108 protein-coding genes, 2 pseudogenes and 1 other annotated feature (2 of these 111 only partly in view) are annotated in these 115343 nt (G+C 29.7%); of the genes and pseudogenes, 11 read left to right on the top strand and 99 right to left on the bottom strand.

The genetic code is table 11. From position 1 onward, the window contains the following. On the bottom strand, positions 1-603 hold the 5' portion of the coding sequence (locus tag T483_RS0124495) for an acetate kinase (protein WP_026889191.1). The gene continues 600 nt to the left of window position 1, outside the view; the window shows 603 of its 1203 coding nt (coding positions 1-603); the start codon lies at positions 601-603; its stop codon lies beyond the left edge, outside the window. A gap of 96 nt (positions 604-699) precedes the next feature. After that, positions 700-1701, bottom strand: a complete 1002-nt coding sequence (pta, locus tag T483_RS0124490; protein WP_026889190.1) for a phosphate acetyltransferase — start codon at positions 1699-1701, stop codon at positions 700-702. Positions 1702-2408: 707 nt separating this feature from the next. Here pta and T483_RS0124485 point away from each other — a divergent pair. Both T483_RS0124485 and ylbJ read left to right on the top strand, forming a co-directional pair. After that, a complete protein-coding gene (locus T483_RS0124485; protein ID WP_026889189.1) occupies positions 2409-3614 on the top strand; it encodes a nucleotidyltransferase in 1206 nt (401 codons plus the stop codon). A 52-nt stretch (positions 3615-3666) separates the two neighbouring features. Next, positions 3667-4848, top strand: a complete 1182-nt coding sequence (gene ylbJ / locus T483_RS0124480; RefSeq protein ID WP_026889188.1) for a sporulation integral membrane protein YlbJ — start codon at positions 3667-3669, stop codon at positions 4846-4848. Here the strand turns inward: ylbJ and T483_RS0124475 are convergent. From T483_RS0124475 to T483_RS0124450, 6 genes are all read right to left on the bottom strand, one after another. After that, positions 4828-5370 (bottom strand): ATPase, encoded by a 543-nt coding sequence (locus tag T483_RS0124475; protein WP_026889187.1) that lies wholly within the window; start codon positions 5368-5370, stop codon positions 4828-4830. The genes ylbJ and T483_RS0124475 overlap by 21 nt on opposite strands. A gap of 174 nt (positions 5371-5544) precedes the next feature. After that, on the bottom strand, positions 5545-6024 hold the full coding sequence (coaD, locus tag T483_RS0124470; protein WP_026889186.1) for a pantetheine-phosphate adenylyltransferase: 480 nt from the start codon (positions 6022-6024) through the stop codon (positions 5545-5547). Between the two features lie 3 nt (positions 6025-6027). Then, positions 6028-6585, bottom strand: a complete 558-nt coding sequence (gene rsmD, locus T483_RS0124465; protein ID WP_026889185.1) for a 16S rRNA (guanine(966)-N(2))-methyltransferase RsmD — start codon at positions 6583-6585, stop codon at positions 6028-6030. A 148-nt stretch (positions 6586-6733) separates the two neighbouring features. Beyond that, complete coding sequence (gene recG, locus T483_RS0124460; protein WP_026889184.1) at positions 6734-8767, bottom strand: ATP-dependent DNA helicase RecG; 2034 nt, start codon at positions 8765-8767, stop codon at positions 6734-6736. Positions 8768-8827: 60 nt separating this feature from the next. Continuing rightward, positions 8828-10468 (bottom strand): DAK2 domain-containing protein, encoded by a 1641-nt coding sequence (locus T483_RS0124455; RefSeq protein WP_026889183.1) that lies wholly within the window; start codon positions 10466-10468, stop codon positions 8828-8830. Between the two features lie 13 nt (positions 10469-10481). Then, positions 10482-10832 carry an Asp23/Gls24 family envelope stress response protein gene (locus T483_RS0124450; RefSeq protein ID WP_026889182.1) on the bottom strand — a complete coding sequence of 117 codons (351 nt, stop codon included), beginning with the start codon at positions 10830-10832 and terminating at the stop codon, positions 10482-10484. A 777-nt stretch (positions 10833-11609) separates the two neighbouring features. Here T483_RS0124450 and rpmB point away from each other — a divergent pair. Further along, a complete protein-coding gene (gene rpmB, locus T483_RS0124445) occupies positions 11610-11801 on the top strand; it encodes a 50S ribosomal protein L28 (RefSeq protein WP_008424849.1) in 192 nt (63 codons plus the stop codon). 462 nt (positions 11802-12263) lie between these two features. Here rpmB and T483_RS0124440 read toward each other — a convergent pair whose 3' ends face one another. The 61 genes from T483_RS0124440 to T483_RS0124135 all read right to left on the bottom strand — a co-directional run bounded on the left by T483_RS0124440 (position 12264) and on the right by T483_RS0124135 (position 78170). Continuing rightward, on the bottom strand, positions 12264-12899 hold the full coding sequence (locus T483_RS0124440; protein ID WP_026889181.1) for a thiamine diphosphokinase: 636 nt from the start codon (positions 12897-12899) through the stop codon (positions 12264-12266). A gap of 4 nt (positions 12900-12903) precedes the next feature. Then, complete coding sequence (gene rpe, locus T483_RS0124435) at positions 12904-13548, bottom strand: ribulose-phosphate 3-epimerase (protein ID WP_026889180.1); 645 nt, start codon at positions 13546-13548, stop codon at positions 12904-12906. Then, complete coding sequence (gene rsgA, locus T483_RS0124430) at positions 13542-14414, bottom strand: ribosome small subunit-dependent GTPase A (RefSeq protein WP_026889179.1); 873 nt, start codon at positions 14412-14414, stop codon at positions 13542-13544. The genes rpe and rsgA overlap by 7 nt, the downstream gene beginning before the upstream one ends. 267 nt (positions 14415-14681) lie before the next feature. Next, a complete protein-coding gene (gene pknB / locus T483_RS0124425; protein ID WP_026889178.1) occupies positions 14682-16634 on the bottom strand; it encodes a Stk1 family PASTA domain-containing Ser/Thr kinase in 1953 nt (650 codons plus the stop codon). Position 16635: 1 nt separating this feature from the next. After that, positions 16636-17355 carry a Stp1/IreP family PP2C-type Ser/Thr phosphatase gene (locus tag T483_RS0124420; RefSeq protein ID WP_026889177.1) on the bottom strand — a complete coding sequence of 240 codons (720 nt, stop codon included), beginning with the start codon at positions 17353-17355 and terminating at the stop codon, positions 16636-16638. After that, positions 17349-18401, bottom strand: a complete 1053-nt coding sequence (rlmN, locus tag T483_RS0124415; protein WP_026889176.1) for a 23S rRNA (adenine(2503)-C(2))-methyltransferase RlmN — start codon at positions 18399-18401, stop codon at positions 17349-17351. The genes T483_RS0124420 and rlmN overlap by 7 nt, the downstream gene beginning before the upstream one ends. Before the next feature lie 11 nt (positions 18402-18412). Next, positions 18413-19732, bottom strand: coding sequence for a 16S rRNA (cytosine(967)-C(5))-methyltransferase RsmB (gene rsmB, locus T483_RS0124410; protein ID WP_026889175.1), 1320 nt, complete (start codon positions 19730-19732; stop codon positions 18413-18415). A 15-nt stretch (positions 19733-19747) separates the two neighbouring features. Next, positions 19748-20440 carry a zinc metallopeptidase gene (locus T483_RS0124405; RefSeq protein WP_026889174.1) on the bottom strand — a complete coding sequence of 231 codons (693 nt, stop codon included), beginning with the start codon at positions 20438-20440 and terminating at the stop codon, positions 19748-19750. A 15-nt stretch (positions 20441-20455) separates the two neighbouring features. Beyond that, positions 20456-21382 (bottom strand): methionyl-tRNA formyltransferase, encoded by a 927-nt coding sequence (gene fmt, locus T483_RS0124400; protein WP_026889173.1) that lies wholly within the window; start codon positions 21380-21382, stop codon positions 20456-20458. 22 nt (positions 21383-21404) lie between these two features. After that, positions 21405-21857, bottom strand: coding sequence for a peptide deformylase (gene def / locus T483_RS0124395; protein WP_026889172.1), 453 nt, complete (start codon positions 21855-21857; stop codon positions 21405-21407). 12 nt (positions 21858-21869) lie between these two features. After that, positions 21870-24068 (bottom strand): primosomal protein N', encoded by a 2199-nt coding sequence (priA, locus tag T483_RS0124390; protein WP_026889171.1) that lies wholly within the window; start codon positions 24066-24068, stop codon positions 21870-21872. A 176-nt stretch (positions 24069-24244) separates the two neighbouring features. Continuing rightward, positions 24245-25429 carry a bifunctional phosphopantothenoylcysteine decarboxylase/phosphopantothenate--cysteine ligase CoaBC gene (gene coaBC, locus T483_RS0124385; RefSeq protein WP_026889170.1) on the bottom strand — a complete coding sequence of 395 codons (1185 nt, stop codon included), beginning with the start codon at positions 25427-25429 and terminating at the stop codon, positions 24245-24247. A 1-nt stretch (position 25430) separates the two neighbouring features. Continuing rightward, positions 25431-25649 carry a DNA-directed RNA polymerase subunit omega gene (gene rpoZ / locus T483_RS0124380; RefSeq protein ID WP_026889169.1) on the bottom strand — a complete coding sequence of 73 codons (219 nt, stop codon included), beginning with the start codon at positions 25647-25649 and terminating at the stop codon, positions 25431-25433. Next, the gene (gmk, locus tag T483_RS0124375; RefSeq protein WP_026889168.1) at positions 25630-26268 is read right to left on the bottom strand and encodes a guanylate kinase; all 639 of its coding nucleotides are present in this window, start codon (positions 26266-26268) and stop codon (positions 25630-25632) included. Before gmk ends, rpoZ begins: the two co-directional genes overlap by 20 nt. After that, on the bottom strand, positions 26268-26540 hold the full coding sequence (remA, locus tag T483_RS0124370; protein WP_011968480.1) for an extracellular matrix/biofilm regulator RemA: 273 nt from the start codon (positions 26538-26540) through the stop codon (positions 26268-26270). Before remA ends, gmk begins: the two co-directional genes overlap by 1 nt. A gap of 14 nt (positions 26541-26554) precedes the next feature. Beyond that, on the bottom strand, positions 26555-27436 hold the full coding sequence (locus T483_RS0124365) for a YicC/YloC family endoribonuclease (RefSeq protein ID WP_026889167.1): 882 nt from the start codon (positions 27434-27436) through the stop codon (positions 26555-26557). Positions 27437-27877: 441 nt separating this feature from the next. Next, entirely contained in the window at positions 27878-28303 is a 426-nt protein-coding gene (locus tag T483_RS0124360; RefSeq protein WP_026889166.1) for a hypothetical protein, read from the bottom strand. A 445-nt stretch (positions 28304-28748) separates the two neighbouring features. Beyond that, positions 28749-30227: a stage IV sporulation protein A gene (gene spoIVA / locus T483_RS0124355; RefSeq protein WP_026889165.1), complete on the bottom strand. Its 1479-nt coding sequence runs from the start codon at positions 30225-30227 to the stop codon at positions 28749-28751. A 498-nt stretch (positions 30228-30725) separates the two neighbouring features. Beyond that, positions 30726-31718: an NAD(P)H-dependent glycerol-3-phosphate dehydrogenase gene (locus tag T483_RS0124350; RefSeq protein WP_026889164.1), complete on the bottom strand. Its 993-nt coding sequence runs from the start codon at positions 31716-31718 to the stop codon at positions 30726-30728. Positions 31719-31720: 2 nt separating this feature from the next. Further along, positions 31721-33037 (bottom strand): ribosome biogenesis GTPase Der, encoded by a 1317-nt coding sequence (gene der, locus T483_RS0124345; protein ID WP_026889163.1) that lies wholly within the window; start codon positions 33035-33037, stop codon positions 31721-31723. A gap of 58 nt (positions 33038-33095) precedes the next feature. After that, positions 33096-34430 carry a DUF512 domain-containing protein gene (locus tag T483_RS0124340; protein ID WP_026889162.1) on the bottom strand — a complete coding sequence of 445 codons (1335 nt, stop codon included), beginning with the start codon at positions 34428-34430 and terminating at the stop codon, positions 33096-33098. A gap of 150 nt (positions 34431-34580) precedes the next feature. Continuing rightward, a complete protein-coding gene (gene phoU / locus T483_RS0124335; protein ID WP_026889161.1) occupies positions 34581-35243 on the bottom strand; it encodes a phosphate signaling complex protein PhoU in 663 nt (220 codons plus the stop codon). A 317-nt stretch (positions 35244-35560) separates the two neighbouring features. Further along, the gene (phoU, locus tag T483_RS0124330) at positions 35561-36223 is read right to left on the bottom strand and encodes a phosphate signaling complex protein PhoU (protein WP_026889160.1); all 663 of its coding nucleotides are present in this window, start codon (positions 36221-36223) and stop codon (positions 35561-35563) included. An 18-nt stretch (positions 36224-36241) separates the two neighbouring features. Next, the gene (pstB, locus tag T483_RS0124325; RefSeq protein ID WP_026889159.1) at positions 36242-36991 is read right to left on the bottom strand and encodes a phosphate ABC transporter ATP-binding protein PstB; all 750 of its coding nucleotides are present in this window, start codon (positions 36989-36991) and stop codon (positions 36242-36244) included. Positions 36992-37000: 9 nt separating this feature from the next. Continuing rightward, a complete protein-coding gene (gene pstA, locus T483_RS0124320; RefSeq protein WP_026889158.1) occupies positions 37001-37885 on the bottom strand; it encodes a phosphate ABC transporter permease PstA in 885 nt (294 codons plus the stop codon). After that, positions 37885-38778, bottom strand: coding sequence for a phosphate ABC transporter permease subunit PstC (gene pstC, locus T483_RS0124315; RefSeq protein WP_026889157.1), 894 nt, complete (start codon positions 38776-38778; stop codon positions 37885-37887). The genes pstA and pstC overlap by 1 nt, the downstream gene beginning before the upstream one ends. Positions 38779-38801: 23 nt before the next feature. Further along, positions 38802-39710: a phosphate ABC transporter substrate-binding protein gene (locus tag T483_RS0124310; protein WP_026889156.1), complete on the bottom strand. Its 909-nt coding sequence runs from the start codon at positions 39708-39710 to the stop codon at positions 38802-38804. Between the two features lie 202 nt (positions 39711-39912). Continuing rightward, the gene (locus T483_RS0124305; protein ID WP_026889155.1) at positions 39913-41619 is read right to left on the bottom strand and encodes a sensor histidine kinase; all 1707 of its coding nucleotides are present in this window, start codon (positions 41617-41619) and stop codon (positions 39913-39915) included. A 2-nt stretch (positions 41620-41621) separates the two neighbouring features. Next, on the bottom strand, positions 41622-42323 hold the full coding sequence (locus tag T483_RS0124300; protein WP_026889154.1) for a winged helix-turn-helix domain-containing protein: 702 nt from the start codon (positions 42321-42323) through the stop codon (positions 41622-41624). 15 nt (positions 42324-42338) lie between these two features. Beyond that, complete coding sequence (gene pgeF / locus T483_RS0124295; RefSeq protein WP_026889153.1) at positions 42339-43079, bottom strand: peptidoglycan editing factor PgeF; 741 nt, start codon at positions 43077-43079, stop codon at positions 42339-42341. 277 nt (positions 43080-43356) lie between these two features. Beyond that, positions 43357-43806: a transcriptional regulator NrdR gene (gene nrdR / locus T483_RS0124290; protein WP_011968463.1), complete on the bottom strand. Its 450-nt coding sequence runs from the start codon at positions 43804-43806 to the stop codon at positions 43357-43359. Positions 43807-43876: 70 nt separating this feature from the next. Beyond that, entirely contained in the window at positions 43877-44146 is a 270-nt protein-coding gene (locus T483_RS0124285) for a YlmC/YmxH family sporulation protein (protein WP_026889152.1), read from the bottom strand. 40 nt (positions 44147-44186) lie between these two features. Then, positions 44187-44960 carry an RNA polymerase sporulation sigma factor SigG gene (gene sigG / locus T483_RS0124280; RefSeq protein WP_011968461.1) on the bottom strand — a complete coding sequence of 258 codons (774 nt, stop codon included), beginning with the start codon at positions 44958-44960 and terminating at the stop codon, positions 44187-44189. A gap of 82 nt (positions 44961-45042) precedes the next feature. Next, positions 45043-45750, bottom strand: coding sequence for an RNA polymerase sporulation sigma factor SigE (gene sigE, locus T483_RS0124275; protein ID WP_026889151.1), 708 nt, complete (start codon positions 45748-45750; stop codon positions 45043-45045). Beyond that, positions 45725-46567 (bottom strand): sigma-E processing peptidase SpoIIGA, encoded by an 843-nt coding sequence (locus T483_RS29820; RefSeq protein ID WP_035790574.1) that lies wholly within the window; start codon positions 46565-46567, stop codon positions 45725-45727. The genes sigE and T483_RS29820 overlap by 26 nt, the downstream gene beginning before the upstream one ends. A gap of 587 nt (positions 46568-47154) precedes the next feature. Further along, entirely contained in the window at positions 47155-48294 is a 1140-nt protein-coding gene (gene ftsZ / locus T483_RS0124265; protein WP_026889150.1) for a cell division protein FtsZ, read from the bottom strand. 14 nt (positions 48295-48308) lie between these two features. Further along, on the bottom strand, positions 48309-49562 hold the full coding sequence (locus T483_RS0124260; protein ID WP_026889149.1) for a cell division FtsA domain-containing protein: 1254 nt from the start codon (positions 49560-49562) through the stop codon (positions 48309-48311). Positions 49563-49661: 99 nt separating this feature from the next. After that, positions 49662-50693, bottom strand: coding sequence for a type IV pilus twitching motility protein PilT (locus T483_RS0124255; RefSeq protein ID WP_026889148.1), 1032 nt, complete (start codon positions 50691-50693; stop codon positions 49662-49664). A gap of 577 nt (positions 50694-51270) precedes the next feature. After that, positions 51271-51969, bottom strand: coding sequence for an RNA polymerase sporulation sigma factor SigK (sigK, locus tag T483_RS0124250; RefSeq protein ID WP_026889147.1), 699 nt, complete (start codon positions 51967-51969; stop codon positions 51271-51273). A gap of 317 nt (positions 51970-52286) precedes the next feature. Then, positions 52287-53903, bottom strand: coding sequence for a penicillin-binding transpeptidase domain-containing protein (locus tag T483_RS0124245; protein WP_026889146.1), 1617 nt, complete (start codon positions 53901-53903; stop codon positions 52287-52289). Between the two features lie 311 nt (positions 53904-54214). Beyond that, positions 54215-55435 carry a peptidase U32 family protein gene (locus T483_RS0124240; protein ID WP_026889145.1) on the bottom strand — a complete coding sequence of 407 codons (1221 nt, stop codon included), beginning with the start codon at positions 55433-55435 and terminating at the stop codon, positions 54215-54217. 6 nt (positions 55436-55441) lie between these two features. Further along, entirely contained in the window at positions 55442-56086 is a 645-nt protein-coding gene (locus tag T483_RS0124235; protein ID WP_026889144.1) for an O-methyltransferase, read from the bottom strand. Positions 56087-56174: 88 nt separating this feature from the next. Then, entirely contained in the window at positions 56175-57200 is a 1026-nt protein-coding gene (gene mltG / locus T483_RS0124230; RefSeq protein ID WP_026889143.1) for an endolytic transglycosylase MltG, read from the bottom strand. Positions 57201-57308: 108 nt separating this feature from the next. After that, positions 57309-59135: a translational GTPase TypA gene (gene typA / locus T483_RS0124225; protein ID WP_026889142.1), complete on the bottom strand. Its 1827-nt coding sequence runs from the start codon at positions 59133-59135 to the stop codon at positions 57309-57311. 492 nt (positions 59136-59627) lie between these two features. Then, positions 59628-61295: a ribonuclease J gene (locus tag T483_RS0124220; RefSeq protein WP_026889141.1), complete on the bottom strand. Its 1668-nt coding sequence runs from the start codon at positions 61293-61295 to the stop codon at positions 59628-59630. Positions 61296-61656: 361 nt separating this feature from the next. Continuing rightward, positions 61657-62121 carry a Fur family transcriptional regulator gene (locus tag T483_RS0124215; RefSeq protein WP_026889140.1) on the bottom strand — a complete coding sequence of 155 codons (465 nt, stop codon included), beginning with the start codon at positions 62119-62121 and terminating at the stop codon, positions 61657-61659. 84 nt (positions 62122-62205) lie between these two features. Continuing rightward, positions 62206-62484, bottom strand: a complete 279-nt coding sequence (locus tag T483_RS0124210; RefSeq protein WP_026889139.1) for a DUF1292 domain-containing protein — start codon at positions 62482-62484, stop codon at positions 62206-62208. A 119-nt stretch (positions 62485-62603) separates the two neighbouring features. Beyond that, the gene (ruvX, locus tag T483_RS0124205) at positions 62604-63017 is read right to left on the bottom strand and encodes a Holliday junction resolvase RuvX (RefSeq protein ID WP_026889138.1); all 414 of its coding nucleotides are present in this window, start codon (positions 63015-63017) and stop codon (positions 62604-62606) included. 107 nt (positions 63018-63124) lie between these two features. Then, positions 63125-63382, bottom strand: a complete 258-nt coding sequence (locus T483_RS0124200; protein WP_008424959.1) for an IreB family regulatory phosphoprotein — start codon at positions 63380-63382, stop codon at positions 63125-63127. 136 nt (positions 63383-63518) lie between these two features. Beyond that, positions 63519-66158, bottom strand: coding sequence for an alanine--tRNA ligase (gene alaS, locus T483_RS0124195; RefSeq protein ID WP_026889137.1), 2640 nt, complete (start codon positions 66156-66158; stop codon positions 63519-63521). Positions 66159-66412: 254 nt separating this feature from the next. Beyond that, positions 66413-66593: a binding site (T-box leader), on the bottom strand. Positions 66594-66737: 144 nt separating this feature from the next. Beyond that, entirely contained in the window at positions 66738-67766 is a 1029-nt protein-coding gene (locus tag T483_RS0124190; protein WP_026889136.1) for an AI-2E family transporter, read from the bottom strand. Next, complete coding sequence (locus tag T483_RS0124185; protein WP_026889135.1) at positions 67747-68247, bottom strand: PRC-barrel domain-containing protein; 501 nt, start codon at positions 68245-68247, stop codon at positions 67747-67749. The genes T483_RS0124190 and T483_RS0124185 overlap by 20 nt, the downstream gene beginning before the upstream one ends. Before the next feature lie 838 nt (positions 68248-69085). Further along, positions 69086-69382, bottom strand: a complete 297-nt coding sequence (locus T483_RS0124180) for a hypothetical protein (protein ID WP_026889134.1) — start codon at positions 69380-69382, stop codon at positions 69086-69088. Positions 69383-69818: 436 nt separating this feature from the next. Continuing rightward, the gene (mnmA, locus tag T483_RS0124170) at positions 69819-70895 is read right to left on the bottom strand and encodes a tRNA 2-thiouridine(34) synthase MnmA (protein ID WP_035790572.1); all 1077 of its coding nucleotides are present in this window, start codon (positions 70893-70895) and stop codon (positions 69819-69821) included. Between the two features lie 11 nt (positions 70896-70906). Beyond that, positions 70907-71344, bottom strand: a complete 438-nt coding sequence (gene nifU / locus T483_RS0124165; protein WP_011968440.1) for a Fe-S cluster assembly scaffold protein NifU — start codon at positions 71342-71344, stop codon at positions 70907-70909. Between the two features lies 1 nt (position 71345). Then, positions 71346-72527 (bottom strand): cysteine desulfurase NifS, encoded by a 1182-nt coding sequence (gene nifS, locus T483_RS0124160; RefSeq protein WP_026889132.1) that lies wholly within the window; start codon positions 72525-72527, stop codon positions 71346-71348. A gap of 2 nt (positions 72528-72529) precedes the next feature. Continuing rightward, entirely contained in the window at positions 72530-72982 is a 453-nt protein-coding gene (locus T483_RS0124155) for an RrF2 family transcriptional regulator (RefSeq protein ID WP_026889131.1), read from the bottom strand. Positions 72983-73104: 122 nt separating this feature from the next. Then, a complete protein-coding gene (locus T483_RS0124150) occupies positions 73105-74349 on the bottom strand; it encodes a replication-associated recombination protein A (protein WP_026889130.1) in 1245 nt (414 codons plus the stop codon). 707 nt (positions 74350-75056) lie between these two features. Beyond that, entirely contained in the window at positions 75057-76091 is a 1035-nt protein-coding gene (locus tag T483_RS0124145) for an N-acetylmuramoyl-L-alanine amidase family protein (protein ID WP_026889129.1), read from the bottom strand. 86 nt (positions 76092-76177) lie between these two features. After that, on the bottom strand, positions 76178-77497 hold the full coding sequence (locus tag T483_RS0124140; RefSeq protein ID WP_026889128.1) for a hypothetical protein: 1320 nt from the start codon (positions 77495-77497) through the stop codon (positions 76178-76180). 34 nt (positions 77498-77531) lie between these two features. Further along, positions 77532-78170 (bottom strand): hypothetical protein, encoded by a 639-nt coding sequence (locus T483_RS0124135; protein WP_026889127.1) that lies wholly within the window; start codon positions 78168-78170, stop codon positions 77532-77534. A 350-nt stretch (positions 78171-78520) separates the two neighbouring features. On the opposite strand from T483_RS0124135, the gene T483_RS32550 reads away from it, so the two are divergent. Beyond that, complete coding sequence (locus T483_RS32550) at positions 78521-79525, top strand: N-acetylmuramoyl-L-alanine amidase family protein (protein WP_026889126.1); 1005 nt, start codon at positions 78521-78523, stop codon at positions 79523-79525. A 244-nt stretch (positions 79526-79769) separates the two neighbouring features. Here the strand turns inward: T483_RS32550 and T483_RS0124125 are convergent, their stop codons facing one another. The 9 genes from T483_RS0124125 to T483_RS0124085 all read right to left on the bottom strand — a co-directional run bounded on the left by T483_RS0124125 (position 79770) and on the right by T483_RS0124085 (position 89586). Continuing rightward, complete coding sequence (locus tag T483_RS0124125; protein WP_026889125.1) at positions 79770-81749, bottom strand: ABC transporter ATP-binding protein/permease; 1980 nt, start codon at positions 81747-81749, stop codon at positions 79770-79772. 39 nt (positions 81750-81788) lie between these two features. Then, positions 81789-82667, bottom strand: coding sequence for a UTP--glucose-1-phosphate uridylyltransferase GalU (gene galU, locus T483_RS0124120; protein ID WP_026889124.1), 879 nt, complete (start codon positions 82665-82667; stop codon positions 81789-81791). 315 nt (positions 82668-82982) lie between these two features. Next, positions 82983-83504 carry a VanZ family protein gene (locus tag T483_RS0124115; protein WP_026889123.1) on the bottom strand — a complete coding sequence of 174 codons (522 nt, stop codon included), beginning with the start codon at positions 83502-83504 and terminating at the stop codon, positions 82983-82985. 142 nt (positions 83505-83646) lie between these two features. Beyond that, positions 83647-83874: an acyl carrier protein gene (locus tag T483_RS0124110; protein WP_026889122.1), complete on the bottom strand. Its 228-nt coding sequence runs from the start codon at positions 83872-83874 to the stop codon at positions 83647-83649. A gap of 81 nt (positions 83875-83955) precedes the next feature. Then, positions 83956-85467, bottom strand: coding sequence for an amino acid adenylation domain-containing protein (locus T483_RS0124105; RefSeq protein WP_026889121.1), 1512 nt, complete (start codon positions 85465-85467; stop codon positions 83956-83958). 15 nt (positions 85468-85482) lie between these two features. After that, positions 85483-86841 carry a lipolytic protein G-D-S-L family gene (locus T483_RS0124100; RefSeq protein WP_026889120.1) on the bottom strand — a complete coding sequence of 453 codons (1359 nt, stop codon included), beginning with the start codon at positions 86839-86841 and terminating at the stop codon, positions 85483-85485. After that, on the bottom strand, positions 86828-88426 hold the full coding sequence (locus tag T483_RS0124095) for an MBOAT family O-acyltransferase (protein ID WP_026889119.1): 1599 nt from the start codon (positions 88424-88426) through the stop codon (positions 86828-86830). The genes T483_RS0124100 and T483_RS0124095 overlap by 14 nt, the downstream gene beginning before the upstream one ends. 457 nt (positions 88427-88883) lie before the next feature. Further along, complete coding sequence (locus T483_RS0124090) at positions 88884-89279, bottom strand: HI0074 family nucleotidyltransferase substrate-binding subunit (RefSeq protein ID WP_026889118.1); 396 nt, start codon at positions 89277-89279, stop codon at positions 88884-88886. Then, complete coding sequence (locus tag T483_RS0124085) at positions 89266-89586, bottom strand: nucleotidyltransferase domain-containing protein (RefSeq protein ID WP_155268541.1); 321 nt, start codon at positions 89584-89586, stop codon at positions 89266-89268. The genes T483_RS0124090 and T483_RS0124085 overlap by 14 nt, the downstream gene beginning before the upstream one ends. 431 nt (positions 89587-90017) lie before the next feature. On the opposite strand from T483_RS0124085, the gene T483_RS0124080 reads away from it, so the two are divergent. Further along, positions 90018-90509, top strand: coding sequence for a hypothetical protein (locus tag T483_RS0124080; RefSeq protein WP_242841930.1), 492 nt, complete (start codon positions 90018-90020; stop codon positions 90507-90509). A 140-nt stretch (positions 90510-90649) separates the two neighbouring features. Here T483_RS0124080 and T483_RS29815 read toward each other — a convergent pair whose 3' ends face one another. From T483_RS29815 to T483_RS0124060, 4 genes are all read right to left on the bottom strand, one after another. Further along, positions 90650-91576, bottom strand: a complete 927-nt coding sequence (locus T483_RS29815; RefSeq protein ID WP_035790569.1) for a GH25 family lysozyme — start codon at positions 91574-91576, stop codon at positions 90650-90652. A gap of 53 nt (positions 91577-91629) precedes the next feature. After that, on the bottom strand, positions 91630-92673 hold the full coding sequence (locus T483_RS0124070; protein WP_026889115.1) for a phage replisome organizer N-terminal domain-containing protein: 1044 nt from the start codon (positions 92671-92673) through the stop codon (positions 91630-91632). A 204-nt stretch (positions 92674-92877) separates the two neighbouring features. Further along, a complete protein-coding gene (locus tag T483_RS29810; protein ID WP_051560562.1) occupies positions 92878-93426 on the bottom strand; it encodes a YqaJ viral recombinase family protein in 549 nt (182 codons plus the stop codon). Positions 93427-93479: 53 nt separating this feature from the next. Further along, positions 93480-93683, bottom strand: coding sequence for a helix-turn-helix domain-containing protein (locus T483_RS0124060; protein ID WP_026889114.1), 204 nt, complete (start codon positions 93681-93683; stop codon positions 93480-93482). A 193-nt stretch (positions 93684-93876) separates the two neighbouring features. On the opposite strand from T483_RS0124060, the gene T483_RS0124055 reads away from it, so the two are divergent. From T483_RS0124055 to T483_RS0124030, 6 genes are all read left to right on the top strand, one after another. Beyond that, positions 93877-94296, top strand: a complete 420-nt coding sequence (locus T483_RS0124055) for a helix-turn-helix domain-containing protein (protein ID WP_026889113.1) — start codon at positions 93877-93879, stop codon at positions 94294-94296. 168 nt (positions 94297-94464) lie between these two features. Continuing rightward, positions 94465-95055 (top strand): sigma-70 family RNA polymerase sigma factor, encoded by a 591-nt coding sequence (locus T483_RS0124050; protein WP_026889112.1) that lies wholly within the window; start codon positions 94465-94467, stop codon positions 95053-95055. After that, entirely contained in the window at positions 95037-95234 is a 198-nt protein-coding gene (locus T483_RS0124045) for a YvrJ family protein (RefSeq protein ID WP_023973389.1), read from the top strand. Before T483_RS0124050 ends, T483_RS0124045 begins: the two co-directional genes overlap by 19 nt. 95 nt (positions 95235-95329) lie before the next feature. Then, positions 95330-95554: a DUF1659 domain-containing protein gene (locus tag T483_RS0124040; RefSeq protein WP_026889111.1), complete on the top strand. Its 225-nt coding sequence runs from the start codon at positions 95330-95332 to the stop codon at positions 95552-95554. A gap of 163 nt (positions 95555-95717) precedes the next feature. Continuing rightward, complete coding sequence (locus T483_RS0124035; RefSeq protein WP_026889110.1) at positions 95718-95936, top strand: DUF2922 domain-containing protein; 219 nt, start codon at positions 95718-95720, stop codon at positions 95934-95936. A 106-nt stretch (positions 95937-96042) separates the two neighbouring features. Continuing rightward, positions 96043-96495 (top strand): hypothetical protein, encoded by a 453-nt coding sequence (locus T483_RS0124030; RefSeq protein ID WP_026889109.1) that lies wholly within the window; start codon positions 96043-96045, stop codon positions 96493-96495. 228 nt (positions 96496-96723) lie between these two features. Here T483_RS0124030 and galU (T483_RS0124025) read toward each other — a convergent pair whose 3' ends face one another. From galU (T483_RS0124025) to T483_RS0123950, 17 genes and pseudogenes are all read right to left on the bottom strand, one after another. Continuing rightward, entirely contained in the window at positions 96724-97596 is an 873-nt protein-coding gene (gene galU / locus T483_RS0124025; RefSeq protein ID WP_026889108.1) for a UTP--glucose-1-phosphate uridylyltransferase GalU, read from the bottom strand. 254 nt (positions 97597-97850) lie between these two features. Then, positions 97851-98222: pseudogene (locus T483_RS30705) on the bottom strand (GDP-mannose 4,6-dehydratase); the annotation flags it as partial. 280 nt (positions 98223-98502) lie between these two features. Beyond that, positions 98503-99540 carry an acyltransferase family protein gene (locus T483_RS0124020; RefSeq protein ID WP_026889107.1) on the bottom strand — a complete coding sequence of 346 codons (1038 nt, stop codon included), beginning with the start codon at positions 99538-99540 and terminating at the stop codon, positions 98503-98505. A 578-nt stretch (positions 99541-100118) separates the two neighbouring features. Then, positions 100119-101186, bottom strand: coding sequence for a dTDP-glucose 4,6-dehydratase (gene rfbB, locus T483_RS0124015; protein WP_026889106.1), 1068 nt, complete (start codon positions 101184-101186; stop codon positions 100119-100121). 181 nt (positions 101187-101367) lie between these two features. Next, positions 101368-102263, bottom strand: a pseudogene (gene rfbD / locus T483_RS29805) (dTDP-4-dehydrorhamnose reductase). A gap of 21 nt (positions 102264-102284) precedes the next feature. Beyond that, positions 102285-102860 carry a dTDP-4-dehydrorhamnose 3,5-epimerase gene (gene rfbC, locus T483_RS0124005; protein ID WP_026889105.1) on the bottom strand — a complete coding sequence of 192 codons (576 nt, stop codon included), beginning with the start codon at positions 102858-102860 and terminating at the stop codon, positions 102285-102287. Positions 102861-102872: 12 nt separating this feature from the next. Beyond that, a complete protein-coding gene (gene rfbA / locus T483_RS0124000) occupies positions 102873-103787 on the bottom strand; it encodes a glucose-1-phosphate thymidylyltransferase RfbA (RefSeq protein WP_026889104.1) in 915 nt (304 codons plus the stop codon). A 720-nt stretch (positions 103788-104507) separates the two neighbouring features. Continuing rightward, on the bottom strand, positions 104508-105470 hold the full coding sequence (locus T483_RS0123995) for a DUF6625 family protein (protein ID WP_026889103.1): 963 nt from the start codon (positions 105468-105470) through the stop codon (positions 104508-104510). A 107-nt stretch (positions 105471-105577) separates the two neighbouring features. Next, positions 105578-107005, bottom strand: a complete 1428-nt coding sequence (locus T483_RS0123990; RefSeq protein WP_026889102.1) for a lipopolysaccharide biosynthesis protein — start codon at positions 107003-107005, stop codon at positions 105578-105580. 68 nt (positions 107006-107073) lie between these two features. After that, the gene (locus tag T483_RS0123985) at positions 107074-108303 is read right to left on the bottom strand and encodes an oligosaccharide repeat unit polymerase (RefSeq protein ID WP_026889101.1); all 1230 of its coding nucleotides are present in this window, start codon (positions 108301-108303) and stop codon (positions 107074-107076) included. A gap of 241 nt (positions 108304-108544) precedes the next feature. Then, the gene (locus T483_RS0123980) at positions 108545-109726 is read right to left on the bottom strand and encodes a glycosyltransferase family 4 protein (RefSeq protein WP_026889100.1); all 1182 of its coding nucleotides are present in this window, start codon (positions 109724-109726) and stop codon (positions 108545-108547) included. Between the two features lie 300 nt (positions 109727-110026). Further along, entirely contained in the window at positions 110027-110887 is an 861-nt protein-coding gene (locus T483_RS0123975) for a beta-1,6-N-acetylglucosaminyltransferase (RefSeq protein ID WP_026889099.1), read from the bottom strand. A 42-nt stretch (positions 110888-110929) separates the two neighbouring features. Further along, positions 110930-111868, bottom strand: a complete 939-nt coding sequence (locus tag T483_RS29800; protein ID WP_051560560.1) for a glycosyltransferase family 2 protein — start codon at positions 111866-111868, stop codon at positions 110930-110932. Positions 111869-111883: 15 nt separating this feature from the next. Next, complete coding sequence (locus T483_RS29795; protein WP_051560558.1) at positions 111884-112867, bottom strand: glycosyltransferase family 2 protein; 984 nt, start codon at positions 112865-112867, stop codon at positions 111884-111886. 6 nt (positions 112868-112873) lie between these two features. Continuing rightward, on the bottom strand, positions 112874-114025 hold the full coding sequence (locus T483_RS0123960) for a glycosyltransferase family 4 protein (protein ID WP_026889098.1): 1152 nt from the start codon (positions 114023-114025) through the stop codon (positions 112874-112876). 79 nt (positions 114026-114104) lie between these two features. Then, a complete protein-coding gene (gene cps2T / locus T483_RS0123955; protein ID WP_026889097.1) occupies positions 114105-115262 on the bottom strand; it encodes a beta 1-4 rhamnosyltransferase Cps2T in 1158 nt (385 codons plus the stop codon). A gap of 19 nt (positions 115263-115281) precedes the next feature. After that, on the bottom strand, positions 115282-115343 hold the end of the coding sequence (locus T483_RS0123950; protein ID WP_026889096.1) for a UDP-glucose dehydrogenase family protein. It continues 1288 nt past the right edge of the window; only the last 62 of its 1350 coding nucleotides appear in the window; the start codon falls outside the window, past its right edge; it ends in the stop codon at positions 115282-115284.

The following is a 115343-nucleotide window of genomic DNA, read 5'->3' as shown; positions in this document are numbered from 1 at the left end:
ATCACTTACATCTTTATTCATCCACTTTGCCATTTCACCTGCTACATACTTATGCGATGTTCCATGGAATCCATATCTTCTTACATGATCTTCCTCATATAATTCATATGGAAGTGCATACATAAATGCTTTTTCTGGCATAGTTTGATGGAATGCTGTATCAAATACTGCTACCATTGGAGTTTTTGGCATAAGAGCCTTACATGCATTTATTCCAATTATATTTGGAGGATTATGAAGTGGTGCTAATTTTGTAAATTCATCAAGTGCTTTAATTACTTCTTCATTAATTACTACTGAAGTCGCATATTTTTCACCACCATGAACAACTCTATGTCCAACAGCTGATATCTCATCCATTGAACTTATTACACCATGATTTCCGTCAACTAAACACTTTAAAACAAGTTCTATTGCATCTTGATGATCTTTTAATGGTGTTTCAACTATATATTTATCTTTTCCTTCAACTTTTTGAGTTAATATTGATCCATTAATCCCTATTCTTTCAACAAGTCCTTGAGCTAAAGATTCTTCATTATTCATATCAATAAGTTGATATTTTAGTGAAGAACTACCACAATTTATAACTAATACTTTCATAACTCTACTCTCCTTTTAACATTCAAACCTTTTGTATTTTTGTTTTAACAATCTATAAGCTAACTTACTTTAAATTATCTGTAAAAATAACACTTACTATTTGTTTGTTTGAGCTTGAACTGCTGTAAGCGCAACAACACTTACAATATCATCTGAGCTACAACCTCTTGATAAGTCATTGATTGGCTTTGCAAAACCTTGACAGATAGGTCCAATAGCTTCAGCATTTGCAAATCTTTGAACTAATTTATAACCTATATTTCCAGCTTGTAAATCTGGGAATACTAAAACATTAGCTTTTCCAGCAACAGTACTTTCTGGTGCCTTTTGAGCCGCTACTTTTCCAACTATAGCTGCATCTAATTGTAGCTCACCATCTATATCTAAGTCAGGTCTCATTTCTTTTGCTTTTTGAGTAGCATTTCTAACCTTATCAACTAATTCATTATCAGCACTTCCCATAGTAGAGAATGATAACATTGCCACCTTAGGTTCCATGTTACATAAATTCTTAGCTGTTTCTGCAGTAGCTATTGCAATTGCTGCTAATTGATCCTCGTTAGGGTTAGGGTTAACTGCACAGTCTGAGAATATTAATGTTCCTTCTTCACCATAAGATGATCCTGGAACTTGCATTATAAAGAAGCTTGAAACAACAGATACCCCTGGTGCTGTCTTTATAATTTGTAATCCTGGTCTTAATAAATCTCCAGTTGTGTGGATTGCTCCCGATACCATTCCATCTGCATCATCTAATTTAACCATCATCGTACCAAAATATAGAGGATCTCTGACTATTTTATCTGCCTTTTCCATTGTAACGCCTTTTGTCTTTCTAAGTTCATAGAAGGCTTCAATATACTTTGTTAATTTATCTGATTCATTTGGATCGATAATCTCAATTCCTGATAAATTTACATCTAATTCCTTTGCTTTATTATTTATTTCATCTTTGTTTCCTATTAAAATTGGATATGCTAATCCTAATTTTTGTATTTTCTCTGCAGCTGCAATATTTCTTTCCTCGTTTCCCTCTGGAAGAACAATTTTTTGTTTATTTGATTGTGCTGCAGTCCATATTTTTTTCATAAGGTCCATAATCTATTTATCTCCTCTCTATATCCTATCTCTAATACTAATATACTCCTTTATCAGTGCTTTTTTCAACACAAATTCTCTATAAAATAGAAGTCTTTAGATTTGAAATAATCTAAATTGTCAGACAATACTCTTGTAAAATAACAATATCGGAAAAGTATAATTTTTAACAATTAAATTTTATTTAAAATTATTTTATAATTTATTATTAAACGCTATCGATTGTTTTAATTTGTATACCAAATAATGAAAATTTCGTGTCTATTTCTCATTATTTTCATTCAAGTTTTAGTAGAAACTCATAGTAAATTCATTTAACTATCTGTATATAAGCTAGTTTTTTGTTTATATTAGATAATAATTAAAAATTCACTATTCTTTCAATCTTCTGAATATTTCCGAAACTACTTTTTAATGAAGCAATATTTAAAAAGTATATTTTTTAACAATACTTTTATGATATCTTATTGACATCATGAGAAAAATATATATAGTATTAAACCGTTAATAACAAATATTATAAAATTCCATAATATGCTATACTAGCTTTATATATGATTTTTAACATATATAAATTTTACAATAATATATGTTAAATCCTTTCTAGTTCTTAAAATTTATAAGTGCTTCTTAATAGCATCTTTTGGGCGCGCCAAAGAAAATATATTTGTTAGTTATCTTTGTAAATGCGCTCTAACAAAAAGGAGATGATTTTAATACTTACAGGAATAATTACAGAATATAATCCATTTCATAAAGGTCATGAATATCACCTTAGTAAAGCAAAGTCTGATACCAACGCAGATGGTATAGTCTGTGTAATGAGTGGTAATTTTATGCAAAGAGGTATTCCAGCAATTATAGATAAATGGAAAAGATCTGAAATGGCCATTAGAAATGGTGTTGATTTAGTTTTAGAACTACCTCTAGTTTACTCTATTTCCTCAGCTGAACATTTTGCTTTCGGAAGCGTATCTCTTCTTAATTCATTAGGCATAATAGATAACTTATATTTCGGAAGTGAAGAAGGAAATATAGCTATACTAAAAGACATAGCAAAGGTTTTAGTTTCTGAACCTTTTAAATACAAAAAACTTTTAAAAACAAATTTAGATCTAGGCCTACCATTTCATCTTAGCCGGGCAAATGCGCTGAAAGATTATTTTAATTCAAACGAACTATTAAATACAATATCCAATTCTAATAATATCTTAGGTATTGAATATATAAAATCTTTAATTCGTTTAAATAGCGCAATAACTCCTAAAACCATTAAAAGAGAAGGTTCATTATATAACGATGTCAACATAAGTGCATCATTCTCTTCTGCAACGTCAATAAGAAAGCATTTAAAAGAGAAATCTCTAAATGACTTAGCTGATATTATGCCAAAAGCTAGTTATGATATTTTGATTGATTTATCTTCATCTAATTATCCTTTTATTTTTGAGGAAGATACATTTAAATATATAAAATACAAATTACTTACTAACGAAAAATCTCTTTTAAATCTACCAGATGTATCAGAAGGCATAGAAAATAAAATATTAAAAGGGATTTTAACATCCAACTCACTTGATGAATTAATATTAAATTCAAAGAGCAAAAGATATACGTATACGAGAATAAGCCGAATTCTTTTGCAAAGCTTTCTGAACCTTGAAAATTTTGATTTGTTCAACTTATGTAAGAGCCCTGCGCCTTACGCAAGAGTTCTTGCTTTTAATTCTACTGGACAAAGCATTCTAAAGAGTATAAAAAATAACTCTAGTATAAATTTAATAACAAAGTTGCCACGAAACAACCTATGTGATCATTTAAAAATAGACATCTTAGGAACTAAGGCATATTCGCTGCTAAATCCAAAAATAAGCCCTATGGATGACTATTTAAAAGGCCCTTTCATAATGTAGTAATATTTTACATAACCATAAGAATATAAATATTATTGATTGGGGTGATTTCATGATATATATTATTATCTTATGGTTTCTTATCATTAGCTTAGTTTTTATTTTAATCAAACAACTTAATATCAAAAAGAATACTCTTATTTGTATATTTATCTCTGTCTTGATAATTGTTTTTGTTTTAAATATAAACCAATGCACCACTGCAGCTATTGATGGTTGTAAATTATGGTATAACACAATATTGCCAACTACATTTCCTTTTGTGGTTATATGTAATTTATTAATATACTACGATGGGATAAATCTTTATTCTAAATTTCTTGGCCCATTAATTTGCAAACCATTAGGTCTTTCTAGAAATTGTTCCTTTCCAATTGTAGCAAGTATACTATGCGGCTATCCACTAGGTGCTAAATATTGCGTAGATCTATACAATATGGAATATATAGACAGGTATGAATATGAAAGACTTTTAAACATAGCTTCTAACGTTGGCCCACTGTTTTTAATAGGATCTGTTGCTGGAACTTTATTAGGGAATGTATCATTAGGTTATATTTTACTTATAGGAAGTAATTTATCAATAATCCTAATGGGCTTTTTAACAAAAAAAAAGAGAAACTTAAATAAGCTAAGTTCTCTCCCTTGTCCTAAAAATGAAAGTATGAATTTCGGTAATGCTGTAAAAAATGCAGTTCAAAACGGAATAAACACTACATTATCTATAGGTGGTTTCATAATAATTTTTTCAGTCGTTATATCTCTCGTTAAAAACAATCTTTATATTAATATTGCATTTAGGCAGCTAGATAATATTTTAAAATTGCCTTCCCAAACTTTATACAGTATATTTTTAGGAAGCATTGAAATGACTAATGGGTGTAGTATAATCTCTCCCCTACAAATTTCACTTCCTTTAAAGCTCGGGATAATAAGCTTTTTAACTTCATTTTCTGGCCTTGCTGTAATTGCTCAAGTAAGTTCTTTCGTAAGCGATACTAAGATAAATTATAGCAGATATATTTTTTTAAAAGTAATCCAAGGAATCGTTAGTTTTATCATAACTTATGGATTATGCAAAGTGTATCCTACAAGTATTTATACATCTAACTTAGAAATAATCCATTCTCCAAGTTTATTTGTGTATATATATCCAGCATTAATAATATTACTCTTAACACTTTTGCTAAGTATATTTAATAGAACCTTGAAATTATTTTTTCATACTGCGTAATTCTTTAATATTCTCTTTTATAACATCACATGTACCAGTTAAATTTGCATCTATCTCTTTAGCTACTACTTCAAAGCTTTCTTGAAGGCTTTTTATTAATTTTATTTTGTGTTCTTCTAGCTCCTGATCTAATTGTGTTAATATTTCGTCAGAATAATCTCTAGAACCTAATCTTATAGCCTTAGCCTCTCTCTGGGCTGAGGTTATAATTTCTTTTGCTCTCGCTTTAGCTTCTCTTACTACATCGTGATTCTCGACGTTCTGCCTCATCATAGTCATTGTTTCTTTTCTAACAGAATCATATTCTTTCTTAGCTTCATTAAGAATTCTTTCTCTCTCATTCATAACCCACTCAGCTTTTTTAAATTGATCAGGCATATAGTTGATTATTTGATCTATTACATCAACAACTTCTCTTTTATCTATCATAACTTTACCGCTCATTGGCACCTTAGATGAATTTTCCACCAAGTCTTGTAAATACTCTAATAACTCTATTATATTTACCTCCATTTTTTCCATAAAAACACTCCTTAGATATTTATTCTATAAATGAGCAAAGTACCAGGAACAAATTACCATCTAGTATTTCTAAATGATTTTATCATTGTTAATACTATTAATTTAAATTTAATACATACTTTTAAACACCGTACATTCTAATCATGGAAATAAACTCCCTTAGAAAATGACCATTTATAGATTTATTCTAGACATTATATCTGAAATAATTTCATTGGGAACAAGTCCACTAATATCTCCCCCAAACTTTGCCACCTGCTTAACAGTTGAGGAACTAATATGTATATTTTTAGATGATGACATCATACATACAGTTTCAGTATTCGAATCTAATTCATTATTAATAAATGCCATTTGAAACTCATACTCAAAATCAGAAGCTGTTCTTAATCCCTTTAATATTATATTAGTCTTACATTCTTTTAAGAAATTAACTAAAAGTCCATCAAAACTTCTTATTTCAACATTTCCAATATCTCTTGTCACTCTTTTTATAAGCTCAACTCTTTCGTTGCTTTCAAAAAGATATTTCTTATCAACATTAACTAATACCGCAACTATTACTTTATCAAAGACCTTTGCTCCTCTTTTTATAATATCTAGATGGCCATTAGTTATAGGATCAAAACTTCCAGGGTATACTGCAACTCTCATTTCTTATTTCTCCTCATACCTGTAATAACATACTGTTGTATTTCCATACTTCTTACTCTTTGTTAACTTTATATCTTTATACCCTTCATAAATTTCTTCAATAGTATCTATTTTAGTAACTATTATTCCATCATTCTTTAGTATTTCATTATCCTTAACAATTTTCATAGCTTCTGGAATCATTTCTTTACAATAAGGTGGATCAATAAATATTATGTCAAATTTCTTTCCCTTATTAGCAAGATTCTTTAAGCCTTCATAAGCATCTATATTCATTGGAAAACAAAAATCTTGGAACTTGAGACTTTCTACATTTTCCTTCAACAAAGGAAAAGTCACAGAGCTTTTATCAAATAAATAAACTTCACTTGCCCCTCTGCTTGCCGCTTCTAATCCCAGGCTTCCTGTTCCAGCAAAAACGTCTACAACTACTGCCTCTGGTATATACATTTGAATTGAACTAAACATAGCCTCTTTAACCCTGTCTAATGTCGGCCTTGTTTCCATTGTAGCTGGAGGTATTAATTTATGTCCTCTTGCTTTTCCTGCTATTATTCTCAAAATTTTATTCCTCCTTCAGACATATGATATCAATTAAAACCTGATTTAAATGAGGCTTGCACTCCTCATCAGAACACTAGATTTATTATTTTTATATGTCTATGCTATATATTTTATATATTAACATATCTATACATAATATTTCAAATTAATTAAAGCAAATATATTTACTACTTTTTTCCAAATTTTTACTAAGTTCACTAATTATTTCTCTATTTACCTCAAATTCGTTTTGCAAAATATTATTTGCCTCCAGTTTAGCACACCTTAAAATCTTTATATCATCATAAAGATTTGCAAGCACAAACCCTTCATCACCACTTTGCTTCTTACCAAACATCTCTCCTGCGCCCCTGAGTTCCAGATCCTTTTCTGATATTAAGAATCCATCACTACACTCTGTCATTATCTGCATCCTCTTTTTAGTCACATTACTTTTAGCCTTTGCTATCAATATACAATAAGATGAATACTGGCCTCTTCCAACTCTACCTCTTAGCTGATGTAACTGCGACAATCCAAACCTCTCTGCATTTTCAACAATCATTACAGATGCATTAGGAACATTAACGCCTACTTCAATTACAGTTGTTGATATTAGAACATTAACTTCATTATTCTTAAATCTTTTTATTATTTCATCTTTTTCAGAGCCTTTCATCTTTCCATGGAGTATCTCAACATTTAATTCCTTAAAAATTCCACTTGTAAGTTTATTGTATAAGGTTTCTACCGAATTTAATTCCTCTTTTTCATCTTCCTCAATAAGAGGGCATACTATATATACTTGTCGACCGCCTTTTATTTCATCATATGCCAAATCATAAGCTATATCTCTTTGATTATCAGCATAAAATCTAGTATCTATTTTCTTTCTACCAGGTGGCAGCTCGTCAATTATAGATACATCGAGATCTGAGTATAGATATAATGCCAAAGTTCTTGGAATCGGAGTAGCTGTCATAACTAAACAATCAGCCCTTTTTCCCTTGTTTATAAGTTTACTCCTTTGCTCAACACCAAATCTGTGCTGCTCATCAGTTACTATTAGTCCTAACTTTCCGAATTCTACGTCGTCCTGAAAAAGTGCATGAGTCCCTATCACTAAAATCGGTTCTTTAGTTTTAATTCTTTCCTTAATTCGTTTCTTTTCTTTTGCCGAAGTTGTTCCTGTTAATAATTCAATTTCTATATTAAATTCATTATAAACTTTTTTCGCCTCTTCAAAATGTTGATTGGCAAGAATCTCTGTCGGAGCCATAAATGCACATTGATAATCATTTTTCATGACATTAAAAATAGCTATAAGTGCAATTATTGTCTTTCCACTACCAACATCCCCTTGTATAAGCCTATTCATTGATGAGTTTGATTTTTGATCTCTTAATATTTCACGTATAACTCTTGTTTGAGCGTTAGTAAGAGGAAATGGTAACTTCTCTTTAAATAAACCAAGTTCATCTACCCATTGAAATAATATACCATCTTTATTTTTTTTAATTTTATGTTTAAGAAGCAGTAGTTTTAGTGAATATGTAAATAATTCCTGAAATTTAAGTCTTATTATAGCCTTTTCTAACACTTCCTTATTATCCGGAAAATGCACACTTCTGATAGCTTCATTTAATGAAATTAAAGAATATTTATCTAGTATTTTTTGAGGCAAATTCTCTTTAACAGTCATCTTGGACAAAATTTCGTTAATTAATTTTTCAAACAACTTATTGCTTATATCACCTTTTAGAGGATATTTAGGGATGATCTCACTTGAAATCGCTTCTTCACATGTGACCATAGGATTAACAACCTCTAAAGTACTTCCTATCCTTTTAAATTTACCCATCAAATTATATATTACTCCTATTTTAAAAGAGTTTTTTATATACCTTTGATTAAACCACTTTCCAGATACTTTATATCCATTATAATCAAATTCTATAGTGGTTAATAATTTACCAGTTTTAGTTTTTACATCGCCTCTAAATCTAATAACTTTACACTTTAAAATTTGCTTGTCTTCTCCTGTAATATTTTCAAATTCCACATTACTATCTACAAATTCATAATCTCTTGGAAAATATAACAGAATATCTAATATATTAAAAATTCCACATCTATTTAATTTTTCTGTGGCCTTCGGGCCTACTCCTTTTAATGTTGAAATATTGCTATATATATCCAACACCCTTCTCCTCCTCCCTAAATAATAAGAGCACCTAGCATTAGGCGCCCTTACTATTTTTTATTCTACTGATATTAAAAAGTAATATAGTGGTTGATTTCCTTTATAAAATTGAATATCTAAGTCTTCGTATTTTTCCTTTAACTCAACCTCGAATTCATTTGCATCTTCATCACTTACATCTTCACCATAATATACAGTAATAAGTTCACTTTCATCATCTATCATATCCTCTAGGACTTTACCGGCAACATCCTTCTTGTCTTCGCCTACCTCTTTTATTTTACCTTCTACAATTCCTAACATATTTCCTTGTTTAATATCTATCCCATCAATTTCTGTATCACGAACTGCATAAGTCACCGAACCAGTTTTAACTACTTCAATTGCATCCTTTAAATTCGTGAAATTTTCTTCAACTTCAGAATCATAATTAAACATTGTAGCACATGCTATTCCTTGAGGAATAGTTGTTGTAGGTACTACTAATATATTTTTACTTGATATTTCTGCTGCTTGATTAGCTGCCATAATTATATTCTTATTATTCGGCATAATGAAAATATGTTCGGCATTTATTTTCTCAACAGCATCTAAAATATCCTGAGTGGATGGATTCATTGTCTGACCACCTTCAATGACATGATCTATTCCTAAGTCCTTAAAGATATTTGAAATTCCATCTCCCATAGCAACTGTTATAAATCCATACTTTTTCTTCTCATCGTCAACACTTTCATCTGAAGATGAATTTTCTGTTAATTCCTTAGTATTGATTAATAGCTCTCTATGCTCTTCTCGCATATTATCAATCTTTATCTTTGATAATTCCCCTATAGCAACTGCTTTTGATAACACCAAGCCAGGATCATTAGTATGTATGTGCACTTTTATAACATCATCATATCCAACAACTATCATCGAGTCTCCAAGACTCTCTATCTGATTTTGGAAGTCTTGTGCGCGTTTAGCATCACCAAGTATTATAAATTCAGTGCAATAACCAAATTTTATATCAATTTCCTCTGTAGCTTTAGCTAAAGTGCCATTTGCACCACTTATCTTTATATCACTTAGTTCAGCTTTAATATCATTCTTTAATGCTTCAAACATACCTTGAAGTATAATATAAAGACCCATTCCTCCAGAATCAACTACTTTAGCTTTTTTTAGTGCTGGTAATAATTCTGGAGTTCTATCTAACATTTCCTTTGCTTTAACTGTTATCTCTTCCATAAAGCCAACTATATCTTTAGCATCAGATGATACCGCTGCTTCAGCAGCCGCCCTGATTACGGAAAGTATAGTACCTTCAGTAGGCCTCATTACTGCCTTGTATGCTGACTTTGATCCCTCTGAAAAGGCTACTGCAAATTCTTTAATATCCGCTTCTTTTTTTCCTTCTAGGCCTTTAGAAAAACCTCTAAGGATTTGTGATAATATAACACCAGAGTTACCCCTAGCTCCCATTAGAGCACCTTTAGCTAATCTTTTTGACATTTCTCCTATAGAATCAGTATCCATACCTTCTATCTCTTTAACTGCAGCCTTAAACGTCATGGACATATTAGTTCCAGTATCTCCGTCTGGAACAGGGAATACGTTAAGTGCATTTACGAAATCACTTTGCTCTAGCAATTTATTGCTAGCATTCACAACCATGTTATAAAAATCATGGCCATTTATCTTTGTATATTCCATTTAGTTTAACCTCCTAAACTCTAACCGCTTGCACATTTACTGTTATAGATGACACCTTAAGTCCTGTGTAATTTTCAACACTATAACGTACTTTTTGAATTATATTATTAGATATAACCGATATCTTTGTTCCATATTCAACCATTACAAACAATTCTATTTGTAATTTTTTCTCACTTGTTAGCTGTATTTTTACACCCTTGCTAAAATTTTCTATACCTATAAGTTCCCAAAATCCTTCACTAGCATTTTTAGAAACCATTCCAACTACTCCATAGCATTCCATTGTGGATAATCCAACAATTTTAGCTAGAACTTCTTCTGAATAATTTATATTACCATTTTCGTTTGAAAATCCAACCATCCATATTCCTCCTAAATTCTTATCTCTTATTTTCTATTCTATATTTATATCTTATTTTATATTCTATATTAGAACAATATTTTATTCAAGTATTCAAAAAATATACACCTATAAAAAGCGCGCAGCGCAACCAAGATCATTCCCCCTAGAAAAAAGCGTAAACTACGACTATAATCATTTCCATAAAAAAAGCACGCACATATGAAAAGAGTGCAAAGCACAATTCTGAACTTATTAAGTGGAACTAAGACCATCCCCCCCCACAAAAAACAGCAAGCAAATCAAAATCATCTCGTCTCTAAAAAACATGCACATATAAAAAGAATGCTAAACACAATTATAAACTTTTACGTAAAACTAAAAGCATTCCTCTTTCCTTATGACTCCTTACCCCTAATGATCACGACAAACATCTTTTTACCTTTAAATAAAATACTCACATATAATACTAGTGCAAATTACAATTAAAAACTTCTAACTAAGGATAAAAGTATTTCTCTATATTTAAATAGCTATCTCTATAAAGTCTTTCCCTAGAGAAAGGGTTTAAAACATAATTGAGATCAAAATTTTTATAGTCCTATGGAACAAATATATGCCCTATTTCGGCAGAGATTCACATAAGTTTCACTCTCATTGCAGAACCCTATATTAACTGCAATACATAATTTTTAATTTATATTAATAATTTATCTTGCCTATTATATTTTCCTATGATATAATTTACACTGTCCTATTGAAGATGATTATCTTTGGAATATAAGGAGGTGTTTTCTAATGGCAAGAAGATGCGAAATTTGTGATAAGGGTGTTGTAGCTGGAGTAAGCTATAGCCATTCACATCGTCAATCAAAGAGAACTTGGGCTCCTAACATAAAGAAAGTAAAAGCTTTAGTTAACGGAACACCAAAAACTGTTCATGTATGTACAAGATGCCTTAGATCTGGAAAGGTTCAAAGAGCAATATAAGTTCATAATAAAAAATGCAATTGTTATCCCAATTGCATTTTTTATTTTTAAGGCATATGAAAGAAAATAACGAGTCTAAAATGCCATGATTATTTTTCATCAGGCGAAGAAGCAGATTGGGCTCATAGCGAGCCTATTAGTGCAATCTGTTGATGAAGCATGATGGAAAATAGGCTTGGCAGATGGACTTGTTATTTTTTTGATTATGCCTAAAGCTATTTAGAAAGCCTAAAACTAAACTATACCTTATGTACTCTAGCTTTTTTTTCTAAAGAACTTTATTATATTAGATAGAAACTTAGGTAATTTAAAAGCTATTATTTTCATTATGAATCCTCCTAACTATTAATACGTTCAAAATTAAAATGAAAATTTAATCCGTCTTATTATATTAATATTCAGTTACTGCTCAAAATGTTCCACTTTTAAATATAAAAAATATTTTAATAAGTTCATGAATATTTAATCTATAGAATGAATAACTAATAACTCCCCTTCTTCATATGTTATATCTATTGGCGTATCAATAAATTCATTACATATAGCTCGCGGATCTAATAACCCCAAATCATAACTTGGCAGATTATATTTACCTCCACTAATTTCAAGTTTACTTACTTTATCACTTAGTGCATGAAATGATATATTCTCACCATATTGGCCATATAGCCTCATTTTATGTTCTCCAAGGTAAAGTCTATTATTGTCATCCAATATTTCTAAATGAGCGCCCTTTTTTTTCGTAGTTAGCATAAGGCCTATATTTCCTAGCGTATGATCCATTCTAGTTCCAGTCGCCCCAAATAAATATATTTTTTTTGCACCTCTTTTTATTGCTTCCATAACTGCAATTTCAGTGTCAGTATAATCTTTCTCTGGTTGAAATTCCAAAACTTCCTTAACCTTTAACTTCATAGTGTCTAAAATTTCCCTTTTTGCCGAATCAAAATCCCCTAAAAGCAAGTCCGGAATAATATTATAGTTATAAAGGCATTCACTTCCCTTATCAGCTGCTATTATAAACTCCACTTTACTAATATATTCCCTTAGTAACTTTTCTGAAGGTGGGTTTCCTCCAGTTACAATTGCAACATTCAAATTATTACCCCCTTAGAGCTTTTATATTCTCGTTAATTTCTCCACCATTAAATACTGCTGAACCTGCAACAATTACATTTGCGCCTGCTTCTATGACAGATTTAACATTTGTCTTATCAATACCTCCATCGACTTCTATTAAAAGCTCTGGATTTAATCTATCACTAAGTTCTTTTATCTCTCTGATCTTATCCAAAGAATAAGATATAAATTTCTGTCCACCAAATCCTGGGTTAACAGACATTATCAAGACCATATCCAGACTTGGTATTAAATCTTTCAATACGCTTGTTGGAGTTCCTGGATTTAAAGAAACTGCGGCTTTTTTTCCTTTTGATTTAATATAATTAATTGTTCTATCTATATGTTTATCTGCCTCATGATGGATTGTGATTATATCAGCTCCAGCCTCTATAAAAGCATCTATGTAATTTGATGGATTATTTATCATTAAATGAACGTCAAATACCTTTTTTGTTCTATTTCTAATAGACTTTATAACTGGTAATCCAAAAGATATATTAGGAACAAAAGACCCATCCATTACATCTATATGAATAAAATCTGCTCCTCCCTTATCTATTCTTTCTATGTCTTCTCCTAACTTTGAAAAATCTGCTGATAATATTGATGGTGCGATCTTTACCATTTATTTTTTTCCTCCTCAATTATTTCTTCCAATGCTCTTATATAAAATTCATACCTATATCTATTGACTTCTTCGCTTTCTACAGCCTCTTTTAGAGCACAATTTGGTTCTTTATAGTGTAAACACCCCCTATATTTACACTTATCATTATACTGTGTAAATTCAGGAAAACAATATTTTAAAGAATTTTTATCCATTAAATCTTTTATTTCAAGTGTAGAAAATCCTGGAGTATCAACAATATATCCATCTGCTACATCAATTAACTCACTATGCCTTGTAGTATGCTTTCCTCTTCCAATCTTCTCACTAACATTTCCAGTTTCCATATGTTCTTTATTTGAAAGTTTATTTATTAATGTTGACTTTCCTGCTCCTGATGGTCCACAAAAAACTGTTATATTTCCTCTAATTTTTTCTTCTAATCTCTCTATTCCTATTCCTTTTTTAGCATTTATAAAGAGAACCTCATAACCTATGACATTTATTCGCTTTTTTATTTCTTCTCTTTCCTCTTCTGATACTAAATCTATTTTATTTAAACAAACTATAACCTCAATGTTATTATATTCACATAGAATTAAAAACTTATTTAACAAATCAAAATTTATGTCTGGATTTCTAACTGCGAAAACAACAAATGCTAAAGAAACATTTGATACAGTAGGTCTAATCAATTGAGATTTTCTTGTATGTATCTCTTCAATAACGCCTTTTCCATTCTCCATCTTAATTGTAACATCATCCCCTACCATAGGCTTTATGTCTTTATGCCTAAATTTCCCCCTAGCTTTACATTCTATTAAGCCTTCATCTGTCTTAATATAATAAAAGCCTCCTATACCCTTTATTATTTTTCCATTCATAATTTTCCTCCATAACTTATAAAATAAATTTTAATATTTTTCCATACAATATCAATATATACACCGCAATAATATATTTACATTCAAAATTATAGTAAGCTAATTGCTCAAATATAACTAGAATGTGGCAAATTCAATTGCAATATATATCAAGCTTTTTTAATTAATATTTTCTATCATATTATATTTTCTTTTTAGTGATTTAATGTAGATCAAATACAAATATATCATAGAAGGAGAGGTTTTTATCAACCTCTCCTTGCTTTATTATTGATGATTTTGATTTGATGTTTTAGTTTGGGTATTGTTTTGGCTATTATTTGTATCATCCCATGGACCTGTAGGGTTAGTTGTACCTGGCGTATTAGTCTTTCCTGGTGTATCGGTAGTAGTACCACTACCTGTTCCTGTTCCTCCGGAATTTTTATCAGGAGTACTTCCGCTTCCACCTGGCTTAGTATTTCCTTGGGTAGGATTATTAGTTACAGGCGGATCTTGTTTTGCAACATATTTACCAACTGTTATAACAATTGTAGTTCCTTGCTCTACTCTATTGCCTTCTCCTGTTTGTTTTAAAACTTTACCATTTTGACTTTCATCTTGTGTTTCTTGGGAATTTACAGATACTTGTAAACCAGCATCTTGTAATGCACCTGTAGCTGTATCTTGGTCTTTACCCACTACACTAGGTACTTTTGTCGTCTTAACTTTCGGCCCTTTACTTACAACAACTGTTATTTTATCATCTGCTGTTACCTCAGTATCTTTTTTAGGAGTTTGACTTATTATTTGTCCTTCTGGTACACTATCACTGAAATCTTCACTTTTGTCACTAATTTTAAGTCCAAAAGATTTTAAAATAGTAGTTGCTGTATCTATATCATACTCCTTCAAATCAGGCATCTTAAGTTTTGTTGCTCCTCCACTTACAATGACCCTAATCTGACTTTTTTCCTTAACTTTAGTTCCAGCATCTGGATTCATTTTAAGAATCGTTCCTTCTGGCTGATCACTCGCCTCAGTTCCACCTTCTACTAAAACTAGATTTAAAGCGTCAAGTGCTTTCTTTCCATCATCTACATTTTTTCCTACTATGTCGGGAACTTGAACTTCTTTACCGTTAGCAGTAGCAGAACTAATCATTTTAAACGCTGCAACACCTAAAACTATTAACAGTAATGCTAAAACTACTCCCATCGTTATTTTCATTATTCTCTTCTTGTTTATTCTACTGCCTTTTTCATCTTCATCGTCTTCGTAGTAATAATCATCATCGTCTTCATCTTCATAGTCGTCATCTTTTTTATTAGGCAGCTTTTCCTCTTGCTTTAATATCTGTTCAGTTACAGCTGACATTATTATTGTATGATCATTGTCATCTTCTTTATCTATCTTGGCATTAGGATCATCTTTTATTTTTTGGAGATCTGAGATCATTTCCTTAGCAGTCTGATATCTCTTAACAGGTTCTTTTTGCATTGCTTTTAAAATTAATTGATTTAAACTCTCAGGAATTTTGGAATTGATACTTTTTGGCGGAACAACTTCTTCTTGAAGATGTTTTAAAGCTATAGTTACAGCAGTATCTGCTTGGAATGGGAGATTTCCAGTAACCATTTCATATAATACAACTCCTAATGAATATAGATCAGTTCTACAGTCAATAAAATTTCCTTTTGCTTGTTCTGGAGAAAGATAATGGGCAGATCCCATTATTGTACTAGTATTTGTAATAGTTTCAGAATTCGATGATTTTGCTATTCCAAAATCAGTTACCTTCATAACTCCATCTTCTGTTACTAGAATATTTTGTGGCTTTACATCTCTATGGATTATATTATTTCTATGTGCGCAATCCAAAGCTTTAGCTATCTGAATTGCAACTGATATAGCCGTTTCATAATTCATTTTTCCAACTTGTTTTATAATATCCTTTAGAGTTTTTCCCTTAACATATTCCATTACAATGTAATTTATATCATCCTGTGTTCCTACATCAAGTATGTTTACTATGTTATTGTCAGACAAAGCTGCAACAGCTGTTGCTTCACCTTTAAATTTTTCTACAATATCAGGATTGTCGCAAAGTTCCTTCTTAAGTATTTTAACTGCAACAAATCTGTTTAATTTATTGCATCTAGCCTTAAATACTTCTGACATTCCGCCTTCTCCTATTTTTTCTAACAACTCGTATCTGTTTCCAAGTACAATTCCATCCATACTACATCTCTCCTCCAAACAACAATACTGTTATATTATCTCTGCCACCGTTTTTCTTTGCCAAGTATACAAGTTTATTAGCAATATTTACATAACTTTCTTCCTCAGTGACGACTTGTAGAATCTCTTCTTTAGTTAATTCATTTGTCAATCCATCTGAACACAATATGTAAAAATCATATTCACTGTTCTTTAATTGAAATACATCTACATTTACATTAATACTAGTTCCTAATGCTCTCGTAATAATATTCTTCTTAGGGTGATTTTCCGCCTCTTTTTCACTTATACTCCCAATATCAACAAGTTCTTGTACTAAAGAATGATCTTTAGTAATCTTTTTAATCTCATTATTTTTAACTGCAAAACAACAACTATCACCTACATTTGCAACCTGTATAAAATTTTTAGTCATAAAACAGGTTGTAACAGTAGTTCCCATTCCACTTAAATTTTCGCTAGTGTTAGAAAAAGTAAATATATCTTTATTTACTTTTTCTATAGCTTCTACAAGTAAATTTTCTACTCTACTAGAAGAAAATTTTTCTTTTATATAATCAACAATATTCGTTGCAGCCATTTGACTAGCAACTTCTCCCGCATTATGTCCACCCATGCCATCTGCAACTACATAAATCTTAAATTCTTCTTTCTCTAAATACGAAGCAGAGTCTTCATTTAATGTTCGCCTTAACCCAACATCACTAACTAAACCTACCATTTTACTCTCCCCTCTATTTCTTGGGTATTTATGTAACTTCTTCTAAGTTGTCCACATGCTGCATTAATGTCACTTCCCATTTCACGTCTTGTAGTAACTTCTATTCCATGATTTTTTAGTATTTCTGAAAAATCTTCTATCGCCTTTTTTGAAGACCTCTTATATGTATTTTCCTTTATTTCATTTACTGGTATCAAATTAACATGGCAAAGCATACCTTTTAATAATTTACCTAATGCTTTTGCATCCTCTCTGCCATCATTCACGTCTTTCACTAGTGCATACTCAAATGTGATTCTCCTATTAGTCTTACTTATATAATATCTACAAGCTTCTAATATTTCCTCAATGCTATACCTATTAGCTATAGGCATAATCTCTTTTCTCTTATCATCGCTAAATGCATGTAATGATATAGCTACGGTTATGCTGAGCTCCTTATCTGCTAATTCGTATATCTTTGGTACAATTCCACAAGTAGATAATGTTATATGTCTCTGCCCAATATTTAATCCATATTCAGCAGAAACTATTTCTAAAAACTTTATAACATTATTATAATTATCAAGTGGTTCACCACTTCCCATTAATACAATATTAGAAATTCTCTCATTGATATAATCTTGAACAACCATAATTTGCGATAAAATTTCTCCAGTTGTAAGATTTCTAACTTTACCTTCAATTGTAGATGCGCAAAATTTACATCCCATTGCACACCCAACTTGAGTGGATATGCATATGGAATTTCCATGCTTATATCTCATTAGTACAGATTCTATTAAATTTCCATCCGTAAATCCTAACAAGAATTTTTCTGTACCATCTATATTAGATTTATATACTTCTATTATCTTTGGCATGCCTACAAAAAAATTTTCTTTTAGTTTGTGTACTAATGGCTTTGGTATATTCTTCATATCATCGAATTCTTTAACACCTTTATAAATCCATGATAATATTTGTTGACCTCTAAATGCACTTTCACCATTTTCCTTCATCCATGCTTTAAGTTCTTCCAAAGTAAAATCTAGCAAATTGTTCATTTATTCACCTACTATTGTCTTTTTTCTAATTTAGTCACAAAGAATCCATCCATGTTTTCATTTGGCATAATAGTTAGAGAACCATCTCTATTGTATACTAAGTTATCTTGTTTACCAATAAAGATCCTTTTCACGCTACAGTCTTTATGTCTGCTAACAAACCACTCAATATTTTCTTCATTTTCTTCTTTATTTAATGTACAAGTTGAATATATCATTATTCCATCATCTTTTAAATACATCCATGCACATTCCATTATATCTCTTTGAACTTTTATAATTTCTCTTAAATCATTTCTTGTTTTGTTCCATTTTATTTCCGGCTTCTTTCTTATAATTCCAAGTCCTGAGCAAGGAACATCTATTAAAATTCTATCACTAGATGCTATTAAATCTGGGTTTAATTTAGTTGCATCACTTGTATTAACTTCAACATTAGTTATACCTAATCTTTCACAATTTTCTTTTATTAATCCAAGTTTAGACTCATGAAGATCGTAAGCCAATACTTTTCCAGTGTTTTGAAGTATTTCAGCTATATGCGTAGTTTTACCACCAGGTGCACTACACAAATCTGTAACTATCATTCCTTCTTCCAATTCTAATAATGGTGCTATGATCATTGCGCTTTCATCTTGAACTGTGATCTTACCTTCTTGGAATAGTGGATTATTTTCTATAGATTTACCACCTTTTATGCAAATTGCTTCTGGACAAATAGAACCTTCTTCAACCTCATATTCAAGTTCTTCTAATTTTTCAAAAACATCATCATAGTCTGCTTTAATTTCATTTACTCTAACACTTACTTGTGGAACTGCATTTAATCCAGACATTATTTTCTTTGACACATTTTCACCATATTGTTTTATTAAAAGTCTTATCATCCAAGGTTCAAATGAAAACTTATAAGCATATTCATCGATTTTATTCCCTAAAACTTCAATATCATCAGGATTTTTCGTAAAATTTCTAAGTATTCCATTTACTAATTTCGAGTCATTTTCAGATATTTCTTTTGCTTCTTCTACTGCTTCGTTGCAAGCAGCATAACTAGGTATTTTATCCAAAAAGTTCATTTGGTATATTGCTACTCTTAAAATGTTTAAAATATCTTTGTTCATTAACTTAATATCTTTGATAAAGTTTGAAATTATAATGTCTAACGTTTTTTTTCTTCTTAAAACTCCATATACAATTTCAGTTAATAATGCTTTATCTTTATCGCTTAATTCTGATTCATTTAACTCTTTTGCTAATACTATATTAGAGTAAGCCCCTTCATTTAAGACTCTACCTAATATCTTTACTGCTAATTTTCTACAATTCATACGCTACCTCTTTACTTAATCATTTCTTCTATTGCTTATAGCAATTAATCTTATTAATTGTGATACTGCCATTAACGTTGCAGCTACATATGTCATTGCTGCTGCATCTAAAACCTTTTGTGCACTTTTAGTTTCGTCACCATATAATATTCCTCTTGACTTTAATATATTTAAAGCCCTAGTTGATGCATCAAACTCTACTGGTAATGTTATTAGCTGAAAAATCACCACTCCAGAAAATAAAATTATTCCTAGTGTAGTTAATCCCTTAAAGCCTAATAATATCCCAACAAAGAATAACATCCATGATACATTTGAGCCAATATTTACAATTGGCACAATGGAATTTCTTATTACTAATGGAGCATACCTTTCTTTATGCTGCAATGCGTGCCCAACCTCATGGGCAGCTATGCCTGCTGAAGAAATAGATCCACCTGAATATACTTCTGGGGATAGTCTAAGGATTTTACTTGCAGGATCATAATGATCTCCAAGCTTTGAATTTATCAATTCTATTCTAACATCAAACAGCCCAGCTTCATCTAACATCATTCTTGCAACTTGTTGACCAGTATATCCATTTATTGTTCTTACTTGGCTATACTTACTATAAGCACTATTAATTTTGGATTGAGCCCAAAATGAAATTATTATAGCCGGAACTAATAATATCATTGTTGGATCAAAAAACGGATAAAAATGCATTAAACATCAACTCCATTATTGTAAAATTATATTTTTTTCTATTTCATGTCCATTAATATATTGCTCTATTGTCAAAGGCTTACCATTAGGAAACTGTACTCTTTTTATTATGAGAACATCTTCCTTACATGCAACTTTTATTCCATCCTTGCTTACATCTATGATAGTACCAGGTTCTCTGACGCTTTTTTCTTTCAGAACTTCTGTTTCATATATCTTCATTCTTTCCTTATTATAATCAGTGTAAGCAATTGGCCATGGATTTAGTCCTCTAACTAGGTTATGAATCTCTTCAGCACTTTTATTCCAATTTATATTGGCAATATTCTTATCGAGCATCTTGGCATAAAAAGTTTCATCCCCTTGCTTTTCTACAACTATATCTCCTTTAGAAATTCCTTCTATACTTTTTACAAGTAAATCTTCTCCTCTACTCATTAATATATCATGTAATTCACCAGCTGTCATATTATTAGGAATTTCAACTTCATCTTTAAGGATCATATCTCCTGTATCTAACCCAACATCCATAAGCATTGTAGTATTTCCAGACATCTTTTCACCATTTATTATTGCCCAATTTATTGGTGCTGCACCTCTATACATTGGAAGTAATGATGCATGAAGATTTATACATCCATACTTAGGTATATCCAGTACTTCCTTAGTCAAAATTTGTCCAAATGCCACTACTATAATAAAATCTGGTTTTAATTCTTTTAATTTCTCTATTAAATCTCTATCATCTTTTAGCTTTATTGGCTGGTATATTGGGATTTCATGTTTTAATGCTTCTTCTTTAACTGCAGAATACGCCATTTTCTTGCCTCTGCCCTTTGGTTTATCTGGTTGGGTAAGGACAGCAGTAACATTATACTCTTTAATCATTCTTTGCAAAGAAGGAACTGCAAAATCAGGAGTACCCATAAATACTATATTCATTATATTATCCTCCTATCAGTATTTATTTTTTTGAAGCACCCTTGACTCTATCTATAAACAAAGTACCATTTAAATGGTCATATTCATGCAATATAGCTCTCGCAAGTAATTCTTCAGCTTCTATTTCGAATTCTTCTCCCTTTTCATTTAAAGCTCTTGCTCTAACATAATTAGGCCTCATAACTTCTTTTGTTTCTCCTGGTAAACTAAGGCATCCTTCCTCATCTATTTGAGACCCACTTGTTTCTATTATTTCCGGATTAATAAATACTAATGGCCCATCTCCAATATCTACAACAAATAGTCTCTTTAATATTCCAACTTGAGGAGCTGCAAGACCAACACCATCAGCTTCATACATAGTTTCTTTCATATCTTCAATTAATGTTAATAATCTAGCATCTATTTTATCAACTTCTCTACATTTCTTTCTTAATACGTCATCACCATATTTTCTTATATTTCTTAATGCCATTTTGTGTTCCCCCTATGTCATATTATTAGGATTAATATCTATACTAACCCTTATTTCATTATATACACTCTTATTTAATAGATAAAGTGTATCTTTAACTTTTTCACTAAACCCATCATCAAAATTCCCTTTTATTATTATCTGCCATCTATAATTTTCTTTTAACTTAGAAATTATACAAGGAACTGGTCCGAGAATAGTAAGATCATCTACTACTAATTTTTTCAAATCCGCTTCTAAAGTATACATAAATTTTGTTAATTTTTCTTCAAATTTTGAAGATCCAACAATTAATAATATTTTACCAAAAGGAGGATTTCCCATCAACCTTCTAATCTTTATTTCTTCATTAAATAGAGATTCATAATCCTCTTCTTTAGCAAACTTTAAGCTATAATGGTTTGGTGTATAACTTTGAACTATTACCTTACCATCATCTTCACCTCTTCCGGACCTACCTGCGACCTGTGTTATTATTTGATATGTTCTTTCAGATGCTCTATAATCCGGTAAATTTAGAGACATGTCTGCCGCTAAAACTCCAACCAGTGTAACATTCTCGAAATCTAATCCTTTTGATACCATTTGTGTTCCAATTAAAATGTCTGCTTCTCCATTCTTGAAACAATTATAAATAGATTCATGAGAATTCTTATGTCGTGTAGTATCAACGTCCATTCTTATTACTCTTGATTTGGGAAAATATCTTTTCACTTCTAATTCAACTCGTTCTGTTCCTGCACCAAAAAATTTTACATATTTACTATTACATTTTGGGCAAACAGTTTTTGATTTCTCTGCCCTGCCACAGTAATGACATATTAAATATCCATTCTTATGGTATGTCATAGAAACATCGCACTCTGGACATTTAAATACATATCCACAGCTTCTGCACGAAATAAATGTTGAATAACCTCTCCTATTAAGAAATAAAATTATTTGCTTTTTATTTCTTAAAGTTGCCTCTATTTCAGCTAACAGTTTTCTGCTGAACAATGACAAATTTTTATTCTTTAATTCCTCCCTCATATCGACTATTTCCATATGCGGCATTTCTTTTCCATTAGTTCTTTTATGCATTTCTATCAGCTTATATTCGCCTCTAATAGCTTTATAATAACTTTCAACGCTCGGAGTTGCTGATCCTAGAACTAACTTACAGCCTTTAATTTCGCATATGAACTCGCTTACTTCTCTAGTATGATATTTAGGATTATGCTCTGATTTATATGTATTTTCATGTTCTTCATCAATTATAATAAGACCAAGATTTTGAAGTGGTAAAAACAAGGCACTTCGTGCTCCTATAACTAATCTAGCTTTTCCTTCCTTTACCCTATACCACTCATCAAATCTCTCACCATCGCTTAATCTACTATGAAAAAGTGCAACATTTTCACCGAATCGACCTTTAAATCGTTCAATCATTTGAGGCGTTAATGAAATTTCCGGCACTAAAACAACTGTACTTTTATTTTGCCTTAGCATTTCTTCAACTAATCTTATATATACTTCTGTTTTTCCTGACCCCGTAACGCCTTTTACTAAATATTTTTGATTTGAGCCATTTAAAATTGTATCAAGACAATTCTCTTGTTCTTTTGTAAGTATCTTATTACTATCAGTATCATATATCCGAGTGTTGTATCTAAATACTGTTTGTTCTTCTGTTTTTAGTATCCCTTTTTCTATTAACTTATTCAGTAAATATAAAGAAAAACACCCATTGTTTATGATTTCTGTCTTAGTATAAATCCCATTATTGCTAGCTATAAAATCATATAATTTTTTATAATTTTCCTTATCAAACTGATCAGCTTGTATTTCCTCATTCACTAACACTACTTTTTTCTTTTTTTCTCTTAATCCTTTCATGATCCCAACAGGAATCATAAGACGAATCGCATCAATAAATTTGCATAAATACTTACTTCTTAAAAATCTAATTATCTCCATATCATAGCTTGTTAATATAGCATAATCGTCACATATACCTAAAATTTCTTTCACTCTATAATTGAAATTAATTAAATCATCTTCTTGTAATATTGAAAATACAAAGCCTTCTATCGGTCTGCTTTTAGGGCCAAAAGGTACTTTAACTCTAAATCCTACATCTATTTTTTCTTGAAGCTCACTAGGTACTTTGTATGTAAATGGCTTATCTATTTCCAAAGCATCACTATTTATAATTATTTCAGCATACATAATATTTATACCTACCACCTCACATCCAATCTTATATTAATAATGTTCAATATTAGGTAATTAACTTTTCTTATCTAAGGATAACATATCGTAACTGTTTCATACTTATACATATATTTTCATTTATGTATTACATGTATAAGTATTTCCAATATTAATAAAAGAAGCGCAAATTTCTAGCGCTTCTCAAGTATAATATCAAATAAGTTCGTTGCAATTTTTTCTTTGCTCATCTTATCTAAGTAAATTTCCTTACCTTCTTTAGACAAGATTATTACTTTATTATCTTCTGAGGCAAACCCAGTATCACTTGCTGTTATATCGTTTGCTACAATATAATCTAAATTTTTTCTTTGTAGTTTTGACATAGCATTGTCTTTTAACTCTTGACTTTCAGCCGCAAATCCTACCAGAATTTGATTTTTCTTTTTGCTTCCAAGCTCAGCTAGAATATCATTATCTCTAATGAATTCTATACATAGCTCTCCATCGCTTTTCTTTATTTTTTGTGTACTATAATTTTTAGGCTTATAATCTGCAACCGCAGCTGACTTTATTACTATATCTGCTTCATCAAATATATTCGTAACTTCATTTTTCATCTCTTCATTTGTTGAAACATTTATAACAGTTATATCCCTTGGAGCTGCTATGGATGTTGGCCCAGATATTAAAGTCACATTAGCTCCTCTATTTCGTGCTTCCTTCGCTATAGCATAACCCATCTTTCCAGTTGATCTATTTGTAATAAACCTTACAGGATCTACAGGCGCTATAGTCGGCCCTGCTGTTACTACAACATTTTTGTTTAACAAATCCTTATCTTTATTTAATTCCATTAAAACTTTGTCAACAATAATTTCAGGACTTTCAAGTTTACCTTTGCCACTTGTTCCACAGGCAAGTCTACCTTCAGCTGGGTCTATAAATTCATATCCAAACGACTTTAATTTCTTAATGTTTTCTTGGACTATAGGATTCTCATACATATTAGTATTCATTGCAGGCGCAAAAATCACTTTTGCCTTAGTTGCCATGATTGTAGTTGAAAGCATATCATCAGCTATACCATTTGCAACCTTACCTATTATATTAGCTGTAGCAGGTGCTACTAAGAACAAATCTGCTTTTTCTGCTAAGCTTATATGTTGAATTTCCCAAGCTTTAGGTTCTGAAAACATATCACATGTAACCATATTCTGACTTAAAGATTGAAATGATAATGGTGTTACAAATTTAGTAGCTGATTCTGTCATAATTACATTAACATTAATATCCCTTTTAACAAGTAAACTTACAATTTCTAATGCCTTATATACTGCAATTCCGCCACTTACGCCCAACACTAAATTCTTTTTCATCTTACTTAGGACCTTCTTCTAAAATTTCAAATTCAACTGCATCTTGATCTACCTCATTTATTGCAATTGTTAAAGGTTTATTTGATTTTATTGAAATCTGAGGTTCTGCACCTTCTATTATTTGTCTAGCTCTCTTTGATGTTAAAATTACTAAAGAATATCTGTCATGTATCTTTTCTAATAAGTCTACTACTGATGGACTAATCATAGAGTTGTTCATGAATAATTCCCTCCTTTGAATCTAATATACTATCTTTTATTCTATCTACTCTGCATTTTTCAGCTGATATTATAGCCTCTAGCTTTTCTACAGCTATTTCTACTTTATCATTTACTACAGCATAATTATATTTAGAAATAAAATTTATCTCCTTATATGCTGATTTAAATCTTTTCATTAAAGATTCTTGAGTTTCAGTTCCCCTATTAATAATTCTTTGTTTTAATTCTTCCATAGATGGCGGAAGAATGAATACAAAAACACCTTCTCTTGTGTTTTCTTTTACCTTCAATGCACCTTGTATATCTATTTCTAGAATAACATCTTTCCCATCTTCTAACATCTCTTCAACGTTAGATTTTGGTGTACCATAATAATTATCATACACTTCTGCATATTCTAAGAAATCATTACTTTCTATCTTTTCTTCAAACTGCTCTTTTGACATAAAAAAGTAATTAATGCCTTCTACTTCTCCTACTCTTGGAGCTCTTGTAGTAGCTGACACAGACAAAGTAACATCCTCATTCTTTTCCATAAACCTTTTACATATAGTACCTTTCCCAGCACCAGATGGTCCTGATATAACTATTAATAGACCTCTACCTTTAGTAATCATTATTCATCATCCTCATCAACTGCCATATCATCTTTTGTAGATAATCTATGAGCTACTGTTTCAGGTTGAACTGCTGACAAAATAACATGATCACTATCTGTTATTATTACTGCTCTAGTTCTTCTTCCGTAAGTCGCATCTATTAACATACCTCTATCTCTTGCTTCTTGAATAATTCTTTTAATAGGTGCTGATTCAGGACTCACAATTGCAACTAATCTATTAGCAGAGACTATATTCCCAAAGCCTATGTTTATTAACTTTATTCCCATTTTCTACCTCCTAATTATTCAATATTTTGAACTTGTTCTCTTATTTTTTCAATGGTATTTTTTATCTCTATCACTTTGTTGGTCATATTTATATCTGTTGATTTAGATGCTATAGTATTAGCTTCTCTGTTCATTTCTTGAATTATAAAATCCAACTTTCTTCCAATAGGTTCATCTAAATCTAAGGTACTTTTCATTTGGCTTAAATGACTTCTGAGTCTTGTTATCTCCTCATCCACTGATGCCTTATCTGAAAGAATAGCGACTTCTAGAGCTATTCTGCTTTCATCTATATCAACGCCAGATAATAAATCTTCTAATCTTTCTTCAAGTTTCTTCTTGTAATTCTTAGGAATATTGTCAGCTACCGTTTCTATTTCCTCAACATAATTCTCTATAATCTCAATTTTTGATAAAATATCAGCTTTTAATTTTTCGCCTTCTTTGCATCTCATATCATCCATCAAATCTAGAGCTGATTCAATTAGAGGAGATATCTCACTAAAAATACTATCTAAATTATCATCTAATTCTTCTAATGTAATAACATCAGGAAATTTGGCTATTTTAGTTGTAGATATATCATCAATAACGTTCAATTCACTTTGAATCTGTTTTAAACACTTATAATACTCTTCAGCTAATTTCATATTTAGACTTGCTTTTCCAACGCTGTTTCCATAAGTTTTATAATTAATAAAAACATCAACTTTACCTCTATTTAGTCTTTTACTAATTATCCTTCTTATTTTTTCTTCTAAAGCTAACATGGTTCTAGGCATTCTTATATTTATATCTAAATATCTATGATTTACGCTTTTCATCTCTATAGAGAAACATGATTTTTTTCCATCTTCACTTTGAGCCCTTCCAAAGCTAGTCATACTTTTTATCAATTGTACACCTCCTTTTAATCTTCAAATAATTTGGAGTTTATTTAACTAAGTATAATAATAATAAATTCCTATGTCAACATTCTGTTCACAAAATGTTAACATTTATATTAATAAACATTTGCAAGCACAAGTATTTATTAACCACATAAGTTGTGGTAATAAATTTATATTGCTATTTCCCACAAGTAAAACGCTAATAATATAATATTAAAACCTTTAACCCACAACCTATATATAAATACTTTAACCCTTCTAAAAATACTTTTATATTTATAAATAACAAAAGATTACTTAACAATTATTTATTTAAACATTGTTAAGTAATCTCTTTAATATAATTTATTTTTTGGCAGGTCGGCGTATCCTGCATCTCTGATTACTAAAACTAGCGCATGAGGAGCCTTTTCTCACCTCAAAAAATAAAATTTATTTCAAAATTTATTATAATATATTTTCTTTTAATTCATTATCTTCAACTTTTATTAATCTTCCTCTATATATTCTCGCATTCATTTTTGACACTGTTATTGGATACATAGTTGCAACATATATATATTGGTCTTCTAAATCAACTTCTAATCCTAAAAGTAATATAACATTATCAATCTTCTTAACTAATTCAAGAGAGTCACCAGTTGCTCTCTTATAATCTACACCAACATATTGTGGATCTTTGATAACTTTTTCTATAGTATCTATTATATTATCTTTGATTTTTTTTGTGAATTGCCTACCATGTCTTTTTTTTATATGGTTTACAACACCTGGAGAGGCATAAACTATTCTAGGTAAATTAAGCTCTAAGAGCTCACTTATAGAGATTTTAATTTTACCAACTTTCTTATAAGCTTTATACTCTCTTTTCATAATACCCCTCATTTATATCCTTTCTTTTATTATATCCCAGTAGTATGTATTTTTCCACCACTTAAATAAAAAATCATGGTAAAAAAAGTGTTGATTCTATCATTTTATAAACCATAAGGCATACGAAAGAAAATAACGCGACCAAAATGCCATGATTATTTTTCATTAGGCAAGGAAGCAGATTACTCTCATAGCTAGCCTATTAGTGTAATCTACTGACATGAGCAGAGAACCCAAATCTATGATTTGGCGTGAATCGCTTACTCAGTGAGTATAGCGATTCGAGCCTCCACAGTATAATAGAAAATAGGCTTGGCAGATGGGCTTGTTATTTTCTTGATTATACCTAATATGTAGTATCACTAACATAACTAATTTACTTAACTACAATATAAAATCAACACTTTATTAGGATTAAATTATAAAAATCTTTATATCTGATTTTTTAAAGTATTATACAGATTAATCCACCATTACCTTCATTAATAATTTTTTGCAAAGTCTTTTGAATCTTAACTTGAACATCTTCTGGCATTTTATATAACTTGTTTTGTAATCCTTCCTTTACTAACACTTCTAAAGATTTTCCAAACATATTACTTTGCCAAAGAAGAGCTGGATCTGTTTCAAATTGTTCTAAAAGGCCTTTTACTAGTTCTTCAGATTCCTTTTCCGATCCCATTATAGGGCTTATCTCAGTTTTAATATCGCACTTTATGAGATGTAAACTCGGAGCACTTGCCTTTAATTTAACCCCATATTTATTACCTTGTTTAACTATTTCAGGTTCTTCAAACTTCATTTCTGAAAGTTGTGGTGCAACCAATCCATAGCCACTCTCTCTTACATCTTCTAATGCATCTTTAACCTTATCATATTCACATTTTGCATGACTTAAGTCATTTATTATGCTAAGCAAATCGCTTTCTGAACCAACTTCCAAATTACATATCTCACTAAGGACTTTATAGAAAATTCCATCTTTAGGTTTCATGGATATTTTTGCTGTTCCACTACCTAAATCAACTTCATTTATAGTTGCCTTCCCCATAAAGTCTTCATTTTCAAAATCATTTAAACAGTATTTTATGTCTCTTACCTTAGAGACATCTTGGCTCATATTCATAATTATGTTGAAAAAGTCTTTTTTTAACCAATGGTTACATTCTAATTTTTCTAACCATTCAGGCATGTCAATATTTATTTCTTTTATAGGGAATTCCTTAAGTACGTGTTTAAATAAATCTTCAATATCTTGTTCTTCCATATTATAAACATCCATAACTTGAACAGTTACGTTATATTTATCTTCCAACTCTTTTTTCAACGCTTTAGTTTCTTGAGAATTAGGTTTATTAGTATTAAGAACTACAATAAATGGTTTATTTAGCGACTGTAATTCATATATCACTCTCTCTTCTGGTTCTACATAATCATTTCTGTCTATCCCAGTTATACTTCCATCAGTTGTAATTACTAATCCTATTGTTGAATGGTCTTTTATAACTTTTCTTGTCCCAATTTCTGCAGCATCCTCAAAAGGTATTTCATAATCATACCATGGTGTATGAACCATTTTAGTTTCTTCACCATCTAGATATCCTAATGCTCCTTTTACAATATATCCTACACAGTCAACCATCCTTACTTTAAATTTAATTTCATCCCCTAGATTTATTTCTACCGCTTCATTAGGTACGAATTTAGGTTCTGTAGTGTGAATATTTTTTCCAGAACCACTCTGTGGCAACTCATCTTTCGCTCTTTCCTTTTTATAAGTATTATCAATTTTAGGTATTACCATAAGATCCATGAACTTTTTTATAAATGTAGATTTCCCGGTTCTAACTGGTCCTACGACTCCTACATATATGTCCCCTTGGGTTCTATCGGATATATCTTTGTATATGTTAAAATTGTCCACATTTTTTCCCTCCCATATTCTTTTTCCAATATATATATATTCATCCTTTATTTAAAATATACAACTATAATAAATAAAAAAATTTCTAATACAATTCTAATCACTAAATATATGACTAAAATCACATTAAAATTCCTAAAGAATAAAAAAATAATAGACCAGATGTGCAAACATACTGATCTATTATTTTTGTAATGTATATAGATATCATCTTATATATAACATAATTATCTGTCTTTGTTGAATTTCTGTATATAAATCCATACCAGAAATCACATGTATACTTGTGTAAGAATCATCTGAAATTGAGCTTTGAAGGTTCTTAAATTGAGGTTGTCTCACTTACCGCCTGTCATAAACTTGTTTCAGGAATATGCGTAAGTGGGGACAACTTTTCTCTTAGAACCTTGTAGCAAAATCTCATAGTCAGACGTAACAAATATATATATAATTCCGGTTAGTCACCACCACATACTTATAATTTTGATGTTATAAATATTAAAATAATTCACTCTTTTTATCTCTATTCATAAGTTCGTCAATAATTGATTTAGCATTCTTCCCTTCAAATAATCCCTTATAAAGTCCATCCGTTATAGGCATTGATATACCTATTCTTTCCTTTAGTTGATAAAAGGCTCTACAAGCCTTTACTCCCTCAACAACCATTCCTACTTCTTTTAAAGCATCTTCAAGAGACATACCTTTACCTATTAATAAACCAGCCCTTCTATTTCTAGAATGCATAGATGTACAGGTAACTATTAAATCGCCCATACCAGTTAATCCGTAAAAAGTTTCTGCTCTTCCACCAAGTGATATTCCAACTCTAGAAATTTCCTTCATTCCCCTAGTTAGTAGTGCAGCTTTTGTATTATCTCCATACCCAAGACCGTCTATAACCCCTGCTGCTAACGCAATTACATTCTTTACAGCGCCACCAACTTCTACCCCTATTATATCGTCATTAGTATAGACTCTAAAATATGGTGTCATAAATAAATCTTGAACATCAGTAGCAAATTTCATTTCTTTAGATGTACTAACTATAGTAGTTGGTATCTTCATTACCACTTCCTCTGCATGGCTTGGTCCTGATAATATAACAACTGGATTATCTAATTCTTCTTCAATTACAACTGATAATCTTTTATCCGTATCTTCTTCAATACCTTTTGCAATAGATATTATTGGAATATCCTTAGGGATTTTTCCCTTAATAGCTACACACATATTTCTAATCACATGAGATGGTACTGACAAAACTATATAGTCAGCGCCATCTATTGCTTCTTCAATACTATTAAATGCAGTTACTCCTTTAGGAATCGCTAAATCTTTCATATACTTTTCATTTGTTTTCTTAATGTTTATTTCGTTAACAACATTCTTATCTCTATCGTATATATTAACAACATTATTTTTTTCTGCAAGTAAAACAGCTAAGGCGCTTCCAAAGCTTCCTCCTCCTAAAAAAGTAATTTTACTCATAACTATTCCTTTCTTTGTCTGTATTCAATTTGTATTCCAGTTCCTTTGAAATCAAAACTATCTCTTAATTGATTTTCCAAATACCTTTCGTATGAGAAGTGTCTTGCACTTTCATCATTTATAAAGAATACAAATTTAGGCGGTTTAGTTGCAACTTGAGTTGCATAATAGATTTTCATTCTCTTAATTCCAACAACAGGTGGTTCCTTCATAAGTACAGCTTTACTTATAACATCATTTAATATCCCTGTTGAAATTCTCTTATTGTAATTATCATAGCAATATCTTGCTAACTTAAGCACTTTATTAGTTCTTTGCCCTGTTAATGCAGAGATAAATAAGTATTCAGCATAACTTAAGAACTTTAAATTTGATTGTAGATCCTTTTTAAATTTATCTAAAGTTTTATCATCTTTTTCAACCAAATCCCATTTATTAACAATAACCATAATGGCTTTTCTCAATTCATGAGCATAACCTATTATTTTTTCATCTTGTTCTGTAATTCCTTCTGTTGCATCAATCATAAGTATACAAACGTCCGCTCTTTCTATAGCAGCATAAGTTCTTATAACACTATATCTCTCAATTTCTTCTTTTACTTTACTCTTTCTTCTAAGTCCAGCAGTATCAACTAAGATAAATTTACCTTCCTCTGTTTCTAAATGACTATCTATTGAATCTCTTGTAGTTCCTGGAATATCAGAAACTATTACTCTTTCTTCTCCAAGCAATTTATTAATTAAAGAAGACTTTCCTACATTAGGTTTACCGATCATAGCTATTCTGATAAATTCATCCTCTTCTTCATCATAAATAGATTTATCAAAATGCTTAACTACCTCATCAAGCATATCACCAAGACCTAATCCTTGCCCTGCTGATATTGCTATTGGCTCACCTATTCCTAAATTATAAAATTCATACGCATTATTTTCATCTTTTAAATTGTCGACTTTATTAACAACTAAAACCACTGGTTTTTTGCTCTTTCTAAGCATAGTAGCAACTTCATTGTCTGCAGCAGTTAATCCTTCTTTACCATCAACTATAAATATTATTACATCTGCCGTCTCAATTGCAATATTCGCTTGTCTTCTCATTTGTTTTATTATGATATCATTATTCTCTGGTTCAATACCACCTGTATCAATCATAGTAAAATTATAACTCAGCCATTCAGCCTCTGCATACACTCTATCTCTTGTAACTCCTGGTGTATCTTGAACTATTGAAATTCTTTTCCCTGCTAATTTATTAAATAACGTTGATTTTCCAACATTTGGTCTTCCAACTATAGCAACTATCGGTTTACCCATTAAAATTCCTCCTCTTTATATTTAGACATATTCAAAAATAACAAGCCAGCACGCTAGTCTATTTTTCTTCATATGCCTCATTAAGTTTTTCTATTAAATCTTCACCTGTGTAGTCAACTACTATTACCTTAACATCTAAAGCTGATTCAATATCTTTAATTTTAATATCATCCAGCATTATCTGCTCATTTGAATCAGATAGTTCGTAGCCTTTTCTAAACATGTTATTAGACATTATTAAATACTTACTATTTATTATTCCCCTCATCTGATTTATTATATCAGTTCCAGTTAAAAGTCCTGCTATAGTAATAGTTTCTCCAAAATAATGATTCACTATTTTGTAGACATCAAGCTGTATATTAGGATTTTTACATTTAATTTTATTGCTGGCTTCAAATAACTCATTATACGCCAGCTCTCCTGTAACTATAGAAAAGCTTCCCTTCATATTTAAATCTAAATCATCCAAGGTGCTATCTATGGCATCTCTAAAACACCTAACCATTCCTATACCATCTTCTATTTGATGATAATCATCATAAAATTCCTGATTCGGAATTTCTTTATCTGCGACTAAATAAAATTCATCAGATAATCTCACAAATGGCTTACCAGTTTCTTTAATATATCTATCTTGCAATTCTTTAATATTATTGATTTCCTCAATAGATTGTTCCTTTGTATACGTATTAACATGTTTAAGTCCTTGCCTAAACTTAGTAATACCTATTGGAACTACTGCTACATCTGAGACTTCTGGATAAAGTTTATATAAATCTTCAATTGTTCTTTTAAGTTCATTCCCATTATTTATTCCTGGAACACAAACTATTTGTGCATTCATTGTAATTCCTGCATCAGCTAGTCTTTGCATCCTTTCAAGAACATTACCTGCAAATCTGTTATTTAACATCTGAACTCTTAATTCTGGATTTGTTGTATGTACAGAAATATTAATTGGACTTATATGATATTTTATTATCCTATCAATGTCCTCATCTTTCATATTTGTTAATGTCACGAAATTTCCTTGTAAAAATGATAATCTTGAATCATCATCTTTAAAGTATAATGTTTCTCTCATTCCTTTAGGCAGCTGATCAATAAAACAAAATATACATTTGTTACTGCATGATTTTGCTTTATCCATAATGCCCCCGCCAAATTCTATCCCTATATCTTCACCATACTCTTTTTCAATTTCAATTTCCCATATCTCACCACTAGGTTTTTCTATCTCTAAGACAATCTCTTCGTCTGCAGACAAAAATTTATAATCTATGATATCATTTATTTCCTTATTATTGATAGATACTAAGATATCATTTTCTTCTATCCCGACTTCCTCTGCAATGCCATTAGAGGTTACTTTTGTTATAATATTTTTCATTTTTTCACCCCTTATTATAACATTCTTATCTTTGTTATATTACATTAAACCCTTAGTTAAGTCAACAATTCATATTGTTAAAACATATTTAAAAAATTAGAACAAAAAAATGTTCTTAGTAAAAAGAACATTTTCCTACATTATATATTCCTATTCATTTAAATCAACATAAGCTCCTGTTTTTGAAAAAACTGTCCATTCACATATATTAGTTACGTGATCCCCTATTCTTTCCAAATACTTTATTACAAATAACAATTGGGTTCCTTCCTGAAGTAAGCTTTCATCTTTTTTTATTGCTTTAATAAACGAAGCAAACAGCGATCTATATATAGTATCTATCTCATCATCCTTTTTGCAAATCCTATATGCCATTTCATCATCATCATTAACGTGTGAGTCTATAGATGCCTTTATCATATATCTTGCTTTTCTTTCCATATCCCATAGATCCTCTGAAACTTTTTTGAGAGAATTAACATTCTTACCGATTCGTTTTGTTATTTTGCAAATATCCACTGCATAATCTGCTATTCTTTCTAAATCTGTCACTATTTTCGAAACAGTAAATACTCTTCTCAAGTCTGTCGCCAAAGGCTGCTCTGCTGCAATAAACTTAATGCACTGCTCTTCTATTACTTTTTGTAATTCGTCAACTTTATCATCAGCTTTAATAATTTCATCTGCTGATTCCACATTGCAATTCTTTAAACACTGCATGCTTTCATATATCTGCTTTTCCACTAAATCTGCCATAATTACTAATTGCCTATTTATATTCTTTACTTTAGTATCTTGTGATCCTCTTGTCATTCTTCCATTGCCCCTTTATCCTTAAATTCATCGTTTACACCTAATTATACCTTAGTTACATACACAAAATATGCGTCGCAGACTACGTGTTTCTGCCACTTTTAAAAATCACCATAGCTTTGATTATAATTTTCTAAATAATAAAAAATATCATTAATTAAATTACCACGAGTTATCTTATTATATGATATATTTTCTTTATACTTCTAATTTATTTTTTCATATTACATTAATATAATACCTAAATCAAGAAATTCATATCAAATGATAAAAATGTCCTCAATAAACCAAGGACACTTTTTAATACTTATACATTATTATTCATTTAAATCAACATAGGAACCTGTTTTTGAAAAAATAGTCCATTCACATATATTAGTTACATGATCTCCTATTCTCTCTAAATACTTTATTGCAAACAGTAATTGAGTTCCTTCTTGAAGTAAACTTTCATCCACTTTTATCGAATTAATTAAAGTGGAAAATAACGATTTATAGAATGCATCTATCTCATCATCCTTTTCACAAACCTTATATGCCATTTCTTCATCTTCATTAATATATGAATCTACAGCAGCTCTTATCATCGCTCTTACTTTATCATCCATCTCCCATAATTCTTCCGAACCCTTTTCAAATGAACTTATTTTTTTCCCAATTCGCTTTGTTATCTTGCAGATATCTACTGCATAGTCTGCCATTCTCTCTAAATCCGTCACTATTTTAGATGCCGTAAATACTCTTCTTAAATCTGTGGCAAGCGGCTGTTCAGTTGCGATGAATTTAATACATTCCTCTTCTATCATTTTCTGCATATCATCAACAATATCATCATCCTTTATAATTTGCTCCGCCTTTTCTAAATCATATTTCTTTAAACTTAACAAACTCTCGTATATTTGCTTTTCAACTAAGCTAGACATTTTTAATAGCTCTCTATTTATATTTTTTACCCTTGCATCCTGCGATCCTCTTGTCATAATTATCATTGCCCCCTTTTAGCCAAATCTACCTGTAATATAATCTTCCGTTCTCTTATCTCTTGGATTATAAAATATGTCTTCTGTTTTTCCGTACTCTATAACTTCTCCATTTAAAAAGAATGCAGTTTTATCAGCTATTCTTCCTGCTTGCTGCATATTATGAGTTACAATGATAACTGTATATTTCTTCTTTAGTTCATCCATAAGTTCTTCCATTTTTCCGGTTGATATTGGATCTAATGCAGATGTTGGTTCATCCATTAAAATTACTTCTGGTGAAACTGCCAAGGTTCTAGCAATACATAATCTTTGTTGCTGACCTCCTGACATTCCAAGCGCACTTGATTTTAACCTATCTTTAGTCTCATCCCAAAGCGCTGCTCCCCTTAAACTTTTTTCTACTATCTCATCTAAGATCTTCTTATTTTTTGTACCATGTATTCTAGGCCCATATGCAATGTTATCATAAATTGACATTGGAAATGGATTTGGCCTTTGGAATACCATTCCGATTCTTTCTCTTAAATATATATCATCATAATCCTTATATATATCCTTACCTTCAAAAAACACTTCCCCTGTTATTCTTACGATTTCGATCAAATCATTCATTCGATTTAAAGTTCTCAAGAAAGTTGATTTCCCGCAGCCTGAAGGTCCAATGAGCGCTGTAACTTCATTTTTATTTATAGATATATTTATATCTTTAAGAGCTTTATTATCACCATAATATAAACATAAATCTTTTGTTTCTATAATATTCATAACTATCTCCTACTTCCCACTATAAGCTTTCATCAATCTATTTCCAATTAATCTTGCACAAACATTAAATAAAAGAACTACTATTATAAGCACAGCTGCTGTTCCGTTAGCTATTTGAGCCGCATCAACCACTGCACCTTCTGAATTTAGCTTCCATATATGAACAGCTAACGTTTCTGCTGGTCTAAAAAGTGAAAATGCCGAACTGTTTCCTGATATACTTATTGTATTAAAATTTAAATTTTTAGAACTTAATCCTGCAGTATATAAAAATGCTGCTGCCTCACCAAAAATTCTTCCTGCTGCTAATATTATACCCGTTAATATTTCTGCCATAGCTGTTGGAACTGTGAGCCTAGCTAATGTTTGCCATCTAGTTGCTCCAAGCCCTAAAGATGCTTCCTTTACCCTTTTACTTGCTGTATTTATTGCATTTTCTGAAATTCTAGTCATTGAAGGTATATTTAATATACTTACAGATAAAGCACCTGCAAGTATTGAATATCCCCATCCGGCCATATTGACAAAAACTAATAATCCAAACATACCAATAACAATAGATGGAAGTGAAGACATTGTTTCAAGAGACATTCTTATAAATTTAAGAATGGGTCCTTCTTTAGCATACTCTGCCAAATAAATTCCCGCTCCAACTCCAATAGGAATTGTTATAACCAAAGAAATAACAAGCATATAAAACGAATTAAATAACTGCGGCGCTATTCCTCCACCTGCTCCTGTCAATTTAGGATTACCAAAAAGAAATGATGGCTTTAACATGCTTCCACCTTTATATAAAATATATAAAATAAATGCACCAAGTAAAACAACTATGAACATACTTATTATATAAAATACAATTGTCGCAATTTTATCCACCTTTTTTGCATTCATTATATTGCACTCCTTTTCTCAATTATTCTTACTATAACTATAAATATAAAAGAAATCACAAGTAAAATTAGTGCTAATGTCCATAATGCATCATTCCATGGAGTTCCGCCGACAGTATTAGCCATATCCATTGTTATTATACTTGTTAATGTTGACATTGAAGAAACAATGCTATCAGGTATTTTTACAGTGTTACCAATTACCATTTGAACTGCTAATGCTTCTCCAAAAGCTCTTGCAATACCAAGTACCACACCTGTCAATATTCCTGATTTAGCACCTGGAACTATTATCCTGTAAATCGTCTGCCATCTTGTAGCTCCAAGTCCATATGATGCCTCAATATGATCTTGAGGTATTGTTCTTATAGCATCTATAGATAACGTTGCTATAGTTGGTAAAATCATTAATGATAAAACTAAAATCCCTGCGATTAAAGAAAATCCCATTCCGCCAAAATTTCCTTTTATAAATGGCACTAACACAGAAATGCCAACCCAACCATAAACAACAGAAGGTATTCCAACCAATACTTCTAATGAAGGTTTAATTATTTTTTTTCCAAATTTACTTGATATGACATTCACAAATATCGCCAAAGCAATAGCAATAGGTGCACTTATAACTACTGCACCTACTGATACTAAGGTTGACCCCAAGATGAAAGCGAGAGCTCCAAAGGAAGGCTCTCCACCTTTGTTTGGCTTCCAATTATTTGTGAACAAAAATTCTGTGACACTATATCCATCTTTTGTGAATATTCTTATCCCTTTTGACGCTATGAATACTATGATTGATATTGTTATCACTATTATTAATATTCCACATAGCCCTGCAAAGCCTTGGCCCAAATACTCATTTTTAAGCCTTTCTTTAAAACTTCTTTTTTCCATCTTTACTCATCCCTTAATTGAAATTATTTTACTTTCATTTCACTTCCTGAAACAAATCCTAAATTATCTAAAACTGATTTATCAACTTTGTTTGTAACATAATCTATAAAACTCTTAGATACTCCTGTTGCTTCGCCTTTAGTGTACATATGTCCCCATGACCAGAACTTATATGATCCGTCAGCTATATTTGCTTTTTCAGCTGCAACTCCATCAAGTTTTACTATTTTTATAGCATCCTTAGCTTCTTGTGTGTTCATATATGCAAGGCCTAAATAACTAATTGCACCATCATTTTGTTTCATTGCACTTAAAACTGCTCCATTTGAATCTTGAGTTACTCCTAACGATTCATTTTCTGCTGATTTATCTCCACCAAGAATTACTTTTTCAAATGTTGCTCTTGTTCCAGAACCCGCTGTTCTATGAACTAATAATATTGGCTTATCAGGTCCTCCAACTTCTTTCCAGTTAGTTACTTTACCAGAGAATATATCTTTGATTTGAGCTGATGTTAAATTATCTATTCCAAGTGATTTGCTTACTGCAACACCAAAGCCTTCTGCCACAACTTGATGATCAACTAGCTGACTTGCTTTATCTTTGTCTAATTTTTCTTCTGCAAAAATATCTGAATTTCCTATATTTACTGATCCGTCTAACACTTGAGTAAGACCTGTTCCTGATCCACCTGCTTGAGCACTAATTTGTGCATCTGGATTTTCCTTGTTATATGTTTCAATTGCTTGTTCCATTAATGGAAGCAATGCAGATGAACCACTCATTGTTATTGACCCACTTACTTTATCGCTTGATTCAGTCTTTGTACCTGTTTCTGATTTATTTGATGAGCTTCCACACCCAACCATTGCACTTCCTATAACTGTAACTAATAAAGCCCCTACGACTAATTTTAAAGTTCTTTTTTTCATTATAAATTCCCTCCATCAATAAATTCGACATAAATTATGTTGGTTAAATTGTTTCTTATTACATATCCTATAATATACCCCTTTAGTTAATCTATTATTAGAATAATGTTAAGTTATATTAGAGTGGTGTTAAGAAAATTTAACATACTTTTGATAATAATTAAAAAATGCGCAAAGCTCTTGCCACTTTGCGCATTATTTGTTATAAATATGGAATTTTCACTTCAAAGCATGTTCCTACTCCAAGCTCACTTTTAACATAAATATCTCCGTTAAAAATTTTAACAATATGTTTTACAATTGCTAAACCAAGTCCTGTTCCACCTTTTTTTCTTGATTTATCAACTCTATAAAATCTTTCGAAGATTCTCGATATATCCTCCCTAGGTATTCCTATTCCATTATCCTTTACTCTTAGGCAATAATATTTATCTTCATTATAGCTTAATACTTCAACTTTTCCAGAAGCATCCTTAGAGTATTTTATTGCATTTTCTATTAAATTCAAAGCTAGTTGATGAAATTTATCTCTATCTCCAAAAATCTTCTCATTATTCTCATCTTTAAATTCTAATTTAATATTTTTATTAATAGCAGTTTTTCTCATGATATTAATTACTTCTTCAATTACTGACCCTGGCTCAAACTCATGCATATCAACAGCTAGATTACTTTCAATATTAGATAACACTAATATATCGTTTATAAGCCTTGATAATCGTTCAGCTTCTTTATCTATAATATCTAAAAATTTCTCTCTTGTTTCATCATCCTTAACAAATTTTAAAGTTTCAGCAAATCCCTTTATAGATGTTAACGGAGTCTTCAATTCATGAGATACATTTGCAACAAACTGGCTTCTCATAAGTTCTACTCTATTTATATCAGTTATGTCTTGAAAAGTTATAACCTTTCCTACGCCTTCCATTCCATCTACCATAGCCGATTTCTTGATTTTGAAATCCCTTTCTATTGGATGACGTATTTTTATTTCTTTATCACTTACATCATCTTGTTCTAAGAATTTGATTATATCATAGTCCTTTATATAGTCTAATAAACATTCACCTACGATATTTTTCTTAATACCAAGCAACGATTCTGCACATGGATTAATCGAAATTACCATATTGCAATTATCCACAGCTATAACGCCGCTTTCCATACTCTTCAATATCGATTCTATTTTATTTTGATTGTCTATAACTTCACGAATCTTTATTTGTAACTGTTCAGCCATATTATTGAAGCTATTTCCTAACGTTCCAAGTTCATCATTTGTCTTAATATTAGCTCTTATTTCATAATCTCCATGAGTCATTTTCAGAGTTACACTTTCTAGCTCTTTAACTGGATCAACAATTTTTTTAACTAGTCTTAATGATAAAAACAAAGAAAACGGCATAACCACAAGCAATATTCCTAAACAATACTTGATATTTTCTTTAAGTATTATAGTAACAGAATTTATGCTTACGGAGCTTCTAATTACAAAATTATTGTTAAGCCTATTTGCATAATATATTAAATCAGACTTAATTGTCTCACTATATCTTTTTGAATAACCTTCGCCAGTTTCCATTGCTTTCTTAACTTCTTCTCTGTCTTTATGATTTTCATTACTTTTCTGCTCGTTATCATATAAGACTACTCCATTATCATCTATAAGTGTAAATCTTACATCTATACTATTTATTTTCGTATTACTTAATGCTTTTAACTCTTCATAATCATTTCTACTTATATCAGTAACATCATTAAGTTCAGAAATCAGTAAATTTATATTTCTAAGTTGTTCTTTTGTATTTTTAATTTGCTCTAAATTTATTATTGTAATAAAAGAAGATGCTACAATTAATAGTGCAAATAGCACTGTTATAATAACTGAAGTTAATATTTTATTTCTCATTTTTACTCAGCTGGGTTAAATCTATAACCTACTCCCCTTATAGTTTCAATAAATCTTGGATTTTTATCATCTTCCTCTATCTTCTTTCTAAGATATCTTATATGAACATCTACAGTTCTTGTTTCTCCTATATACTCATAACCCCAAATCTTATCCAATAGAGTTTCCCTTTTTAATATTCTTCCTTTATTTTTTATTAGTATTTGTAAAAGTTCAAATTCTTTTAAAGTTAAATCAACCTTTCTATCATTCACATATACTTCATGACGTTCAAAGTCCACTTTAAGGTTTTCTGAATTATATACATCATCTTCTGTCTCATTAAATGAGCTTGTTCTTCTTAAAACTGCCTTTACTCTGGCAAGTAATTCTCTAACCGAAAATGGTTTTGTTATATAATCATCAGCTCCAAGCTCTAATCCAAGTATCTTATCCAATTCTTCGCCTTTAGCTGTTAACATTATTATTGATGTTTTTTTCATTTCAGCATCTCTCTTTATTTCCTTGCAAACATCAAAACCATCCATACCTGGCAACATTAAATCAAGTAATAACAAACTTGGCTTTTCAGATTTAGCTATTTTTACTGCGTCAATACCATTATTAGCACTTAAAACCTCATATCCAGCATTAAGCAAATTAAAATGTAATAATTCAACTATATGTTCCTCATCATCTACAATTAAAATTTTTTCATTAGCCATATTCCAATTTCCCCCTTAACGTGAAATAATAAAAGAAAACATTCTGCCATAGGAACCCTGAGATTTTCTGTATGAATGCAATTTAATCTCGCTACTGCAATAAGTACACAAGCCAAAACTATTTATATTAAAATCATTTATCCCGGCTTTCCTTAAATCATCTATTATGCACGCTTCAAGATTAAGATTATTTTCACTAAATAACTCTTTTTCATTTATTGTATCTTTTTTCTCAATAAACTTCTGCTTTAAATCCTTTGAAACTTCATAACAACATTTTCTAATATGTGGTCCTATATAAGCTTTAATATTTCTTCCATCAGATCCAAATTCATTTTTCATTTTATTGATTGTCTTTAATGTAATAGACTCGAAAGTACCTCGCCATCCGCTGTGTATTGCAGCTATAACTTCTTTTTCTTCATCAACCAATATAATTGGTACACAATCAGCAGTAAAAACTCCGATAATAACGTTTTTTTCATTTGTTATTATAGCGTCGCCTTCATCTTCTCTAATATTTTTCCCATCAACTTCATATTTTAATATCCTATCACTATGAATTTGTTTAATATATATTACATCATCTGCATTAAATTCTTTTTTTAATGAATTTAATTCTTTAATTCCTTCTTCCGTATTTCTATTAAAACTTCTTCCTTTTTCTGCATTTGTGAAGACAATTTGAAAATTCTTACCACCTATCATTGTAAAATCATCTTTAACTTCTAAGTCTTTCAGCTCTAATATATTCACTCTAATCCTCCAATAAATTAATACTTTTTTAATAAGGTATATGAAAATAACAGTCACAAAGCCACCATGAAATATTCTTATATACAGCTAGATACTTTTTATAATAATAAAATGATTGCTCCATTTAATTCATTTTAATTCTTTACTTAATATTAACATTTTATTAGCTGCTTGGCATCTTTATTAACTGAAGTTTAACCTATATATAACATTTTCCCACTCTTTTTTTCATTATAAAAAGGACATTGAAAACTTTTCAACATCCTTAATTATGTGATTATGTTCTAAGATTTTTTATTTCTTCTAGGAAAGTATCTATATCCTTAAATTGTCTATAAACTGACGCGAATCTTACATATGATATTTCATCTAACTCTTTCAATCTAGCCATAACCATTTCCCCTATTTCATTTGATGGGATTTCAGTAAGCATACTATTAGATATGGTTTTTTCTATATCATATGCTATTTCTTCGATTTGCTTTCTAGATATGGGTCTTTTTTGACATGCAATAATTAATCCATTAATTATTTTTTCTTTGTTGAAATTTTCTCTAGTTAAATCTTTTTTAATTACTAGGATTGGAAAATCCTCAATTTTTTCATATGTAGTATAACGCTTATTACACTTTAAACATTCACGCCTTCTTCTTATCGTTGTATTGTCATCTGTTGATCTTGAATCAACAACCTTACTTTCTTCAAATCCGCAAAATGGACATTTCATACTTTCATTCACCTCTTTGCTTTCGTATATCAAAACCTATACTTATTATAACTATATTTTTGAAATATGGCTATACATTGTTTGCATTTACTTTATCTTTATCTTTTGCCTTCACCAATATAACATCTGTTCCGATTTTTACTATATCGCTCCACAAAATCTCTTTTTCATCTTCTTTTGCAAACCATGATTTCATTTCTCCTGGTAATATTAACGCAACTATTTTATTTTCATCGCAGTCTATTTTAAAATCTTTTATAAACCCGATTTTAGTTCCTGTTAATACATCTATAACTTCCATATTTCTCATAGCATTGAGTGAATGTAATTCAAGTTCCATAATTATCCCCCACCATTATAATATTATTAAACTCTCATTCTTATACGTGTTTTCTCATATGCTTTAGTGCTGTTTTTTCTAATCTTGAAACTTGTGCTTGAGAAATTCCAATTTCATCTGCAACTTCCATTTGAGTTCTTCCATTGAAAAATCTTAAATTCAATATAAGCTTCTCTCTATCAGTAAGTTTTTTCATTGCTTCTTTTATTGAAATATTCTCAAGCCAATGTTCATCTGTATTTTTAGCATCGCTTATTTGATCCATTACGTAAATGGCATCTCCTCCATCATGATAAATTGGTTCAAACAGTGATACAGGATCTTGTATTGCATCTAACGCAAATACAACTTCTTCTCTTGGCAATTCAAGTTCCTTTGCAATTTGCGATATAGTAGGCTCTTTATTATTATCTTTTATAAATTTTTCTCTCATAATAAGCGCTTTATAAGCTATATCTCTTAAAGATCTACTTACCCTAATAGAATTATTATCTCTTAGGTATCTTCTAATTTCCCCAATTATCATAGGAACTGCATAAGTTGAAAATTTAACATTTTGAGACAAATCAAAATTATCTATTGATTTCATTAAGCCTATGCAGCCCACTTGGAATAAGTCATCGATATTTTCTCCTCTATTATTAAACCTTTGAATAACACTAAGTACTAATCTCAAATTTCCCTTTATAAAAGTTTCTCTTGCATTCTTATCTCCAGCTTGCATCTGTAAAAAAAGTTGCTTTTTTTCTTTTTCTTTAAGTATAGGGAGTTTTGAAGTATTAACGCCACATATTTCTACTTTGTTAATTATCACAAGTATTCACCCCTTCGAAAGTAATAATCCATTGCATTAAACATTATCTCCGATAGGCAATACTTTTATACTTGAAGACAAGCTAAATCATTCTACTTATTTCTTTTTTCAATCTTTTAATTATTTTTTTCTCTAATCTAGAAATGTAAGATTGCGAGATTCCAAGCATATCTGCGACCTCTTTTTGCGTCTTTTCTCTTGTCCCATTTAGACCAAATCTAAGTCTTACTATTTCTTTTTCTCTATCATTTAAACTCTTTAATGCCATAACTAATAATTGCTTATCTACTTCGTCTTCTATCAAATTATAAACAGTATCGTTTTCAGTTCCTAATATGTCAGACAATAAAAGTTCATTTCCATCCCAGTCAATATTAAGAGGTTCATAAAATGATATCTCAGCTTTTATCTTGCTATTTCTTCTTAGATACATAAGTATTTCATTTTCTATACATCTAGAAGCATAAGTTGCAAGCTTTATCTTTTTCTCTGGATTAAAAGTATTTACTGCTTTTATTAATCCAATAGTACCAACCGATATTAAGTCTTCTACATATACACCTGTATTCTCAAATTTTCTAGCTATATAAACAACTAATCTTAAATTTCTTTCAATTAAAGTACTTCTTGTATTTTCATCGCCACCATTTAATTTATTTACTAAATCTTCTTCTTCATCTTTTGATAATGGTGGTGGTAGAGCATCATTTCCTCCTACATAATATAGCTTTTTCCTAAATAACTTAAACTTGCATAATAATTTATTAAAAAACAGAACTAACTTTTCCATAAATATCCCCCTTATAGACTATTCCCCTTGATAATAAGGCATTAAACTCGCATTCTTTACTTAACTTTTCTTTGCATGGACATATTATTGCATCGACTTCTTCGTATAGATGATAATTATTTCTTATTTTTATATTGTTAACTTTTATACCTTTAAGACTTCCTCCATATCCAATTGAACTGTAAAGCACATGATAAGTATTAATACTATTGAAATCCACATCACCTATTAAATTTTCTTCAATTAAAATACACGGAAGATTTGTAATTGGTTCTCTAAGCTCGTTTCCAGTATCCAAAAAACTTTTAATACTATATTGCTTACCTTCTATATTAAACTCAATCTCAAAAACAAAATTCCTTACGAACAACTTGTCTCTAATGTATTCCACAAGCCTGCTAGAAATTATATACATAATCATTATCCCTAGAATAATATACTTAATTGAATACTTTTCTATTTTGAATGTACTTCCTAATAAATATAAGTTTTGCTTTAACGAAAATAGAAAACATACTCCACTCAAAGTAAATGTCATCATTAGAAATACAATTAGAATCTTGATCATATTAAGAATATTTGTTTTTCCATACACTATTCTGAGCATTATAAAAGCGACAATTAATTCAAACGGTAAACAGGACAATATATTTAACTGTGGAATAACTAAAACCAATGTATAAATTCCACCCAGTAAACTGGAGCTTAAGAGCGCAATTACCTTACATTTATGCTTTATGCATTTCATAGTTACTGTTAACAAAAAGAAATTTACTATACAATTTTCCAAAACCAAGGTATCAACATAAATTTCCATCTCAACGCCTCCAGTCTGTCTGGATTTTATTATATACTTCTTTCTCATAAAAATTTGTCACAATCACATTAAATATTTTTGTTTTTTTAATTGAACTTTTTACATTTATTTACAGTATATTTTTTTGTATTCTTTTTTATATTTAAAACTAACTTAATACGTAAAAATAAATTCTTTTATCTTATATAAATTTGCTAGAAATAAGTGGAATAAAATTCAATCAATTCTATTCTGAAATTAATTATGTAATTTAAATTCATAGATAAGTAATATTAAATTTGCACTTATGCGATAATCTACCTAAGTACAAATATTTTGATTGCGAAAAATTATGGATAATATTAAGTAAAACAAAATTGAAATTTTTCAAGTATATATGTTGCATTTCACAATTACGGCTAAAATTCTTGCAATATTTTTAGAATTATGATGAAGAATTATTTTGACAATATAATTTCCTATAAAATAAAAAAATAGAATGAAAGCTTATATATCAAAGACTAAAAAACCATTGTATGGATTTTTCTGCTTCTAAAACAAACTTTCATTCTATTTAACTTTATTTTTTAATAATATAAATTCCGATATTAATGTCTCTTTTGTCTTCTTAAAAAAACAGGTATATCTAAATCATCTTGTTCATAATTGTTAGATTTCATTTCTGGTTCTTTTACATCTACTGCAACTTCTTGCTGTTCTTTTGCTACTTCCTTAACTTGAGGTTGAGCTTTTTTAGGTTCTTCTACTATGGAAGCTAATGATAATCTGTTATTTTCACTTTCAAATCCAGTTGCTATAACAGTAATTCTTATTTCCTCGTTAAGACTTTCGTCTATAACAGCTCCCACAATTATATTCGCATCTGGATCAACAGCTTCACGAACAACATCTGCAGCATCATATACTTCTAATGCTCCAAGGTCTGCTCCACCAGTGAAGTTTATAATAACATCTGTAGCTCCATCTATTGATGTTTCTAAAAGCGGAGATGAAATTGCTTGTTTAACAGCATCTTGTGTCCTAGTATCACCTTTACCGAAACCAACTCCCATATGAGCTAATCCTTTATTAAGCATTACTGCCTTTATGTCTGCAAAGTCAGCATTAATTACACCTGTTATTGTAATTAAGTCTGAAATAGCTTGAACACCTTGTCTTAAAACTTCATCAGCTAATTTAAATGAATCCAACAACGTTGTTTTCTTATCAGCCATATTAAGTAATCTTTCATTAGGAATTATAACTAATGTATCAACTTTTTCTTTTAGTGTCGCTATTCCCATTTCAGCATGTCTCATTCTTCTTTTTCCTTCAAAAGGAAATGGTTTTGTAACTACACCTACAGTTAAAATCTCCATAGATTTAGCAATTTCTGCAACTATTGGTGCTGCACCTGTTCCTGTTCCGCCGCCCATACCAGCAGTAATAAATACCATATTTGCTCCCTTTATAGAAGCTGTTATTTCTTCCCTGCTTTCCTCTGCTGCTTTCTTTCCTATTTCTGGATTAGCGCCAGCTCCTAGTCCTTTAGTTAGCTTTTCACCTATTTGAATTTTTTGATTTGCATTAGAAAGCATAAGTGCTTGCTTATCTGTATTTATTGCAATAAATTCAACGTTCTTTAATCCTTCAACTATCATTCTATTTACGGCATTACTTCCACCGCCGCCACAACCAATAACTTTTATATTGGTTAACTCTTGCATATCTGTCTCAAAATCTAACAAAACAATTCCTCCCCTTAAAAAATCTTATCAAAAAAAACTTTAATTTTTTTTAGAATATGATTTTCACCTTCATTATTGTGTAAATGTTCTTTTTCATTAATTACTTTATTATCATTATGTTTATTAGTTAGAATTATATTATCATTCTCTAATAAATTTAATCTATCATATACCTCTTTAGCGATAGCCATAGAAGTTATATTTTCAGAATTTTTTATTCCCAAATCATTTTTTCTTATAACTTTAGTCTTTATTTTGAAAATTTTACGAACGATTTCATCAATATCTTCAAAATAATTAACTCCATCCCCATATAGAATTATACTACAAATTCTATCAGAATGACCAGTATTTTTTAATTTTATATTGATATGGCTTAATATTTCTTCAATTCTAGCATTTACCACTTCATAGAATAATTTCCTAGATACTTTAGTAGTTCCTACCTCAATTTCTTCTTCAAGCGAATTATCTAGATATAAAGCCTTATAATTACTAGAGTAGATCTTTTTCATATTATCTGCTTTTAAAAATGAAAACTTCCCGCAAATTGCTAAATCTTTAGTTATATTTTTTCCACCTATTGGAATAGTACTTATACTTTTAGGAATTCCATCTGTAAATAATGCCATATCAGTAGTTCCAGCTCCAATGTCTGCAATCACTATACTTTCTATAGAATTTTTTTCATTTAAGAACACTTGCTTTCCTACTAATATATTCAATTTTACAGATTCAATATTATACTGTGTTTTTCTAAAAAGTTCATAATATTTTTCCATTTCACTTTTGGCTGCTATTACTAAGGTAAGATTTATTTCAAGTTTACTTCCTTTCCAATTTAATATATCCTTGTGTATTACCTTGTTATCTAATATATAAAAATTGATAAGTACATCTACTATACATTCATCATTACTTACAGTAACGCTACTTTGTCCATTTTTTAATGCTTTTCTTATATCCGCACTTGTAACTTTTTCTTGAAGATTAACTACAGTTGTTGCTTCAGTAATTCTTATTTTATTAGAAGAAATTCCGATAGCTATTCCTTTAATTTTTACTCTTGTCTTCTCTTCCAACTCTTTTAATAAACTTACGGTAACATCTCTGCATTTATCAACATCTACTAACAAACCTTTATCTATACCTGCTGATTTGCACGATTGAGCTCCTAAAATTTTTAGTTCATCTTTTTCTCTAACCGCTACAGTAGCAGATAATTTTTGGGTACCAAAGTCTAAGGACGTAATTATCTCTTGTTGCATGATTAAATCTTTCCCTTCTCTGCAGAAAAAAGTCTACTAATTGCAATATATTCAACATATTTATTCAAATTCCTTTTTTATTTATACAGTTATTATTTTTTATTTATTATTTCTTATCCATTTCTCATATTCTTCTCTTGTTATAGTATTATTACTTACTAATCTTTTCAAATCCATCTCAATAGTCTGCATTCCAAATTTAGAGCCCATTTGAATAAAGCTGTTAATTTGCTCAAAGTTTCCTTCTCTTATAAGATTTTTTATACTAGAGGTACATACCATAATTTCCATTGCGGCAGTTCTGCCCTTTCCTGAAGCATTTGGTAATAATACTTGCGAAACAACTCCCCTAAGCAAAGATGATAATTGAATTTTCACTTCATTTTGATGGCCTGATTCAAAAGAATTTATAATTCTATATATACTATTTGCCGCTCCCATATTGTGCAAAGTGGAAAAAACTAAATGTCCTGTTTGTGCTGCTCTTAAAGCTATTTCAATTGTCTCAGGATCTCTCATTTCTCCAAGTAATATAACATCCGGATCTTGTCTTAAGGCAGCTCTAAGGCCCATTGCATAGCTTTTTGTATCTTGTCCAACTTCCCTTTGATTTACCATTGATTTCTTCGTTTCATAAATGTATTCTATTGGTTCTTCTAATGTGATAATATGCTTTTCTTTAGTCATATTTATTTCATTTACCATAGCAGCAAGTGTTGTACTTTTTCCAGATCCTGTTGGGCCAGTAACAAGAACTAATCCATCCTGTAATTCAGTAAAATCCTTTAACACAGATGCATCTGATATATCTCTAAGTTTGGGTATAGCTTCCTTTATAACTCTCATACATATAGCATAATTACCTTTGCATTTAAACGCATTAACTCTGAAGTTGCCTAAGCCAGGCTTATTATACTTAAAATCTATTTCTCCATTTTCTAAGAATTCTTCATATTTATTTGGCATTAAATCTCTAATATATTCTCCAACAACTTCGTGTGGCACAGCATTTTCATCTGCAATAACCAAATCACCATCTATTCTTACCATTGGTGGCAATTCTGAAGTCAAGTGAATATCTGATGCGCTAGTTAGATCAATTCTATCTAATAAGTTGTCTATTTTAGCCATAAGTTTTCTCCTCTAATCTATAATTTAAGAAAGTAAATTAGGTACATCAAAATAAATAACAAGTCCAAAACTACCACGGAATGTTCTTATACGCAGCATAGCTACTTTTTATAAGGTGTATATTTTTCATCCATCAGACAATTAAGTAAAGTGCAGCCAAAGCGAGCCTATTATGGCATTTTGCTGATAAACAGAGAACCAAAATCTATGATTTGGTGTAAATCGGTTAAGCAGACATCGAAATCTGTGATTTGATGATAGTCGCTTACTCTGTGAGTACTCAGTTAACGCATGTGAGTCTAGCTTCCAATTATAGAAAATAGACTAGCAGATGGACTTGTTATTTTTTGATTGTGCCTTATTAGTATATCTTATAAAAATAAGGTGCTATATTAAAAATAGCACCCTTGTTTCAAGTATGTCAATATTCTTTATATAAATATAGAATATTTATCCTTTCAACTTCTTTTAACATTACACTAATATGAATGAAAATGGATATTATTAAGTACATATATACTAAATAGCAGCGCATCGCTTCATAGTGATAAAGATTTATAATTCTCTATACACTAAATTAATTTTTAGTAAATAACTCTTTTTTTAATTTTTTTAAAGCTTTTTTTTCTATTCTCGATACATATGATCGAGAAATTCCTAAATTTACTGCTATTTCTCTTTGTGTCTTGCATTTTCCATCAATTAATCCATATCTCATTATTATAATAGCGCTTTCTCTTTTGGTTAATGACTCAATTAATTTTTTATATAGAGCTTTGACTTGTAAATTACTTTCAACTTTTTCTAAGACGCTATCTTTTTCACTGCTTAGTATATCCATAAGACAAAATTCATTTCCTTCTTTATCAACCCCTATTGGATCCTGAAGATAAATTTCGCTTTTCTGTTTTTTACTATTTCTAAACAGCATTAAAATTTCATTTTCTATGCATCTAGAAGCATAAGTTGCAAGTCTAGTACCCTTGCTTCCATCGAAAGAATCGATAGCTTTTATTAATCCAACAGTACCAATTGAAATTAATTCATCTACATCCTTATTAGGAAAAGAATATTTTTTTACTATATGAGCTACTAATCTTAAGTTTCTTTCAATTAAAATGCTTTTGGCACTCTTATCTCCTTCTTTAAATTTTTTTAAATACATTTGTTCTTCTGTTTCATCTAAAGGTAGTGGAAATGTATTATTATTTGTTACATATCCAGTTAAGAAAAGTGAATTACATATTAGGTCTATAAAGCTATTTAATATAAACACCTTTTTCCTCCATAGCAGTGCTTGATATTATAATATGTTGGAGTTACTAAAAAGTTGCTTATACTTTTTTATTTTTTATATTTATATTTTAGTTTGATATATAGGTTCTAAATGATATAGTTCACTCTTCATAAAATTATTTGGTTTATAGTGCTTAATGTTCTAATATAGACTCGTATGGATTAAACTTTTTCTCATCTATATATTTCAATTAAGTTTCTACATTCAAGTTTTAATTGTGCACTTAGCTTGCTAGAGTTTTAAATGCAAATTTATTATTGCAGCATAATATATAATATAGTAATACTTAAATTCTATTACTTCGCATTTAAAGTTTTAACTATATCTTTAAATATTGGCGCTGCAGTATCACCGCCGCCAAGATCTTCATTGTTTGCATTCTTATCCATCTGTATATCTGGAGTAAATACTACCATAGTATAGTTTTTTCCTCCTGCACTAAAATATCCAGCGAACCATCCATGAGTTTTACCCTCACTACCTGTTGCCGAACCAGTTTTACCACCTATATCAAGATCTGATTCATAGGCTTTTATTCCTGTACCTTTTACAACAACCTGCCTCATTTCATTTTTAACTATTTTTGCTGTTGTTTCACTAAATACTCTCTTTTTATCCGTTTTAAATTCTTTTATTAAATTATCATCTTTATCTAAAATCCCTTCAACTAAATATGGCTTTTCATAAATTCCATTATTAGTTATAGAATTTATAGCTCCAAGCATTTGAATTGGAGTCACATTCATACATTGTCCTATAGATATATTGTTTATTCCAGATTCCTCTTCAGGTTTTACACCTTGCGCTTCTTTTACAATTCCACTATTTAAATTTAATACTCTATCATATAATCCTAACTGCTTTGAATAATCCATCAATTTATCATAACCAACTTTTGCTCCTATATCAGCAAATACATCGTTAGAAGATTTTTCAAAAGCCTGCTCAACTGATAATTTACCATATACCTTCCTATCTATTTTACCTGCTCCAACAAACGTATCATTTATATTTATAAGCCCCATATCTAGAGCCGCTCCGAGTGTTATCACTTTATAAATAGATCCAGGTTCATATCCAATCTGCTGTATGCCTAAATTTACATTAGCAGCACTTTCATCTTTTTGAACCATTGCTCTAATCTTACCAGTATCACTTTCCATTATAGTAACACCTACATTATTTAAATATGAATAGTCCTCTTTATCTAAAATACCTCTAATTTTATTTTCAATATCACTATCTATTGTTAATTTTAAATTTTTATTATCATCACTTATACTTACTGATTGTTTTGCATAAACAGCTTTATTATCTAAATAAAATTCACTTTTAGGCTTTTCATTATCTTTTAGATAATCATACATATCACCTTCAAGAGAACCTGACTCATGCTCTTCATCTAATATTTTAGATAACATACTGCTGACACTCCATGCTTTTTTAGTATCTACTTCATCAGAAATATAAGTATATATTCCCTTTATATTTTTTAGGTTATTAATTTTGTTATATGTATCTTCTGATATGTTAAAATATAACTTTCCACTTTGTTTCATTATATCTGAATAACTAAAATCAGGATTTTCAGATTTCATTATGAAATTAAACGCCATTAAATCCTCAAGTGTTTCTTCATAATTATTTAAACTGAATGGTCTAGTGTCAATGACAAGTACGTATTTCTTGTTATACTTCATTAAATCTTTCCCATTAGTATCTAAAATCATATAATTCATATTGCTAATATTTTCTTCCTGGTGATTTTGATAAGAACTCACAACCCTTTCAGATGGATATATTTGCAATATTGCTAAACGAGCTGTTAACATAACAATTATAGTCATAAGCATAGCTAGAATCTGAATTAATCTCTTATCTCTATCAAATTTTTCAGTAAAAATTAAAAACACCTCCCTCTCTAGCTTAGATTCTAGCCTTAAAGGAGATGTTTTATTCAAAATATCTAGACTTATATATCTATACATCTAATCGCCGAAATAAAGATTGTGCTGTTGTTCCAGTCTAGCTATTATATATTTCATAGTATGAATCTAGATTATAATTATTATATATACCGATATCGAATACATCTGAGATTTGTGATTATTTAGTATTATAAAAATTTTGCTTAAAACACAAAACGGGAGATTTCACCTACTTTAGCCTACTCCAAACATAAAATTTTGATACGCAAAAGAGGAACAACCTCCCGTTAAATAAACTATTCTTTATCTTTAACAATTAAATCTTTGACTTTTAATGGAACTTCTACTCTTACTTTATAAATCATTTTTGCTCTATTGGCTGATTCTATTGGAGTTCCATTTTCTTCTGTCATGTCATGAAGGACAACCTCAAAATTATCTCCCTCTGGTCTCAAGACTTCTACTGTATCTCCATTTAGAACTTTATTTTTTTGTTCAATAGTTGCTATTTTTGTTTCTTCATCGTATTCTCTTACGATTCCGATTATATCTGCATGTCTTATATACGCTGAATCTTCGTATACTTGTTCTCCACTCTGTCCATAGTAGAAACCTGTATGATACACTCTATGACTTACTTTATTTAAATTCTCCATCCACTTTGGATCGAATTTATAATTATCTGGGTCTTTCATATATGCATCCACAGCCTGCTTATAAGATTTTACTACAGCTGCAACATAGTATAAACTTTTCATTCTACCTTCGATTTTAAGAGAATATACCCCTGCCTTTATAACATCATCTATATGTTCAATCATACATAGATCTTTTGAATTCATTATATATGTTCCATTTTCATCTTCAACTACTGGATAAAATTCATTTGGTCTCTTTTCTTCTACTAAATGATATTTAAATCTGCATGCTTGAGCACAGGCACCTCTATTAGCATCTCTTCCAACCATATAATTAGAAATCAAACATCTTCCTGAATAACTTATACACATTGAACCATGGACAAATGCTTCTATTTCACATTCTTCTGGCAAGTTATCTCTCATTTCTTTTATCTCAGTTAGACTAAGTTCTCTAGCCATTACTATTCTCTTAACACCTTGTTCATACCAAAACTTCGCTGCTCTCCAGTTAACATTATTAGCTTGAGTGCTTAAGTGAATTTCTAAATTTGGTGCAACTTCTCTAGCTGCAGAAATTATTGCTGGATCTGATGCTATTATTGCATCAACACCTGTTTCATATAATTCTTTTATATAATCCTCTACTCCACCTAAATCTGCATTATGAGGGAAAACATTCATAGTTACATAAACTTTTCTATTCCTATCATGAGCATATTTTACGCCTTCCTTTAATTGTTCATTCGTAAAATTATCGGCAAATGCTCTTAAATTTAATTTGCTTCCGCCAAGATATACAGCGTCAGCTCCGAAATCTATTGCTATTTTAAGCTTATCTAAATTTCCTGCTGGTGCTAAAATTTCTGGTCTTATCATTTTAATTTACCTCCTCTTTGTAACTGCAATTCCATCTCCCATTGGTATGACAGATGTAATTAAGTTTTCATCTTGAGTAACTAATTCCAAATAAGTCCTCATTCTCTTTACTATTGTAATTTTTCTTCTTTTAACTAATTCTGGTGATGCCACCATACCTCTAAATAAAACATTATCAGCAACTATTACTCCGTCTTGGTTAAGTAATCTTAAACAGTGTGGCAAAAAGTGGTTGTAATGTCCTTTTCCTGCATCCATAAAAATCAAATCAAAAGGCTCATCTGATTTTTCTAAAATCTCTAAACAGTCGCCCTCTTCTATTTTTATTTTATGATCCAAATTAAATCTTTTTAAATTTGAATTTGCAAGTTCAATCATTTTTTCATCACGTTCTATTGTTACAATTTCCGGTTCGGTTCCCGATGCTTGATACATTAATATTGACGAAAATCCTATTGCTGTTCCAAGTTCTAATATTCTCTTTGGTTTTTTCATGCTACACATAAATTCAAGAAAAACCCCAGTCTCCTTTTGAACAACAGGTACCTTATTTTCTCTAGCAAAATCCTCTATCTCTTTTAAAATTCCACTTCTATCTGGAATCAATCCTCTAATATAATCTTCCATATAGTCGTATGTAATCTCACTCATGAATTTCCTCCATAAACTTATATACATTCAAAAATAATAAGAACCAAAACACAAATTATATTATGTCTCACTACCTTCTCTGCATACCTTAATATCCCAATTCTTTTTTCTTATTTAAAAAATCTTCATAGCTATTAGTAAAATAATGTGATCCATCATCTTTCATAATATAATATAAATAGTCTGTCTTTTCAGGAAGTAATGCTGCCTTAATGCAATCTATCCCTGGATTCGCTATAGGACCAACTGGCAACCCCTTGTACTTGTATACATTATATGGCGAATCTACTTCTAGATGCTTGTTTAATACCACATCAACGTGATACCCCAATGCATAAATTACCGCTGCATCTATTTGAAGTTTCATATCTTTTTCTAATCTGTTGTAAATAACTGATGATATTAATGGTCTATCACTAGCCACTCTTGCTTCTCTTTCTATCATAGAAGCTATAGTAACTATCTTTTCCACATCTTCATCCTTTATTTCAACTTTAGTTTCATCTTCCACCTGCTTAAGCACATCTTCAAATCTATCTAACATGGATTTAATTACATCATTTGCGCTTGACCCTTTTTCTATTAAATATGTATCAGGATATAAATATCCTTCCAAATTATATCTCTTCTTATTGTTATTTTTCACAAAGCTAGGTAATTTGTAATCTTTAACAGCTTTAATAAACTCGTCTTTAGAGCAAATCTCTTTGTCTTCTAAGCTCTTCGCAATATCTTCTATAGAATAGCCTTCTGGTATAGTTAATTTAACCAAATCCTTATCTCCATCCTTATTTTCTAAAGATTTTATTAATTCTTCTAGAGATGAATTTGTATTTATTTCATATATACCTTCTGTTAAATTTACTTTTCTTTTATCTATAGCCAGATTTACTTTAACAAGAAGCTTACTAGTCAATTTATTTTCTTTGTCCAGTTTATCCAATATGTCATAGAATCCTTCGCCTTGTTTCACTTCAATGATAATTGAGTCTTCAGTTGATTTTAATGGTTTTCTTATAGCGCTACTATAAGATATTACAAATGTCAGAGTTATTACAAATAAAAATAATATAATTAACAGTATTAGCTTTCTAAAAGATTTATATTTATTCATAAACTTTTTCTACTTTCTCCTAGATATAATTAAAAGTAAATAGCCAAATAAAGACCATTTACTTTAATTATATTTATTTTATTTAATAGTTAAAGTATTTTCAGCAAATTATTTTTTATTTCTGCTAATCATTCTTCTTCTTTCAGCACTATCTAATACTCTTTTTCTCATTCTTATATTCTTTGGTGTAACTTCTACCAATTCATCAGCATTTATAAATTCTAAACATTGTTCAAGAGACATTTCAACTGGTGGAGTTAATTTTAATGCATCATCAGCACCTGATGATCTTGTATTAGTAAGTTTCTTCATTTTACATACATTAATTTCAAGATCCTCTGCTCTTGCAGAAACACCAACGATCATACCACCATATACAGGAACACCAGCGCCTATGAATAATTGCCCTCTTTCTTGAGCACTATATAATCCATATGCTATTGAATCTCCTGCTTCAAATGAAACTATTGATCCTCTGCTTCTTCCTGGAATATCACCTTTGTATTTTTCATATGAATGGAATACGTGATTCATAATTCCATTACCCTTTGTATCAGTCATTAATTCACTTCTAAATCCAATAAGACCTCTAGCTGGAACTGTGAATTCTAATCTTGTGTATCCATTTACTGCAGATGTCATATTAACCATTTCTGCTTTTCTTGGTCCTAACTTTTCCATAACAGGTCCCATGAATTCTTCTGGAACGTCAATTGTTAAGTACTCAATTGGTTCTTCCTTGTGACCATTTACTTCTCTAAATATAACATTTGCTTTTGAAACTTGGAATTCATATCCTTCTCTTCTCATTGTTTCAATAAGAACTGAAAGGTGAAGTTCTCCTCTTCCTGAAACTTCAAAGCAATCTGGAGTAAGTTCTTTTACTCTTAAACTTACATTTGTTTCAAGTTCTCTCATTAATCTATCTCTTAAATGTCTTGATGTTACAAACTCACCTTCTTGACCTGCAAATGGTGAATCATTAACCATGAAGTTCATATTTAATGTTGGTTCATCTATTTCAAGGAATGGTAATGCTTCTGGTGATGATGAATCTGCTATAGTATCACCTATATTAGCATCAAGAACACCACTTACTGCAACTATATCTCCCATTGAAGCTTCTTCTGCTTCTTCTCTCTTTAATCCTTTGTACGTAAATATACTAGTTATCTTGTAATTAGCACTTGATCCATCATTCTTTAATAAAGCAACTGTTTGATTTCTCTTTACTGTACCTCGATGTATCTTACCAATTGCAATTTTACCAACAAATGCATTTGTATCTAGTGTACTAACAAGCATTTGAAGTGGTTCATCCATATATCCTTCTGGTGGTGCAACATATTTTAATATTGTTTCAAATATAGGAGTCATATCATTATTTTCATCATCTACATTATATTTTGCAAAACCTTCTCTAGCTGATGCATAAATAATTTGGAAATCTAATTGTTCATCATTAGCTCCAAGTTCTACGAACAGGTCAAATACTTCATCAATAACTTCTGTTGGTCTAGCATTTGGTTTATCTATCTTGTTAATTATAACTATTGGTCTTAAACCTAATTCTAATGATTTCTTTAAAACGAATTTAGTTTGTGGCATTGGTCCTTCATAAGAATCAACAACAAGCAAAACTGAATCAACCATTTTAAGTACACGTTCAACTTCTCCACCGAAATCAGCATGCCCTGGTGTATCTACTATATTTATCTTTATATCATTATAAATTACTGCAGTATTCTTTGAAAGAATTGTAATTCCTCTTTCTTTTTCTAAGTCATTAGAATCCATTACTCTTTCTTCTACTTTTTCATTAGCTCTAAATGTATGGCTTTGTCTTAACAAAGCATCTACTAAAGTTGTCTTACCGTGGTCAACGTGGGCTATTATAGCAATATTTCTTATATCTTCTCTTTTAATTAATTCCATTTTTATTCCTCCAAACAGCAAATAAGCTGCGAATTTTTCTTTTATAGTTTCTCTTTAGTTTGTATATAAATTAGTTAAAATTTAAGTATATATTGTAAATAACTTCATACTATTAATATATTATTCCTATATATTATAAATAAATTATGATAAAAATTATTCACATATAAATGTAAACCTATAACTGTTTTTCTCCAAAAGAAAATTGGATACTTAAAGTACCCAATTCCTACACAACTATTATAAATTCTACTCTTTCCATCAAAAAAAGTCAACCCTATTCCAAACAATTATAACTTTAACAACTTAATATTTCGTTAATTATAACTCAATTATTAACATATATACTCCAAAAAAATTCAACTCATAAAAATTTATCTTAAGCTATCAGGCGCTGTAGGTCAAATAACTTTTTTAAAAAGATGAATTATATTATTTAATTTTCTCATATATATTGTTGCAGTTTTCGACTTGCTATTTTCTTTTGCATTTCTAAAACTCCATAATTATTGGTAATATCATAGGTTTTCTCTTAGTCTTTTCATAAAGGAACTCTCTAAGCTGATCTCTCATCTTAGATTTTAGTGTAGCCCAGTCAGTAATCTGTTTTTCTTCACAAGTCTTTAATACAGATTTGACAATTTCTCTTGCTTCATCCATAAGACCTTCAGATTCTCTAACATATACGAAGCCCCTTGAAATTATATCTGGACCAGATACAACTCTTCCAGTCTGTTTTTCTATTGTTACTACAATTGTTAAGATACCATCTTGTGAAAGATGCTTTCTATCTCTTAAGACAATATTTCCAACATCTCCAACACCGAGACCATCAACAAATACTTGCCCTGAAACAACAGTACCATTCTTTTTAATATAATTTCTTGCTACTTCAATAACATCACCATTTTCAGGTATTAATAAATTCTTTTCTGAAAGTCCAACTTCAATAGCTAGTTCACCATGCTTCTTTAAATGTCTATATTCACCATGAACTGGCACAAAGAATTTTGGCTTAACTAAAGCCTGCATTAGTTTAAGTTCCTCTTGACATGCATGACCTGAAACGTGGATCTTTTCCTGGGAATCATATATAACTTGAGCACCCTTTTTAAATAGTTGATTTATAACTTTTGAAACAAACTTCTCATTACCTGGTATAGGCGTTGCTGAAATAATTACTGTATCACCTGGAATCACATTGATTTTTCTATGTTCCGATGCTGCCATTCTTGCAAGCGCAGACATTGGTTCCCCTTGGCTTCCAGTTGTTATTACAACAATTTTTTCGTTTGGATATTTTGAAATTTGATCAACAGGAATAAGTACATCTTTTCCAACTGTAAGATATCCAAGTTCTATTGCAACTTGAACAATATTCTCCATACTTCTTCCTGATACAGCTACCTTCTTTTCATAAGCTTCAGCTGCTGTAATTATTTGCTGAATTCTGTGAACATTAGATGCAAACGTCGCAACTATTAGCCTGCCCTTAGCCTTGCCAAAAAGCCTTAGGAAAGTTTCTCCCACAATCTTTTCTGTCATAGTATATCCTGGTCTTTCAACATTTGTTGAATCCGCCATTAATACTAAAACTCCCTTTCTTCCAAGTTCAGCTAATCTTCCAAAATCCATCATTTCTCCATCAATTGGTGTGTAATCAATCTTAAAATCTCCTGTATGAAGTACTACCCCAAGTGGTGTATGAACTGCAATTGCAACTGAATCTGCAATTGAGTGATTAGTCTTTATAAATTCAACTGAAACACTATCAAGCTTAATTATATCCTTTGGCTTTACTCTTACTAACTCTGTTGAAGCTAACAAACCGTGTTCCTTTAGTTTTGTTTCAACTATTCCAAGAGTAAGCTTAGTACCATAAACAGGAACATTTAGTTGTCTAAGCACATACGGCAACGCTCCTATATGGTCTTCATGTCCGTGAGTTAAAAATATCCCCTTGATTTTTTCTAAGTTTTTGATTAGATATGAAACATCTGGTATTACAATATCTATTCCAAACATATCATCATCAGGAAACTTTAGTCCACAGTCTATAATAATAATATCTTCTTTATATTCTATAGCTGTTATATTTTTCCCGATTTCGTTTATACCACCAAGAGGAATTATTTTTATCTTCGCTCTTTCATTTTTCATACTTCCCCTCCTTCTTCTTAATATTATATTTATAAACAAAGGTTCTTTCTTTAGCATTAAAAATAATAAGTCATATGTGCAAATACATTCCACATTAACACAGGCGACCTTAATTCAAATTGCAATCTATAAGCCTATATTGCTTTATTGAGCATATAAGGTTTAGCCATGTCAATTCACTTTACACATACATACCTTCATATCAATTGCCATTTGACACTATACTCTTTTAAGCATAGCGCCAAATGCAGTTTCTTAGTAAATATATAAACCGTAAAATATATATCTTTCTTTACTCACGGCGAAATATTTGACACATTCTTGACTTTATTTTATTTCTAATTTTCTATCAAAAGTCCTTTTATTCATCATTTAATTTTTTTTGGCATTCATCACACACACCAAAGAATTTCACACTATGGTCTAAAATCTTAAAGTTATATTGCTTTTCAATTCCAGATTCTAGATCTTCTAGTAAATCATCTTGAACTTCTGAAACCTTATGACAGATATTACAGACAAGATGATGATGCCTGTGTGTTTCATTTGAATGCACTATTTCATATCTACTGCATCCATCATTTAGATCTAATCTAGATATTACACCTAATTCTTCTAACAAAAGAATAGTTCTATAAACTGTTGCTAATCCAATTTCCGGGCAACTCTTTTTTACACTATCATATATTTCTTCCGCTGTTAAATGTTGACCTTCATTTTCAATAATAGTATCAACAATCGATCTTCTTTGTGGTGTTAATTTATAACCCTTCTTTTTCAAGTCTTCCTTCAAGGCATTCATATCAATTAAATTTGATGCATCCATACATGACACCTCACTTTTCATATTAAATGAATTGATTTTTCTTTAATAAGCATTAAAGAAAATACTATCTTACTTGATTGCATACTATTCCTCAATTAAACCATCTTCATTCATAAGAGTTTCATAAGTCTCTAGTACCATTTCGAATTCTTCATCGTCATCTTCTAACGCTATAAATATATCGCTTCCATCCTCATCTTTGAATATTTTAAAAGCATAAGCTTCATCAGTTTCTTCAATTGTAGGAGTCGCAATTATATATTGGCCTTTTAATTTTTCTATTTCAAAGTATATAATAACCTCGAACTTAACATCATTTCCTTCTTGATCAGGTATATATACATATTTTGCTTCTTTATCCATAAATGTATCCCTTCTATACTTTATTTTATCTTTATTTTTATTTATTAATAAAAGCATATTGCATAAGAAACTAATCTTATACATACACTTCTCAAAATTTCCTATTCTATAGATATTTTTTATTTTGAAATCATATCCAAATATCCTTGAAGTATGTAAGTTGATGCAACTTTATCTACTATCTTCTTTCTTTTGCTTCTTGACAAATCAGCTTCAAGCATTGCCCTCTGAGCTGCAACAGTAGTTAAACGTTCATCCCAAAATTTCACTTCTACATTAAGCTCTTCTTCTATCATCTTTCCAAAAGCCATTGCTATTTCTCCAGATGGTCCTATTGTTCCATTCATATTCTTGGGTAAACCAATTAAAATAGTTTTCGCATCATATTCATCACAAAATTTCTTTATTTCGGCTATATCTTTTTCTTTGTTAGTTCTTCTAATTGTAGTTAGGCCTTGAGCTGTGAACCCTAACGGATCACTTACTGCCACTCCAATAGTCTTTGAACCCAAATCTAATCCAAGTATTCTCAAATTACAGCACCTCTCACAACATATACGAATTAAATATTAACCTAATCATGGTATTATACTTTCTTTCATATACAAAATTAAGAGTGCCCGTTATAAACGGGCACTCTCTACTTTATCTCTAAATAAGATTTTATAACTTCTTCTAGTATGTCATCTCTTTCGAGTTTTCTTACTAAAGCTCTTGCTCCGTTGTAATTAGTGATGTAAGTAGGGTCTCCTGAAATCAAATATCCAACTAATTGATTTATAGGATTATATCCTTTTTCCTGTAATGAATTATAAACCTCTGTTAATATTGTTTTTGTAAGAGCTTCTTTATTCTTACTTAAATCAAATTGCATTGTATGTTCAATATTATTACTCATAAAATTGCTACTTAAAGCAACTCACCCCCTTAATCATTTTATAAGGAAACGATATCCATATTTATTATTAACTTTATTCTTTAAATTTATTCACTAACTATACTTAGATTATAACCTATATTTTATAAAAAGTATACTACTTTGCTAAAGTTTCCACTATTTTATATGATTCTTCAATTGCTTCTTGTATTTTTTCTGGCATTTTTCCACCTGCTTGAGCCATGTCTGGTCTTCCGCCGCCACCGCCGCCAAGCATAGAAGATATTTCTTTTATTAACTTTCCACAATGCGCACCTTTAGCTACTGCATCTTTAGTTGCCATAGCACAAATAATAACTTTTCCAGCATTTGCACTCATAAGTAAAACTATACTATTTGGAGCTTTATCTCTTACTTTTTCGCAAACATCTCTTAAAGTATCACTATCAACATCTTTCAATTCATATGCAATTACATTTATATCCTTAACTTTTCTTGAAGAAGATACTATATCGTCTATTCCCATTGATGCGAATTTAGATTTTAAAACTGTTATTTCTTTATCTTTTTCCTTTAATTCCTTAACTTGTTGATCAAGTTTAGATAATAATTCTTTTTCTGAGCATTTAAGCTTAGTTGAAATTTCTTTTAACAAGTCTTTCTTTTCATTTACTATCTTATAAGCTTCTTTTCCTATTACAGCTTCTATTCTTCTTGTTCCTGCTGCAATACCACTTTCAGATATAATTTTAAACAAACCAATCTTTCCTGTGTTATCTATATGTGTTCCACCACATAATTCCTTAGAATATTCCCCTGCACTTACAACTCTAACTTTATCAGCATATTTATCATCAAATATACCTATAGCTCCACTTTTTTTTGCTTCTTGAAGATCCATAACTTCTGTAACAACTGGTGTAACACTTGTAATTGCTTCATTTACTAAATCTTCAACCTTATTAATTTCTTCTTCTGTCATAGCTTCAAAATGAGAAAAGTCAAATCTAAGTCTATCATTACTTACATAAGATCCAGCTTGATGAACATGTGATCCAAGAACCTCAGTTAATGCTTTATCCAAAAGATGAGTTGCAGTATGGTTCTTCTTAATGTTTTCACGTCTAACTTTATCCACCTCTATAGTAACTGTATCGCCTACTTTAAGTTCTCCTGATACAACTTCAACAAAATGAACTATTTTTCCGCCTATGTTCTTTTTAGTATCAAGCACATTAGCTTTAAAACCATCATTAAATATTACACCTGTATCTCCTATTTGACCACCCATTTCAGCGTATAAAGGAGTAACATCGGTAACTATAATAGCTTTATTTCCTTCTGTTATAGCATCTGTAAAATCTTCACCTTCAATTAACACTTTAACTTCTGCATTTAAAGTATCATTGTCATATCCATCAAAAATAGTTTCGATTTCTCCTGGTATAATATCCAATGTTTTAACATCAGTTCCCATGTAATTAGAAACTTTTCTTGCACTTCTAGCTCTTTCTCTTTGAACTTTCATTTCTTCATGGAAAGCATCTTCATCTAATGATAAACCTTCATCTTCTAATATTTCTTTTGTAAGTTCCATTGGAAAACCAAATGTATCATATAATTTAAATCCATCTACACCACTAAGAACTTTTTCATTCTTTGCCTTTAGTTCACTTATAAATCCATTTAATATTTCCATTCCTGAATCTAATGTTTCTCTAAATTTATCTTCTTCTATTTTAATTACTTTCTTAATATATTCTTTCTTATTGTTTAATTCTGGATAAGCTTCACTTGAATCTCTTATAACAGTATCGCATAAGTTACAAAGAAATGCTTCTTTAATCCCCAAAGTTTTTCCATGTCTTGCTGCTCTTCTAAGAAGTCTTCTTAACACATATCCTCTACCTTCATTCGATGGCATAACATCATCTGAAATCATGAAAGTTATCGATCTAATATGGTCAGTTATTAATCTTAAAGATATATCTGTCTTTTGATTTTCCCCATATTTAACATTAGCTAATTTTGCAACTTCACTTAAAATATTTTCTAATGTATCAATTTCAAAAATACTATTTTTTTCTTGCATTATAGTTGCAAGTCTTTCAAGTCCCATACCTGTATCAATGTTAGTATTAGCAAGTTTTTCATAGTTTCCTTTTCCATCACCATCAAATTGAGTGAAAACAAGGTTCCAGAATTCTATTATTTTATCTTCATCTGCTAATTTAACAAACTCATCAGCGTTAGTTGGTATTTGCTCTGATCTATTAAAATGAATTTCTGTACAAGGACCGCATGGACCTGCACCATGTTCCCAGAAGTTATCTTCCTTACCTAATCTGAATATATGAGTTTTATCTACATCTGTAAGTGTAGTCCAATATTCATATGCTTCATCATCATCTAAATATATAGTTACATATAATCTATCTTTTGGAAGTTCCAACACTTCTGTAATAAACTCCCAAGCCCAAGGAATTATTTCTTTTTTGAAATAATCTGCAAAAGAAAAGTTTCCAAGCATCTCAAAGAAAGTACCATGTCTGCTTGTAATACCTACATTTTCGATATCTCCTGTTCTAATACACTTTTGACAAGTTGTAATTCTTCTCTTTGGTGGTTCTTGTAATCCAGTGAAATAAGGCTTTAACGGAGCCATTCCTGCATTTATTAATAATAAACTTTTATCGTTCTTTGGAACCAAAGAAAAGCTATCCATTCTTAGATGATCTTTGCTTTCAAAAAATTTCAAGTACGCTTCTCTCAAGTCATTGGTTTTCATAAATTTCATAAACTATTCCTCCATTTTTTTCAGTTAACAGTTGACTATGATATTCCTTCAGAATATATTTTTATTTTGTTTATAATCTTCTGACGAAGATTTAAGATTTCATAATTATTAGTTAAAAGTTCCTAATTTCAAAAAGGCTCCGTATTGCAGCATAGCTGCCTTTTTCAAATGTGAAAAGATCCTAATTGCAGCATAGCTGCTCTTTTTATATGTGTATAATTTACCAAATAAAAAAAGCCCTCTCCCCTAATAGATATAGGGACGAAAGCTAGAATTCCGCGGTACCACCCTAATTATGTATGATATGCACTCATACATCACTTAGTAATTTATAGCTCCTAGGCAGCTTCAAAATATACAGCCAAAAGTTTTCACCAACCACTTTTTCTCTAAAACGACTATAATAAATTTACTCATCCTATTCATCGCTTAATATTTAATTATTTCATCAAAATTATATTTCATATAGATAATTATGTCAATATTCAACTTTATGTGTACTCAAGTGAAATAATAAATATGTTGTTTCGTAGGACTATGAAAAATTTCACTGAAATGTTCTAAATACAAAGTTACAGTCTAAAACAGATAGTAATTTATATCATCATATAAAACTTTTATAATGACAGCTATTGGTACCACTAATACCATCCCGACAAATCCACCGAATTTGTCGCCGATAAGTAATAAAATTATTATAACAAATGGGTGCATCTCTGTACTGTCCCCTGTTATTTTAGGAGATAAAATATCACCTTCAAGCTGTTGAATTATAAACATACCTACGATTACCCAAAATGCTTTTATTGGAGAGTCTAAAAGTGCAACTATCACCGCTGGAACCGCACCAAAAATTGGACCAAAATACGGTATTATATTTAATATCGCATTCAGTATAGAAATCCATAAAGGAAATTTCACTTTCAATACTAATAACAATATCAATGTTAACCCACCTATTAATCCCGAAAGCATTAACTGGCTTGTTATATATCTGGTTAATACTCTATCAATATCACTTAATATTTTTTTAGTAAGCCCTCTTTTAGAAGTTGGTAATAATAGCAGCATTTTAGTATATATTTTATTACCATCGCAAAGAAAGTAATATACCATGATAGGGATAATTGCAAATGACATTGCATTATCACCAATGTTCATTAGATTTTCAACAGCATTTTCTGAAAAATTTGTCCAAAAAGTATTTCCTTTTTCTAAAATTTCATTATATATTACATTGGTAGTAGCAAAATCATCCAAGTTATTTTTTTTAAATAATCCTTCCAGTAAACTGCTTATGTTCTCAAATACATTACTGATGTTAGATATCTCATTAAATAACGTAGGAACTATAACAATTATACACGCAGTAATAATGCTAAGAATTATTACTATAACTAATATTGAAGAGATTTTCTTACTTATTCTAAATTTTGTTTCAAATGTATCTCTGATAGGAGTCAAAGTATAAGCTAGAATAAAAGATACTATAATAATATTAATTATTGCATTTATTGATTTATTAAAGATGTAAGCTAATATTAGGCTAATTAAACATAATAGGGTTATTCCTAAAAGAATTGTGCCTCTATGCTTTCTTAATTGCATTGTGCCTATCCATATTATGAGGTAATGTTTTAAATAAAACCCCCTCATTTCCTATATATAATATGTATTCTTCTCCAAGTATGCATCTACTTAAAAGAATAATCTGCTTACCCTTTATCATCTTATCTACTAACCCTGAGCTTATAACTATTGCTTTAATTGAATAATCCTGTATATCTATTATAATATCCTCTAGAACTCCTTTAACATTCCCCAATGTATCAATAACTTCCATATACTTAATCTCTTTAAATGTAAGTCCATCACCTTTTTTTATATTTTCTATTATTACATCTTCACCTACATCTATAACATCTTCCATATCTATATAGTTGTTTTTAGAGAATAGATGGCTATTGGACACCTTAAATCCTACAACCCTTCCTAAAAAGAAATCTATGTATAAGTCTTCTATAATACCAATTTTTTTGCCTTTAATGTTATAAACCTTCTTGAAATAAAAATCTCTAGTTTTAAACATTGTGCACCTCCAAAACAATTTTTAATAGAAAGCTCTTATGTCTGTCTTATATCTATACACTGTAGTATTACCCCTATATTCTCTAAGATAAGAAATATAGTCAGCAACCTAAATTCAGTTCATTTGATATAGTATCCAACAATAGGAAAATTATTCATGCTAATATGCTTGCATGTATAACTTACCAATAATGAGTATTCTATTAAAATTACATAAAAGAAAATCCCAGACGTATATGAGAAAAATCTTCACACTAAAAATGACAGCTATGCACTTATAAAAAGAGTAGCTCTGCACTACTGAAAAGAGCAGCTATGCTGCAATACGGAACTTTTCTACAATATTGAACTTTTCTGCATATAAAAACACTTTTTGCAGGAGACTGTGGATCCGGAGATTTTTTCACGCATCTGCCTTTTCGAACACATGTGAGAAAAATTGGCAGGCGAATAAGATTCCTTTTTATTCTTTTTTAAATATAAAAACTAATCAATCAACCTTTTTTAAGTTATACCCTAAAAGAGTACCTCGTCCACAGATTTTATTGGAATATAAATTCCTAAAGAATAAAAATAGTACCTACTATTTAGTAAGTACTTAATTGTATAAAGCAGGCCTTTTCATGTGAAATTTTAATCCCAGCTGAATTTAGCTAAACACATTCAAGATAGTACAACCGTTTTCTTTAACCTTAATAAGAAAATTGCTGCTGATGTCAACTATCGAGTAAAACTAATTAATCTGAGTATAAAATATTTATTATAAATATCAAGTTAGAAATGTAACTTTTTTTATTTACCTCATGCCCTTCTTATTTTACTATCCATATTCACTTCAATCATTTCCACTTATATCTTACTTCTAAGTATTCACCATCTCTGTCGTAACCTAATATATTATATCCATTTTTATTGTATCCTTCTTTATCAAAACCGGCATTATTAAATCCATTTCTATCATATCCTTTTTTATCATAACCTTCTCTATCATACCCCTCTTCATTATAGTATGTCCCATTTTTATGCATCCCTCTTTTATCAAATCCATACTCATCATGCTTTGTGCCATTTTTATGAAACCCTTTAGAATTGAAGCCATGTTCATTATATCTCTTTAATGCCTTGAAGATATCCAAAAAATCACCTTCCAATTTTTTACTTCGAGAACATTATACCAATTATATCTTCATAAGTTAATACTATTATGTAAAATACTACTAATTATTTTACAACTTCCAACTATTAACTCACATTTGCCTCCATGCTTCATTTATTCTAATTTTCAAATATTCTTGCCATGTATTGTAAAGCAAGAATTATCATTTACAAATTAGGCTTCTTTTATGATTAAAACACATATTCATGACTACACAAAAGCACTAGCTTGCTCTGCGGCCCTAAACAAAAAATACACAGGAGCATTTTCCTAACTAAAACTGTCCATATATTTTATAACCAACGTCCATTACCGGCTTGGTAGCTGGTTTTGCGAACTCCAAAGCATAAAAAACAAAAGCCGAGAGCACTCGCATACTCCCAGCCTTAAAAATACTTAAACTACAATAATATTTTTTAGATTATACTTTCTATTATACCGCCGCCAACTACTATTTCATCATTATAAAATACAACTGACTGACCTTTAGTTATTGCCCTTTGCTTTTCCTTAAAAACAACTTTCACTCTACCATTTGGAAGTGGCATTAAAGCAGCTTCTGCTGGCTTTGCAGAATATCTTATTTTTGCTGTAACTTCCATTTCTTTTTCAAGTTTATCAAAAGGAATAAAATTTACATCAGTTGCGATTAATTCTGTTTTGAAAATATCATCTTCAGAACCTAGTACAACTTCGTTGGTTTTAGCATTTATATTTGTTACAAATACTGGCCTTCCAAGGGATAATCCAAGTCCTTTTCTTTGTCCAATAGTGTAATATACAATTCCTTTGTGCTGACCAAGTATATTACCACTCTTATCAACGAAATTACCTGGTTTAACCCTATCTGGCTTTGCTTCTGAAATATATTTACCATGATTATTATCAGAAATAAAACATATTTCTTCACTATCTTTTTTATTATGAACAGCAAGACCTATTTCCTTTGCTATTTCTCTAATCTTAGTCTTTTCATAGTCTCCACAAGGCATTAATGTATGTTCCAACTGATCTTGGGTAAAATTATATAAAGCATAAGTTTGATCTTTTCTATCATCATCAGATCTGATTAAAAGATATCTATCATCGCGCTTTTCAATTTTAGCATAATGACCAGTAGCCACATAATCTGCCCCTATACCTCTTGCTCTTCTTAAAAGTTCATCGAACTTTAAATGTTTATTACATTCAATACAAGGGTTCGGAGTCTTTCCATCTATGTATTCTTGAACAAATTTATCAATAACTTTTTCCTTAAAATAATCTCTAAAATTTAAAACATAAAATGGTATATCAAGCTTGTCGCATACTCTTCTTGCATCATCAACAGCAGAAAGGGAGCAGCAGCCCCCTTCCCTTTCTTCAAATTCCTCATCGTGCTGCCAAATCTGCATTGTAGCACCAATGACGTCATATCCCTGCTGTTTCAATAAATATGCAGCAACAGAACTATCTACACCACCACTCATACCTACTAAAACTTTTTTCTTCATAATTTCACCTATTACTCTTCTCCATGTACAGCAGCATGTAGATCTTCGTCACTATGTTCTTCCATAGGTATTACTTCTAATCCATTTTTTGCTCTGTAATCATTTATAGCTTTATGAATTGCTTCTTCTGCAAGAACAGAACAGTGCATTTTTACTGGTGGAAGACCATCTAAAGCTTCTGCAACTGCTTTATTAGTTAATTCCCAAGCTTCATCTAATGTTTTCCCTTTGATTAATTCTGTAGCCATTGATGATGATGCAATAGCTGATCCACATCCAAAAGTCTTAAACTTAACATCTTTGATGATATTGTCTTCAACCTTTAAATAGATTTTCATTATATCTCCACATTTAGCGTTTCCAACTTCACCTACGCCATTTGCATCTACTATTTCTCCAACGTTTCTTGGATTTTGGAAATGTTCCATTACTTTTTCACTGTATATCATATTAATTTTCCCCTTTCTTTAAAAAGTCATCCCATAATGGTGACATGTTTCTTAATCTTTCAATAATTGGTGGTACAACTTCAAGAACATAATCTACATCTTCTTCTGTTGACCCTTCACCCATGCTAAGTCTTAATGATCCGTGAGCAATTTCATGAGGAAGCCCAATTGCAAGTAATACATGTGATGGATCTAAAGAACCTGAAGTACAAGCACTACCGCTTGATGCGCAAACTCCTTTAAAATCTAATGATAATAAAATTGATTCACCTTCAATAAATCTAAAACATACATTAACATTTCCAGGAAGTCTCTTATCTCCTCTTGGTCCATTTAATTTAGTGTATGGAATTTCAAGTAAACCAGCTATTAATTTTTCTTTTAACGCAGTTAATCTTTTCATATGATCTTCTAAATTATTAGTAGCAAGTTCAAGTGCTTTACCAAGTCCAACAATAGAAGCAATATTTTCTGTACCTGCTCTTCTATTCTTTTCTTGAGCTCCACCGTGAATTAAATTATCAATTTTAATTCCCTTCTTTATATAAAGAACTCCAATACCTTTTGGCCCATAGATCTTATGACCTGCAAGTGATAGCATATCTATATTCATTTCTTTAACATCAACAGGAACATTTCCAACAGCCTGAACTGCATCTGTATGGAAGAAAACTTTCTTTTCTCTACAGATTTCTCCAATTTCTTTTATAGGCTGAATTGTTCCTATTTCATTATTAGCAAACATAATACTTACTAAAATCGTCTTATCAGTTATAGCATTTCTTAAATCATCTAATTTTATGAAACCTTCTTCATCAACATCTAAATATGTAACATCAAAGCCATTCTTCTCTAAGTATTCACAAGTATGAAGAACTGCATGGTGCTCGATCTTAGTTGTTATTATATGGTTTCCTTTATTCTTATGAGCTGCTGCGATACCTTTTATAGCCCAGTTATCAGCCTCTGATCCGCCACCTGTGAAATACACTTCATCAGGTAAACAGTTTAATGCTTCTGCTATCTGTTCTCTTGCCTTATCTATAGCTCTTTTTGTTTCTCTTGATATTCCATAAAATGAAGATGGGTTACCAAACTTTTCAGTAAAATAAGGAAGCATTTCTTCTAACACTTCTGGTTTTACATAAGTTGTAGCTGAATAATCCATATATACGTTCTTCATAATCATTCACTCCTATCCACTATCTTAATATTATTCTTATTGTTTTTAATTGTCTCATAATCATCAAGTATATCCTGTAATGTAATTGAGTTCATAACATCGTCTATGCTTCTTTTAATCTTTTCCCAAACTGCTTTGGTTGCACAGCAATCCGAACTATCACACTCAACACCATCAATACAATCTGCTATCTCAATTGGCCCTTCAAGAATAGTCATAACATCGCCAACCGTTATGTCCTTTGGCGGCTTGCATAGAACATATCCACCTTGAGCACCTCTTATACTTCTAATCATATTAGCACGTCTAAGCGGGCTAAATAACTGTTCTAAATAATATTCCGAAAGATTTTCTCTCTTTGATATAGTTTTTATTGAAACTGGGGCACCACCATAATTAGATGCTAAGTCAACCATAGCTCTAACTCCATATCTTCCTTTAGTTGAAAGTTTCATTATTTCTTCACCCCTTTTCGTTTTTTGTTGATATTTTCTAGTTTTTCTAGTATTATAAAAGATATATTAAATTCGCTTATATCTTACCAAAATACTCGGCTTTTGTCAAACGATAATTGCTATTATTTTTTTATTTCTGCCCAGTATTTCCTCAAACTCTCTTCATATTTATTATTTTGTTCATTATAATAAATCTTTCCAAGCAGTTCTTGCGGTAAATAACTCTGTTTTACATAATGATTAGGATAATCATGAGGATATTTATAGCCACCAACGCCAAGGTTTGCTGCTCCAGAGTAATGAGCATCCTTTAAATGCATTGGAACATCTCCAAAATTCATATTTTCCAGATCATTCATAGCAGAATCTATAGCTAAGCATGCACTATTAGATTTAGGAAGAGTTGCTAAATATATAACTATTTCCGAAAGAATTATTCTTGCTTCCGGAAGTCCAACCTTTAATGAAAGTTCTATTCCAGAATTAACAACAGATAATGCATTGGGAAATGCAAGACCAATATCTTCTGCTGCAATAACAGATATTCTTCTTATTATAGCTGTTAAATTTCCTCCTTTAATCAATCTAGCTAGATAGTGGACTGCTGCATTAGGATCGCTTCCCCTTATACTTTTTTGAAGAGCACTTAATAAATTATAAAATTCATCTCCACTAGAATCAGCGCGCATACTTGATTGCCCTAAGCTTTCAATGTATTCACTTGAAATCACTCTAACCTGCTTAACTTGAGAATTTATCGCCATCTCTAAAATATTATAAGCTTTTCTATAGTCACCTTGAGATATCTCTCCAATATACTCCAGCGCCTCATCTGAGTATTCTATCTCTATCCCTTCATCTATAAGCTTTTGTATAGATCTTTTAAGTCCAACTATTATGTCACCTGTAATTAAGGGTTTAAACGAAAATATATTACATCTACTTATTATTGCTTTGTGTATAACGAAATAAGGATTTTCAGTTGTACTTGCGATTAAAGTTATTCTTCCATCTTCTATAAATTCTAACAATGCCTGCTGTTGCTTTTTGTTAAAATGCTGAAGCTCATCTATATATAAAACAACTCCATTATAATTTAATAAGCTATCTATATTATTAGTTATGTCCTGAATATCCTTAACCGATGCAACTGTTGCATTTAATTTATAAAATTTCTTATCTACATAATTAGCCATTATGTTAGCTAAAGTTGTTTTTCCCGTTCCTGGTGGCCCGTAAAATATGCAATTACATATGTTTTTTCCAGATATCAAGTTATATAATGGCTTTCCTTGACCCAATATATGCTGCTGCCCTACAAAATCTTCTAATTTATTAGGCCTCATCAAGTCCGCTAATGGTCTCACCTTTTCCACTCCTTTCTGCAATTATCATTTTAAGACGTAATCAAAAATAATAATAAATCTCACTTTAATCATTTGCTATCAGAGTAAAATCTCAGGAGACTTCTAAGTCGGATGCTCATTTTATAAATCTGACTTTTTAATCCTTTAGATAAAAATCCCAAAGACTAATATGCTTCTTTTTTATTCTCTCTAAGAATTCAACACTCTTAATCAGTAACTTTCATAATTTATATTATCAAAGAATACAACGTCACAAATTTGACTTTAATATAAATTTCTTGAGAATAAAAAAATCTCAGCATATGTGCCAGACAATTGATTCACTCGAAGCCTAAGATTTCTAATTTTCTATTTAGCAACATACATATCTTAGTAACCCCACTCACATTACTACATTACTTATACCTGATCAAAACTCTTCTTGGTGGTTTTGGACTTCTCTTTTTCTTTAATGTGTCTTAACTTATATAATAAACTTTATTTTATATGTTCTTATATAATAAACTTTATTTTATATAAGAACATATAAAATAACGCTTTCCCCAATATTTCTCTTCGCTAGAAATAAAAATAGCGACAAGTAATATTATAGCAGATATAAAAAAATAAGAAAGCAGTAAGAATTTAAAATTCTTACTGCCTTTCTAAAACTCTGTCAAAACATTAAAATTTTAGAATCAAATCTGCATTTACATAAATATACAAATCTACTTGTTACTAAAATATGTTGGTGTTGCATTAACATATTTTAAACTTCCATCAGGACCTATTAAAGAAATGACTACAGTTACTGTCCCGCTCTGACCTTTTTCAATCTTATATCCGCTATTGTAATCTCCACTAATTCCAACATCTGTTCCATTTTCTAATGATACACTTATTTCTTTTTTAACCGAATAAGTTACTCCTCCTATAGACGCAGTTGTTGTGTCTCCTGGTGTAAATCCAAATACTGAAGGTTTTATAGTTACTGCCCCATTTTCATCTGGGTCCGACTTAGATAACCCAACTCTTGTTTGACTACTAAATGCCTGATCTATAGGATCTTGAGATGTCTTACCGCCTGATCCTGATCCTCCACCTGATGAATGACTGCTGCTTTCTGTTTCTGTAGGATTGCTTAAATCAACTACAACTCCACTAGATGTAAACCCTAATGTTGGAGTTGGTAGCTTAGTTCCTGTAGCTTCTCCAGTTGCTGCAAATGTATAAACTACTCCATCAATTGTTACATTACCAACTTGCATTGCTCCATTTGATGCAAAATAATATACTTTTCCATCAATTTGAATTACTCCACTTTGCATCGCTCCTGATACTGATGCAAAATACCATACACCATTATCATTTATCCATCCTGTTTTCATTGCTCCTGATGATTGTAAATAATACCATGTACCTCCATCATTTACCCAACCTGTCTTCATTGCTCCTGACGATTGTAAATAGTACCATGTACCTCCATCATTTGCCCAACCTGTCTTCATTGCTCCTGATGATTGTAAATAGTACCATGTACCTCCATCATTTACCCAGCCTGTCTTCATATATCCATCTGTATTAAAATAATACCAACTTCCGTTTATAGCTCTCCAACCTGTAGAGTATGAACTTCCTTCAGTATTCCACCATCCGTTAGAATCTTGCTTCCATTCCGCCGATGCCCCAATTGGAGATAAAGTCGCTATTGTTAATGCCGCAACAGCACAGGCAACTAATTTTTTCAATTTTAAACTTTTCATTATTATATTACCCTCCTTGATAATTCTACTTTCCATTTTTATGATAAAACTATAAATTATTGATATGGTTCTATAAATAACACTTTTTATATATTAGAACGTTTTATAAACTTATGTAAAAACATAAGTAGTCCTAAAATGAATATTATAGCCCCATATATCATTAAAGCTTCCAAAAAATATTTTATTGTATAAGAAATTGTATTAACTAAATAAGCTTGGTTAATATTAATTTTTTCATAAACTCTTAATCCATACGCAGCAGAAGGTATCCCTAATAATATTAATCCTGATAATAAGACTCCATTTCTTATGTATCCGACTCCCCAATTAATCCCTCTTCCGTTTATCTTTGCCAATGTAACCATAAAAATAATAGGTAGAGTTATCAATATATAGAACAACTTATAAATCATCGACGTTGCCTTTGCTAATATATAAAGTTTATTAGAAGCCAATATCCTATCTAAATTAATTTTTTCAACTTCTTTGTCAATATTATTTTCTGCCTCATTCTGTAATTTTCTTTCTATGTTATCCAACTGATTTTCAACACTTTTACTAGACTGTGCCTGGCTTGCAGAATCCGCCATCTTATTGTTTGCCGATCCTGATTCCTTACCTGAATTTTCATAAGAGTTATAGCTACTTGGTAAAGATGCACTATTACTCTCACCATTGTTAGAGTGCTCTAGTGTTGATTCGCTTCCCTTAGAATCATCATCAATAGTTATGCCATAGCCAGCTAGTATCTTTAAAGCCTGTTCCTCAGTTATTCCATTTTTTCTTGCCTTTTCAATAGCCTGTTCCTCAGTTAAACCTTTTTCTTTCAATATTTCTCTTACTCTAGCTTCTGCTTCTTCTTTGGACATTAGCTTTTCCACATTTAACGCATTCTTCATATCATCTTGTGATTTTTCTTTCACAAGCATCATATTACTAAACTTAAATTTTGGACTTTCATATGTCATATTCTCTAAATTATAGTTATCATTATAAGATAAATCACTTTTGCTAGACTTTAAGTTACCAAAAATTGATTGTAATACATCAGTAACTCTCTGTTTATATATTTCTGTATCCAAAGGTTTAATATTATTTTCTCCTGTTTCTAAATAATCAATTAAGCCAGAAATCATAGTATCAGCTTCTTTTCTTATATCATCTTCTGTTATTATTGATTCCTTAATGTCATAATTAATATTTTTAGCACTTAATGTAGCATCTATTTTGTCGTAAATTAATTCTTTGACTTGTTCATAAGTATTATTTTTATTAAATATAGTTGTATAAGTATTCTTATTTAACACAATAACTCTAAGAAATATTGCTAATACTGCAACTATAATACTACATATTAGTAGAATTTCTATGATAATACTGATGCCCCTTTTAATCTTACTCATGCTAGTATATTAATTCCTTCCTAAGATTAACTTCTTAATAAAAATTTTTTAATTCAACAACATCTTTCCAAGTAATACTATTAACTTTATCTATAACACTTTGAATATCGTTGTAATTAAGTTCTATTATAGTTTTTCCAAATTGTTTAATAGTTCCAGTTGTTTTTCCTTTGCTGTCCTTACCAAATGAAACTGTTAATGTATTATTATAAGCATTAACAATATTAATTACTTTCAATTCTGCATCTTTTCTATCTTGCCCTTGTAAATTATCCATAGCTTGTACTTTTTTTGCTATTTCTAAAAAGTCAGTTTTAAACTTATTAAAAGTAGCCTCATCTTTAGTAGCTTTTTGTAAGATTTGTTCTACAGTCTCATTTTGGTTATTATCGAATTTTGCTATTGCTTTATCAACTGTCTTGTAATCCCCAAAATTAGCATTAACTTTATTAACAAAATCCGAAGATACAATTGAACCAATCTTTGTATCTTTATTAACCCCTGTTAATAAACCAGTTTGGTTTTTCCCATTAATATATTGGCTTACAAGCACTCCCTTTAATAATTCAGCCTTATTAGGCACTTGTGTTTCAGCTGCTAAAGCTCCAATTGATGTAGAGCAAGCTACTACTAAACCAAGAGCTCCCATTGATAATATTTTCTTCATCTTCATTCCTATTTTATCCCCTTTCAATATTTAAATATTAAACATATAATTTATATTATATCGCTATACATTCTATAATATAGCATTTATGGATTAATTACAATATTTTTTCCATGTTGTGCACGAATATGAATAGTCCTTAAATTAAAAATTGTTATTTATTTCAAAATTTATTTTCCTTTTAATAATTTAATATACCGCTATTTATAATAATTTGAAATTTATATATTTAAATGGTAAATTATATATATGTATATTTCAAACTTTACATAGCTATACATAAAATTAGTAAATTAGAAAATTCCACAGGCTATTGTGAACTTTGATGATAACTAAGTATTATGAGGAGTGTTAAAATGAAAAAACTTAAATTAAGAAACTTAATGTTAGTAGCTGCAGTAACACTTGTAGCTACTGCTACTGTTACTTTGCCAACAAAAGCATCGGCTGCTTGGAAACAATCTGATAGCGGTAATTGGAGCTATGATAACGGAAGCAATTGGGTATCAGGCTGGACAGCAATTGATGGAAAATGGTATTTCTTCGATTCTAATGGAGTTATGAAAACTGGTTGGGTTAGCGATGGTGGCACTTGGTATTATCTTGCTCCATCTGGAGATATGAAAACTGGTTGGATTAACGATAGAGGTACTTGGTATTATGCTAATTCATCAGGAAGCATGCAAACTGGTTGGGTACTTGATAATGGTTCATGGTATTACTTAAATACCTCTGGTTCTATGCAAACTGGATTACTTGAATTAAACAGTAAAACTTATTACTTAAGTGAATCTGGCGCAATGAAAACTGGAAATGTAACAGTTAATGGTGTAAACTACACATTTGCAACAAGTGGAGAGAAGATCAGTGCAGCTTCTGCTGTAAATTCAGCTTCATCCTCAACAACTACTGCTACTGATACAAGTAATTCAAATACAAGTTCATCAGGCGGTTCTGGTGGTTCTGGCGGCGGCTCTGGTTCAAGCGGTAACACAACAAAAGCATCTATGCCTTCATATTTATATGGCACTTGGACTGTTAACAATGTTGTGTCAAAAGGTTCTTTAAGTGATGATAGCGTTGAAAAAGCCCGTGGTCAGCAGTTCACTATTTCTAAAGATAGTGTCAGTGCTACAGTTCCAGGTATTGGTCCAATAGCTGTTCCTACCCCTTCAGTTAACGAAAGCACGATGACAGTTTCAGCTTTTAAATCAAAATTTAATAATGTAGATGCTGATGGTACTAATGTTAAAGTTGTTAGTATATCTTCCCATGGATATTCAGTAAATATATTTGTCACAGAAAATGGAACTAAATATGTTTCATACCCAGCAAAGAATGCTCTTTTTGAATTGGAATAATACTTAACTCCATTATTCTCCTGCATAGGAACTTGAATTCAAAAATAGATATTCATTTGTGTACAAGCATTTAACATAATAAATAGACATTTGGATGTTAGGTATCCAAATGTCTATTTTATATACATTATAATTGAGTTTTTAAATTATAGCATTGTTTGAATACTTAATAATTTTATTTTAATACTTAACTTACTAGAATTCTAAACCTAAATTTGCTATTACTATATATATAGGCTATTAATTATTCTCTTCTCAAAGATTCTACTGGATCTAATCTAGCAGCCTTATTAGCTGGCAATAATCCAGCCAGTACACTTATAACAATGCTTAATATTAATCCAAAGGCAGTATAAGACTTCTTTATTAAAACTAAATTGATACCAAATAACTTAGCTGACATGATATTTATACCTCTCATTAATGCATATGCAAAGGCAAGTCCAATAATCCCACTAAAGCAACCAATTAAGAACGCTTCTAAAACAAAAATTCTTCTTATATCCTTTCCACGTCCCCCTATGGCTTTAATTATTCCTATTTCCTTAGTTCGTTCTACAACGCTAATGTACATAATCACTACAATCATAATGGCAGATACCACTAAAGATACTGCTGAAATTCCCGATAGTACATAAGTTAAAATACTTATCATAGAATTAAACATATTTAACATTTGCTCTTGTGAAGATCCTGAATATCCAAGTTCCTTGACCTTTTCTTTTATTCCATCAGTATATTTTTCACTAGATGTATTTAAATACATCACATTAGGCTTTAATTCATATTTATTCTCTGAATACCAATTCTCTAAATCTGAATAGTTTAAAAAGACAGACTTCATAATTGAAGTTAAATCTCCACCAGCTGTAGTATAAATTCCACTTACAACAAATTCTCTTTTTAATACCTTTTGATTTACTAAAATACTTAAACTCACCTTTTTACCAATGACATCTTCTCCTACTTTATCGCTTATAGTTTTGTTTATCAGTATCTCTCCATCCTTAGGCAACGTTCCTTCTTTAAGATTTGATTCTGTTATATTTGAAGATATGGTTGAGAGCCTCATAACATTGCTTCCTTTTCCATTATAACTTAAAGAATCTGCTCCTAGAGATATTTCATTAAATCCCTTTTCTATGGAAGATACATTTTCTATTTCTGATAGCTTTTTTATATCGTCTTCTTTAAATGGAATTTGCTTATTTATATCAGGCTTCTGTATAGTTGCAATGTCTAAATCCACTGTTTCTGAATCATCACTAGGCATGTTCACTTCTATTACTAGAGGATTAACATAACTATTCATAGTTCTATTAAAATAAGCCTTAATTCCATTTCCAAAAGCCAGCATCAAAATAAGACTCATTATCCCTATACTTGATCCTATAGAAATAGCTATATTTCTTATTGCCTTTTCCTTCATATTAGTAAGCGCCAGCTTTATGGCATTAAAATAATTTAAACTTTTTCCTTTTTTACTGATATACCTGCTTCCTTCATAACCTTTACCATCAGCAATATCATTTTCCAATTCAAAGAATTTATTATCATCAATTATACTTCCATCAGCTATTTTAATTACTCTGCTGCAACAAGATGCCACTTTTTCAGAATGAGTAACCATAATTACAAGTTTACCAGCTTTAGCTATGCTCTTCATTATTTCCAAAACCTGCATTGATGTCTTTGAATCTAGACTTCCTGTTGGTTCATCTGCAATAATTATTTCAGGATCATTCACTAGCGCCCTTGCAATAGCTACCCTTTGTTTCTGCCCACCTGATAACTGATTTGGCTTCTTATTTATATGCTCTTTTAATCCTAGTTCTATCAGCAATTCTTTTGCACGCTTAGCTCTTTCTTTTTTCTTTATATTAGATAACGTCATAGCTATTGCTACATTATTCAAAACAGATAAATGCGGTATTAAATTAAAGCTTTGAAAGACAAACCCAATCTTATTTTTTCTATACTCATCAAGCTCTCTTTTCTTAAACTTTTTAATATTCTCTCCGTCTACAAATAATTCTCCACTATATTTAGAATCTAATCCACCTATTAAATTCATTAATGTAGACTTACCGCTACCTGATTCCCCTATAATTGCCACTAATTCATTTTTGTCAAAAGATAAATTAACATCTTTTAGCACATAAATTTTTCCACTATTTTTTACTTTATAATACTTGCTAAGATTTCTTAAACTTAATGTACTCATTATTTTCCTCTTTTACTAATTCAACTTAAATTTCAAAACTTAAATAACTATATTCTTTAAATAATCAGTAAACCCATCTCTAAGTTCTGAATTTCTTAATGCATATTCTACTGTAGCTTTTAAGTATCCAAGTTTATCTCCCACGTCATATCTTACGCCTTCAAAATTATATGAATAAATTGCTTCCTCTTTAAGCAATTCCAATAATGCATCTGTAAGCTGTATTTCATTACCTTTTCCAGGTTTAATTCTGCTCAGTACCTCAAATATATGTGGTGTTATTATGTACCTTCCAAGAATTGCAGTATTAGATAAAGCATCTTTAACATTTGGTTTTTCCACTAATCCCTTAACCTTAGAAACTCTATCCTCAATTTTTATTCCATTAACTATTCCATACCTTGATACATGATCTGGTTCTACTGCTTGCACTCCCAATATACTTGTTTTATATTCACCATAACAATCTATAAGCTGCTTCAAACAAGGCTTTTGATATTCATTTGTATAAACAATATCATCTCCAAGTAATACTGCAAAAGGCTCATTTCCTACAAACGCCCTAGCACAATAAATAGCATGTCCTAAACCTCTTGGTTCTTTCTGCCTTATGTAGTGAATATTTGCCATACCTGATATATCCCTGACTATCTTTAATAAATCATCCTTATTATTTTTAGCCAATTCTTCTTCAAGCTCCACTGACTTATCAAAATGATTTTCAATACATGTTTTGTGTCTTCCAGTTATAATAAGAATTTCTTCAATTCCAGAAGCTATTGCTTCTTCTACAATGTACTGAATTGCAGGTTTATCCACTATAGGAAGCATTTCCTTAGATTTTGCTTTAGTTACTGGAAGAAATCTTGTTCCTAATCCTGCCGCAGGAATTATCGCTTTTTTTATTTTTTTACTCATGATTATGTCCTCCACATTAGTCATCTTATCTTTTTTTGTCAATTATATCCTATTTATAGTATAACATGAAATTTTATTCTATTGTGAAATTATTTTAATAACTGGTCAAGTAGATAAAATCCAAAATCAATTCTACCATCATATATTATAAAAAGAACAAAATCGCAGGCGACTTTATATATATTATGCAATTATATATTTTTATTTAAGATTCCAGTAATGAAAATACCAATTGTGATTAGAATGAAAAAATTTAATCGATATATATAATATCAATTAAAAACGTACGTAATTTTTCAACTACGTACGTTTTTCTTAAGACCTTTTTCTTTTATAAATCTTATAATAAGAAAGATAAAATAAACCTAATCCAATCATTGCTCCCATAAAGTCAACCAAAATATCACTAACTAATGAAGTTCTTCCTGGTATAAAAGCCTGATGAAATTCATCAGTTACAGCGTAAAATAAACAAATAAACAATATGTAAATTATCACGCCTTTTCCATTCTTATTATAAGAGAAAAGTGCACCGCTAACTAAAATTGCTAATACCATATACATAAATGCATGAGCATTTTTTCTTACTATATGATCTAAATTACTTGCGTCTACCTGCTGAACATTAATGTTATTCTTATTTACCTGAGAACTATCACTACTGCTTACTGCCTTATCTTTACTTTCATCTTGTGATTTTTCTTGATTTCCTTGAGCATTTTCAATTATATTAACCACCTTAGTGCTTTGTTCATGAGAAATTGTTCCGTTATTTCCTGACATATAAAATATAAATCCCATCCAGAACAAACATAAAAGTATAACGATTTTTTTCAAGTGACCACCTCTTTTTAATTAGACCGTTTTGAATTTTTATTTCAATAGTGTTAATAGTTATCTTATATTATACCCCATATATCACTTGCTTAAAACAAAAGTTGCACTAAACATAATTTAGTGCAGTATTTATATATAAAATTTATTCCTCTAAAAGACGTTGTACCAAATTAAAAATTGCTTCTGCGCTGTTAAAATTTTCAGGAATTATTTCAATTGCAGGAACTTCAATATCATATTCCTCATCAATTACATTAACAATTTCAACAATATCAAATGAATCCAAAATCCCTTCATCCACTAAAGTTGTGCATATATTAAAATCAACATCATCTCTAACACCTTGTAATAATTCAATTAACTTTTCCATAGTAGCTCTCTCCTTCATTGTATGATTTTACATATTATATAAACATATTTGTAAATTTACTAAAACTTTAAGTTCATATCTTTATTTTATATATTCCTCTATTAACTTTTTACGATCAATCTTTCCATTCATATTGAGTGGCATACTACTTCTATTATAGCAGACATTAGGCAACATATAACGAGGCAGCTTCTTCTTTAAATTCTGTGATAGTTTTTTAGCCTCAAGGCTTCCCGAGTAAACGGCAACAATTTGATCACTTTCTTTATTATATAGGCAACAGCACATATCCACACCTTCTAATGCGCTCATTGCATTTTCTATTTCACCTAATTCTATTCTATTTCCCATATGTTTAATTTGAAAGTCTTTACGTGAAACATATACTAATTCTCTATTCTCATTCCAATAAACTAAATCTCCTGTACAATAAACAGTTTCAGGATAGCTCTTATTTAGTGGATTTTGAATAAATGCTTCCCTTGTTTTTTCTGGATTATTATAATATCCACAAGCCAAGAAAGATCCACGAATTAACAATTCTCCAACTTTTCCACATTCTTCAACAAGTTGTCCATCTTCATCCACAACCAGAGCATCTACATTATCGCATGTAACCCCTATTGGGATAGGTTCATCATCATTAAATTCTCTGTCAACTATATAGTATATTCCTATATCTGTAATTTCAGTTGGTCCAAACAAATTTGCATATACTGCATCAGGAACATGTCTTCGCCATATATTAAGCTGTTTAGTAGGCATTGTCTCTCCTGCAAATAAAATCTTCTTTAAATCAGGAATCTTAATAACATCTAAAGCTCCTAGGTTAGCCACTATGCTTAATGCAGATGGAACCCAATAGATTGTGTTAACTTCTTTTTCTTTCAAGAATTCAAGTAACTTTACTGGAAATGAGAATAACATCTTAGGAATAATATATAATGTTGCTCCACTTCTAATAGTTGCAAATATATCTAATACAGACATACTAAAATAAAATGGTGTCTGATTTCCAAAAGTAGTATTTTCATTTAACTCAAAAGTCTTAACTACCCAGTCTGCATAATCAATCACAGATCTATGACATACAATAACACCTTTGGGAATCCCTGTTGATCCACTTGTAAAAAGAATATACAAAGGATCAGTATCAATTATTTGCCTTCTTGCAGTCTCTAATTTTTCTTTATTTTGCGATAACATATGAATTTCATCATACAATACCTTTATGCAATCTGTTTCTATAAGCGAAATATACTTTTCTGTTTTATCATCGTAAATTATAGCCGCTGGCTTCAATGTATCTAATATTATGTTAATACGCTCTACAGGCATTTGAGAATCAAGTGGGACATAAAAACAACCTGCATATGCTGCACCCATGAATCCCGAAATATTTCGTGCGCCTTTTTCCATATAGACAACAATAGCTTTACGCATGCCTATATTTTCTATCAAAAAACTCCCAATACTTTTAGCAGCTTTAACTAGTTCACGATAAGTCAATTCATATTTGCCATCAGAAAAAGCAACTTTATTTGGAAATTTCTTTTCTGATCTTTCAAGATAAGATAAAATGCTTTTTTCCATAATATTTCCTCCATATTAATTTGCTATTGTTTTAGAGACATCTTCGTCATAATGGCGAATTTCCTCATTATTTTTAGATCCTTTTGCCCTAGCATTTACTCGTATTTTAAACTTCTTATAAGACTTGGAATCAAAAACGAAATCTGGACTCTTATCATAATCTCGTATAATATGCTCCTGTCCAGTTTCTGAATCTAATAATACAAATTGGTATTCTGGTATAACTTTAGATCCATGCAGAGAATCAGCTTTTAATGTTATAGTACTATCACTCTTTTTCCAATTGAACCATGCAGATGAAACATAATCTATTGATGCATAATATTCATCTTGTGTATAAAAATATTTGTTCATATCATCACCATTTTGGCGCTTCTTTAAGAAAGCTGCCAATGACTTAGAAAAAACTTCTGCTCCTTTAGTATTCAAATGCTCAGTGTCAGAAAGATAATCATTTTTAATCTTAAATAATTCTGGCTTTATTAAGTTATAATTGTAATATTCAATATTCAACCCCCTCGCTATCTCCGCCACCTTATTATCAAATTCAAAGTAATTTTTTACTCTAAGAATTTGAAATGTAGGAAACGGTGTGCTTAAAAGGATTAGCTCACAATTGTTTTCCTTGCATAATTGTGATATCTTCTTTAAATATTCTATATTTTTTGAGTTTATATCACCTATATTTTTATTAGAAGGAGGTAATTTTAAATTATCACAATTGAGAGTTCCTTTTTCGCTACTAGGATCAACCTTATTAAAGCCTTTTCCTGCATAGCCATTTTTATTATTTTCCATAGCTTCTACTTGTCCCGGTTTGGGATAATCTGTATAAAAAGAATCAAATTTCCCATAAATATTGTTTACTACATCAAGAGGTGACTTTACATCATATCCACGCCACGGAAATAGCCTGTCTAAATAAGAACCATCCTGAGACGATGCAAAATAATATTCAAGCTTATTTAAAAATGATTTCATATATAAAGAAACTGAAAGAAATACTATTGGTTTTTCTTCCTTACTGGTAAAATTATCTGGGTCAACCGTCAAAACAATTAGTTTAGGTTTATGGTAAGCAAACAGTTCTTTAAGCGAATAGTAAGTCCCCACAAACATCTGCTGAGAAAATGCATAATTAAAAGTATTCTCTCCTAATTCCTTATCCATAATATATGGATTAATGTCTCTATTAGATAGTGAAGCACCTGCAAATACTAAATCAAAGTCTTTTTTATCTGAGTACATTTCACGCATTGTCATTCGTGAATAATTTCCTTTTGGTACAAGGACAAATGCAAAACCATAACTTAAAATAATAAAGATCATTATAAATATAATTCCACTAAACCATTTATATTTAAAATTGCGCATACATAAATCCTCCTAGCAGATTTCCAGAACTAGCATCAAAACTTATGACAGCAAAAATTAATACATAAAATACTGCCCATCTAAAAACTAAATTTTGCTTAGATAAAAATTCACGTATCTTTACTCCTCTTTCTTGTAATACACTTACTGCAAATAAAATAACCGTTGCCCAAAATAAAATTCTAAAATCCTGTTCCTTAAGCCCAAGTTTATAAATTGTACCATCAAGTAATTGAGTAATTTTAAAATTTGCTACGGTATTATGTAACATATAAAGTGACGAATTCAGATTACTTGCTCTATCAAAATACCATCCTAAATTTACAATAAAAAACGTTCTTAATACCCTAAATAAATGATAGGAAAAACATTCCGTATTTACTTTAGTTACTCTTTTTAGCCATTCATAAAGCGGCTCTAGAATCGTACTAAAAGCAATTACAATTCCGTTATATAATCCCCACGCTATATAATGCCAGTAAGCTCCATGCCAGACACCAACAACTAAAAATACTACTAAGTTAGAAAAGGCAACCGGAATAATTCTCCCTGCTTTCCTTCCAATGTATTTATTTGCTAGTTTTGATACTTTAGACATTTTCTTTGAAAGAGCTAGCGGATAAAATATATAATCACGCATCCAAGCACCTAAAGAAATATGCCATCTACGCCAAAATTCTGATAGTGAGGTTGAAAAATACGGTCTTCTAAAATTCACAGCCATATTTATTCCTAGTAATTCAGAGATCCCCATAGCCACATCAATTCCACCTGAAAAATCTGCGTATTGCTGTAATGAATAGAATAAAACTCCTACTACTGTAATTGCACCACCATAATTATCATAGTTCTTAAATGTTTCATTAACTAATGTAATGGCTCTATCTGCAATTACCATCTTCTTAAAAAGTCCCCATAATATCAATTGGAGCCCATATTTAAATTTCTGCCAATCAAACCTGTGAGTTTTATATAACTGTTCCGATAATTTATCAAATCTATTAATAGGGCCTTGTACAATTTGAGGAAAAAATGAAATAAATAATGCAAATTTAAACAAGTTTTTTTCTGCTTTGCATTTTCCATTATATACATCAATTAGGTATCCCATAGACTGAAAAGTATAGAAAGATATTCCTAATGGTAGTAACAAATTCAGCTTCATTGGAACTGTTCCATGATGCGTTACCATGTTGAACAATCCAACAATGTTTTTTGATAGAAAATCAAAGTATTTTAAAACCCCAAGAATTCCAAAATTACTTAATAAAACACACCAGAAAATTATTCTCTGCTTCCTCTTTGCAAAAGCCTTTATTTGCTTCTTCCCTTCTAATGTTAGTGTTTCTTTTTTTTCAGTTAATTCAATTTTCATATTTTCATTAATTTTACTTATAATAATCGTTCCAACCCAGACTGTAAAAGTCGTAAAAATTATATATCCAACAGTCTTTACACCCGCAGATATATAAAAAATGTAACTTCCAATAAGTAAACATATCCATTGAAACTTCTTAGGCAAAATATAATATGCCAAAATCAATATAAATAAAAAAATACAAAAATTAAATTGCAAAAACGACATTGTTCCACATCCTTATAAAGAGCTTTATATTTATTTATGAAAAATATTCAATACCCAAATATTTTTTATTATAGCACTTTATAGCACTTGTTCCATACATAAAATAATAAATATAAGAATTTTTTAATATTTCTCCATTAATATGAGTGACTTCAATGCTTTAATGATTATATAGATAAACAATTTGTAATATAAATTTACTCAACACTCTATGGAAAGCAGAAATATTATTATTTCGCTGAAAGTTCTAAATTATAGATTACATCTAATTTAAATAAGATTATTAGTTTTAAATTCAATAATAAGAAAAGCTTAGTGCTGATAACACTAAGCTTTTCCCAATCCCGTAAACTAGAACCAAAGAATTTTACTAAACAATCTTTTATTTTAGTTCACTTACTTCCACAATAATCTTATTCATTTGGGATGTAAACATGACCGCAACCATCTATATTATCTATAAAAGCTTTCCCAAATTTTCAACTAATTCTCCTATTGCATTAACATATCCCTTCACTATTCTATTAGCAATTTCATTTGCCAAACTTTCATTATATATCTGTGATGTAGAATTTCTATCTTCTAATAAACTAATCCAAACCTTATCATCTGATATTAGATTATTTACATATGCTTTTTTATAAATTGTACGCGGAAATGAATTTTCAAGAGTTACCCCTAAATATTTCATAAATTCTCTAAGGGTTTTATGAGTAAGTTCATATGTAAATTCAAATCTTTGAATCAAGCTATCCCTTATTATATCGTTCTTTCCATCATATAACCTGCTTACTTCAAGAAGTCTATCATAAGCTTTCTTTAAATTCATATATTTAAAATCAATGCTTCTCATAAATAATTATCCCCACTTTTTCAACTTGTTCAATGAAAAATTCATCATGAATATCTTTCATATCCGAAAAGTCAAATTCTAATAAAGTACTTGTATTCATTTCTATGTCTTCAATAAATTCAGATATTGAATTTTCAGAATATACGGCAAGATCAATATCACTTTTCGGTAAATTATCTCCTCGTGCTCTAGATCCAAAGAGAATAACTTTATTAATATTTTTATGCTCATGGCATATGTGCAATATCTCATCAACTTTATGTTCTAAATTCAAACTTATCGCTCTTTGGCTTGTCGCACTTAACATACATAATATTATACCCTATAAATTATTTACTTAAAACAAAAAATGTACTAAGCAATCTTTTATAGCTGCAAATATTAAATTCTACCATAGCATATTCTAGGTAAATCTTTATTCATCTATCTCAAACCCTCATGTTTCCTATAAATATTTACATATTTATATATTTTTCTATAAACATACTTATCTAGAAAAGTATATTCCTATGAACCTATTTTACTAGAAACATTTAAACCTATTTTTATTTTAAAATATGAATCTAGAAACCTATGAATATATAAAAAAATTTAAGTTTTTTCATATTAAAGCATTTATATATTTTAATATTTACGTATATCTTATATGAAGACATAACTGATTCTTCATGTGCTACTGCTTATGGAATTTATTATTTCTTCACATTTTAATATGTAAGGGAGGAACTATAAGTGAACATGTCTGTAAAAAAATCTAAGATCAAAGGAGAAATTAAAGATGATTTTTCTGTTGACGAAAATGAATCTTCAGATATATTTACTTTTTCAGAAGGAGAGCTTAAATTAGATGGGACTCTTTTAAAATCATTTTCTTTTGATTCTGATGAAGAACTTATTGAGCATCCTGCACCACCTACAATTCCAAATAATAACAATAATAATGCTACTCTTAATTCAACTTCTTGTATTAATCCATCTACTTATGATGATAAAGATTACAAGAGGGAAATTCTGGATCATAGAACCTTAAAAGTCAATCCAAATGGAAGAACCCCATCTGTTGATGGCGAAGCTTTTGATATGGTAAGAAGTTATACTTTAAGACGCTCTACTGTAAGAATATTAAGTAAAATTAAAGCCATTCATATTGATGATAATGTTTATTTAAATACCATCGTTGACGAAGCTATTCGTTACTATTATGAATACCTTAAAACTCAAAACAAATAATTTTTCCCAGTAAAAAAGTTGCACTAAATAATCTTTTAGTGCAACGCTTGTACCTAGTAGATTTATACAATGGTCTGCTCCCTTTGTGAGGGGGCGTGACTGAACTTGCTAAAATTTAAGTTTCCATCTAATGTGATTTTTTATATTTCTGCAGTCTCCATTGCTCCATTACTATCAAAATTATACCATTTATCACCTATATTTATGCATCCTGTCTGCATTATATCTTCCTCATTAAAATAGTACCATTTGCAAGATTTATCATCATAACACCAGCCAGTTTTCATAGCTCCATCATTGGAATCTCCAAAGTAATACCAACTATCTCCATACTTTTTCCAATCATAAATCATCCAGCCTTCTGCATCAAACAAATACCACTTTCCATTTATAAATTCCCAAGCATCTTTAGTAAAGGTTCCATCATTATGCTTATACCACCATTTATCATTTTCATTTATCCAAGTTCCTAAGTACGTATTGTTTTTAAGCAAAACACCTTCTGTAAATAAATTAACATCACATTTTCCGCTTACCCCTGATATATCTCCATTTTCAGTATATTGATGTCCTATTCTATTGGTAAAGAAATTTGAAGGAAGGTTCCAAGGATCATTATTATAATTTGCTTCCCAGAAAGGATAATCCTTTATAGAATCTTTTATCTCTTCTATATTTGATAAAAATCCTGTATAAGAATAAATCCCTAGTTGAAGAGAACTTAATTCCTTAAATGCATTTATAAATTTTATTATATAATCACATAATTCATCAAATTCAGATTCAATATCAAGTATAGGAATCATGTCCCATTCATAGTCTTTAATCTTTCTATAAAAGTTTTCTGCCTGAGCCTCTGGAGAGCTTGTACTTACCAGAAAATGATAAGCTCCAACCTTTAGCTCATTACTTTTACATGAATTATAAAACTCCTCTAGTCTGTCGTCTTGAAAAGTCTTTCCTTCAGTAGCTTTCATATAGACATATTCTATGTTATCCTCTGCAACTTTATTTAAATCAATACTTGCATTATTATTTGAGATATCAATTCCTTTAACATATCTCATTACCCATTCCCCCTTATATTAAGGCTCAGCCCCAAGATAACTAATTCATATGATTAACTATCTTCTGTCCACCCTAGCAGCTTCTTCTCTAAATCATCATAATCATACTGCCTAGGCTCAAAGTTAATAAATCTAAGTTTTGGTTTTTCTTTAACAGCTGCTGAATTGCCTGCATTACAATTACTAAATTCCATATCTTCATAGTCTTTTGGATATCCTTCTTTAAGCCAGTTCTTAAGAATACCATTAATATAATTTACATCAAGCTTATTTCTTTCTATTGCCTCTCTAACAGCTATTTCTATATATTTTTCTTTATGAGTCATTAACGCTTTCATTACCCAGCTTAAAGTAAATCCTCTTATTGCTTTATTATTTTCTTCTAAAGTTTTTATAATTTTAAGCGCCTGTGATTTTATTTCATCATGAGACGAAGAGACAATTTCAGTCTGTATATGATCTTTATCATAAGGTTCATGATTCTCTTTTGTTAAAGCAACATCATTTGCCTTATCTTTTTCTTTATTCTCTTCTTTATCTATAATCTTTTTCTTATGTTCTTTATCTTCTTCTCTCTTCTCTTTCTGTAGCGTTACATTTGCGTTACAGTTTTTATTTTTGTTAATTTTATTAGCGTCACTTCCTTCATCTATGGCATTATTACAAGCTTTATCCGCATTTAATTTATTCTCTACAAGTTCTTTTTCTTTTTTCTTTCTCTCTCTAAAATTTTTAACTCTTTCACGAGTACCCTCTTTTACTCTTTTCATTCCTTCAATATTCTGATGTTTTTCCCAGTTACATATTTTTATTATGTTATTTTCATATATTTTGATAAGCTTAAAAGATTCCAATATATCTAGAACCTTTTCTATAATATCTAGTGGCCTGTTAAATAATATAGACAGCATTTTTTTAGTATAAGGCACGTCTTTTTTTAAATATATTAATCCACCATCATTAACCTTTCCCGCCTGTAAAAGCAGTCTTATCCATACATAATTTGCAGAATCTCTTAATGGCAGTGAGTCAATTAATCTCATTGTTTCATCTTCACACATATTTGTATTTAGCTTAATCCACTCTATCCCCTTCATAAATATCGTCCCCTACCCAATTTCTTACTTAAAGCATCAAGTACTCCCTATTAGAATTTGTTTTTCACTCAGAAATGGCAAATGTACGCAGATTTAATTGCGCTATAATTTTCTAGAAAACAAAATAATCTGTGAAACTATATAAATATAGATAAACAGCCATTACTAAACTCTAGTGTATAGGCCATTTATCTACATTTTAAGTCACATAGGTGAAATTTCCTTTAAGATATGATCATAAAAAAACACTTTTTCTTCACTAATTATCCTTGAAATCACCTTTTCATCTCTATGTATCTCTTTAAATACAAATTTCCTGCTGTTTATTAAACATGCAAAGTAGCACTTATCAGCTTTTGTAACTCTCATATTATGCTGACATTCAAGCAAAATACTTTCATTTATTTCTTCATTAAGATTAATTCCATTATATATGCTGCAAAGTAAAATAGAATTTTCGCCAACTATTCTTCTATCTACTTTACAACACATAAATTCATATTCTTCATCTATAATTGTTTTTAGTTCCTTTCTTACCTTCTTACCACTTCTTATGGTAAATTCTTTACATAAGATCTCCTTTAAAGTATTAAACCAATACATTTCTTCATATTTCTCTTTAAGATTTATATGTCTACTTTGACCTTTTTTTAGTTTCTCTTCATACAATTCTTTTATAGTTTTATTTGCATTTATACCTAATATTATCCCTGTCTCATTCCCATAAATGTATTTTAAATCTCTTTCAGCCATACTCCCCCCTAAACGTAATCAGCTCATATGTCACCGTTTACAGATGATATATGCTAAAAATATTCACTTATTTTAATATTAAATAAGCATCTTATTGTGTTTAAATCTTCTGAATTAAATTTTGCACCTCTTCCATTCAAAGCATTGTTTACAAAAGAGCTTGATCTGCCAATGTGTTCTGCGAATTCACTTTGTTTGATGTTATTCACCAATAAAAATTCTTTAAATTTATTATATTGAGCTTGTGACTTTGACATACTATATTCCCCCTTATACAACTTTATCGGAACAACATTTACTTTAGGTTGTTACCGTTAATTTAATTATACGCTTGCTAATGTCCGTGTCAATGATTATTTTGGTAATTTTTTCAAATTATTTTCTTGCTTTTTGTCATTTATCGTTGTATACTTATGTCCAAAGTAATCTTTTACATTGTGGAGGAGAAATATGAATAAAACGGGTACAATTCTTAAGAACTTACGATTAAAAAAGAATATCACTCTAGATCAGCTAGCTTCTGAAATAAACGAAACATTCGATATTAATATCACCGGAAGCATGCTTTCTAAATGGGAAACGGGTAAAGCAGCGCCAATATATGATCACTTGAAACGCTTAGCCTCATACTATAATGTTACTACAGACTTTCTTCTAGGTTTCGATCAATATGAAGACTTAATTGGTGTTGATTCTTATGACAATTTGAATAAGGCAAAAACTAAAATACGTTATTCTAAAAAGGCCAATAAAGTTAAAACTCTAGCTAAATTGTTGGAGGATGACAAGATTACTCTTAAAGATCTTTCAATTTTTGAGGATTTTATTCGTGTTTATATATCAAAAAAATCAAAAAATTTATATAGGTAGTAAATACGTTCATCTAATAAGTCCAATCTTCAAATTGGATATCCATATTGTACATACCTAATATCCTATATTTTTAAAATTTTTTCTTAAATTTGTTCCCTAAGTGTTTATAAAAATCTTTTTTTCTGTATATCTCTTATGAAAAGTAAATTTTAGGAGGGATTATATGTGAATTATGATTATATTGAACACTTAGCCGGTAAGGCTAAAGATGGTGACCTTAAAGCTAAAGAAAATTTAATTAAGGAATTTACTCCACTTATAAATTCATTATCTATGAGAACTTTTATCCATGGTTATGAAAAATGCGATATTAAAAATGAATGCTTCTTAATGCTTTTTAAATGCATAGATCATTACGATTTAAATACTCATCGTTTTGTTGCCTATGCCACAAATTCCATAAAAAATAATTTAAGTGTTTTACTAAAAAGATATAATAATCGAAAAGATATTGATGGATTTTTCTCTTTAAGTGACGATATTGAATGTAATACTTCTCTAAGCAATGATATAGAAGATGAAAGTATGAAACTTGAATATGAGAATATTAAACTATTGTCTGCAATAAAAAATGATTTAAGCGATTCAGAGAGATATCTAATAAACTTTGTCTTTTTTATGAAAAATACCCTTACAAATTATGCTTATCATGAGAATGTATCATATATGACAGCTTTAAAAAGAAAGAAAAATGCTTTAAAAAAATTAAAAAATTGTATTGTTGGAGGTAATGAATTATGGGAATTAACGATATGATGAGCCTTATTACCAATGCTGGATTTCCTATAGCAGTTTGTGCTTATTTACTATTTCGCCTTGAAAAACAACTCTCCACCCTTTCATCTTCAATAAACAAATTAAATACTATAATTTCCACTAAATTAGGTGTTGTCATTGATACTTCATGTGATAGCGAGGTTCAAAATTTAAAATAAAAAATAAATTTCAAAAAAATTTTCAAATTACCCTTTATAAAAATCAATTTTTGTGTATATACAATATGAGAACAAAATTTAGGAGGTAAGAAAATATGGCAGTAGCAAAACAAATCAAAACTACATCTTTAAGCATCGAGGTTCAAAGTGGATTGGATAAAGCGGGCGACCCAATCTACAGTAAGAAAAGCTTCGCTAATGTAAGGACTGACGTAGCTCCTGAAAATGCATACGCAGTAGGAGAAGCAATTAAGAGTGTTATGTCCACTGGCACAAGATCAACTTTGTTAAATGAATCTTCAAACCTTACTCAGGAATAAAAAAACACTACAATTAAACATTCAAATTTCCTTTCCAAATGTGTATTAAGCTTTAAGTAATACTAGTTTACCTAATATTCAAAAAGGTACTTTCTCCTGTCCTTCATCTATATAACCAGTCTTTAACTACTATCAAAAAATATTTTTTAGGGGGCTTTAAATTATGGAATATGTTTTAGCATTAACTTTTATAACTGAAAATGGATTAAAAAGCAACTTTAGCATCAGCGGAGTTAAACCAGATATTACTCCTGCTCAAGTAAATTCTCTAATGGACATAATTATTCAAAAGAATGTCTTCTTCTCTTCTTCTGGAGCTTTGGTTAAAAAATCTGGAGCTCAATTGACAGAGAAAAATGTTACTAAAATTGATGTAGCATAAGATAAAAAGGCTCGTTACCTCATGGTAACGGGCCTTTTTAAGAAGTATAAAAAAATCTAAATTAGTTTAAAATACTAGATATTAAGCAATAATAAGGAGTTTTTTAATGATTAAAAAACATAAAAATAACTTTATACTAATATCACTTTTCTTATGTATACTAATGTTCATCTTCCTACCTATAAATCTCTGCCCTCCATTGCTAAGATATGCTAGTATTTTCTCAATTTCAGACTCAAGTTCAAATAATAACTCAAGTAAAAGTAATTCTACTGAAAAGAGAGCTACTCTGTCATATGATAAAATAATAGGGAAAGATGGATTGTATCATTATAGAGTACTTTTTTGGGTTCCCAAAGAAGTCGCAAAATTTATCCCTTATGCTGATACTGGAGTGATAACAGATGTTTCTTCTCACGGACCTATAGAAAAATGGTCGGTAGAAGAAACTAAAATAACTACTTCTAATGAAAAGCTGGTCTTTATTTTTGTTCCTAAAACTTTTGTTTATTTATATGGAAAAGGATTCGAAAAAGTTATTCACTTAAAATGCGTGTAATTTAAAGTAAATTCACGTTCTTCGTTCAACATTGCATAAGATTTAAGGATCTTCATTTTAAAGTACATCCTTTTAGTTTAACCCCTTTTACTTAAAACAAAAAATTGCACTAAACTTTCACTTAGTGCAATGATTGTACTTACAAGTTCTTGAACCTCTGGGGTGCTAGTGAGGGACTTGCGACTGACTCGCTTTTAAACAAATAAATTTCACCTTACTTATTGGTCATTATCTTACTATATCTTTTAAATACTCTATAAACTCATCTTTAATTTCGGGTTTTCTTAAAGCATATTCCACTGTTGCTTCTAAAAATCCAAGCTTATCTCCAACATCGTATCTTCTTCCTTCAAAGTTATAGGCATACATAGCTTCACTTTTAGCAAGCTCTAGCAATGCATCTGTAAGTTGAATTTCATTTCCCTTACCAGGTTTTGTATTTTCTAAAATTTCAAATATTGCAGGAGTAACTACATATCTACCAAGTATTGCAGTATTAGATGGTGCATCTTCTATACTTGGCTTTTCTACTAATCCCTTGACCTTGCAAACTCTATCTTCTATTATTATTCCATCAACTATACCATATTTACATACATCTTCTGGTTCAACACTTTGAACACCTAAAATGCTTGTTTTGTACTCATCATAACAATCAATAAGCTGCTTTAAACAAGGTTTCCCTTCATTATATACTATATCATCCCCAAGAAGAATTGCAAAAGGTTCATTACCTACAAAGCTCTTAGCACAATGAATAGCATGTCCTAATCCTCTAGGTTCTTTTTGTCTTATATAATGAATATCAACCATATCTGAAATATCTTTAACTAATTCTAATAATTCATCCTTATGGTTTTTTGCAAGCTCCATTTCAAGCTCAACAGATTTGTCAAAATGATCTTCAATACATTTTTTATTTCTACCAGTAACAATGAGAATTTCATCAATACCTGAGGCAACTGCTTCCTCTATAATATATTGAATTGTTGGCTTATCCACTATAGGAAGCATCTCCTTTGGCTGAGCCTTAGTTGCAGGTAAAAATCTTGTTCCAAGACCTGCTGCTGGAATTATTGCTTTTCTTATCTTCTTATTCATTCATTTTTCTCCCATATTTTTTAATATAAATATAATATTCAATTTTCACTTGAGTAATTCCACAATTGAATTCAACAAAAAGATTGCACCAAATAATTCATTTAGTGCAATGCTTGTACTTGCAATTTGGGGACCTCCGAGGTGCTAGTCAGGAGCATAGCTGCTTTTTTAAGAGGTTATTAAAGTTCTTAATTGCAGCACAGCTGCTTTTTTAAGAGGTTATTAAAGTTCTTAATTGCAGCACAGCTGCTTTTTTAAGAGGTGTACATTTTTTCGTAATATTTTTGATAATCACCTGATGTTACATTATTCATCCATTCAGAATTATCTAAATACCATTTGATAGTTTTTTTAATTCCTACTTCAAAAGTAGTTTCAGGATACCAGCCTGGTTCTTCTTTTATTTTATCAGGAGCTATTCCGTACCTTCTATCGTGGCCTTTTCTGTCTTCAACATACTTAATTAAATTTTCTGTTACATCTTTATCTACATTTTCATTTATATACGATATGACTGTTTTAACTATTTGTATATTTGTTCTTTCATTATGAACACCAACACTGTAAACTTCTTAAAGTCTGCCGACATTAATAACCATATTAATTACTTTTGTATGATCTTCTACACTGAATACTCTTCCCAGAAGCATACTTAATTATGAAACTCCTGAAGAATTATTTAAAACACATTTAGATAAAGTATAAGTAAATACAAGTGTTTAAGCATAAGTAGAAATTAGTTCAACTTGTTATTTCAATTTGTCTATTAAATCTATATTATTACAATTAATATAGATTTAATAGACAAGATTAATATTTCACTAATCATATTTAACTCACTCCCTTAGATTATTATTTCTAACAGCCTAAAACGAAAAATTTACAGAGTTTAAAATACTCCATTAATTAATGAAATAAATCTAGGTAATAATTTAACCAATTCCTATTACTTTTTAAAATTAATTTGCATATTTTATTAAGCGATACTGATAATAAAATTGTACTTATTATAAATATGGATAAAAATATTGCGGAACTATTTTTAATAATAATAGATAATAATAATGGATGTACCAAATATAATTCATATGATATTTCACCAATATAAGACGTAATTTTCCAAACCTTTAGATCATATAGAATATACATAATAATTACTATAAATATTCCAGCTGACAAAGATAACGTGATTTGACACAATGTATCCGTAAAACCTAACTCATTGTTTTCTACAAAAGGCATCTTTTTAATAATTACTGAAATAACTAATACTATTAGTGGTATAAATATGGTAGCCTTTTTAGCCTTTAAGGACATTTTATATATTGTATCAGCATAATCAGAAATTATTACACCTATTGGAAACGAGACAATCTGCCATACATATACTCTATCACTTAGATTTAGTAAAGAAAATATAATTGCTACCACAATCATTACTAATGCTTTTTTATTTCTATTTTTTATTAGCGATATAAAGTAGAAGAACACATACCAACACAATATAAACTCAATATACCAATATGAACCTTCAGGCAATTTTAATAAGAACATATATTGAATTAGATTTAAAATTGTATCTTTAGAAAATGATAGTGTGATATAAGATATTAATATTACTATCCAATAAGGTATCATAACTCTTTTAATTCTATTTTTAAAATAACACTTTCTTCCTTTTCTCTTAATTGACTCATTTAATCCATATCCAGAAACAATTAGAAAAATACATACTCCAATCGCACCCAATGGATGAGTCACTGCAATATTATAACCATACCCTCCTATATGAGATACTAATACAAGAACCATTGCTACACCTTTAAGTACTGTTGTATGTTTCTTAGACATAAAAATCTTATTACTTTCAATATTACTTTTACGATCTATAAAGATAACAGATAATACCAAAAAGGCAACCATTAATACTAGTAAATTTATCATTTTCCCCCTCCTTAGATATACATTTACCAGAAGTTTACAAAACGTCTAGCTATAATAAATACAGAATACCTTTCCCTTTCATTTATGGTTAACCTGCCTTTTGGCTGAGACATAATTTATATGTATATGACATCACATAATCAGCCTTCTTTAGACGATATTTATAATTTCAAATAAAAATCTAAAAACTATATATTGTAATTAAATTTCTCCATTCTAGTCTTAATTAAACACCTGCCTTACTAAAATTAGAATTGTGAATGTAGCTTTATTATTTCAATATATACTAGTTTCCTTACTTTACTCCGAAATACCATTGACCTTGATAGTATAAGTTTCTAATACATCAAGATTCCTTTTTAGATGTACAGTAAACTTTTATTAAAGATTACTCAATAGGTTTTCCAACCATCCATAATATTACTTAATTAAAATAGACAGCTTTTGATTTAGGTTTCCATCAGAATCTTTGTCTCCTATTGTGCTCTAGTTAGAAGTAGTTTCGTATGTTCACTCATTATAAATTTTCTGTCTTGATTGTACTTGATGATTTTCTTCACATTTTAATCTTCTTAATTTTACTTCACATCCTTCTTAAATATATACGTTTTCTCATAATATTTTTGATAATCACCTGATGTTACATTCTTCATCCATTTAGAATTATCTAAATACCATTTGATGGTTTTTTTGATCCCTACTTCAAAGGTAGTTTCAGGATACCATCCTAGTTCTGCCTTTATTTTATCAGGAGCTATTCCGTATCTTCTATCATGGCCTTTTCTGTCTTCAACATACTTAATTAAGTTTTCTGTTACTTCTTTATCCACATTTTCATTTATGTACGATATAACTGTTTTAACTATTTGTATATTTGTTCTTTCATTATGACCACCAACATTATAAACTTCTCCAAGTTTGCCGCTATTAATAACCATATCAATTGCTTTTGCATGATCTTCTACAAAAAGCCAATCTCTTATATTCATTCCATCTCCATATACAGGTAATTCCTTATGTTGTAGGCAATTATTAATTAATAGTGGAATTAGTTTTTCAGGAAATTGGAATGGTCCATAGTTATTTGAACATCTTGTTATATTTATAGGCATTTTATATGTATCATAATAAGCCTTAACCATTAAATCAGAACTTACTTTACTTGATGAATATGGACTATGAGGGTCTATTGGTGTTGTTTCCACAAAGAATCCTTCATCTCCTAAAGAGCCATAAACTTCATCGGTTGATACATGAAGAAATTTAACACCTTCTTTAAATCCATCTGTATTTTCCCAAGCTTCTTTTGCACAATTAAGCATATTAACTGTTCCGAGTACATTAGTCTTCACAAATATTTCTGGTTCCTTTATACTTCTGTCAACATGTGATTCTGCTGCAAAGTGAACAACATAATTAATATCATATTTCTCAAAAAGATTTGAGACTAATTCTTTATCACAAATATCTCCTTGAACAAATGTATGTCTTTTATCGTCTTCTATAGATTTAATATTTTCTAAATTGCCGGCATAAGTCAATTTATCCAAATTTATTATCTTAATATCTTTATATTTATTTAACATGTATAAAACAAAGTTTGAGCCTATAAATCCAGCTCCTCCAGTAACTAAATATGTTTTCATCACTATGACTCCTTTACTTATCTAACTTATCTGATGTCTAGCTCTTCTAATACTCCATAGTCCTTAAAAACAAAAGTGATTCACTGAAAAATGCAGATTGTACTTTTAGTATCTGCTTTTATTTAGGACGGAGTAAAGAATAGCACGACCCTAGATTAACTCAACTAAATTCAGATGGAGATTAAAACTCCCTCTGAATAAGTTTCGTTTTACCAATAAATGATTTTATAGCATCTTTCCAATCTCTCATATCATCGCCTACAGTACATCTTAGCATCATATTATCAAGAGATGAATATTCTGGTCTTTTTGCTGGAGTTTTATACTCTTCTGAAGTGCAAGGTTTAACTTCACATTTTTCGCCAGATAATTCAATTATCATTTTAGCAAAGTCGTACCATGTACATTCTCCCTTACCTGTACAATGATATACTCCATATTCTTCTATTTGTATTAATTTTAATATATGATAAGCTAAATCATTAGCATGAGTAGGATTACCCCTTTGATCATTTACTACATTTAGGCATTCTTTTTCTTTCCCAAGTCTTCTCATAGTATAAACAAAGTTATGGCCTACATAACCATAAAGCCAAGCTGTTCTTACTATGAAGTACTTTGAAGAAAGCTCTCTCACATAGTTTTCACCTAAAAGCTTAGTTTTTCCGTATACACTATATGGAGCTGTTAAATCATACTCAGTTAATGGCTTATTTCCGACTCCACTAAATACATAATCAGTTGATACCTGAACTAACTTAGCTCCAACTCCTTCAGATGCTATTGCTAAATTTCTAGGACCAATTGAATTAACTTTAAATGCAAAATCTTCATTACTTTCACATCCATCAACATTTGTTGCCGCTGCACAGTTAATTATTACATCTGGCTTTAAATCATTGATTTTATTTTTAACTTGTTCTAGATTAGTTATATCTAATTCATCCACATCTAGTGCTATAACTTCAGATTTTTTATAGTCTCTGAAACTTCACCTATTTCAGCTTTTCCACTTTTTATTATATCTAAAAGCTCATTACCTAATTGACCTTTTGATCCAGTTATTAATATTTTCATAAATCCATACTCCTTGAAATCCTACAATCTAAAATCTTCATAATCACTTAAATCTAAATCTTTAAGATTTGGATGATTTTTATCTTTTTCAGATAGAATTACATTTTCTATTACGTCCATTGGCCAGTCTATATTTATATCTGAATCATCCCACACAATTCCACCATCATACTCTGGAGCATAAAAATCTGTACATTTATAATTAAATACAGCTTCATCTGAAAGTACTAAAAATCCATGAGCAAAACCTTCTGGAATGTAAAATTGTTTTTTATTTTCTTCACTTAAAACAACACCTTCCCACTTGCCATAAGTAGAAGAGCCAGTTCTTAAATCAACAGCTACATCAAAAACCTCACCTTTAGTTACTCTAACAAGCTTACCTTGGCTATGTTTTCTTTGAAAATGAAGTCCTCTAAGTACTCCTTTACTAGATCTAGATTCATTATCTTGAACAAAATTCATATTAAGGCCAGCACCTGAAAAATCTTCCCTATTATAAGTTTCCATAAAATAACCTCTGTTATCTCCAAAAACTTTGGGTTCTATTATGTAAACTCCATCTATACTAGTCTTATTAAAACTAAAATTTCCCATCTCATTAGCTCCTTATATGTTTTTAGTTGCTGCAATTTCTGATTTAACCTTTTGTAGTTCCATTTCCTCTACTATGTCCATTAAATACTTACCATATCCAGTTTTCATTAATGGCTTAGCAAGTTCAATAACTTCTTCTGAGCTTATCCACCCTTTTCTATAAGCAATTTCTTCAAGGCAAGCTATATATGTTCCTTGAGTATTTTGAACAGCTTCAACAAAATTAGAAGCTTGAAGCATAGATGAATGAGTTCCTGTATCAAGCCATGCCATGCCTCGTCCTAATAATTGAACCTTTAAGGTTCCTTCTTCCATATAAGCTTTATTTAAATCTGTTATTTCCAATTCTCCTCTTGGAGACGGTTTTAATACTTTTGCCTTTTCAACTACTGAATTGTCATAAAAATACAGTCCCGGAACTGCATATTTAGACTTTGGTTTTTCCGGCTTTTCTTCTAAAGAAATAACTCTGCCTTCATCGTCAAATTCAACTACTCCAAAAGCCTTTGGATTTTGAACATAATAACCAAATACATATGCACCTTTTTCTAAACTTGCAGCATTTCTTAAATGCTCTGTAAAGCTTTGTCCATAGAAAATATTATCTCCAAGAACCATTGCTACATTATCATCACCAATAAATTTTTCTCCAATAATAAATGCTTCTGCAAGACCATTAGGATCTTCTTGAACTGCATATGAAATATTTAATCCTAATTCTTGTCCATCTTTAAATAGCTCTTTAAAATTAACTATATCCCTTGGTGTGGATATAATTAATATGTCTCTTATACCTGCAAGCATAAGTACGGACATTGGATAATAAATCATTGGTTTATCGTATATTGGTACCATTTGCTTTGACATTGCCTTTGTTACTGGATAAAGGCGGGTGCCTGAACCACCAGCTAGTACTATTCCTTTCATAATATCACTCCTCATTATAATTATAATATGAAATTATTTTCCGTGAACTCGCCATTTTACGCATTTCAATAGATAATAATTATCCTTTCTTAGAGTCGCTTTCATTTCTATAGATCTACATACTCAGTAATTACAATTCATTGAAATATGATCAAATATCTTTAATCAAACTTAATATTATAATATTTACATATGAAGAAATATAATCTATTAAATGGCACAGTATCATACGAAAATGTATTCATATATCTTTTCAACCACTCTACGCATTAATCAAGTTTTTAACCTTTAAATTTATTACTCTACCATTAAATTTATGTTGTTATAAATCATGTACTTTATATACTGATTTAACCGTAAAGTATGAAGCGAAAGTTGAACAAAATTCATATAGCCTAAGATTCACTTTTTTAAAAATATAAACTAAGTTCCTTATAACAAAGAACTATCAATAATAAAACTTTCAAAACACTACTCCAGCGTCTATTTATAAGAAATGTGTTTTGCCTAAAGCAAATTCATTTCATGAGTAACCTTATTAATTGCTATCTTAAAAAACTAGTTTATTTACTTTTAAAAATTTGCACTTTTAAATCTTTCATTAACTATCTCAAAATTAAAATCAGCTATGCTGTACTCATGGTCTACCTTTACTAAAACCAGCTATATATAAACTCTTTTATTATAAGGAGTATATCTTAAAATTAAAAGTTTAATATACTATTTATTTTTAACTATCATTTTTGGTATTAAGTATTGTCCCAATAGTTTTTTCACTTTTTTTATATAGAAATTAGCAAAATACTGAATGCCTTGTATTTTATTCAATCTGTTATAATTAAAAATTTCTTTATTATTTAAATCCATACCTGTAATAAACTTAAATGGTGCAATTAAAAATTTATTATCTATAATCTCATTTGCCTTGCAAATCTCTTTAAAGCTTCTTTTTTGAAAATGTATATAACCAAATTCTGATTTTTGTATTTCATTATTCTCTAAATATATCATATAAACTTTTCCATTGTCCCAAGCAAAAACTTGATCTTTATGATTATATTTTAACGGCCACGTTTCATATCTTTTTCTTTCCGGCATTATATCGGCGACATAGTAATCTGTTTGGAACTCTACTATATTTAAATCTATACATTTTTGAACCATTCCCTGCCATTCGTCAAATGCATAAAATTTGCTAGTAGTAAACACCTTTTCATAATCAAGTGATTTTTCAGTTTTAACTCGAAAAATATTTTTTGTATAAGAATTGTTTTTATAAAGTGTTAAATGCCCCATATTGAATATTTTTTCATACTTAGATGATATTAATTTGTTATTTATATATTTACTTAAATCTCCATAAATTATATCAGTATCAGTATATCCCCAATAATCATAATCTTGTATATACTCAGCAAACAAAAATCCATATGCAACTTTATAATCACATAATTTATACGCTGTATCTAAGCTAATTTTCATTTCTAATTTTTCCTCAAACATCTTTTTAATCTCAATTAAAGATGTATAAACAACTTTCACATTATCTGGATAATCATAACTTGTTTTATCATCTGTGAAAAAAATCCATGTAAATTCAGTATTATAACTACAAGACAATAAATATAAATCAAAATATCGGGGTAATTTTCCAAAATACGGAACTATAAAAATTGTTTTCATGTCGCACCTCTTTTCTTAATGGTTATTTATAATTGCTTTATGCTATTTCATTGAAAAATTAATTAAAAATAATAACTATTATTACTTCACAAGTAGCGCAAATCATATTATCTTATAATAAAAGTTTTTAATAACTTATATTCTTTAGTTACAATTAAAGCAATTAAATAAGTTATAATTCCTATTATTAATTTTACTAATGCACTAATAAACTCATTATCTATGTAAATTGGGGATGCTAATAAATACCCACATACCATAATAAGAGCAATTATTACTACATTCTTTATACTAAGCAAGAATTCACTAAATTTTTTTTTAAATACTTTAGTTATTAATACATAAAAACACTGTATAAAATTAAACCCAAATGAAATAACCAGCATTATTGCTAATATATTTAAGTCACTACTAACTACACCAATAATTATTGATATTATAGTAAAACATGCTGATATAAGACCAGTAGAAAATAATTTGTTTACATATCCAGTTGCTTGAAATATTGATCCAATACTAGATAAAACCATCTGCAAAACTATCGATATTGATAGTATTCTAAAAATAGGTATAGACATGTCCCAATTAGTGCCATATATTATACGTATAATTTCTCTTGAAGTAAAGAAACAATATACTGATATGAAAATCCCTATGTAAGCAAGAACTTTAACTATCTTTAAATATGTTTTGTAGATAATTTCAATTTGATTTTGATACTCTGATAGCACTGGGTGAAGTACTGGTGTTATGACATTTGTTAAATTTTGTACTGGATATAGCATTAGTTTATAAGATTTATCATAATATCCCAATGTTGATGATCCTAAATATTTTCCTATTAGTATATTATCTAGGTTTCTAGTAAAATAGTTTACAAAATTGAACAAAAATTGATAACTAGAATAACTTTTTATCTTTTTAATTGAGTTATAGGAATATCCTTTTTTAATTTTCATTTTGCAGAATATAAATGATATTATGAAATTAAACAAACTTTTTAAAATAGAATCAAATATCAATGAATAGTATGACCATCTATTTATTGCGAGTACTATAGTAATAATTCCCACACCAATATTAACAAATAAATTAATTAATCCTATTAATTTAAAATTTTGCTTTTTATATATTATGGCATTAGGTACTATATTGCATATAGAAAAAAATACAGAAAATGATAATAAAAATCCTAACTTTATATAAATTTCATTTGTATAAAAAAAAGCTATAATATATGAAAATAAGTAAAATCCAATTGAAATTACTAATGCTCCTGCTACTGAAAATTTAAATATATCTGATATTTCTTTATCACCTAAGAATTTATTCTGTATTATGGCAGGTCCAACTCCCATGTCTCCTAAAATGCTAAAAAATGATATAAATACAGTTATTATTGCAATTACGCCAAATTCCTCCGGCATTAATAATCTAGCCAACACTGAATTTATTATTAATTGCGTAATAACATTACTGTATTTTGCTATAAATGTTATTATTATTCCACTTTTTAGGTTTGACTTATTACTCACTTCAACCTCCTACTTTTTAATTACTACAACTTATGTAATGCATCACTCAATAATTATAAAAATATAATTTACTTATCTTTGGATGTCATATTTTTGCTAAAAAATAAATAATTAGACATATTAATCATAATAAATAATATAAGACATGACATTAACATGTGATCTTGGGCTAAAGCGATTCCATTATAAGTATTTATATCTACAAAAACAATCATATATCCCATCAGTATAAAATAGTGTTTTCTTCTCAAAAGTTTTATTAGGGGAATTGTAAAAATTACATATAATATTATCGTGAATAAGATTCCATATTCTAATGAGAACATTCTTGCAGGATATTCAAAAGCTGCTGATGCACCATTTACAATATTATTATATTTAAATGTAAATCCGCTTCCATATCCATTAAAAAACTTTATCGGAAAATAATCAAATGATGTAATTACTTCCCACATTTCATTCCTTCCTGTTGTTAATGATCCATTAAATCTTTCAATTGTAGTATTGAAAATACCGATATATAAAGCAATAAAACTCAACACTATTTGAAATATAAAAACTTTTTTATTATAGATATTTAAAACAAAAACACCTAAAATTATTAATACTAACCCAGTTTTACTTCCTGTTAATGCTATTCCAATAATTGAAATTAATGTTATAACTATTGGATTTAATATTGATTTAAAATATTTGTTATTTAAATTATTAATTATAAAAAATATCAAAAAAATTTCACAATTATATAATGGATGCCCCATAAATGAAAAATATCGAGTTTCTCCCATGCTATTAACCAATTCAGTAAATCCTATATCATTAAATAACTCAACTAATGTGCTAATGATTATGTGATTGTCCACAAAATCAATTACACCCAAAGCAAGTAATATTATTACAAATAAGTTAAATATCTTTAAAAACATTCGAAATATTTTAGGAAATTCTTCTACTTTTAATTTAAAATCCAACAAAATTAGTGGAAATACTATTTCTAGATAATAATTAATAATTACATATATACTGGAGCTTGTTATTAATTGAGTATTAGTATATATTAATGACAATATACATATTAATGTCAAAAACACTCTATTACCTTTCTCTAGATTTAATAAATAAATAATAAATAGTATAGATAGTGCTAATATACCTATTATATTAGTAGATCTTATATTTTGTCCTAATACAACACCTCTAATATAGTATGGAGTAACCCATAAACTTAATAATATAGTATATAGCAAATTATTAATTATACTTATGTTCTTTTGCTTAAATCCTACCCTTGTTATCATACAAATTCATCCTTTAACTATACATATGTTGTTTTGCTTGCATCGAATATCTATTTTTCATTAATGTTTCATTATATTATAAACTCTTTCTAGATTCCACTACCTGTATATTTCCTTATTTCACCTTAGACATGGCAAAATTTTATATATACTTTATAGCTTATATATTATTAGACCAATTTTTATCTCTGCATAAGATTGTACATTATAGAATTTATAAAATTAATTATATTTATTAATTTTATAAATTCTGTAAAATCCTATTCCATTCCTCATATATTTTTCTGATTGAAAAGTCTTTAGCTCTTATTACAGATTCCTTTCCTATTCTTTCCCTTTTTTCTTCATTTTCGATTAGGTCAATTATAGATTCTGCTAATTCATTAATATTACCACATTGAACTAAAATACCATTTTCATTTGGTTTATTAATTATTTCTTTAGGACCAGAGTTAGCAAATGCTATAACTGGTAATCCGCATTCCATCGCTTCTGTTATAACTAAACCAAATCCTTCCCATCTAGATGATGAAACAAGTATAGATGAATTCAAATAATATTCTTCTATTTTACTCGTAGATGGTTTTAACCTAATTTTACTATTCAATTTCAAATTGCAAATTAAATCATAAATATTGTCTCTATCCTCGCCATCTCCAACTATATATAATTTCCAATCATTATGAATTAGTGAGACTTTATAAAATGCCTTTATAAGTAAATCTAACCCTTTTTGCTCTTCAGCTAATCTTCCCACAAATACGATATTTTTTTCCTTGCAATTTGATTTTTTATAAGATGTAAAACTGCAAGGATTGTATATCCTTTCACTATCTATATTAAAATTTTTATCTATAAGGTATTTATCTTCATTAGTTAACACTATATATTTGTCCAAATTTTTTACAAACTTTTTAAAAAATTTATCTTGTTTCCAGTTATATCTATGAGGTGTATTAAAATATGCATCGTATGAATTGTGTTGCCATGCAATAGTTTTTGCTTTTAATTTATCTCCAATAATACTAAGAAGTAAACTATAGTCACCACCAATTCCCACTATTACATCATAATCTTTTGCATTGCAATAGTTTATAAACCTATTCTGAATCTCAATCGGATAATATGCCCCTATTAAGAATCCAGCACATTTCTCATTATCTAAAAATCCTATTTTACTATTTAACATCCTTAATAATCTTGAATATATTTTAGTCCATAGCTTTTTCTTAAATATATCATCTTTCACTATAACTTTTACTTCTTTATTTAAATTATATAATTCTCTATTTATCATATAATCACCATTAGTACATAATATGGTGATATTGTGTTCATTAACTAACTCGCTAGCTATGACAGATACAACCCTTTGGACTCCACCCAAATCAAAAATAGTAGATGTTAGAAAACAAATGTTCATATTCTCTCCTATGTATTACATTATTTTATTTTTAAATTATTATTAAATAATTTAAGTTATCATTCACCATTAATTTGCTAAACACTTTTCATATGTTACATTTCGTAAAAATAAAATTAACCATACTTCTCCATATAAATTACCTTGAATATTCTTTTCAAAACATGGCATTAAAATTCAGCTGATTTGAGCTTATAATATGCACATTCACTTAAAAGCAATTCTTTCATCTTCAGCATTGTTTAATTTATTAATATAATAATTTATATTTCTTGTTTTTAAATCTATAGTCAAATATTTTTATAATATAAATTCATTTATGTAGTAATTAATATCCAATTTATTATTAAATTTTCTTGCGAATAGACACTCAGACTCTTTCATTTTTTTAAAGTCAGTTTCGTCTAAAGTCCTTGGATAATCTGGGCCCGTTTTCCAATCAATATATCTAAGTGCTTGAAAACAAATATTGGATTTATCATTTGCTTGATATATATTCTCTTTATATTTAGAATTAAATATAATTGTATGAAAGAATACCTCATCACAACAAAATGATTGTTTAAAGGCATCAATATACCATTTATTTACATCAATATATTCTAATATGTAATTCCTTAGCTCTTCAGTTATTCCAAACCAATTAGTACCTTTATAAAGCTTAGGAAGCCTATCTAATAGTTCATTTTCAGGTAAATACTTATATATAATCTTTTTTATAATACGATTTATAAAGTTATTATTTTTGCTATAATATACATTACTATATAATTTTTTTACTCTTTTATTAATTTCTTCTTGGGAAAAATGTATATCTAGTGCTACATATTCTTTATTCTTATTGTTGGTTAATGTTTCTTTTATTTTGCTATCACTTCTTAATGGTAAACAATCTCCCGATAATAAAAATATATAATCATATCTTTTATGTTTTGTATTTTCTAACAAATTAATTGTTGCCTCTACTTGACTAAAACTCCCCCATTTTACATCTATTCTCTCGTCTATAAATGTAACCTTATCTTTTATTGCAAAAAACTCTTTTATATTACTTTTCAAGTCTACATGTATATATATATCATTATTATTAAATAATAAATCTACAGTTTGTTTCAATATTTTTGTATACTTGTGGCATATAATGCAATAAGCTATTTTCATAATACTTATAAACTCCCTTATATATTTTTGTTCCATATTATATTAATTAGTGCTATGAAAAAGTGAATTTTTTTTCTTAGAATAATATTTCTTTACGCGTATAAATAAATCGCTTCCTAGAAACGTTAATATACAATTCTTTATTGCTTTTCTATTTGCTAAATCTAATCTTAAAGCATTACTATAATATATTTTAGCATTTTCAAAATCATTAAAATTGCTATATATTTGTGCTATTGTTACGCATTGTTCAGCTATAATTTTATTTATCATTTTTTTATTAAAATCTTCACTAAGTATACTTTTAACTTCTTCCATAATATACAAGTGACCATTAATTGCATTATTTTTATTTCCAGAAATGCTTTCTGGATGAATATAATATTTAGTCAACGGTTCTGCTAACCTATATGGTCTATAATTTCTTGCCAATCTAATATAAAAGTCCCAATCTTGACAACTTGGCAAACTCTCATTAAATCCATTAATTTTAGAAAAAGCTTCTTTAGTAACTACAATTGAAGAAGTTCCTCCAATAATATTGTTTCTTAATAACTTAAGATAACTATTATCCCAATCCTCTCTTTCTTTTATATATTCTTTTTTATTTATCTCGTTTATAAAATAAACATCTGTATAAATCATTGCTACATCTTTTTTTTCATTAAATATCCTAATACATTTCTCTATTTTATCTTTTGCTAACTCATCATCACTATCTAGAAAAGCAATTATGTCTCCATTTGAATTTCTTACTCCAGTATTTCTTGCAGCTGATCCGCCCTTATTCACACTATGTTTTATATATTTTATGTTGCTGTAGTTTTTAGTGTAAGTTTCTACAATATTTGAAGTTTCATCTCTAGAATTATCATCCACAACAATTATCTCAATATCCTTATATGTTTGTTGTATTGCACTTTCTATCGCTCTAGAAATACATTTTGCTCTATTATAAGTTGGTATAATTATACTAACCATGAAAAACACTCCTTATTATTTTAATATTGTTACTATTTTTTTTAGAACAGGTAAAATACCAATCTTAAAAAGAATGTAATTTTTCTTATATTTAAATGGTATATATTTATTAATTATTATTTCTAACAAGTTGTATTTCTGGAATCCATTATACACTTCCTTATAATCTTTATAAATTTCTTTATTAGTAAAATTCTTCTGCCTTATATATAAATCTAGACTAGTATTCAATGAAATAATATTAAAAGCCATTAATAAATTATTATCATAAAACTCTCCATTTATAAATTTATTGCTTACTTTTTCAACTGCTAAATTGAAATCATTTATATGCTTCAAACTCACTTTACTAGTTATATTATTTTCTCTTTGCCTATAAATATAGAACGGCTTTGTAATTACTTTAGCTTTCTTACACCTTAACGCTATATTATACATGGTAAACATATCCTCGTAATACACGCCTTCTTCATATTTAATACCATCAAATAATTCTCGTTTATAAATTTTATTCCAAGCAAAGCATTGTATTTTTCTGCTAAGAATATGTTTAATTAATTCTTTTCTTGCTATGATATTTTCTTCATTAATAATATTTTCTATAATTCTTTGCTTTTTACTCTCTTCATAATACATTTTAACTGCACAAATAATTAAATCTAAATCATCACCCATAGCAACACTTAACATTTCTTTATACATATCCTTTAATATGTAATCATCACTATCTACAAATCCTATATATCTCCCCCGTGCATGTCTTATCCCTTCATTTCTTGCTGCCCCTAATCCTTTGTTCCGCTGAGAGATCAATCTAATATTAGCATACTTTCTATTATACTCCTCACATATTCGTCCACTATTATCTGTAGAACCATCATTTACCATAATAATTTCAATTGAATCTAATGTTTGATTAATTACACTATCCAAACAATTTCTTAAATACTTTTCTACATTATATATGGGAATAATTATGCTCAATTCTATATTTTCCATTTAAATTCACACTTTTCCTTCATATATATCTTCAAAATTTTTTATATAACTAATTAAAGAAAACATCTGCATTTGCCTAGTTAATGAGTTCTTCCCAAAATCCTTTCTCAACTTCCCGTCATCAACTAGAATATTTATTTTATCCGCTAAATCTTTTGTATTTCTCACATCAGCCAATAAACCATTATCATTTTCCTTTACCATTTCACATATGCCACCATGCCTATAACCTACTATCGGCGTTCCAGTTGCCATTGCCTCTAAAACTACTGTTGGTAGTGGATCTGGATTGATACTTGGTAGTACAAATACATCGTAAAGTGAATGTATATTTTTACTATCATTTCTATAATCGCTGAATATTATCCTATCTGAGTTTTCCATAGATTTTATTTTTTTCTTTATTTCCTTAACTCTCCATTCCTCTCCTTCAAACACACCTCCAACTAACATTGCATAAACATTCTTATTTCTCTTTAATACAAAATCAATTGCTTCTAAAAAATCTGGTTGGCCTTTCCACGCATTTACTCTGCCAATCATACCAACTATAATATTATCATCTGGTATATTAAATTCTTCTTTTATATATTCCTTATCATTTCGAGGATTAAAAATTTTGTTATCCACTCCGTTGTAAATTACTTTTATGTCATTTTTAAAATAACCTGTACTTTCTAAATGTTCTTTTACTGCCTTAGAAACAGTTACTACATAATTCCCATACTTAGATATTAGAAAACTTAAAAATTTGTGTACAATTCTAGGATTAACTATTATCTCATGTATATGCCATATTTGTTGTATTTTTAATTTTCTCTTTATATATATGCCTTCTAAAACTGCCGCTGTATTTGTATGAACTATCTGTATATTTTTCTCAATTGATATTTTAGATATTATTTTTGAATATTTTATATAATCATTAATGTATCTCAATACTCCAATAGGTGTAAAAAACTTTCTCCTTAATATCGGATATGGTATAATATCAACTTCAATCTCGTTTTCTTTTAATTTTGCAACTAATGGTCCATCGCATGGTAATATAACATATGGCTTAAATTTCCTCTTATCTATATTTTTTAGTAATTCTAGTAAAACAATATCAGCTCCATATAATTCCGCTCCAGCATGTAAATATAATATTCGCTTCATATAATAACATCCTTATTAATATTTTGTTCATATATAAAACTATGCAGATACCTAAATAATTTTATATAATTTTAATTTTTCAGCCTACCACAAAAATCTTTTCATAATCATTAATTATTTTATTCCATGTATACTCTTTATTAATTCGTTGTTTCGCATTATTTCCATAAACAGTAGCGGCAACTTCATCATATGTTTCCAAATTATTAATTAATACTGCTAAATTCCCACTTTCTTTCGTGAAATATAAGGCTCCATCTTCCCCAACTTCTCTATTAAATCCAACATCCAATAAAAGATTCAAATCAGTCGTAGCTAGCGCTTCTAAAAGAGATGGATTGGTTCCTCCAACCTCATGCCCATGTAAATATCCATATGCATTTTCTCTAATCTTCTTTAATAATTCTTGATTATAAACAGTACCAACAAACTTTATTCTTTCGTCTTTATCGAAACTTGTTTTCTTTCTTAATTCTTCATAAAATTTATTTTTCTCTACATTGGTTATTAAAACAAAGTCTTTACTTGTGCTTGATTTCATGAATTCAGTTATCATAGTTTCATAATTATTTTCAGGAACAAATCTACCAACAACTAAATAGTATTCCTTCTTCGTAACACTTTTTTCTTTGTACCATTCAAGTAAATTAGAATCATCATCAGATAATTTTGATTTTTCCATATCTGCTCCATAAGCTATAAATGTTGTTTTAGGATTATATTGCTTATAATCCTCTTTTATATATTTTTCAATATTCTTTGAATCGCATACTAATAAATCTGCATGTTTAACCATGCATTTCTCAGATATCTTCCAATATTGTCTTATAGCTTTATTCCATTTTGCTCTTTTCCACTCATGTCCATCTGGGTTAACAATTAAAGTTCCGCCTAATTTTTTTAATTCTTTTTTATAATGACCGACAAATGGTCCTATTCTACAAGCTAAAATATATACTATCGAATTTCTTATTTTGTTTGCTTTTATATAATTAATACTTTTTTTTAATGCCTCTATATCATAATAAACTGCTTTTGCTGGACCTATATTAGGCACTTTTACATTAAAACATCTTGCTCCATTATGTTCAAATTCCTTAGAATTATCTGATAAACAGGAAACATGATACTTTATTTCTTTAATTTTTTGTCCTTCTGTCAACTTTTCAACGAAGGTCTCAAATCCCCCATATTTTGCTGGTATACCCTTTGAACCTATGATAAATACATGTTTCATTATTTAAAATCCCCTTATATTACTCTAATGTCGTTGCAACTTCTCCATTCAAATCACTTTCTAAATTTAAAATAGCTTGTC

Source organism: Clostridium beijerinckii HUN142 (assembly GCF_000621745.1).
Taxonomy (GTDB): Bacteria; Bacillota; Clostridia; order Clostridiales; family Clostridiaceae; genus Clostridium; species Clostridium beijerinckii_A.
The sequence above is the reverse complement of the archived record's forward strand: the minus strand, read 5'-3'. Positions and strand labels throughout refer to the sequence as shown.

Coding starts and splice junctions, on each gene's coding strand:
- pta (WP_026889190.1), bottom strand. CDS start 1,701: ATGGACCTTATGAAAAAAATATGGACTGCAGCACAATCAAATAAACAA.
- T483_RS0124485 (WP_026889189.1), top strand. CDS start 2,409: ATGATTTTAATACTTACAGGAATAATTACAGAATATAATCCATTTCAT.
- ylbJ (WP_026889188.1), top strand. CDS start 3,667: ATGATATATATTATTATCTTATGGTTTCTTATCATTAGCTTAGTTTTT.
- T483_RS0124475 (WP_026889187.1), bottom strand. CDS start 5,370: ATGGAAAAAATGGAGGTAAATATAATAGAGTTATTAGAGTATTTACAA.
- coaD (WP_026889186.1), bottom strand. CDS start 6,024: ATGAGAGTTGCAGTATACCCTGGAAGTTTTGATCCTATAACTAATGGC.
- T483_RS0124455 (WP_026889183.1), bottom strand. CDS start 10,468: ATGGAATATACAAAGATAAATGGCCATGATTTTTATAACATGGTTGTG.
- T483_RS0124450 (WP_026889182.1), bottom strand. CDS start 10,832: ATGGTTGGATTTTCAAACGAAAATGGTAATATAAATTATTCAGAAGAA.
- rpmB (WP_008424849.1), top strand. CDS start 11,610: ATGGCAAGAAGATGCGAAATTTGTGATAAGGGTGTTGTAGCTGGAGTA.
- rpe (WP_026889180.1), bottom strand. CDS start 13,548: ATGGTAAAGATCGCACCATCAATATTATCAGCAGATTTTTCAAAGTTA.
- rsgA (WP_026889179.1), bottom strand. CDS start 14,414: ATGAATGGAAAAATAATAAAGGGTATAGGAGGCTTTTATTATATTAAG.
- pknB (WP_026889178.1), bottom strand. CDS start 16,634: ATGGATGGAATTGTACTTGGAAACAGATACGAGTTGTTAGAAAAAATA.
- T483_RS0124420 (WP_026889177.1), bottom strand. CDS start 17,355: ATGGTAGGTTTAGTTAGTGATGTTGGGTTAAGGCGAACATTAAATGAA.
- rlmN (WP_026889176.1), bottom strand. CDS start 18,401: ATGAACAATTTGCTAGATTTTACTTTGGAAGAACTTAAAGCATGGATG.
- rsmB (WP_026889175.1), bottom strand. CDS start 19,732: ATGAATTGTAGAAAATTAGCAGTAAAGATATTAGGTAGAGTCTTAAAT.
- T483_RS0124405 (WP_026889174.1), bottom strand. CDS start 20,440: ATGCATTTTTATCCGTTTTTTGATCCAACAATGATATTATTAGTTCCG.
- fmt (WP_026889173.1), bottom strand. CDS start 21,382: ATGAATATAGTATTTATGGGTACTCCTGATTTTGCAGTTCCTTCTTTG.
- def (WP_026889172.1), bottom strand. CDS start 21,857: ATGGCATTAAGAAATATAAGAAAATATGGTGATGACGTATTAAGAAAG.
- priA (WP_026889171.1), bottom strand. CDS start 24,068: ATGTATGCTGAAATAATTATAAATAGTGATGCTTTGGAAATAGATAAG.
- coaBC (WP_026889170.1), bottom strand. CDS start 25,429: ATGAAAAAGAATTTAGTGTTGGGCGTAAGTGGCGGAATTGCAGTATAT.
- rpoZ (WP_026889169.1), bottom strand. CDS start 25,649: ATGAACAACTCTATGATTAGTCCATCAGTAGTAGACTTATTAGAAAAG.
- gmk (WP_026889168.1), bottom strand. CDS start 26,268: ATGATTACTAAAGGTAGAGGTCTATTAATAGTTATATCAGGACCATCT.
- remA (WP_011968480.1), bottom strand. CDS start 26,540: ATGGGAATAAAGTTAATAAACATAGGCTTTGGGAATATAGTCTCTGCT.
- T483_RS0124360 (WP_026889166.1), bottom strand. CDS start 28,303: ATGAAAAGAGAGTATAAAGCTTATAAGAAAGTTGGTAAAATTAAAATC.
- T483_RS0124350 (WP_026889164.1), bottom strand. CDS start 31,718: ATGAGTAAAATTACTTTTTTAGGAGGAGGAAGCTTTGGAAGCGCCTTA.
- der (WP_026889163.1), bottom strand. CDS start 33,037: ATGGGTAAACCGATAGTTGCTATAGTTGGAAGACCAAATGTTGGAAAA.
- T483_RS0124340 (WP_026889162.1), bottom strand. CDS start 34,430: ATGAAAAATATTATAACAAAAGTAACCTCTAATGGCATTGCAGAGGAA.
- phoU (WP_026889161.1), bottom strand. CDS start 35,243: ATGACAAGAGGATCACAAGATACTAAAGTAAAGAATATAAATAGGCAA.
- phoU (WP_026889160.1), bottom strand. CDS start 36,223: ATGACAAGAGGATCGCAGGATGCAAGGGTAAAAAATATAAATAGAGAG.
- pstB (WP_026889159.1), bottom strand. CDS start 36,991: ATGAATATTATAGAAACAAAAGATTTATGTTTATATTATGGTGATAAT.
- pstA (WP_026889158.1), bottom strand. CDS start 37,885: ATGAATGCAAAAAAGGTGGATAAAATTGCGACAATTGTATTTTATATA.
- pstC (WP_026889157.1), bottom strand. CDS start 38,778: ATGGAAAAAAGAAGTTTTAAAGAAAGGCTTAAAAATGAGTATTTGGGC.
- T483_RS0124310 (WP_026889156.1), bottom strand. CDS start 39,710: ATGAAAAAAAGAACTTTAAAATTAGTCGTAGGGGCTTTATTAGTTACA.
- T483_RS0124305 (WP_026889155.1), bottom strand. CDS start 41,619: ATGAGAAATAAAATATTAACTTCAGTTATTATAACAGTGCTATTTGCA.
- T483_RS0124300 (WP_026889154.1), bottom strand. CDS start 42,323: ATGGCTAATGAAAAAATTTTAATTGTAGATGATGAGGAACATATAGTT.
- nrdR (WP_011968463.1), bottom strand. CDS start 43,806: ATGAAATGTCCATTTTGCGGATTTGAAGAAAGTAAGGTTGTTGATTCA.
- T483_RS0124285 (WP_026889152.1), bottom strand. CDS start 44,146: ATGGAACTTGAATTACATTCACTCAATGCTATGAGAAATATGGAAGTT.
- sigE (WP_026889151.1), bottom strand. CDS start 45,750: ATGGAAAAGTTAGTTCTGTTTTTTAATAAATTATTATGCAAGTTTAAG.
- T483_RS29820 (WP_035790574.1), bottom strand. CDS start 46,567: ATGGAAATTTATGTTGATACCTTGGTTTTGGAAAATTGTATAGTAAAT.
- T483_RS0124260 (WP_026889149.1), bottom strand. CDS start 49,562: ATGCAACAAGAGATAATTACGTCCTTAGACTTTGGTACCCAAAAATTA.
- T483_RS0124255 (WP_026889148.1), bottom strand. CDS start 50,693: ATGGCTAAAATAGACAACTTATTAGATAGAATTGATCTAACTAGCGCA.
- T483_RS0124240 (WP_026889145.1), bottom strand. CDS start 55,435: ATGATAAGACCAGAAATTTTAGCACCAGCAGGAAATTTAGATAAGCTT.
- T483_RS0124235 (WP_026889144.1), bottom strand. CDS start 56,086: ATGAGTGAGATTACATACGACTATATGGAAGATTATATTAGAGGATTG.
- mltG (WP_026889143.1), bottom strand. CDS start 57,200: ATGAATAAATATAAATCTTTTAGAAAGCTAATACTGTTAATTATATTA.
- typA (WP_026889142.1), bottom strand. CDS start 59,135: ATGGAATTAATTAAAAGAGAAGATATAAGAAATATTGCTATAATAGCC.
- T483_RS0124220 (WP_026889141.1), bottom strand. CDS start 61,295: ATGAAAAATGAAAGAGCGAAGATAAAAATAATTCCTCTTGGTGGTATA.
- T483_RS0124215 (WP_026889140.1), bottom strand. CDS start 62,121: ATGGATGCATCAAATTTAATTGATATGAATGCCTTGAAGGAAGACTTG.
- T483_RS0124210 (WP_026889139.1), bottom strand. CDS start 62,484: ATGGATAAAGAAGCAAAATATGTATATATACCTGATCAAGAAGGAAAT.
- T483_RS0124200 (WP_008424959.1), bottom strand. CDS start 63,382: ATGAGTAATAATATTGAACATACAATGCAATTTGATTTAAGTAAGAAT.
- alaS (WP_026889137.1), bottom strand. CDS start 66,158: ATGAAATTTATGAAAACCAATGACTTGAGAGAAGCGTACTTGAAATTT.
- T483_RS0124190 (WP_026889136.1), bottom strand. CDS start 67,766: ATGCAATTAAGAAAGCATAGAGGCACAATTCTTTTAGGAATAACCCTA.
- T483_RS0124185 (WP_026889135.1), bottom strand. CDS start 68,247: ATGTTTAAAACTAGAGATTTTTATTTCAAGAAGGTTTATAACATTAAA.
- mnmA (WP_035790572.1), bottom strand. CDS start 70,895: ATGAAGAAAAAAGTTTTAGTAGGTATGAGTGGTGGTGTAGATAGTTCT.
- nifU (WP_011968440.1), bottom strand. CDS start 71,344: ATGATATACAGTGAAAAAGTAATGGAACATTTCCAAAATCCAAGAAAC.
- nifS (WP_026889132.1), bottom strand. CDS start 72,527: ATGAAGAACGTATATATGGATTATTCAGCTACAACTTATGTAAAACCA.
- T483_RS0124155 (WP_026889131.1), bottom strand. CDS start 72,982: ATGAAACTTTCAACTAAAGGAAGATATGGAGTTAGAGCTATGGTTGAC.
- T483_RS0124145 (WP_026889129.1), bottom strand. CDS start 76,091: ATGAAAAGTTTAAAATTGAAAAAATTAGTTGCCTGTGCTGTTGCGGCA.
- T483_RS0124140 (WP_026889128.1), bottom strand. CDS start 77,497: ATGAGTAAGATTAAAAGGGGCATCAGTATTATCATAGAAATTCTACTA.
- T483_RS0124135 (WP_026889127.1), bottom strand. CDS start 78,170: ATGAAGATGAAGAAAATATTATCAATGGGAGCTCTTGGTTTAGTAGTA.
- T483_RS32550 (WP_026889126.1), top strand. CDS start 78,521: ATGAAAAAACTTAAATTAAGAAACTTAATGTTAGTAGCTGCAGTAACA.
- T483_RS0124125 (WP_026889125.1), bottom strand. CDS start 81,749: ATGAGTACATTAAGTTTAAGAAATCTTAGCAAGTATTATAAAGTAAAA.
- galU (WP_026889124.1), bottom strand. CDS start 82,667: ATGAGTAAAAAAATAAAAAAAGCGATAATTCCTGCGGCAGGATTAGGA.
- T483_RS0124110 (WP_026889122.1), bottom strand. CDS start 83,874: ATGGAAAAGTTAATTGAATTATTACAAGGTGTTAGAGATGATGTTGAT.
- T483_RS0124105 (WP_026889121.1), bottom strand. CDS start 85,467: ATGGAAAAAAGCATTTTATCTTATCTTGAAAGATCAGAAAAGAAATTT.
- T483_RS0124100 (WP_026889120.1), bottom strand. CDS start 86,841: ATGCGCAATTTTAAATATAAATGGTTTAGTGGAATTATATTTATAATG.
- T483_RS0124095 (WP_026889119.1), bottom strand. CDS start 88,426: ATGTCGTTTTTGCAATTTAATTTTTGTATTTTTTTATTTATATTGATT.
- T483_RS0124090 (WP_026889118.1), bottom strand. CDS start 89,279: ATGAGAAGCATTGATTTTAAATATATGAATTTAAAGAAAGCTTATGAT.
- T483_RS0124085 (WP_155268541.1), bottom strand. CDS start 89,586: ATGTTAAGTGCGACAAGCCAAAGAGCGATAAGTTTGAATTTAGAACAT.
- T483_RS0124080 (WP_242841930.1), top strand. CDS start 90,018: ATGTCTGTAAAAAAATCTAAGATCAAAGGAGAAATTAAAGATGATTTT.
- T483_RS29815 (WP_035790569.1), bottom strand. CDS start 91,576: ATGAGATATGTTAAAGGAATTGATATCTCAAATAATAATGCAAGTATT.
- T483_RS0124070 (WP_026889115.1), bottom strand. CDS start 92,673: ATGAAGGGGATAGAGTGGATTAAGCTAAATACAAATATGTGTGAAGAT.
- T483_RS29810 (WP_051560562.1), bottom strand. CDS start 93,426: ATGGCTGAAAGAGATTTAAAATACATTTATGGGAATGAGACAGGGATA.
- T483_RS0124060 (WP_026889114.1), bottom strand. CDS start 93,683: ATGTCAAAGTCACAAGCTCAATATAATAAATTTAAAGAATTTTTATTG.
- T483_RS0124055 (WP_026889113.1), top strand. CDS start 93,877: ATGAATAAAACGGGTACAATTCTTAAGAACTTACGATTAAAAAAGAAT.
- T483_RS0124045 (WP_023973389.1), top strand. CDS start 95,037: ATGGGAATTAACGATATGATGAGCCTTATTACCAATGCTGGATTTCCT.
- T483_RS0124040 (WP_026889111.1), top strand. CDS start 95,330: ATGGCAGTAGCAAAACAAATCAAAACTACATCTTTAAGCATCGAGGTT.
- T483_RS0124035 (WP_026889110.1), top strand. CDS start 95,718: ATGGAATATGTTTTAGCATTAACTTTTATAACTGAAAATGGATTAAAA.
- T483_RS0124030 (WP_026889109.1), top strand. CDS start 96,043: ATGATTAAAAAACATAAAAATAACTTTATACTAATATCACTTTTCTTA.
- galU (WP_026889108.1), bottom strand. CDS start 97,596: ATGAATAAGAAGATAAGAAAAGCAATAATTCCAGCAGCAGGTCTTGGA.
- T483_RS0124020 (WP_026889107.1), bottom strand. CDS start 99,540: ATGATAAATTTACTAGTATTAATGGTTGCCTTTTTGGTATTATCTGTT.
- rfbB (WP_026889106.1), bottom strand. CDS start 101,186: ATGAAAACATATTTAGTTACTGGAGGAGCTGGATTTATAGGCTCAAAC.
- rfbC (WP_026889105.1), bottom strand. CDS start 102,860: ATGGGAAATTTTAGTTTTAATAAGACTAGTATAGATGGAGTTTACATA.
- rfbA (WP_026889104.1), bottom strand. CDS start 103,787: ATGAAAGGAATAGTACTAGCTGGTGGTTCAGGCACCCGCCTTTATCCA.
- T483_RS0123995 (WP_026889103.1), bottom strand. CDS start 105,470: ATGAAAACAATTTTTATAGTTCCGTATTTTGGAAAATTACCCCGATAT.
- T483_RS0123985 (WP_026889101.1), bottom strand. CDS start 108,303: ATGATAACAAGGGTAGGATTTAAGCAAAAGAACATAAGTATAATTAAT.
- T483_RS0123980 (WP_026889100.1), bottom strand. CDS start 109,726: ATGAACATTTGTTTTCTAACATCTACTATTTTTGATTTGGGTGGAGTC.
- T483_RS0123975 (WP_026889099.1), bottom strand. CDS start 110,887: ATGAAAATAGCTTATTGCATTATATGCCACAAGTATACAAAAATATTG.
- T483_RS29800 (WP_051560560.1), bottom strand. CDS start 111,868: ATGGTTAGTATAATTATACCAACTTATAATAGAGCAAAATGTATTTCT.
- T483_RS29795 (WP_051560558.1), bottom strand. CDS start 112,867: ATGGAAAATATAGAATTGAGCATAATTATTCCCATATATAATGTAGAA.
- T483_RS0123960 (WP_026889098.1), bottom strand. CDS start 114,025: ATGAAGCGAATATTATATTTACATGCTGGAGCGGAATTATATGGAGCT.
- cps2T (WP_026889097.1), bottom strand. CDS start 115,262: ATGAAACATGTATTTATCATAGGTTCAAAGGGTATACCAGCAAAATAT.